Raw genomic sequence first — 115,343 nt, 5'->3', positions numbered from 1 at the left:
CTTGGCTCGATCAAACTCCAAGCCGCCGGTTTCAAAGTTTGTTGTGACACCCACATCGGCCAGACTGCGAACACTGGCATTCTCCAGGCCCGGCACAACCCGCGTCAGCACCTGCCGCAATTGATTCTGAATCGAACGGACGGTGCTGTCGCCCGTGAGCAAGCTGCCAACGCCCGCTTCGGCGTTAAAACCAGCAAGGCTGTCAATGGTGGACTGAAGCGCGTTAAATTTGTCGACGAAACCCTGCACTCGATCGGCAACTGCACCGAAGTCTTGCTGGACCTTGATAATCGAGGAACCAGTTTCAGCAATATCAAAGGTTAGGCCGTCAATCACATTTTCAAAGCTGTTAGTCGACCGGGTAACTTCAACACCGTTAACCTTCATAACCGCATCAGAAGCAGCAATGGTCTCTTGCAGACCGGAATCTGCATCCATGCCAGTGTTAAACGCGAAACGCGAAAGACCTTGATTGTCGGTATCTGTCCCCCCCGTATCACCGGAAACGGAGATACTCACCGCGTTGGCCGTTCCGGTCTCATCCGCAGAGAGAACCAACTGGAAGCCGTTCCCCGTATCAATGACACCCGCAGAGACGCCCGCACCGGAATCATTGATCGCGTTCGCGAGCCCCTGAAGCGTGTCATTGCTATTATCAATGGTGATGTTCGTAGTTTTATCACCAACATTCAGCGTCAGCGTGCCCTGCCCGACACTGGTCGCGTCACGGTCCGCAAACGCATCCCGGGAAGCCAAAGCCTGCGCACCGGCAAGACTTGTCACCTCGACACTGTATGTGCCGCGACTCGCCTTGGTGCTGTCCACTGATACCGCAATGCCTTCATTGGAAGAACTTGCAGAAAACGCTTTGAGATTATCTGGAGCGCTGAGCTGGCGCATCGGTAGGCGCAACTCGGTAACCACGCTACGAAGTTTTCCATAGGCAGAGAGCAAAGCCTGTGTTTGCTCTGTTTTCTGTGTCAGCCTGTTTTCCGTGGGCGCGCGCTCCGCTTGAACCAACTGATCCAAAAGATCAGAGGTCAGAACACCTGAACCTATACCCAGCGATGAAATGCTTGCCATGCTCATGCCTCCTCAAGGGGGCGAACCTCTTCATTGATCAGTTTATCGGCAAAAAGCGGCAGAACTTTGCCTTTTTCTTTAGCTGATTTGTAACACCGTGTAACAGCTGACACCCCTCCTGGTCCGAAGAAAACCTTTTTCTTGCCCCACTTTTACCAGAATACCAATACGCAGAACACCGCCGGCCCCTCACGGGTGCGGCGGTGCTGAAATACCGTCGTTTCCATCGGAGTAAAAGCGACCGCCTTTACACTTTGATATTAAACAACGTCAGCGGCTCTTCCTGCTGCAAGTTTTCTGCCAACCTCAATGCTAATTCATCCGGAATCTGGCGAATAACTTCTTTGGTCGACTGATCAACGACTTTTACGATCGTCTGGCCAAGCTCATTATCCACTTCAAACTGCAAATCCCGCTGCACATTCTGAACAAAGTCGTTCAGCTGGCTAACCGCATCATCCAGTTGCTCCCGAGTGGCTTCGTTCCGAGCTTGAAGCTTTTCAGTCTTCGAAGCGTCGGATATTGCCTGCGGGTTCTGTACTTGACGGACAGCGGCAGACGAACCAGCAAGGTCGGAGGCATTCCTGCCTTCGGCCTGAGATGACGAAATTGCCCGAGCCGGTGCTTGTTCACTGGCACGAACCAGCTTCAGATCCGGGCTGTTCAGGTTAACGTCATTCATAGCTTTACCTCGCTATCCTCAAACGGCATTAAACCGGAACCCGAGGGTTCCGGCTGTTACCGCTAGCCCCTTACTGCAGGAGGGACAGAACCTGCTGCGGACGGGCGTTGGCCTGGGCCAAGACAGAAATACCGGCCTGCTGCAGTACCTGCGACTTAGAGAGCTTTGCTGTTTCTGCCGCAAAGTCTGCGTCCAATATGCGTCCACGTGCCGCCGAAAGGTTCTCCGAGGTGGTTTGAATGTTCGCAATGGTTGACTCAAACCGGTTTTGTACAGCACCCAACTTGGCTCGCGTGTCGTTAATTGTATCCAGCGCCGCGTCCACTCGACGAATTGCTTCGCTTGCACCAGTGACGGTGGCTACAGTCAGTCCCTCGATGCTACCGCTCGTTGCAATGTTCGTTTGATTAGATGAGTCGAAACCTATTCCAGCAATAGTGCCACCCAACTCAACATTATCGTTCGATTGCAACGTAACGGTTCCTCGATATGTTTCAGTTGAATCAACTACCGCTGCTGCGCCAGCGCCACTCTGGACTGTGCTCGAGAACGCAGTATCGAGGGTAAGGACAGCATCACCGTCAAAACTCGCCTCTTCCTGGATTTCAATATTTCTTCCGTCTGAGGACTCCAATACAAGCTTATCACCGTCCTTTCTCGCGGTAACACCTGTGTCTCCAGAAACCTCGTTTATCTTGGAAATTGCGTCATCTAGTGAAATATTTGCAGAAGTGCCGGCTGTTTCACCACTTACAAAGTTCTGACTCAAGACTTGTTCGCCGTTAATGGTCAGGGTGTAACTTCCATTAGCATCAAAGTCACCACCACTAATATTCAGAAAGTCATCGACTCCGGCCGTACCGCCGTTTGTTCCGAACGTAATCTCATTCTTCGCCACGGCACTAACGCCAGTTTGGGCTGACTCTGAGTTGATAGCTGCTGCTTTCGCAGTTGCACTATCGCCCCCTCTGTAGGAATCGCCATCAAGAGCATAAGCGGTTGACGATGGAATGTTCACACTATTTATCGTTAGATCTGAAACGGCCGCATTGGAAACAGAGCCAACGAGGTCACGGGTAGTATCGGCAGCAGTACCGTCTGCTTCTCTCAAGTTTCGAGTGCCAGCGGTCGCTGCGGCACCTGCGGCGGCAGTGCCCGCCAGAGTGCCCTCGGCATCAACGCTTGCGCCAAGTTGGCTGGTACGAACACCAGCAACCGATACGCTTATCGTCTGGTTTGCATTCGCGCCCACTTGAAAGTCTTGGGCGTTGAAGCTCCCGTCAAGAAGATTCAACCCGTTGAACTGAGTGGTCGTTGCTACACGGTCAAGCTCATTCAACAACTGTCCGACTTCCTGCTGAAGCGCGGCTCTGTCAGAGGATGAGTTCGTCGCATTCGATGACTGGACAGACAACTCTCGAATCCGCTGGAGAATGTTGCTGCTTTCCTCCAGAGCCCCCTCCGCTGTTTGCGCCAGAGAGATACCATCATTGGCATTACGCGCTGCTTGATTGAGGCCATTGATCTGACTTGTAAACCTCTCAGAGATAGCCAAACCTGCTGCATCGTCTTTGGCAGAGTTGATCCTCAGTCCCGACGAAAGGCGCTCCAATGCTTGGTCATTCAGCTTTTGAGAATTGCTCAGCTGATTCTGAGCAGACAGTGACGCGACGTTAGTGTTAATACCGAGAGCCATAATGCTTCTCCTTCGACAGATGTCGTTATTTCATGGAAAAGGTCTGGCGCCCGTTTTTCGTTTGGGAGCGCCGCCCTGTTACTCCACTTAACGGCGCCACAGGCGGTTGCTTTAGAAAAAAATCCACTGTTTTTGTTAACAAATGTAAAACCGGCAATTCAGTTCCCTTCAGAGCGGCAGCGTTTTGGCGTATGGATACAGGCCAACCGTATAGCGAAGCCTTAATTCCATTTAAAAACAATAAAATAAACACCACCCTCAGAAACTGGCACACCCTTCGCTTGTCACCTTGCAAAACGGCAATTTAACGAGTTTCCGCCGGCAAAGGTTCCCACTCAGGATCGGGAACCTGGCTTCCGGCACCTCTGAGCAGGGAGAATTGATATGCCTCAGGTCATTAACACCAACATTGCTTCACTGAACGCCCAAAGAAACCTGAACACAACCCAAGGTGACGCAAATGTCGCTCTTCAGCGACTTTCATCTGGTCTGCGGATTAACTCTGCCAAAGACGATGCAGCAGGTTTAGCCATTTCAGAACGCTTTACATCCCAGGTGCGCGGGCTTAATCAGGCAATTCGTAATGCCAACGATGGTATTTCTCTGGCGCAAGTCGCGGAGGGCGCTCTTGGAGAGGCAGCCTCTGCTTTGCAGAGAATCAGGGAGCTCGCAGTGCAATCCGCCAACGCAACCAATTCTGGTTCTGACCGTAAGGCACTCCAAGCGGAGGTAGCACAGCTGATTGAGGAGGTCGATCGGATTGCGGCGGAAACAGAATTCAATGGATTGAGGGTTTTGGATGGCAGCTATGTTACCCAACAGTTCCAAGTGGGTGCCAACGCCAACCAAACTATTGGTGTCTCGATAGAAGGCACGAAGGCCAACCAGATTGGCTCGGTGGTTGACGAGGCGGGAACTGTTGCGAGAACCGGCGCAGAAACTCTCGGAACAGCAACTGGGGGAACTAACGGTACAGTGCAGTCAGGGGTAACCGATTACACTGGTGTGAGCGGTTCTGCCACCGGGGCGAACCTGGTGATTAACGGCGAAGTTGTAGCCGATTCCACTCGGTTTGCAGGTACCCTCGCAGGCCAGGAATCAGATAGCGCCTATGCCAAAGCTGCTGCAATTAATGGCAGCGGACTGGATGGTGTGAGCGCTCTCGCTAGTACCGAAAAAAGCTTTGCCGGTATAGGAACCGGCAACACCTCGCTCGTCCAGTTTTCTGATCCGGACGACGAAGGCGATACCGCAAGTTATTCGCTTCAGATTAATGGTGTGGTGGTACTAGAAACAACTCTGGATGATGACGACACAGTATCTCTGGCTGACGCCGAAGCGGCGATCAATCAGTTCAGCAGCAGAACTGGAGTAAGGGCTGAAATTGATGTCTCAGGCAATCTTGTTATGAGAGCCGAAGATGGACGGAACATTCAGATTCAGGAGGACATGTCAATTACAGACGATGGTGCCACAGCTAACACTGGCCAATCTGAAATTGTCTCGATTTTCCAAGACGGCTTTGCGCAGACGGCTGACACTGATGCAAGCGTGACAAATAGTTTTCTCTACCGAGGCGAGATCACTCTTCAGTCTCTAGATAATGTCACTCTTAACAGCGGCGCTGACATTATTGGCTTTGATCAAACGCTTCTTAACGTCGATGCCAGTCAGAATGTCGCAACCGTCGATATTTCTACGGTCGAAGGCGCAAACAAAGCTCTTCTTGCGATGGACTCTGCCCTTCAGAGCATCAATAGCGTCCGAGCGGATCTCGGTGCAGTACAAAATCGTTTCGAGACCACCATTGCAAACCTGAGCACGACTTCAGAGAACCTCTCGGCAGCCCGTTCCCGGATCCGCGACGCCGACTTCGCCGCAGAGTCCGCCGAACTGGCCCGAACCCAGGTCCTTCAACAGGCTGGCTTGTCCGTCCTGGCCCAGGCCAACGCTCGGCCTCAGCAGGTTCTGCAGTTGCTGCAGGGTTAAACGTAAAGACCAAACCCAAGAGGGCTCGGTGTAAACCGGGCCCTCTTTTTTTAAGCAACAACCTCCCTCATCTTAAAGCTATCCACTGCACAAACTGGCACAGCTTTCGCAACACCTCCCTCAAAGCACGGCAAACCGTCCAAAACTGCAGACCTTTGCCGCTTCCCATTGCGGCTGTATTCACGAGGTGTCCCATGCAAGCCAAGCATCAAGTCCAGGTATCCCAATCCCAACAGGCCCAGGTTGCCCGCCTTCTTCTTCAGGCCAACCTTGCCTATGGGGAGTCCAACAGTAACGGCCTCAGCCATATCCAGCGGCTGAAGGCCCGGCAGGAATGCCGGGGCTATCTGAACGAGGCGCTGGCCCTGGAGCCAGAGAATGCCAGTGGGCTGGGGTTGCTTGGCCGCGTGGAGATGGACGACGGGCAGCTCGAGAAGGCCCACACCCTGTTTAATGCGAGCCTCAACCATCAACCGGGCCAGGCCCAGCAGTACTGCAACCTCGGGTACTGGGCGTTGAAAACGGAGCGTCCCGCGCTTGCAGAGCAGTATTTCCTGCAGGCCCTGGACTGCGACCGGCAATCTGCCGCCGCTTTTTGTGGCGTTGCCCATTCCAAGCGGCTGCAGGGGCAGTTCGATGTGGCTTATCTGCATTATCGCAAGCTTCTTGAAACCGGCGCTGAATGGGATTCCGTTTACAGCGGCATGCTGAGCTGTGCCCAGCATCTGGAGGTGAGCAAGGCCGATTCCGCCCTCGCCCATGATGCTATCGCTCTTCTCCAGCGCGATGGGCTGCCACACCAGGAACTGGGCCGGTTTGTCGGTGCGATTATTCATCAACAGTACGATCTGGATAATCCGGATGCCCAGATTTTTCTGGATGCTGCCAGCGAAGATGAGCTGCTGATCCTGGCTTTACAGAAAACCCTGATGCCCAACCCTGCGGTAGAAGAGTTGGTAATGATGCTGCGTCGGGCGATCATTGCCGAAGTCGCGCAAACGGTTGAACTTCGGGACGAGCTGCAGCGCCTGACTCTGGCCATTGCCCAATACGCCGACAGAACTGGCTATGCCCTGGCTGCGGAAGACGACGAAGAGCGGCTGGTCTCTGCCATCAACAATAGCATCCAGGCCCAGTTTGCCCTTGGCGAGGAACAGGACGGACTCATCGGCTCGCTGATGGTCAGTGCCATGTATGGCGCCCTCTTCCACCAGCCTTTCGCTGTGCAACTAGGCCATTGGAACCTGGTGGACTGGCCTCTGGCATTGCAAACGGTTCTGGCCGCCAGCTACTACGATCGGGCTGCGGAAGAAGCCATCAAGCAGAATTTCGACGAAAAGGCCGAGGAGCTCTGCCTGGAGAAGACCGATGTTGCACAGGCCTGGCCTTCCTGGTCTCAGCTGGCCTATCGCACCGAAAGCAGCCTTAAAACACTGATGGCCACCGAACTGGGGCTGGACACCAAAAACCTCCTGGCCACTCTTCGGATCATGGTGTGCGGTGCGCAATCCGGCCAGCGGGCAATGGAACTGGCCAGCTATCTGGACGATGCAGAAGTGATCGCGGTGGATGAATCCCTGGCCAACATCGCCAAAGCCACGCGCATGGCCAACGAGATGGGCATGGACAACATCGTATTCTGGCCCTGGTCTATCGCCCAACGATTCGTGGCCGATGGCCACCAGGTGCACTGGATCGAAGTCGGTCGCCTGCCCTCTCCAGCCATGACCACCCTCTCCTTGGCGGCCCTGGTTAACGAGGCCACTGGCTCCGGCGCTGTGGTGCACATGCATACCGCCATTGCTGAGCAAACATCGGGTGACAAACAGATTCGCAAACTGGTTACCGAGCATAAGCTTCAACCCACTCGCCAGACACTACGTCAGTTGCGCCGAATGGTTCTTGCCAATCGACACGACTCAACCTGGCAAGAATTGACCTCCGACGCCGATTTCTACAGCCTCGGCGGCTGCCGGGACCGATGGTTCCGGCCACAGGACACAGCCCAGCTGAAAGAGCTGATGGCTATGGCGAGCAACGAGGTGGAATGGAAACTCGTGAAAGCACGGGATGTGGATGGCCACAGTCTGGCAACCGGGCCGGTTCAGCAACAGATTCAGGCGGAGGCACTGGGCAGTGAGGTACAGAGTCTGATGGGGCAGAATTTGAGTGTTTATTTCGTGAAGCGGCGCTGAGATTGAGCTTGGGGTCAGATGAAAGTTTCATCTGACCCCGTTTTCGACGCACTCCTGCAATATCGACTGACGATTATTAATCAGCATTGAGAGCCTCACGCTGCATATAAGGAATGCCGCTCTTCTAGAACCGAGTCTCTGAAATAAGGATTGGTCAGTGAGGACATCGCGACCAAATCCACTGGGCGAGAAAACATTGATTCCAGTTCTTCTTTTAGCCCGAAAAACGCCGCAGCCTTTTGAGTAGCTGTTAGAGCTGGATCAAAATCCACAAGAAAATCCAGATCACTGGTCTCATTGAAATGCCCTGTGGCAGCAGAGCCGAAAACACCGAACGACATTACCCTGTGCTTTTTACAAAGCAGGCGAATCTCGTCCTGTTTTCCTTTCAGCATCTCCAGTGCATTAATTGCGGCCATACTTCACTCAGTAGCTTGCGGTATATGTCTGGAGTTTAAACCTTGCCCCCCAAACAATAAAGAAAGCGGCGGCCGGAACGGCCAACATCCTTATCCTCAGATATACGGAATCAAAGACTCCCCATACAAATGCAAATCTTCCAGAATATGCCGCCTCTGCGGCGTCAATTCCGGGTCCGCCGCCAGGCGCTGTAATTCCTGAGCGTACGCCTCCAAAGACCGCCACCCCTTCTTCGGGTGCATTAGCCTCTGGCTACGGAACTCCTCCCACCGCTCCAGCTCCTCACCCATCAGGCTGCCTGGATAGTTCCGCGCCCGATAGCGAAACAGCAGCTCCTGCAGGCGATTGTCTTCGAACGTCACATCCAGCTCGCCAAGTGTCTCGACCGGCTGTTCCAGCACCCAGTTCAGCTTCTCTCGGTCGGCTTTGCTGATGAAGCCACCTGCATAGAGCTGCTCATCCGGGTCTGTCAGATCGCTTTCGTGGGGCTGGTCGAAGGCCTCGGCAATCCTGGCTGGCAGATCCGGGGCCCTCCGCAGCATGGCGAGGTTGGCCCGCAGGGTCTCTCCGTCCAGCGCCAATTCCTCAAGGCGTTCCTGCGATAGGGTGGAAAGCATGTTCGCCGGTGCCAGCACCGGGCATTTGTTCAGCTGCACGCCTTTAAGCGGAAAGCGGCTCAAGCCCTCACCCAATTCTGCCTGGGAAGTAAACACCCGCTCACGAATCTGATCAGCGCTGGCATTGATCAACTCGGTGGGGTCTTCCCTGAGGTCGTAAACAATCACCAGGTTCTTATTGGTGGGATGCTCGGCCACCGGAGCCACCATGGCACAGCATCCCCGGCTGGCCGGGTACTTGGCGGATATGTGGAAAACCGGCTTCATGGTGGCGGTATCCAGCATGGCGCGGGCAGAGTGTTTATCCTTGTTTTGCAACACAAAATCAAAGAGCTTTGGCTGCTTCTCCTTGATCAGTTTGGCCACTGCAATGGTTGCCTCAACATCCGACATGGCATCGTGGGCCGCCTCGTGTGCGATTCCGTTGGCGACCGTTAGCTCCTCCAGTTTGAAACTGGGACTTCCATCTTCCTTGCGGGGCCAGTTGATACCCTCCGGTCGCAGGGCGAACGTCAGGCGCACCATATCAATAATGTCCCAGCGGGAATTGCCATTCTGCCACTCACGGGCATAGGGATCCCGCAGGTTGCGGTAGAGGGTGTGGCGGGTCACTTCATCATCAAAGCGCAGGCTGTTGTAGCCCACCACACAGGTGCCTGGCTGACTGAAGGCCTCGGTGATCTGGGCGATAAACTCAGCCTCTGGAAAGCCATCTTCGAGTGCTTTCTGGGGCGTAATACCGGTAATCAGGCAGGCTTCCGGCGATGGCAGGTAGTCGTCCGCTGGCTTACAGTAAATCACCAGCGGGTCTTCGATGATGTTGAGATCCGCATCCGTTCGCACGCCGGCAAACTGGGAAGGCCTGTCGTGAACCGGGTCTACCCCGAAAGTTTCGTAATCGTGCCAGTAAAACGAGCGGATCAAGGGATTAGGCTCCTGCCAAATGAATTTGCACTGGCAGGAGTTTAGCATTTAAAACAATCGGGTACCCATATCGTCCCGATGGGTCTGCAGCCGGTCCACACCCTGGGTGATCAATTGGCTCATATCCACTTTCATGCTTGTTGGCAGATTAATAAACACGCCCTTTCCGGCATTGATCACGGTGGCGCCATCCGGGCTCTGCCAGTCCACCCCTTCACGCTGGAAACCAATGAAGAAGTCGCTGGTGAAATCAGTCACCCCATCGACACCCTCTTCCCCAACATACAGCGACTGCAGGTGGGTTAATGGTGCGCAGTTAGTGCCAGAGGCACAGTCTGCCGTTCCATCGTCAATGCCTATATGACTGGCCCGGTATTGGGTGGCCTGAGTGTTCCCATCAAACAGGGTCGCGTCGAATTCCTGCCCGGAGCCATCCACCAGTTTCAGGCCAATATCGCCACTGAAACTGCTGGTCAGCGAGGAAACCGACCCTCTCGCCTGCCCGAAACCCATACGAAAACCAGAGAGCTTGCCCTCTGCGGGATCTTCCGCAAGCTCGATATAAGGCTTGAACGCCTCGAAATGAACGGTGTCTCCGGCACTGTAAGTGCGGCCATTAAACTGCTCACCGTCATTACGGGCAATATGCCCTAGCGCCACATGCTGGGCAGCGAAGTCCACGCCGCCATCAATGTCGCCGGCTTGCACGTCATCCACGTTCATCCGGGTTTCCACATCCATGGTCAGCGTCATACGCGTGAACGCATGGGTATCCCCCGGGATGTTCTCGATCTGCATAAAAGCCTGCCCGGTCACCTCACCCATTGTTTCCTCTGAAATGGGCTTCAGCTCAGCCTGGGCAACGGGCGCAATACCCAGGCAGAACAAGGTGACGGCAGCGTATCCATACGCTCGCTGTCTCATATTTTGCGTCTCTGAATTAGTTATTTAGAGTCAGTTTCCGACGCCCGACTCTTCTGAAGCCCGGTTTATTTTTGGTTTTCCGGTGCCCACAGGCGGCAGGGATTTACATTATTTTTATTTGCCGCAAACACACTATAACCAAGGCAGATCAGCCAATAGAGTGAGCAGAGTCACAATCACCATTTACAATTCAGTAATACTCAACCAACTTTGAATACAGTCACAAAACCTTTGCCTTAAAATACTTACAACACCTTACCGATTGTTACGCATGCTGTAGCAAACGTGTACACAACAAAGACTACTGGTATACTTTCGCACCTTATGAACTACCCCCTACGGCCCCATCAATGACCACCCGCATTCTGATCTGCGACGACTCTGCCCTGGCCAGGAAGCAAATGGCCCGAGCCCTGCCAGAAGGATTGCGCGGGGACGTCAGTTTCGCGAAAGACGGTGTGGAAGCACTGGATAAGCTGCGGAGGCACGAGGCCGAGCTGATGTTCCTGGATCTGAACATGCCAGAGATGGACGGTTACCAGGTGCTGGAGCAGGTTCGCAAGGAAGATCTGCCGGTGATGACCATCGTGGTTTCCGGCGATATTCAGCCTGAAGCCCGGGAACGGGTCAAAAAACTCGGCGCTCTCGACTTCATCAAGAAGCCCACCGAAACGCACATCGTGCTCGACCTGTTGGTGGAATACGGGGTGTACCGCCCCGGAGAACTCGAAGACACAGCGCTGCAGGATACCAGCCTCAAGAACACAGGCAGCGCCGCTCCGGAGATCTCCGTTTCCCTGAACGACTACCTGCAGGAAATCTCCAACGTCGCCATGGGCCGGTCCTCGGATCTTCTGGCCCGCCTGTTGCGGGTTTTCGTGAAGCAACCGATTCCCAAGGTCGCGTTCCTGGCCAACTCTGAACTGCACATGGCCATTTCCTCGGTCAGCGACAGCGACACCTATTCTGCGGTGTGCCAGGGATTCACCGGGGCCGGCATCGCCGGAGAGGCACTTCTGCTGTTTGCAGATGCCAGCTTCCGGGAAATGGCAGAGATGCTTCACTACGACACCCTCGAAGGCGAGGCGGTAAACGTGGAGGTGCTGATGGATATGTCCAGCATACTCTTCGGTGCTTTCCTCAAAGGCATCGGCGATCAGCTGGACCTGAAGCTCGGCCTGGGGCATCCCACCGTGCTTGGCCAGCATCGGCAGATTACCGAATTGCTCGAACACCACAGCGCCCGTGAAGAACAGTTGCTGTGCATTGAAATCTGCTATGCCCTGGAAGACCGGGACATCGAATGCGACATGCTGATCCTGCTTACCGAGGATTCAGTGCCTTTTCTCGAAGATCGCCTGCAATATCTGGTGGACTGACTCATGGCCATAGAAGAATCTGAAGCCAATTCCTTTCACTGGCTGATGGACATGCTGGAATCCGTGGAAGTGGGCCTTGTGGTGCTTGATTTGGATTTCCGGGTGGAAGTCTGGAACGGCTTCATGGAGAACCACAGCGGCATCACAGCGAGCAAGATTCAGGGCCAGGTGCTGTTCGACGTATTCCCGGATATCCCAAAAGCCTGGTTGACCCGTAAGGTGGACGCCGTCGCCTTGCTTAATACCAAAGCGTTCACCTCATGGGAGCAGCGCCCCTACCTGTTCCAGTTCCGCAATACCCGGCCGATCACCGGCACGGAAGAGTACATGTTCCAGAACCTCACCATCAGCCCGCTCTCCGGCACCAACGGGGAAGTCGAGAAGGTTTGCCTGATGGTGTACGACGTTACCGACATCGCCAGCAGCAAAATGGCCCTGGAAAGGGCCAACGAGCAGCTGGCCAAACTGAGCATGACAGATCGCCTCACAGGCCTGCTCAACCGGGGTACCTGGGAAAACCTGGTGGATGCGGAATTCGAACGCTTCCGCCGCTATGGCCACACCACCAGCCTGGTGATGTTTGATATCGACCATTTCAAGCCAGTGAACGACACCCATGGCCACCTGGCCGGGGACGAAGTGATCAAACACACCGCCAGGGTCACCCGCAATGCCATCCGCCAGTCCGACAGCGCCGGCCGCTACGGCGGTGAAGAATTCGGCATCATACTGCCGGAAACCGATGCCGAGGGCGCACGCATCATTTGCGAGCGGATACGGGAAAGCATTGAACAGAGCGTGGTGGAAACCAGCGCGGCAGCCATCCGCTATACCATCAGCATCGGCATTGCCCAGTTAACGGACCAGCCTGAGAACTATATGCAGTGGATGCAGAAGGCAGACGAGGCTTTATACGCGGCAAAGGAAGGTGGTCGAAACCGGGTAGTGGTGGGTTGATAGCCCCTCTCCATTCGAGGAGAAGGGCCAACTGACATCAGTCCTGCTGCCAGCTCTGCACAGCTTCCTTACCATGCTTTTGACGCCATTCATTCAGCGTCTTGTGATTGCCACCGCGGGTTTTGACCACTTCACCGGTGTGCGGGTTCTTGTAAGTCTTCATCGGGCGCTTCGGGCGGCTGCCAGAAGTTGAATCGGCCTTGGTGCCAGACACGGAAGGATCAATTGCAGAAAGAATCTGAAGTACATCCTTTGGTGACTTGTCATACTCCTTCATCAAAGCGCGAACCTTGTTTTCAAACTCCAGTTCACCTTTCAGAGCCTGGTCTTTTTCAAGCTGTTCCAGCTCTGCAGCAAGCTTTTCCATAAGCTGTTTTTTCTGGTAATAGTCGTTAATCTTTGCCATGGAATTAAAACCTTATTCAAATAGGGGTTTTAAAAAACTTAAATGGAGTTGACTAAAAGTCCCGCAAATAATAAATGAATAAGGCAGGTACCGCAAAGTTTATTAATTAAAGAGTTATTAATTCCGGTAACTCTGGAATTTATTCAACTGCCAACTGGAATCACAACATTGGAGAATCGAAGTCTATCTAACTCTTCTTTAAATGCACTTTTTGCGTTTTCGTCCCCGTGAACAATACGGATTTCTTGCGGGGCTTGGGAAATACCCTGAATAAATCGAAGTAAATCCGATTGCCCCGCATGGGCGGAATACCCACTTACCTGATGAATCCGGGCCCGAATATCATATCGGTCTCCATCAAACTGAACCCAGCCCCCTTTGGGGCCATAGTTCAAGATATCACGCCCGGGAGTGCCCGCGGCCTGATATCCCACAAACAATACATCATTTCGCTTATCGCCTAACATTGCTTTGAGATAATTGACGATGCGGCCGCCGGCACACATCCCGGAGCCGGCCAAAACCACACAAGGGCGATGAGACCGTGCTAAATAATCTACCGCATTCAAATGTTCTTCATGAGAATTAATTACCGTCATCAGTTCAAATGACAAAGGATGCCTTCCTTGATTAACCAATTCAGTGGCCTCGGAATCCCAATAGGGCTTCAAATCCCGGTATATTCGCGTGAACTCTGCAGCCAATGGTGAATCCACAACGATTTCAAGATTATTCCAAAGCTCGCCGCCAAACTCATGAATCAGACTTTCAATCTCATAAAGCAATTCCTGCGTCCGCCCAATACTGAACGCCGGCACCAGGACTGTCCCACCATCTTCCAGGGCATGCTCCAGCACCGATTTCAACCGGTAACGCCGCGTCTCCCGGTCCTCATGGTCCTTATCTCCATAAGTACTCTCAATCACCAACCGGTCCGCCCGCTCCGGGGACTGCGGCGCCGGCAGCAGCGGAGCATGGGGCGCCCCAAGATCGCCACTGAACACAATCCGCTCTTCCGAATCTCCCACACGCGCATCACACTCCACATAAGCCGAGCCCAGAATATGCCCGGCTCTCTGAAGCCTGACCGACAGCGACCAATCATTCTCAGCGAACACCGAATGCCACTGGCCATAAGGCACCGGCACCAGGCGAGAACGGATCAGTCCCAGAACCCGTTCAATCAATTGCCTGTCGCGGGTAAACCCTATTTTCAGGACATCTTCCAGAATTTCCGGAAGCATAATCGCAGAGGGCTCGGAACAGATAATTGGCCCGTCGAATCCTGCAGCCAGCAAATAGGGAATGCGCCCTACGTGGTCTATATGTACATGGGTGACCACCAGGGCCAGGATGTGTTCGATGGGGAAATCGATAGAGAGATCAGAAGCAGAAGCGCCGCGGCCTTCGTCCTGGCCCTGGAACAGGCCGCAGTCAATGAGGATGCCGCGTTTTTGGGTTCCCTGACCGAGGGTCAATTCGTGACAAGAGCCGGTCACGCCGGAAGTGGCGCCGTGGTGTTGCAGATTAATCATCAACAGTCCTTGTTGTCGGAGTCCGACTTTCTTGTCGGACGGTTTATAAACTCAGATCGGCATGTTGCGAACGTTACTGCGAGGTTCAGCAGATTTTGCCGAGGCCGGTGCGGCCGCAATCAAATCGACCAATTCAGTTCCCACCGGCTGATAATCAGTCGGACACTCTTTCAAAATACTGACGACTTCCTGACAGTCGAATCTCTTACTCGCATCCGCAAGCCTGTTCAGAGCGGCTTTCAGGTCGTCCCATGGCATCGAACTCTCCCTCGCCATCATAATCCTCGGGTGATCGGTTCCATGTGGGTTATTGCCAATCAGCAGTTCTTCAAAAAGTTTTTCGCCGGGGCGGAGACCCGTGAACACAATCTGAATATCGCCGTCAGGCTGATCGTCGGTTTTCTCCAAAAGCCCCATAAGGTGGATCATTTTTCTGGCAAGATCGGCAATCCTGACGGGCTCCCCCATATCGAGAACGAAGACCTCGCCGCCCTTCCCCATACTCCCGGCCTGGAGAACCAGCTGACTGGCCTCGGGGATAGTCATGAAATAACGAATAATATCCGGATGGGTCACCGTCACAGGCCCACCGTCCCGAATCTGGTCGCGAAACAGCGGAACAACAGAACCAGACGACCCTAGCACGTTACCAAACCGAACCATCGAAAAAATCGTTGCGCCCTGTCGTTCGGATAATCCTTGCAATACAAGCTCAGCTAAACGCTTGGATGCCCCCATGATATTTGTCGGGCGAACGGCTTTATCGGTTGAAATAAGAACAAACCTTTCAACGCCTGCCGCAATAGCTGCTTCTGCAACATGCCACGTTCCGAGGACATTATTCTGCACCCCTTCAATAACATTATGCTCAACCAGGGGCACATGCTTGTAGGCCGCCGCATGGTAGACCGTTTCCACTGCAAAGGCTTTCATCACAACCTCGCACCGGCGCTTATGTATGACACTCCCCAATATCGGGAAGATCGACACGTCCAGACCGTCAATCTCATTTACCGCCGACAACTCCCGCTCGATCGAATAGAGCGAATACTCATTCTGCTCCAAAAGCACCAGCGTTCTTGGCTTATGGTGGATAATTTGTCGACACAGTTCCGAGCCAATCGATCCACCAGCCCCGGTCACCATTACAGATTTCCCTCTGAGACTGGCTGCGAGGGCTTCTGCTTCTGGCCGAACCGGGTCTCGCCCCAGCAAATCTTCAAGTTCGAGATCCCGGATATCATTTATTCGTGCCCGCCCCGCAACCAACTCTGACATCGAGGGAACTGTCTGAACGGGCACCGAAAGTGCTTCAAGTTCGCTCATCAATGCTTTGCGATCAATCGATGAGTCTGCATCCAGAGCGAGGAGAAGTCTTCGGATGCCATACTTCTTTATAGTCTTGGCAGTGTATTGCAGGCTTACTACCGGCAATCCGTTAACCGTCGTTTTGTGATTCTTGCTATTCAACGTGATGAATGCAGTCGGTCGGTATTCAGTTCCCTGTGCCAAAGCAGATGCAAGCTGCATGGCGGTTTCGCCCGCACCTACTATTGCCACTGATTCCTTTTCTTTCTCCCAAGGACGGTTTACGAGCATTCGCACGCCCAGGCGACTACCGCTGACAAATACAAACGCCAATGCACCGTAAATAACGGGTACGGAGCGAGGCACAAATGCCTGGAACAAGTATCCAAGAACGATGAAAGTCAGACAGGACGCGAACACCCCATATACAATCGTGATGAACGCTTTGTCTGATAAATAACGAATAACGGCCCGATAAAGACCCAATTTTATAAAAAAGGCGATCGTGAAAAGAACGGTCAGGGCTGCCACCAAAGCTTGCTTCTGGTCAGGAAGCCAGTATTGCTGCTCTAACCTGAGAGCGTAAGCGGCCCAGATTGAAAACGTCAGGGCAACCAAATCTGAGACAACAGATAGAATCCTCTTGTATACCCTTGGCAATGCCAAAAAAGCGTCGAGCATAAAATCTACTCCCTGATACGGTCACCCGAACCTTTTCCGGTCACAGTCTGAAAAATGTACTTAAAGTAAGTACGAACCGACATATGTTCAATCATCTTACTGTCCGTTTCCGCAAGCAGTTCCGGTGTCGACATATCAATGTCAGTGACCTGCCCTAACCCGGTAATTCCTGGCCTTACCAAAAACACGCCCCGCTTCTCACGTGCCTCGATAAGTTCGTCCTGGTTAAACAAGCATGGCCGAGGCCCAACAAGGCTCATCTCGCCCTTCAAGACATTCCACAACTGCGGCAATTCATCCAGCTTGGTTTTCCTCAAAAAACGCCCAAACCTAGTAATCTCAGCGGCATTTGCCAGGTGCGTGGCGACAGAGGCTGCAGATTTTTTCATCGTCCGAAACTTTACAAGCTTAAATGGCTTCCGGTTCCGACCCACGCGCTCCTGTACAAAAAGTGGCGAACCTGTATCGAGCAGCCCCACCACAAAAAGAACGACCATAACGGGTAACCCGAAAACCAGACCAGCGACGGAAAAAACAATATCCAATATGCGAATCAGCATCAGCCCGCCTTTTTCCCGATTACCTTCAGCCGCCCCAAGGTGTCAGCTTCCCGCTCCCAACCAAGGAGATTAACCGCCTTGCTTGCGTCTACCTCAAGATCCCCGAAAAGCTGTTGGTAGAGGGGCGAACGCCCCATGATTGCCAGAACTCCCCGAACCAGACCGATAGGAACTGGTAAGAGGCCGGGCCCTTTTCCCATTCCGCAACGGAGGCTTCGGATTATGTTTCCGGTCGAAACGGGGTTCTCATCGGCCGCTACAAAAGTCTGGTTCTCAGCCTCTGGCTTCTCTATGCATAAAATGATCAAACGGACCAAGCTATCCAGTGAAACCAGGCTTCGCCGATTATTCGAATTCCGGAAAGGCAGCGGCACATTTCGACGGCAAAGAGCGACAAGTTTGCCAAAATTGCCGGGGGCGTTCTCTCCATAAACCAATGTAGGCCGAATGATAGAAAACGCAGTTGTGGTTCCGGCCAAGCTCTCCCGTAGAGCCATTTCCCCCTGAAGTTTTGATCGCGCGTATTCTGCGTGAGGGCGTTCCTCGCTTTGTTCCGTAATTGGCGAACCTGGTGAGCTGTCTCCATGGACGCCAATCGAGCTCAGGTAAATGAACCGTTGCGTGCTTCCACCAGCCAAAGCTTCAGCAAGACGCCTTGTGGTGGCAACATTGCTTCTATCAAACGCCTCGGCTGTCTGTTCGTTGGCGCCACCTTTGCCGTGGGCTTTGCCAGCGAGATGAACAACCGCATCAAAACCACTGGCAAGAATATCCTCATCAAACCGGCTTTCAAGATCCTGAACAAGGCACTGGACGCCCTCACAGGGAAGGCCCTTATCAGAGCGCACCAGAGCCGTTACCTGAAAACCTCTTTTAACGAGAACCTTACAAAGTTCCTTGCCGATAAATCCTGACGCTCCGGTAACCAGTATTTTTTTTCCGGCAGCCATGGATTAATCGATATCCGAGGTTTTCAGAAGTTCATCAAAGTACGAAATGGTCTTAACCAGTCCTTCCTTCAGCTCAATGCTCGGCTGCCAATCAAGTTCACTTTTGGCCAGCGAGATGTCCGGTTGTCTTTGCTTCGGGTCGTCCTGAGGTAAAGGCTTGAAAATCAAGCTTGAGCTGGAGCCGGTCAGTTCGATAACGGTTTCTGCCAACTCCCGAATGGTAAACTCATTCGGATTCCCGAGATTGACCGGCCCGGTAAGCTCCTCAGGTGAGTTCATAAGCCGGACAAACCCTTCAATGAGATCATCGCAATAGCAAAAACTCCGGGTCTGCTGTCCCTCTCCGTAAATGGTGATGTCTTCGCCCCGGAGGGCCTGCACAACAAAGTTACTCACCACTCGACCGTCATTCGGGTGCATACGAGGGCCGTACGTATTGAAAATCCTGGCAACCTTGATCGAAAGGTTGTGCTGACGAAAGTAATCAAAAAACAGCGTTTCGGCACATCGCTTTCCCTCGTCGTAACACGAACGTATCCCAATAGGATTTACCTTGCCCCAATAACTCTCCGGTTGGGGATGAACCTCAGGATCGCCATAAACCTCACTGGTCGATGCCTGGAAAATACGCGCTCCCAGACGTTTCGCCAGCCCCAGCATATTGATTGCACCGTGAACACTGGTTTTGGTTGTCTGTACCGGATCGTGCTGGTAATGAACAGGAGATGCAGGGCACGCAAGGTTGTAAATCTGATCAACCTCTACATAGAGCGGAAACGTAACATCGTGCCGCATCACTTCGAAATACGGGTTGTGCATCAGATGCGCGATATTGCGTTTTCGGCCGGTGAAGAAGTTATCCACACACAGAACGTCATGTCCCTCAGAGAGCAGACGCTCACAGAGGTGGGAACCCAGAAAGCCGGCACCTCCCGTAACCAGAATTCGCATATCACATCCCTTTCTTTAAAAATCGAAAATATAACCCACCCAACACATGGGTAAGTGTGTAAACGTAGGCCGTCACCAGAGACCGACCGGGAAACTCCCTGTGCACCCTCAAAACCTTCTTCATCATCATGATTTTGGAGCCGGAAATCTGACCTTCGCTTTTCCGATAGCACAACAGCGGCGCTTTCAGCTTCTTGCAATGGTCAACTAACTGGAGAATCCGAAGCCAGCAGTGGTAATCCTCTACCGCCTTATAAGCGGCATCCTCACAAAAGGGAGTCTTCAGCAAAAGTGCCTTTGAAACAAGCACACTTGAGGTAGGGATCTGAGCCCTGACCGACTGGCGCCAATAGGTAATGTTCTCGCTCTTTATGTTGCTTACTGGCTCGAACCGAAGTGTAGTCTCGTCTGCAAAATCCACCATACCGCTGCAAACAAACGCGTTTGATACATCATCAACAGCAGCGAGCTGAATTTTAAGCTTCTCCGGATGCCAGATATCATCTGAATCAAGGAACGCCACCAAATCCGCCCTGGCCGACCTAATGCCCACATTCCGCGGCCCCGCAGGGCCACCAAAATTCTTCTCAAGGGCTATCAGACGAATGCGGGAATCCGATTCAGCGAAGGCACTGACTTTGTCACGGGTATCGTCCGTCGAGCAGTCATCAACGACGATTAATTCCCAATCCGGTTCGGTCTGCCTGAGAACAGAGGCGATTGTAGCCTCGATATATTGGCTGGCATTGTAGGCGGGCATAACGATGGATACCCTGGGGTGATCATGATTCATCCGGCCCGATCTCCTCTGGCAAATTTCGCCCTGAAGCCATCGATCCATTTCAGGCCGGCTCGCCTGTTAATTTCAAAAGGAACACCCACTTCCAGAGGAGGCTGATAATCGGCCAGTCCTGCCCAATCTGCACGTTCCAGTGCTCCCAACACACCATCCTCAGCGGTTTCAGTCTCCGAAAACTCAGGGTCGTCCGGACGGATTCGCCCTTCACTTAGCATTCGAATCAATACCTCAGCGCTGGCCCCTTTAAAATAGCGATATTTTGTAGTTTCGACGGCTTTGACGTAGGAAACAAACTGCGGGAACCGGTGCGACCGGACATACAGAAAGCGCAGGGTTTTGCGCCGAACCAGCTCCGGATCAAGGTTCAACTCCCCCCTGCCATCACGCAATTCCTCTCGGGACCGGAACACATGCACGAAACCAGCCTCCTGATACGTCGATGGTCCCAGGCATACCACCTGCTTACCGCAGGCTCCCGCCTCCACCGCCGAACTGCCGCCGTTTAGTACAACAATATCTGCCTGCTGAATCAGGTCGTAGGTGTTTGCTTTCTCCTCACTACGAATACAGTGAATTCCCCGTCGGCCTGCCCATTCAGTGTAGAGGTTCAGCGACCGGCTGCCTTGTACACTGCCAATTGTCTCCGCCCAGTTTGGATGACAGCGAAGCACCACCTGAGAAGGATCAATACTGAAAGCTTCGAAAAAATCATCCAGCGCCTCAGTGTTGTCAGCCCATTCCGTACGCCATTCATCGTGGCCGGCGAACTCGTTCTTGCTGCTAGGCAACACAAGCACTCTCTTACCCGCCGTCTTCAGTGGCCAGGGCACAGGGTCGGGGTTCTTATTATAAAGCCTCCACTCCAGAGAGTTCCGCTGCAAAAAGCGGTCACCAATCAACTTGCCAGCGTACGCTGCCTGGGAAGCCGTCAGAGGCTTGTCGTCAAACTCTTTGACCAACTCGCCCAGAGCTTTCAGAGAAAGGCAATTGCCATTGGGGATTAACTGAATACCATCCCCGAACCAGGTTCTTTCATGGGTGATGTAAGGTATATCAAGCTGTTCACAGGCGTAGGTAACCGCTCGAGGAAGATCCATACGACCATTAAAACAGATCACCCCCTCTATACCTTCCTCGACGATCCAATTTCGAGCACTTTGGTAGACCTGGCTTATGGGGCCTGCAAGACGTTTTCGTATTTCACGAACGCTCGGTTCGTCCCATTCACGCTCTGATTCGGTTCGAGTCAATGTTGCAGAGCTCGAGAGGGCAAGCGTTTCCAGATCATACTCAGGGAGCCCGGAATGGTTTTTACTGATTGCCGTGACGCCATCGGATCGGTAACTGCGAACGCCGCCAACGATACATTGAGCACATTCCCGCAATCTTGAACGCCCCCGAAGCTCGCGTATATAACAGGTATCTACTGCCGAATCACAGGTGAGAAAGACAACCTCGTGTCCGTCATCCTCCAGAAGCTGAGCCAGGAACTCCAAGTGCTCGACATGAGGTCGGAACGAAAATAAATTTGTAAGCCCTATCTTCATGAAAGCCTTTTTTTGATGAACTGTCTCATTAGAGTGAGAATGAGGCTGGCACCAGCTAAAAAGAGGCCGAGCCAAACCGATATCACGAAACCGGGAATGTTAGTTGGCACGATCAGGAAAGATAGAAACCAGAACGACACCCCAAAAACGAGCACATAGGCGACGAACAGACTGGAAGACCGCTCAAGCTGGCCAACCAGATAACCCGCAACTGCACCCAAACAGAATCCGATACCGAGGACCCCGAAAAAACCTGCATCATTCAATAGTGCCGCAGGACCGGGCACCCAGAACCCACTGAAAGCACTGGGGGGAGCCTCTACTCCAAAGCGTGAAAAAACCAGAGAGAATAGACCTTGTGGCGTTATCCACCCGCCCTGCCAGCCGAATTGAACAATCTCTTCCGTCAGCCAGGTACCGTGGATTCCATACAGGATCACAAGATTCAGATAATTTATCACGTCTTTCAACGGGCCCGATTCGACGCCAAAATCACAGTCAAGCGCCATACCGCCCGTCAAGTGTTTACAGATATTCAGAAAATAGGCGAACGAGTCTCCACTGCCAAACGTGTTGCTGCGAAGCCAGAAAATAAAACCAAAAGCAGCAATGACACTGACCAACAAAAAGAACATACGCCCGGCCGTAAAAAAAGCCGGCTTAACGGGTTTGCCGAGCATAGTGCGAACCACCAGGGTACCAGCGCACAGTGACAGAGTAATGAGAATGGCCGTTCTGCCACCAGAAAGGTAAGAGATAGCACCTAGCTGCACTGCAGCCAACACAACCACCCAAAGATGCGCCCAGCTTCCCCGCTCTTCCCAGAAAAGGACTGAACGGATCAAAGGAAACAGGTAGCAGTAGAGGAAAAAGTTCCCGAAAACACTGAAGAATGAGCTATCAAATTCTCCTTCATTTAAAAGCTCCCTGGCTCTTGCGGAACCAACGGAAAAATAATCTATGCCACGTAGAAAATACCGATCATAAAAAAGCGCAAAAATTGCCAGGGCGCCCAATAACAGGATGACCAGGTCCCACTTGAAGTCCACCTCAAACACAGCGGCTTTTGCAGGGGCATGGCGGGCGGGAAACATTGAAATAACAACCCCGAAACCGAGAGAGAAGATGAGGCACCAGACCAACATAAGCCCCAGATAGCCCCAGAAAAAGCTCTCGAAAACCACGGCTGAATACGCAAATGCAAACGTCACCAGAGCTACCGGCAAGAAAAACCATGCGTGGTTCGAACGAATTGCCATATTAGAAAACAATACCCTGGTTTGATTCACCTGGTCATAAAGGCTGATTTAATCTCCAGCCAAAGCAGTAATTAGGCAAAAATTTACTGACCAGTCCTTATTGCTTCACCGCAAAATAAAAAACGGGCCCACACTCCGTGCGAAAGCCCGTCTGACTGGAGATTGGCGTTAGTCTACGCCAAGAGATCGATTTTTTCAGTAACCATCCAGTAACCTGAAAGCAGGAGAAACCCACATTGCCTCACGACCTTAGCCTTACTGCCAGCTATGCCTTACTCACATCCAGCTCCGCCAGTACTTTCGTGCATACATCTTTTAAACAGGCCCGCCAATTTCCTGCCATAATCCCCGCCCTGGATGCGAGAAAGCTACCATCCAGCACAGAATACTCCGGCCTTTTTGCAGGTGTTGGGTATTCAGAGGACGGAATTGCCATAATCGCAGGCTCCGAAAATTTATTTGAGACTTCAGCGCAGGTGGCAAAGATGGCCGAAGCGAACTCATACCAGCTGCAGGAGTCGCCACCGCTAAAGTGGTAAACACCATTTGCGGGTTGATCCAATCCCAGCGAAACCAGGGCAGATGCGAGGTCGCCAGCGTAGGTGGGTGTGCCAATCTGATCATCCACAATCGAGAGGCTCTCGCGCTCACGCCCGAGCTTAACCATTGTCTTTAAGAAATTGTTTCCATATTCGCTGAAAACCCAGGCCGTACGCACGATAATGTGTCTTTGCGCCCGCCCAGCCTCTCTTTCTCCTGCCAACTTACTCTCACCGTAAGTTCCCATCGGGTTGACTGAATCCGTCTCTTTATAGGGCGTTCTTGATGAGCCGTCGAAAACGTAATCTGTTGAAACATGGATCAAAATGGCGCCAGCAGCGTTTGAAGCATCCGCCAGATTGCCAACAGCTTGAGCGTTCACCTGAAAAGCCAACTCGGCTTCTTCCTCAGCTCGATCTACTGCAGTGTAGGCTGCAGCATTGATTATTATGTCGGGTTTTTTTACGTCCACGAACCGGTCCACTGCGGCCCGATCAGTAATATCAAGTTCCTTATGGCCTACCGCAATCACTTCATGACCCGATCCGGCAAGAACGCCTTGCAGGCATTTGCCTAGCTGACCACTCGCCCCCGTAACCATCACCCTCATAAGCCAGAGAACTCCCTGAAGCTCGGCGCTGAAGCGTCCTTATCCGACAATTTGATATTGAGCCCATCCGGCCAATCAATTCCCAAGTCCGGGTCATCCCAGGCAATCGAGCCTTCGTCTGAGGGGTCGTAATAATCTGTGCACTTGTATTCAAAGTCGGCCATGTCACTGACGACAACAAAGCCATGAGCGAAGCCGGGAGGTACCCAGAATTGGCGTTTATTATCTCCACTCAAGTAAACACCCTCCCACCGACCGAAGGTTGGCGAATCACGCCTTAGATCCACAGCAACATCGAAGACTTCGCCACTCACAACGCGTACCAGCTTCCCTTGAGGCTTTTCGATCTGAAAGTGCAGACCTCGTAACACGCCCTGGCCAGATCGAGAATGGTTATCCTGCACAAACGGCAAGCAAATGTTCGCCTCACTCGCGTACCTTTCCGCTTGAAACGTTTCCAGAAAAAAGCCTCTATGGTCTCCAAACACCCGAGGCTCAATCACCACACAATCCTTAAGGGTTGTCGGAACAACCTTCATACCTGCTCCTCAGCCAATCTCATTAAATACTGCCCGTAACCGGTCTTGGCAAGCTGCTGACCCTTTTCGGCAAGCCAATCCTGGGTTACCCAACCGTTCCGGAAGGCAATTTCCTCAAGACAGGCAATTTTTAATCCCTGGCGATGCTCGACCGTTTGAACGAAATGGCCCGCCTCAATGAGCGAGTCGTGTGTTCCGGTGTCCAACCAGGCGAACCCTCGTCCAAGCAAACTCACATTCAAATCACCACGCTTGAGGTAGGCATTATTTACATCGGTTATCTCAAGTTCGCCACGCTTTGAAGGCTGAATTTGTTTAGCGATATTCACTACATCGTTGTCGTAGAAATACAAACCAGTCACGGCGTATTGTGACTTGGGGCGTTCGGGCTTTTCTTCAATCGACAGCGCCTTTCCCTCCCCATCGAACTCAACAACCCCGAAACGCTCGGGATCCGTCACATGATAACCGAACACAGTGGCCCCGGTTTCACGACCAACTGCCTCACGTAGCATCTGACTGAAACCGTATCCATGGAAAATGTTATCCCCCAAAATCAAGCACACACTATCATCGCCAATAAACTCTTCGCCAATGATAAACGCCTGAGCAAGGCCATCCGGTGAAGGTTGTGGTGCGTAGCTCAGCTTGATACCAAAGTCGGATCCATCCCCAAGCAATTTGGAAAAGCTGGGCAGATCCTCCGGGGTGGAAATTACAAGTATTTCTCTAATTCCGGCCAACATCAGAACCGACAGGGGATAATAAACCATCGGCTTATCGTAGACCGGCAGCAACTGTTTGGAGACACCACGAGTGATAGGATGAAGCCGCGTGCCAGAACCGCCAGCAAGAATAATACCCTTCATGCGTTTTCCCCCAAACGATCCAGTTGATACTCCCCGCTCAACACTCGCTGCCACCACTCCGGGTTATCCAGATACCACTGGACCGTCTTACGAATTCCCGTGTCAAAAGACTCTTGGGGTAACCAACCCAACTCTCGTTCTATTTTACTGGCGTCAATCGCATACCGTACGTCGTGTCCGGGCCTGTCCTTAACAAACGTAATTAACTCTCGGTAGTGGGCTACCGTAGAAGCAGGCTGCCATCTCAGGTGCGGATAGGTACCCGGTGGAGACATTTCTTGCAAAAGATCACATATGGTTTCCACCACTTCGAGATTCGTTTTCTCATTGTGGCCACCAATATTGTAGGTCTCTCCTACCCGGCCCTCGGTAGCCACGCGCAGCAACGCACGCGCATGATCTTCCACGTACAGCCAATCACGAATCTGAGAGCCATCGCCATATACCGGCAAAGGTTTGCCCGATAAGGCATTCAAGATCATGTGGGGTACAAGTTTTTCAGGAAAGTGATAAGGCCCATAATTGTTGGAGCAGTTGGTGATCACAACGGGTAGACCATAGGTTCTATTCCAAGCCCTCACCAGGTGATCGGAACTAGCTTTGGACGCCGAATAGGGCGAACTCGGCGCATAGGCCGTTGTTTCAGTGAACAGGTCATCTGTACCCCCCAGATCTCCATAAACTTCATCTGTCGAAATATGGTGAAACCGGAACACCGATTGTTCGGATTTATCCAGAGTCAACCAATACCGACGAGCTGCTTCTAGTAGGGTATAAGTCCCTACGATATTGGTCTGGATGAAATCTGATGGGCCATCGATCGAGCGATCAACATGACTTTCCGCCGCTAGATGCATAATGTGGGTTGGCTGAAACTCAGAGAACGCGCGATCCAATGCCGAGGCATTCGCAATATCATCCTGAAAAAAGGAGTAGCGAAGCGACCCAGACACCCTATCAAGGGAATCCAAGTTTCCTGCATAGGTAAGTTTATCGAAATTAGCCACATTGTAATCAGTGGTCTTAACAATATATCGAACCAAGGCCGAACCAATAAAGCCCGCGCCACCTGTGACCAGAATACGATTAGACATAAATAATAGTTAACTTATTTAGTTGGATACCAGTGGGTTAAAAGCTCTTCGTACTCTCCCAGAACCTGCCCCCAAGTAAAACGATCTTTGAACCTTGTGCGACTCGCAGCCCTCATCTTTAACGTGATGTCTTCAGCCGGAAGCAGCCTATCGAGAATTTCACAGAAGTCCGCCTCATCCCTAAAGTAGGCAGCATCAGGTCCCGCTACCCACCTATTGAAGTGGTTATCGTGAGCGATAACCGCACAACCCGCTCCCAACGCCTCAACGAGGGATGGATTAGTGCCGCCTACTCTATGACCATGAAAATAAAAACGAGAGTAAAAGCGCAGGGATTGAACTGCGGCTGTATCATAGATTGCGCCTGGGAAAATAACTTCATCAGAAGCGGAATCTATAACTGAGCGGTGATAACTATTTCTTTCAATATCAAAGTTCCCAAGAACCATAAGTTTGTGGTTCCTCTGCTTACGGCTAAAAGCTCGAACCATCTGCAGAAATGAATTTTCTGGCTCAGGACGCGCAATTATTACTGAAAACTGGCCCGGAACTAAATTATACTCATCCAGCAGCGATGCATCAGCATTACAAACCTCATCGCCGCCATATGGAATCATAGTTATTTTTTCAGCCTTCACACGAGTTGAGAGATGATCCTTAATCTTCGGATGGTCGGCAATCAAATGACTGCCAAACCAACAGCCAAAACGTTCATTAAGCCAGAACCAAATCCTGGCAACTATGCCCCATTTCTCCCGCCGCCATTCAATACCATCCATATTAATAAGATTAACTTGGCTTTTCATGCGTTGAAGCAAGCTAAAACATGCCGTGTTGTAACCGAGAGTGAGCAACAAGCCGCTTTGGTTCAACGAGTGAACTATTGATTTCCAATCAAAAATAACTGTACCAAAAGATCCGGAAAATGAAACTGGAATGTGCACACGATTAACTCCATTCCAGATGGATTCATAGATTTCGCCCTTACCGCTTTCCTGGCAGTAAACTGTCACTTTCCAACCTCTCTCAATGAGATAGAGTGAAAGCTTTTCTGCGAATGTTTCGAAACCACCATGCTGAGCTGGAACGCCCCTAATTCCAAGCAACGCGATTTCCTTCATTTTTGGTTCCTTATAAAACTCAGGTTTGAAGATTCTCTAAATGCAGAAAAAAACAAAATTATGCACAACATAAAAAGCTGGTGCTTCTGAAAATTTGAATTTGTTATTGATGAAACAAAAAGTACGCTCAAAGAAAAATAAACGGTAAACTTGTAAGACCAAAAAGCAAAGTGAGATCTAGAGAGCTTAATCGTCGAACAAAAAACATAAACGACAAAAGCAGGCCAGACCAAAACCCCAAAAAAACCATAACTTACCAAAAAACCAAAATAATCGCTATGAGGATCTAACAAGATTGGAACATCATATATTTGATATCGAAGAACATTGAACATGAGATTGCCCGCGCCTAAAACGTTTTCGCTAAAAATCTCTATAGATGAAACCCATAATGTTCCTCTAGTCACAAGAGACGACATGGCTTCATGGCCAAAATATTTATACATAATGTCAAAATATGCCACGACGAAATAAATACAAAAAGTCAACGGCACTAAAATTAATAGCACACTAGCAACGAACCTCAAATTAACACTACCTCGATCAGCGCAAAGCAAAACGCTGTAGAACGTCAAACCAACAAAAATTGAAAAAAGCGCAACCCTAGTCCCTGACAACAAAATACAAATTAGCGCCAAAATGACTGACGCGTAGATAATAATCTTTACTTCTTTCTTAAGCCGCTTAGCACATAACAGCAAATATACTGAAATCAGCACCAATGCATTGGCAAAGACGTTTACTCCATAATTTCCACTGCTTAACCTAGCGTTGCTTTGGCTCACGCTGTATATAACTGATTCAATACACAAAAATGCTAGACCGACCACAACACCTAGTACAAAGTATTGGAAATGTCGTCTAAAATCGAAGACAATAGAAAACAACAAACCGTAATAAAAATAACGAATTTGATAGGTACCCGAAAGAAAAAGCCCAAAGAGATCTGGGCTATCGAAATATCTTATGGATGATATTAAATAGACGATAAAGACAATCAGAGTTACAAAAACAAAAAGCAAGTCATTTGATTCAAATTTCAATGACGACGAAAGTCTAAAGATGTGAAAAGCAAGCGCCATAAAGTACACATCAATATGCGAGATCACCGAATAGTCCGCAGTAATCACTTCTGAGCTTGGCCCCATGGGGAATGAAGGAAATATATCATTGACCAAATTGGGAAGAAAAATTACCACAATCGGCAGACAAAAAACCCATAGTTTTAAAGAGATTAACGACACAAAAAGCAATCCCAAGAAAACAAAGAGCGACATTAAAACCAACGGTGCTATTGACGCGACGGAATCAGAATAAACACCCCCCACTGCCAATATAACTGAGAATATCAGCCAATAAAGAAACAAACATGCGTAGAATGAAAAAAATCTCATTCTAACCTTATATAAACTATTCACAGATATCGTCTTACGCCGTGATCTTCCATGAAAGAAAAGATGTCCATCTCAACGCCATTCACGGATATAGATAGTGCACACAAAGGTAAGTAAACGCATTTAACATCAGGAAAAATCTTCGAAATATTTATTAGCGCAGAACTATGGAAACTTACAACGGTGCCAAAGCTCGTTAAAGATAACAACCGTTCAGCAGGCATTGACTGTAACTCTTCGCTCAACTGGATCATACCAGCATATGAAGCGTTGGCATCGTGGTGGGCTTTATAATAGACCTTTTGGTTAGGTTTTTTTTGTGAAAGCCAATGCTCCAAGTACTCCCTCTTTTCTGTTGAATCGATATTTAAAGGTTGATCTAAAAACAAAATCTCAGAGCAATATCGCTTAGGTCGGCCAAACTCAATAGGAATATTTACTTTTTTCAAGCATCCCAATTTACTCTTAAAAACAAGCTTTCCAGGTCGCGAAGAGAGAGTACTTGCCACACTGCAAACATCGATACCCGTTATGTGCCCCGAGTAGGGCTTGAAAGGCAGAGCAACTAACCAGGACATTATCTTCTTTGAAAGGGATATATCCCAGCGTTCGCTCACAGCATCATAATAATTAGCAATTCCCTCTTCATATATATTGACCGTGTGACATCGATTGCTCCTAGCGGGATAATTACTTGCAAAATGACACATATGAGGGATATAAAGATTTATCTTGCAACCCGTCAAAAACCAAAACCATAGCCTTAAAGAATAAAAGATCATACTTAGCATTTTATTATTGAAGGGCGATATTTTTCTCCAAGAATTTGGCTTTCCTGGATACTCTTTTGTGAAATAACAGAACACAGGTCCTTCAAGGTTATTAACGAACCCTTCTGAAAATAGCGCATGATATGGAGTAAAGCCAACAACGAGATTTATGGTTTTCAAATCCATCCCAAAACAGGAAACAAATGACTTTTGAATCAATTTATTTATTACAACAATTGAACTTCACGCAGACTGAAGTCAATCCTAGCCCAGTGCAAAATAAATTTTATACACTTCAACACCCTGAAACGAGAATGAGGTTAGGCTTTATAATTAATATCTCAGACTGAAATCTAACGACTTCGTCTAGCAACTCCTGAGATAAAAGTATCCCGCTAAAGATCCAAGACCCCCCTTAATACTGGTGAATCTTTTTTTACGGGTTGATTTACTGGTTTTCCGAGTATCAAATCATAGTACTTTGGTTGCAATCCATAACCAGGTCTTACACTGCGTATACAATCTTCCGTAACTATATCACCTGCACTCAGATTTTTGACAAAGTACAATGAACGCCTAAATTGAACATTTCCTTGTTCACTGGATTTTTGGCCATAATCAACACTTCCCAAAGCCTTCCAGGCGGTTTTGCTATCTCGACAAAGCGCCGCCAAGTCAGCAGGCTCCAGTGAGAAACTGTCATCGGGGCCGCCACCATTCCTGTCCAACGTGAAATGCTTTTCAATCAGCGAAGCACCCAGCACAACACTTGCGATAGCCGTTGTGTTATCAATGGTGTGGTCTGACAACCCAGTGACCAGGCCAAATCGTTCGATCATATCCGGAATGGTTCGTAGGTTGTAATCCTCAGCAGGTGCCGGATATCCACTCACACAATGCAATATCGCCAACTGCTGGCAACCGCCATCGCGCGCTGCAGCGATCGCTTCTGCGATCTCTTCCGCATCGGCCATACCGGTTGAAATAATCATGGGTTTTCCAGTGGAGGCAACGTAACGGATCAGCGGCAGGTCGACCGCTTCGAACGAGGCTATCTTATAGGCCGGTGCGTTCAGATCTTCAAGCAAATCCACAGCGGTATTGTCAAAGGGTGAGCTAAAAATCGGAATACCCACCTCGCGAGCATGTTCGAATAACGGTTTGTGCCACTCCCATGGCATATGAGCCTCTTCGTATAGCTCATACAGTGTTCGGCCATCCCAGAGTCCGCCCTTGATCCGAAACTCCTCTGCATCAGAATCAAGAGTGATTGTATCGGGCCGATAGGTTTGAAGTTTTACGGCATCTGCGCCTGCGTTTTTTGCTTCCTCAATAATACGCATCGCGGTTTCAAGCTTACCGTTATGGTTTGCAGAGAGTTCGGCGATTATATAAGGAGGATGATTTCGCCCAATCTTACGGCCAGCAATGCAAATTTCCTGAGTCATAGTCAGCCTCCTACCATACGAATAAGTTTCTCTTGCATTTTTGGGCGTTGATCTGCCCACTCTTCTGCCATCATTCCAAGCCGGTAGATATCAACGTACTTGTCGCCGCGCTTGTATTGATCTCTCAGAATACCTTCCACTTTGAATCCGAACTTTTCATGAAGCTTGATGACCGGCGTGTTGAAGGCAAGCACTTCGCAGCAAAGCTTATGAAGCTTGAGCTCATCGAACGCATGATTCAACGCTAGCAACTCCATTCGACTACCCGTACCCCGCGGGGCTGAGGGTGAAGCGTAAAACGCCCAGAATGAATTGACGTTAGACTGATCAATACCGGTGAAGCCCACAACGCCCAGCGGTTGTCCATTTTGCTCGTACATGAAATATCGCTGGGTGTCAGACGCCTGAACCTTTGCCCACCATGCCCGATGTTCCTCCATGGTTATCTCATGCGTTGTATACATGTTATCCCGGACGGACGGCTCATTACGCCAAGAAAGCATTAACTCCAGTTCAGTTTCATGTATCGGCCTGAGAGCGCCAAATTGGTCCGGCAGTTCAGTCATTGTCTTACGCCTTTATTGCTCGGTTTTAAGATGATTGATTACTCGCAAACACCCCAGCCCATCCACCAGGGATGCACCTGCATTGCTCATAGCCGATAAATTCTCGGCGAATTGCTCATTCGTCAACATTTTTTGGAGAGCAGCTTCCAGATCACTTTTGTTCTGTATTACCACTGCAGCTCCGTGCCGGGCGATAGCTTCTGCGGCGCGCTTCTGGTTTTCAGCCAATACCATCGTCATTGTTGGTACCCCCAGACAACATCGCTCCCAAGTGGTACTGCCCGTAGCGCCAATACAAAAGTCCGCAAGACACATGCGTTCTGCCATGTCCGTTACGCTCACACTCACCGATACCCGGAAAGGCAACACCTGTGCTTGCTGGCGAACTTCACCCAGCGCGGGCGCTGATGCTCCCATCACTACATCCAGTTCGGTTTCCGGTGACAATTGGCTTTTCGATAACACGTCCAACACCTGACCTGTCACGTTATCCTGATCGACACCGCCCAACGTAATCAGAATGCGTTTTAGCTCTGGCGTGCGTCTACGCTCGAGACTACGCTCCCGAAGCTCGGCAAACTCAGGCCGTAAAAGCGCGTAGCCGGGGCCAACAAGGCGGATACAAGCTTCTGGCAACAGCCCGTCGTAGTCTTGGGCCTCTCTGCCGAGATTCTGGTCTAACAACAGCTTACATTCGTGCGGCCTGTCAGCAATGTCATCGATTACCATTACCTCTCCTACCCGTTTGGAAACCCTTCGTTCCCAGCGCGCATCGAGAGCGTAATGATCCACTACCAGCCAATCGATAATGGGGCCGTTAAGGGCCTCAAGAGTTTGTTCAGCATCCTGTTGCCAAGGCACGCCGAGCCAGTCTGCGTGCGCCAGCGCAGTATCGCTCTCGCTTTCTATGCTCCGCTCAGCCAGGTCTGCCTGGCTCAGAAGACTTAGCTGAAACCCGCGCTCTGCGATCAGTGCCCCAAGGTTTCCCGGATGGTCCCGGCAGATAAAGGTGCACTCATGCCCCTGACTGCGCAGTGCCTCTGCCAGTGTAAGACACCGCATCACGTGGCCGGTGCCAATTTGAATGGAAGCGTCTGCTCGGAAGGCGATGCGCATCAGTCGGCGCCCTGCTCCTTCATAGCCCTGAATAGCCACTCTGCACGCGCCCAATCTTCAGGCGTATCAATATCCTGGACCCGGTGCCTCGGCAACGTTACTGGCACGGCATCTTCGGAGAAGATGGGCCTTTCGTCTTTCCAGGCTCTCGCAGTGCCCCAATAGAACTGACCGGCATCGTGCCATGCTTCCTCGAGATCCTGGGATCGAGTCTGGAAGTGTTCGGGGCTAAACATCGCCACGCGCCCCTCGCTCGTGATGCGAATGGCCCGCTGAATTGGGAAGGCGTAACTGGTTACCGAAAAGGCATAGCTACAGGCTTCGCTCTGCAGCATTTGCTGGCCCCTTTTCAAATCCTCCGGGGAGACAAAGGGAGCGGTCGCATAAAGGCAGCATGCCTCGGATACCAGGCTGCCGTTCTCGGATAGCCATTCAACAGCATGGCGGATAACGGGTATGGTTCCAGTGTAATCATCCGATAGGCTGGACGGGCGCATAAAGGGGATCTCGGCGCCAAATTGCCTGGCAACCTCCGCGATTTCTGCGTCATCCGTAGACACGACAATACGGTCAAAACAACCACTTTCGCGGGCAGCCTCGATAGTCCACGCGATCATCGGTTTGCCACAAAACTCTTTTATATTTTTTCGGGGAATACGCTTGCTGCCGCCCCGGGCGGGGATTATGGCTACTGTGCTCATGATTACTCCCCCGCCAGCACCTTGCGGAGCACCGCAACCACTTCGTCCTGCTGCTCTTCCGTCAGGCCCTGGAACATCGGCAGGCTGATCGCCTCCCGGTAATAGGCCATAGACTGTGGGAAATCCTCTGGCTGAAATCCCATAGCCTTGTAGAAAGGCTGTGTATGCACAGGAATATAGTGCAGGTTGACGCCGATGCCTTGCTCGCGCAGCGACTCAAATACCTCCCTGTGACTTCTGGCAATGCTGTCGAGCTTCAGGCGAATAACGTAAAGGTGCAGGCCGGAATAGCTGTCCCGGTGCTGCCAGGGCAAGACGATGGGCAAATCCGCAAGGAGCTGGTCATAACGTTTCGCTAGCTCGTGCCTGCGCGCCACAAAAGCATCCAGTCGTTCCATCTGGCTTACACCGAGCGCTGCCTGAAGTTCCGTCATCCGGTAGTTGAAGCCCAGATCCACCTGCTGGTAATACCAGGGTCCATCCGGCTCGTGCGTCATCAATGCCGGATCTCGAGTGATGCCGTGGCTACGCAAGAGGTTCATTTTTTCTGCCAGGCCATCGTCGTTGGTGACAGCCATACCGCCTTCGGCCGTGGTGACAATTTTCACCGGGTGAAAACTGAATACGGTTATATCGCTGTAACGGCTGTTGCCGATAAATTCGCCCTGATACTGCCCGCCAATCGCGTGGGAAGCATCTTCAATAACTTTAAAACCATATTCCTTTGCCAGAGCGGCAATGGCTTCCATATCACATGGCTGGCCGGACAAATGAACGGCTACTACCACCTTGGGCAGCCGGTTTTCATGTTTCGCCTGCTCAAGCTTTGCTTTCAAAGCCAACGGGCACAGGTTGTAGGTTTTCGGATCGATATCAACGAAATCGACCTGCGCACCGCAGTACAACCCACAGTTGGCCGAGGCCACGAAGGTTACCGGTGTTGTCCACAACCAGTCTCCCGGCCCCAACCCGAGGGCGAGGCAGGCAATATGCAAAGCAGACGTGGCACTATTCAAGGCCAGGGCGTGGTTGGCACCCACGTGATTGGCAACGATTTCCTCAAACTTTGGCACCATGGGCCCTTGAGTCAGAAAATCTGACTTCAAGACCCCCAGAACCGCATCGATGTCTGCCTGGTTAATATCCTGCTTACCGTAAGGAATCATGATCAGATTTTGCCAATCTCGTTGTAATGGCGGTCGATCCAAGACTCCAGCTCTTCATCAGCCATCCATTCGGTGTTGTTGTCGCTGGAATAAACAAAGCCCTCAGGAACGAGCTTGCCATCCTTGATTCGCTCCTGACTTGTTCCCCAATTATTGATGTTCGGAAGAATCTTGAAGTGTTCCGGGTATTCGTACGTGAAGTAGGAATCCTCTGCGCCGATCATCTGCTCATGCAATTTTTCACCCGGGCGAATGCCGACCACTTCTTGCTTAGCCTCTGGCGCAACAACACGGGCCAGGTCCGTCACTTTCATGGATGGGATCTTCTTAACGTAGATTTCACCACCAACCATGTCTTCAAACGCGTGCCACACCAGCTCGACGCCCTGCTCCAGACTGATCATGAAGCGAGTCATCCGCGGATCGGTGATGGGCAGTACGCCTTTATCCTTGATTGACATAAAGAACGGAATCACTGAGCCGCGGGAACCCATAACGTTGCCGTAGCGTACCACCGAGAACTTCGTTTGATGGCCACCGGCGTATGAGTTGCCTGCCACAAACAGCTTATCGGAAGCCAATTTGGTGGCCCCATACAGATTGATGGGGCTGCTGGCCTTGTCAGTAGACAGGGCAACCACCCCTTTAATGCCTTTATCGATAGCTGCATCGATCAGGTTCATAGCACCATGAATGTTGGTTTTCACACATTCGAACGGGTTGTATTCCGCTGTAGGTACAATTTTGGTAGCCGCGGCGTGAACCACGTAATCCACTCCATCCAGCGCACGGTAGAGACGGTCTCTATCACGTACATCGCCGATAAAGAATCGCAGACGATCATCACCCTGAAACAGTTTGGCCATTTCCCACTGTTTCATTTCATCCCGAGAAAAAACGATGATTTTCTTCGGGTTGTACTTTTCCAAAGTCATCGGAATGAATTTATGGCCGAAGGAGCCTGTGCCGCCGGTAACGAGGATGGTGGAGTTTTCGAGCATAGTCACTTTCTCTGGGTTTTACTGTAATGATGAATGGTATCACCGCCAGTTAGCGGGTGTTAATCGGTAGAACTGCAGGGTTTTCCAGGCCATTATGAAAACGAAGGCTGAGATCAGGCCGAAGGGAACTGCCAATTCTGCAAAAACAGGCGCAAAAAATGCTGTGCTGGCCAAAAACACCAGCAGGCCCGCGATGTGCGATATGATCAGTGGCTTGTCGTTGCCTCTGGCATACAACCCATAATGAGGGATCATACCCACGACAAAGAGCCCGTTAGCAAGCAATAGCCAACCGAACAAATTGATTTTTTCAAGGTATAGCGGTTTATCAAGCCACTGCAGCAAGGGCCCGACCGCCAGCCATGCACACGCAGAGAAAAGACCAGTCAGGACCACAGTTTGCCAAGCTAGTTGTCGGAACTTCTTTCGAAAGTCTGCCGCATTATCATTTGCGTGAGCTGAAATCATGGCCGGATAAAGGAAAGTGAAAACTCCCGCATCCATGAAGCCAAGTAAGGCCATACACATTCCGATAAAAAGTACGTATGCGCCCAGCACATCAAGCCCTGCAAGAGCTTCAAACCAGTAGCGGTCTACAGTGTAAATGCCACGCAAGGCAAGTGTGGCAATCAACATCGGGAGGGCAATCTTCAAGCCTTTTTTGAGCCAGCCCCAATCAACAGCCTTGAGCCAGCCTCCCATCGGTATCTTCCAAAGAACTGCAACCCCAATAAGTAATCCGACGCTGCTACCTGCAATCCAACCAGTCAGCACGGTTGTCAGGTGTTGGCTGGCTTCGTTCAGGTACATGATAGCTACTACCGCCAGGCACCAGGCACCAGCTCTGAAAAAAAGCACCCAGCTCGCAATCAGTTGCCTTTGAAGGGCAACCAGAATCCGGTTCAGCTCTTGCGTTATGTGTTCGAGAACAAGCAACGCGAGAAACCAGGGAAGTAGCCACCAGGGAAGCAAGCCTAGGCTAAACAGTCCCATCGTAAGCGGTAAAAAAATCGCGTAAAGAATCAAGCTCAGTGCAAGCTGGCTCTTTAGCAGTTGACCACGCTTTTCAGGCGCCGCTTTCAGAATCTCCCGTGTTGTGAAGATGTAAAAATCAAAACCCACAAGGTAGAGGGCATAGCTGATTGTGACGGTGATTAGACCGTACAATCCCAAATCTGCCGGTTCCAGAAACCTCGCCAGCATGAAAATCAGCAAGAACTTACTGACTAACGTGGTACCCCGGAGTCCAAGGTTGGTTAGACGTATCAGAACCTGATTCATTCAGTAGCTTGAACAGGGTGATCATCAGTGTCGGAGCTAGCGTTCCGACCGCTTCCGATGAATGCCCTTATAAAAACAATGAAAACACCAAGCATACCACCCAGGAGCGTTGCAATTACGCAGATGAGCGCGCGTTTGGGCTCTGCCTTTTCTTCGGCTACAACCGCCGGATCCACCGTTTTGAATACATACTCTTTCTGAGCATTGGCAAGCATGACTGTGCGAGTCTCGTTCTCGATCAACTGGTAGAACACCTGTTGCATACCCGCAATGTTGGTTTCGTCCAGTTTTTGCTCTAGATACGCGATTCGCGCCTCGGCCTCTTCCACGTCCTGCTTGCGCATGTGTTCATTGATGTCCTGAATCAGCTTTTCAGCCCACTGCTTCGCCATAACCGGGGAATAGTGTTTTACGCTGACCGTAATCATGCCTGTATCTTTGGCTTCACTGACGCTGAAATGGTCCTCTCTGAATGCTTCCACCATGTCCCAGTCTGTAGGTTTGTAGGTTTCGCCATCGCTGTCGAGAAGCCACTCGCCTGTGTCGGGGTTGTACTTATCCCGGTCGTACGCCCACTCTTCACTCTTCTTATTCCAGCCTTCCACTGCCATCAAAGGTATTTCGATATCATGGCGATGGAAAAAATTCGTGAGGAAAGCCCGGGATTGAAGCACCTCTTTGGCAATGACGGTCTGGTTAGAGCCGCCACCGCCAAGGTTAATACCGGCAAGACTGGCCAGCCCTCCAAACTGACTGGCCAACCCGCTTAGACTACTCCCCTCTTCCTGAGCCGGGGCAACAAGTACGCTGGATTGGTAAATATTGGGCTTGTAGAGTGCGTAACCAACACCAGCAGCGGCAAAGACAAATGTGGTCAGGACTATGATCCATTTATCTCTCCACAAAGTGGTAAACAACTCACGAAGATCAATTTCGTCATCCGGGTAATAGGTCTGTTGCGAGACTGTCTCATTCATCAGAGATTACCTACTGCTGCTGCGCCCAGCGCAATCTGATAGACGATCTGGCTTACATTGGTCCAGAGTTCAAGCTGGTTCAGGCGATCTACGTCGATAGGCACAATGATGGTATCGCCAGGCTCCAGTTGCTGGCTCCTGCCTCCAAACCAGCGGCTGCTCTCCGGAAGCATCACAGAGCCATCAGCCTTAACTACGTAGACCCGCTCTTCATCAGCTTGGCGGGTGGGACCACCGGAGCGCTCAAGGTAGTCATCCACAGTAAGGCCTGCCTGATGGAGATGGCTTGTGGGAAACTGAACTTCTCCGAATACGGAAACAGACTGTGGGATTGTAGGTATTGTAAGTGTGTCACCATCCTGAAGCCGGATGGCTTGGTAGGCTTCATCATTCACCACTGATGCAAGATTAATCACCATGCGACCTATCGGCCGGCTATTCTGGACGTCCTCGAGCAAATCCTCCACTTGCTGAATGCGCTGATTAGTCTGGCGGCCGAAACTGTCACCCTCCAACTGAACGCCTAACAGATCGCCTTGCAGGCGTTCCTCAGCTTCACGCAGACGCTGAGCCTCCAACCGACGAAGCTTCTCTCTTGTGAACACGGCACCGCGAGGGAAAGCATTGTCTGTCAAACCACCGGCACGTTTAAGCACCTCTCTGAGCGTTTCGCCATCACGGAAGGTGTACTCCCCAGGATATCGCACTTCACCCTGAAGCCTGATGGTGCGAGTCTTTGCAAACTCGGGTATGGATTTGATCAATACCCTATCCCGGCTTTGTAGTTCGATGTTGCTTCGCCCCGCCATGGCATCGGCCAGATTCACGTTTAGTATACGGGTCCGACCCACGCCACTTTCGTCTACTATGTAGCGGGCAACTTCAGCCTGGTACAGGGAAGCGGAGTCCTTAAGGCCGCCAGCCACAAAAATTGCGTCTTCCAGCCGTTGTGATGCGGGCAGCGGGTATTCTCCGGGGTGACGAACGGGGCCACTGATGGAGATGGTTTGCTGCGGGTTCGCGGGGCTCGCCTGAGCTTTCAGTCGCTGTATAACAGTCTCAAAAAGCTTATCGCGGGTGTAAGTTTCAGGGCCCTCTTCGCTACTGGTCGTAAGACGGGAATCTTTACCTGCATCTGAGAAGAACAAAAGCCGATCCTTTTCCTTCAATGGCATGTCGTGTTCGCTTCCCGGATTCTGAACGGCCTCTCTTAGCCTCAGGTTCAAGACCGAAATCGTGTCGTCTTGCGAGTCTGTGCGTACAATGGCTGCATACTGTTTATCGGCGATGGGGCGCAAATCTGCGTCCAGATTTTTGATTAATGAGCTGACGCGCATACCCGGAATCCAGGCGAACTTGCCAGTTCGGGCCGCGGCCCCCTGAACTTCCACATACTGGCCGGTAATGTCAGCAATTGAAGGAATCGTTACTCGGTCACCGGCCTGAATTGCTGCCTTAAAACCGCTTTGGCTGGTGTAGTCCGCCTCCGCGATGATACGCAGGAAATCCTTGTTGGTACGCTCGATGTTGATGCGTTGTGGATACGCCTGCGGAGTAAGTCCGCCAGCCATCTTTACCAATTGCGAAAGCGTGCCTTCACCGTCCAGCTCATAGAGCGCGGGCCGGTAGACTTCACCCTCAATCCCCACGCGTTTGCCAACCGGCGGAATGAATATTACGTCTCCTGGCTGCAAACGGTTATCGCCGCTGCTGTCCCCTTGCAGGAGCAAATCGTACAAATCAAGCGTGCCCAGTAGTTTACCGTCCCGCTTGTGTTGAACATTTCGCAATGACCCTGTTCTATTTATTCCACCTGAAACATATAGGGCGTTTGTGATAGTGGAAAGCGAGCTGACTGTGTAGGAGCCAGGATTGCGCGCCTCGCCCAGTACAAACACTCGCATACTGCGCAGTTCACCCAGAGAAATGCTCGCCTTTACTCCAATATACTGTTCAGAGACACGCGTTCTGATTTGTTCCCGGGCCTCATCAAAGGCGAGGCCCGCAACGCTCAGTGGGCCAGAATCCGGGAAACTGATGGTGCCATCACGGCTGACAGGCAATTCCAGATTCTGGTTTTCCTTGCCCCATAGCTGAACACGCAGCACATCACCCGGCCCAAGTGTGTAATCCGTTGGCACGGGGATTTCAGTGACCGGGGCAAAGGTACTCGGGTCACCGGCGAACAGGTCATATCCAAAGGGCTTTAAACCATTGTTCTTTTTAGCCGCCTTTTCATCTTCTTCACGATCTTCGGCCGCTTTGTTCCTTTCCTGATCGGTAATCTGGCTGACCGGCTCCACTACTTGAACAGGCTGCGGACGTCTGGCAGCCTGATTTCCCCCGGTCAGGGCGTCAAGATCTACACCGTATTGCCTGGCGAGTGCATCCTGCTGGGCTTTTGGCAGGCTTTTAAACTGTTCAATCTGAGCGGGCGTAATCGACTGTGCGTAGCTGCCAAGAGGCAGCACAAGGAGTATCGCAATAAGAAGTTTTTTAGCCGTCACTGGTTAAATCCAAGCCTATAGAATTTGAATTAAAAGCGGTACTTCCAGGAAGCTGAGAGGGACCAACGGTCCTTTTCCCCGCCCAGAAGTTGAAGTTCTTTGTCGGTCAATTGAAGGTTCAAATCCAGCCAACCACCGAGCACTTCGTTGCCGTATCCGAGATTGGCTATCGCAACTTTCTGAGCGCCATCCGGTACGTTGTAAAACACCGCGTCGTCGGGCTGGCTAACGCGGTTACCTCCGTCTTTATTGAGGTTGGCGTAAGTGAAGGTTGCTGTCAGGTTGCTGCCGTCCGGCAGGAAATGTAGAAGACCCAACGATAGCGCTTCCGCATCTGCATCGAGGGTAGAGCCAACCGCCCTGCCGTAGTACTGATAGCCGGTGGTGTAATTAAAGTGGTCGTATGCGTAATTTGGCCTTGGGTCGCCGATCAGGTCCTCGGCCAAAGTATTAGTGAATTCGACGAACCATTGCTGATCGGAACTGAGAACTTGGGTTGTCCAATCTACGCCAAAGAGCCAGGATTTCCGCGAGGGCAGATAGCCGGCCTCGTCTTCACCCATCATCTGGGCGTATAGGCCCATGGTTTGTCCACCCAGTGGAAAACCGTACCGGGCATCAATAGTCGCTATCTGGTTACTGGCATCATCTGCTCGAGTCTCGCCCTCGTCTACTTCGATATTGTCTTTGCCAATCAAGGCATCCCATACCGTAGACAGCCCCTCTGGCCTTCCTTCCCCGCCAAACATAATGATTCGGGAAAGCCCGATTTCGAGCCCCTCAGCGGGTATAAACGTTACCCTCATACCTATTATTTTGGCATCGGGAATAGCGCGCTCTTCTTCAAGCTGCCCCAGAAACAGGTTCAGCTTCCAAGGGCCAATCCATGAAAGCAAATCAGATTCAGGGGCCAGACTTGCCTTTCTATCAATCCATACGGCTGGAATAGGCCTGGCGTTGTTAGAAAGAATCATGGTGGATTGCCAGCCCGGGCCCCACCAACGGTCGATAGCACCGACCCCGAGCACCCAATTACCTGCCGTTGCGGCAACGTAAGAGCCATCAAGCCTGAACTCCTTGCCATCGCCAGGATCTGCGGCTGCCGATGGTGAAATCCCTGCTGCCCAGGCTTCGCCCTGCCATTGAAGCGTTGCGGTAAACTGGCCTTCCTCTCGGGGCAGATCGTAGAAACCACGGAGGAAGGCCGGCTCATTGGAGCCCTCGAGCGTAAGCTCTCCACGAAAACCACTTTCGGCCTGCTGGTCTCTTTCAAACGCCAGGTAGGCGCGTTGGGTAGCCACCGAACTGTCACTGCTTTCGCCCAGGCCCCGCTCAACATCTGCCCAGTTAATTGGCCAGGTGGTTGTGGAAGCACCGAGGTGACCACGGTCTGACAGCTTTTGTATGGAGTGGCGTGCACGAGCATCGCCGGCACCAAGCCACGGAGCGGCAAGAGCGTGCAACGGGGCTGCCAAAAACACCCCCGCAGACAGTATTGTTATTACACGTCGCATTGATTCAAGCCGAAAAGGTCTGGTTAGTAGATGTCTTTCGAGATAAGTGTCAGCGGCGTTTTTATAAGAATCTTGATATCCAGCCACACGCTCCAGTGGTTGATGTAATCAAGGTCCAGCTCTACCCGCTTCTGCATCTTGTCGATGGTTTCTGTTTCTCCACGGTACCCGCTTATCTGTGCCAACCCGGTTATTCCCGGCTTGATGCGGTGCCGTGCCATGTAGGCAATAATTTTATCGGAATAGTAGTCATTATGGGCAATAGCATGCGGCCGGGGGCCGACGAGGGACATATCCCCTTTTAGCACATTGAAAAGCTGTGGCAGCTCATCTATTGAGGAGCGGCGCAGCAATCTTCCAACCGGCGTTACCCGGGGATCGTCCTTGGTAGCCTGCTTTACTCTTTGATCATCATGCATACGCATTGAGCGGAACTTCAGCACTTCGATAATGTTGCCGTTCCAGCCATGGCGCTTTTGGCGGAACAATACAGGGCCTGGTGAGCTGAGTTTTACCGCAATGGCGACACCCAACAATAGTGGACTGAGCAGTAGAATACCCACTAGCGCAAAGGTTCTGTCCATGATCGATTTCAGGAAGGCACTGCCCGGATATGAGGTGAGCGGGCTTTCGTTCAAGTTGATGGCGGGCATTCCACCCAAATTGTAGATACTGTGGTTCAACAGTTTGAGGTTGGCAAAATCGGGCACCCAGACCACGTCAACGCTTGCATCCAGAAGATCAACATAAAGGCCTTCAATCTGATCCGTTTCCTTGGCGGGCAACGCGATGTAAACTCGGCTGACGCGATTGTCCCTGAGAATGGACCGTAACTGGCTAACCGTTCCCAAAGTCGGATAATAGGGTGTTTCGGCGTTAACGTTGTAGGGTTCCTCATCATCATCCAGGCAAACCATGCCTAGCATACTTTCCTTCCGTTCGTGGCGCAGCTTGGTTGCCAAAGTAAGGGCGATGTCACCACAACCGATAATCACAGAAGCATTCGCAAAGCGATGGCGCTTATCCATTCTGCGAAAGACCTTATGCACGGGTACGAACGCCAATGCCTGAAGGCCGAAACCAGCGGCAACCCACTGCAAAACTACTTCTCTCGAGTAACTCTCACTGGTTTTCGTCACGAACGCGATGAATGCGAGCACTGCCACCAGCGTCGACCAGGCCGCAAGAATCCTGGCGATACCCACCAGATAGCCACTGCGGATGCTGTAAGCGCGGAAGACAGCGAAAAGAGGAATTGCGAGTAACGAAGAAACTACCGCCAACATTCGATAGTGTGAAGCGACATCGCTCCCCGTTTTTCCAGCCGCAAGCCAGATGAGCAGACTGCATTGAATGAGGGTGGCCACGGCCCATTGTACCCAAAAGGCAAACTGAACACGGCCACTCGCCTGTGGCGCCAGGGGAAACTCATGTGTTCTTTTTTGCAGCGAAACCCTATTCAGGGAAACTCCGGGAATCTGCGGTCTGGACATGTCATTCATTTAAGCTGGGATCTCTCAAGCACGCTACCGCCCCACCGACCAGGGCTCAGTGTTTTAAGGTCAAAGAATAAAATGATCTGAAAAGCGACAGGAAACAGCCAAAAGGAAGGGGACAACTGACTCCCAACTGTATCCTTGTCGGTAGATGAATGTTCTGTTTCAGAAGCGTGACGATTCTACGTCATCGCCTGTGACAAGCAAGTGACAAAAAGTCTGACACATTGATTTCAGGGGGTTGCGGTCGTAAAGAATTGTTAAAGAGTTGAAGATGCAATTGTTGGTATCCGCAACGGGAAGAAAGGCGATCTTTTTAGATCCCTCACCTCTTTAGAGCGGAGACTGGAACCCTCACCGTTTGCTGTTTTTGCATAAAGTTAATCAGCACGATTGCCCGCGCCTCGCCATGATAGGACTGGAAGATGGCATTGATACCTTCAAAAGGCCCTTCATTCAGTTGCACTGCCTGGCCTGCCTTTATACCGCCCTGCCCTGCCACTGAATCGAGGCTCTCTTTGATATGCCGGATCACAGAATCGCTTATGGGAGCGGGTTTGTTGGCGAAGCCGACAATTCTCAGCACACCGCGGGTAGAGCGGAGCTTCGACCACATTGGATCCGTCTGCTCAAGGTTTACGAAAAGATAGCCAGGGAACAAGGGCTCCAGTTTCTTCGAGCGTTTTCCGCCCTTGATCCTCTCCACACTGATTTTTGGGTAAAAGCAGGCGATGTCTTGGTTCTGAAGGTGCTGAAGAGCTCGGTCGCCCTGAGCGGGCTTGTGTTGAAGTGCGTACCAGGTCATGGCCGGGGACTGTACCAGTTTCCCGATGCAACGAAATACGGATTTAACACATCTTGTTTACCGTATTTCAGCGGCTTGCCATCTACAGTTTGAACTTTCCCACCAGCCGCCACCAGAACCGCCTGCGCTGCGCCTGTATCCCACTCGCATGTTGGCCCCATGCGCGGGTAGATGTCGGCATGCCCCTCTGCGATCCGGCAAAACTTGAGCGAACTGCCGGCCTTCACCAGTTCGTGCTCACCCAGCTTGTCGATAAACGCCCTGGTTTCCGGATTCAGGTGATTCTTGCTGGCTACCACGCGCTTTACGTCTTTCGGCTCCGCCACGCGAATCCGGTGGACTTTACCGGTGCGATCACGCATGTGGGCACCTTCACCGACCACGCCCCAGAAGGCTTCTTTCAGGGCTGGGGCGATAACCACACCCATAACCGGCTCACCATCCTCAATCATGGCGATGTTGACGGTGAACTCCCCCGTGCGCTGAGTGAAGTCCTTGGTACCGTCAATGGGATCCACCAGCCAGAATCGGCGCCATTGCTTGCGCTCTTCCCAGGGAATGTCCTTGCCCTCCTCGGAAAGGATGGGGATATCATGGCTGATACTGCGCAGGCCATGGGAAATGATGTCGTGAGCTGCGGTATCGGCGGCGGTTACAGGCGAATCGTCGGCCTTGTAGCTCACCTTGAAGTCAGACTGGTAGATATGAAGCACTTTCTTACTGGCCTCATCGGCCACTTTTATCACGTCCGGGAGGATGGAGCTGTAATGCATGTGATTCGCTTCCTGCTTCAGATCAAAACGTTATGAACTATCATAGGCAATAGTAACACTCCCTCAATAAAGAACGAGAAGGATGGCTCTATGAAACTTCGCTTCCTCGGCGGCACAGGCACAGTCACTGGCTCCCGCTACCTTCTATCAGATGAGAAACATCGGGTATTGGTGGATTGTGGCATGTACCAGGGCGTCAAAACCTTGCGTCGGCGCAACTGGGCGAAGTTTCCTGTGGATCCCTCCACTATTGATGCGGTGGTGCTCACCCATGCCCACATTGACCACTCCGGCTACCTGCCAGCTCTGGTGAAAAGCGGCTTCAAAGGCAAGGTTTATTGCACCAAAGCCACTCACGAACTGTGCAAGGTTCTGTTGCCAGATGCCGGTTTTTTACAGGAGGAGGATGCGAAATACGCGTTTCGCAAGAAGTTCTCCAAGCACGAGAAACCGGAACCGCTGTTCACCGAAAAAGACGCCTGGGAAGCCCTCAAACACTTTGAGTCCCTGCACTACCACGAGACGTTCGAGCCGGTAAAAGGATTCCAGGTAACCTTTACCCCGGCGGGTCATATTCTGGGTTCGTCCTGTGTTCATGTTCATCACAAGGGCGCGGACAGAACAGTTGTATTCAGCGGTGACGTTGGGCGTCAGAACGACATCATAATGCGCCCCCCGGAGCCACTCCAGAAGGCCGATGTGCTGATCTGTGAGTCAACCTACGGGAATCGGGCCCACGGCGAGACAGATCCGGAGGCGGAACTGGCTGAAATCATTACCCGCACGGCGGGGCGCGGCGGTATCGTGCTTTTACCGGCCTTTGCAGTGGGCCGTGCGCAAATGCTGCTGTATGTGATTCACAAGATTATGGGGGACGGGAAGATACCCAAACTGCCGGTTTTCCTGAACAGCCCAATGGCCATCAAGGCTACTGAGATCTTCTGCAAGCACCACAAGGAACACAAGCTGAATGCCGCTCAATGTGAATTGATTGATGAGAAAACCGAGTTCGTGCGTAAAGTTGAAGAGTCCATTGAACTGGACGCTGTGCGTTACCCATGCGTGATTATCTCTGCGAGCGGGATGGCCAGTGGTGGTCGCGTCCTCCACCATTTGAAGACCTTGCTACCCAATCCCCGGAACAGTGTTGTGTTCGCGGGATTCCAAGCTCCAGGTACCCGCGGAGATGCGTTGGTGAATGGCGCGGAGTCTGTGAAGATTCATGGGGAGTATTGGCCCGTGAAGGCTGAGATTCACAACCTGGATTCGCTCTCCGCGCACGGGGATTACAACGAGATTCTAGACTGGCTGGAGCAAGGTTCGCTCAAGCCCGAAAAAGTGTATGTCACTCACGGGGAGATGGTTGCGAGTGACATAATGCGTGTAAGAATTCGTGACAAATTTGGTTGGGACGTTGAGGTGCCCGAATTGTTTGACGAGGTCCAAGTATAAAACCCGAGTCAAAAAAATTCAGATCACAGTGCAATCTGACAGACCAAAAACCCGGTTCACCCCTGAAGCAGAGCTCGAATCTATGAAACACTGCCATCTACCAGAGGTGTCACGCTCGAACCGGAGAACAACTCCTGACAAACGGGGATGAGCATTGCCACCCATTGTCACTTGAATGTGCCCAGAACCGTCACCGTTCAGGGTTCCAATGTTTACAGCTCCAGACCCCGAAGTAAGATTCGACACAACATAACCCAAATCCTCGTTTGTAACACCAGATCCGTTTGAGACCTGAGCCTCAAACGCAGCTTTGTAAGCTGCAAGCTCCGAAACGGCACGGTTGATCTGGGTTTTGAGAACATAATCCTGGTACAGAGGCAATGCGACTGACGCCAAAACCCCGATGATCGCGACAACAATCATTAACTCTATTAAGGTAAAACCGCGATTTTTTGTGGCCATCGGCTATATCACTCTCAACTTCTCTTTAAGACAGTAACTAGGGCGCAGCAAGAATTGGGCCAGCCTTCAATCCACGACATAACTTTAGACCAGTTCCACCTGAAAAAATTAATCTGTTTAGTCACTCTCCCTTTCAGCCATTCCCTGCAGCAGACAAAAACTGAAAAAGTGCACATCCACATCAGCTCCTGCTTCGGCAAGATAGCCCAAATCATCCAGTGCCGTATCAAGAGTGAACGGGAACTCCCGAGCAGTAACCCTCAATAGATCACAAGATGAATCTTTATCTAAAACAACGCTTGATAAAACAGCATGCCTCATCACGAAAACGGGCTCAGGCCTGAGATCCATCAGACCGGAAATTTCCGAGAATTCGCGCTCAGCGGATGCGAAGCTCGGCCGACTCTTAACAATATCCACCTTATATGCAGCATGCCCAATTAACGGACTCAACTTTATCAATTCGAGCGAATGAGCTTCATTGGAGCTCATCTCGCTGGAGTTAAATATACTCACTAAAGAATAATAATCGATAGCAGAGCGCAATCCAGTGGGAAGAAAAACTATAAAGAATAGTCCACACACTAGCCGAGGCAGCCAACGATCTTTAACACCCAAGTGAATTCTCGGAAGGAAGGTCGAAACACAGAACACAAAGATCGCAAGGAAAGGAAAATACCAAAATGAAAATTCAACCATATTCTGGGCCAAGACAATGCCCGCTATGGAAAACATCAACGTATTGGTGAGGGAGTATTCTGACTTCACGAAATGATAAGCGATATATACCAGCACAAAAATTAAAGCCAAGAGGCCTACCAAACCCCATTCAATCAAAGCCAGAATGAGAAGGTTATGGGGATGCGACCACAAGTTGTTACTACTCGCTACAGGATTCTTCTCCGCTTCAACACTGAAACTGAAGTTGCCATAACGCCCCAATCCGTGCCCAAAAGCGAGGCTATCCATATATTCCAGGTTTTGAAGAGACTTCTGCCATTCGGAGAACCTCTCGGGGCTGGCAAGGTTGGCTCTGGCGTTAAGCATCGCACCTGCTGATGCACGCTCAAGCAAACCAAGCTCCCTCATTTTTTGACCAATTGAGTCATCAACAGTAGGTGCAACTGCTTTTACCAAAGCAAAAAGCAATATGACGAGAGCGTATTTCTTCAAATAAGAAGAAATTTGGGGCCTGATGGATAAATTTGTGAATCCGGCTTTGATGTAATAGAAACCCGGCACCAAAATTCCGACAATCAGGAATAAATACCAGGACCTGCTACCCGTGAGGACGGCACAGAACAAAAACAGAGTAACAAGGAAATACACCACTGCTTTTCTCAGGCCACTGGTATTCTGCAAATAGTAGATGGCGCTCAAAACCGATAGAGCAAGAATCAAGGCTGTAAGATTGGCCTGCCCCCAAGGTCCGGCTAACCTGTCTCCATCCAAAGCCACCCATGGGAGAGCGAGCTTCAAAACCCCATAGTAACGAAGCAGAGCTACACAGGAGACGATAACGCCGCTATAAAAAATCCCCCTTATGAGAATTGAAGAGACGGCCTCCCTACCAACATTTTCGATGAGGGTTGGCACCGCAACTGCTATGAGTAAGGTCGCAAAGAAGAAAATGAGGTAGGTTTGAAAATACTGCCCTGAGAGTGACCCACCACCCAGAAAAGCTGTGAGCAGAAAACTAAGGCAAAGTACCAAGATCGCATAGATGCCCGTAGAGCTGTAAATCCTGGGAGAGTATTTCCAAATCACGGCCAGAGAGAAAACGGAAAATAAGGCAATTCCAAGGAAGTCTTTCGGGAAATCACTCAAGGGATACAAATTCAACGGCAGGCCAAAAACAATAGCAAGCAGTATTGGAAAAGCTCTCATGGTTTTCTCTCAAATAAAATAAAACGCCCACCTGATAAGGTGGGCGCTCTAAAGTCAAGCTAGCTGCAAACGCTTGTTACGGAGCAGCGCCTTCCTGACAGCCAGCCGGAACGTAGTTGGACTTCCAGTCGCTTGCACCAGAGCCGTCTACGTAGCAAGTCCAAGTGCCATCATCGACCTCTATATTTGTCGGTTTCTAACCCTTTCTGGCCCGGGCCCGGTGGAGTCGTGCCCCGCGACCGGTATTTTGAGCCTAAATCCAAGAAAGCATTGACTGTGCCAAGTCTTGCACAATCCCCAAAAAGGATCTTTTTTTTCCTAAATTACAACGACTTCCAATATTTTTAACGAAACGCTAGGTCACAACCGCTTAAGGGATTGCATGCTTATTCACGTCAGTTGGTGACATTTTTGGTCAGTCGGGCAGCAAAGCTAACTCTTTTTCAGCAAAACTTGACCTTGAATAGCTCCTCTCTATGTCCCGCAGGTTTGGCTGATTGCTATCAGTCCTTTCCAAACCGAGGCCAGCCATCTAAACTCACTGGAATTGACAAAACTCCGGTTTCAGTAACTTAGGCTGCGTTTCTTACTTAATTTATGTCTACCAATAAAAGCAATATCACCTTAACTGGCCTTGCGAGGCGCTTCGTGGATGACGGGTTGCTGGATGAGCCAACCGCAAAGGACGCTTTCCTGCAAGCTTCGCAAAATCGGATTCCGCTGATCACCTACCTCACGCAAAACAACCTGGCCGATAGCTCGAAGCTTGCTTTTTCAGCCGCTATGGAATTCGGGGTATCTGTCCTTGATTTGTCAGCGTTTCTCCCGGAAATGATGCCCGAGAAAGTGGTAGACGAGAAGCTGGTCCGCAAGCACAACGCTCTACCTCTATATAAAAGAGGGAACAGGCTCTTCATCGCTGTTTCGGACCCAACTAACATCCAGGCTCTAGACGAGATCAAATTCAACACCGGCCTCAGTACCGATGCCGTGTTGGTAGACGATGCCAAGCTTCGGGACGCAATCGACAAATACCTTGAGTCCCAGGACACCACAATGGGTGATTTGGACGACTCCGATCTTGAGGGTGTTGAAACTGAAGGCGGTGAGCAAGAAGACGATAACGCAGTTGTTGCAAGCGATGTAGATGACGCCCCCATAGTTAAGTATGTGAACAAGATGCTTTTGGATGCCATTCGTGGGGGAGCATCTGACATTCACTTCGAACCTTATGAAAAAGTTTATCGAGTTCGGTACCGCACGGACGGCATATTGAAAGAAGTTTCCCGCCCCTCTATTAAGCTGGCACCGAAGATCTCGGCCCGCGTAAAGATCATGGCTCAGCTGGATATTTCTGAAAGGCGGGTACCGCAGGACGGCCGTATCAAGATGAAGCTGTCCAAAACAAAAGCCATCGATTTCCGTGTAAACACCCTGCCCACCCTCTGGGGTGAAAAAATCGTTTTGCGGATTCTTGATCCCAGCCAGGCGAAACTGGGCATTGACGTGCTCGGTTATGAGGAAGATCAGAAAGAGATGTACCTGGAGGCCCTGAAACAGCCACAAGGCATGATTCTGGTGACAGGCCCAACCGGCTCAGGCAAAACAGTTTCTCTGTATACGGGCCTGAATATTCTGAACACCCCGGACATCAACATCTCTACTGCCGAGGACCCGGCAGAAATCAACCTGGAAGGCATCAATCAGGTTAACGTGAACAACCGTGTGGGACTAGGTTTTGCCGAAGCCCTGCGAGCCTTCCTACGCCAGGATCCCGATGTAATCATGGTCGGTGAGATTCGGGATCTGGAAACGGCTAACATTGCTATCAAAGCTGCACAGACCGGGCACCTGGTTCTCTCAACCCTCCACACAAACAGTGCAGCAGAGACGCTCACCCGGATGATGAATATGGGCGTACCCGCGTTCAACATCGCCACCTCGGTGAGCCTGATTATTGCCCAACGCCTGGGCCGAAGACTATGCAGTGCTTGCAAACAGCCCTTCGAAGTCCCGAAAGACGTGCTGTTAGAGGAGGGGTTCACACAGGAACAAATTGATACAGGCTTCACGTTGTACCGCCCCAAGGGCTGTGATAAATGCAATGGAGGATATAAAGGCCGCGTCGGGATTTACGAGGTGGTCAAAATTACCGACGAGCTGGCGAACATGATTATGGAAGAAGCCAGTTCCATTAAAATTGCAAAGCAGGCTCAGGCCGAGGGCTTCCGTAACTTGCGCCAATCAGCGCTTATGAAAGTGATTGAAGGCGTAACAAGTCTAGAGGAAGCCAACCGCGTGACGAAGGATTAAGCATGGCAGAGAAAGCACAGAAGCTGGAATCGTACGTTTGGGAAGGGAAAGACCGTAAAGGAAACAAGTCCAAAGGGGAACTAACTGGTTCGAACCTTGCGCTCGTTAAGGCGCAACTTCGTAAGCAAGGCATTATTCCCGATAAGGTTAAGAAAAAGCCAAAACCACTTTTTGGTAGCAGCAAAAAAATAACCCCCTTCGACATTGCCATGCTGACCCGGCAGCTTGCTACCATGATGAAGGCGGGCGTACCGTTGGTTCAAAGCTTTGACATTGTTGCGGACGGCCTTGAAAACAAAGGGCTTCAAGAACTCGTTATGAGTATCCGTAATGATATTTCATCTGGTACCAGCTTCGCAGGTTCACTTCGTAAACATCCAAAATATTTTGATGATCTTTACTGCAATCTCGTGGATTCCGGGGAGAAAGCCGGGGCGCTTGAAGCGATGTTAGATCGAATTGCGACTTACCTGGAAAAGACTGAAAACCTAAAGAAGAAAGTCAAAAAAGCAATGACTTATCCGATAGCAGTTATAGTCGTTGCCATTATCGTTACATCGATTCTACTGGTGAAGGTCGTTCCGCAGTTTGAAAGCCTTTTCCAAGGATTCGGCGCAGAGCTGCCGGTATTTACCCAAATGGTGGTGGAGCTGTCAGAATGGTTACAAAGCTGGTGGTTTGTGGTTTTGCTTGGCATTGTGGGCACGATTTTTCTGTTTAAAGAGGCCAAGCGCCGTTCCCATAAATTTTCGGACCTCGTTGACAAATATGTACTGAAACTCCCCGTAGTCGGTGAAATTCTCGACAAATCCGCAGTAGCAAAGTTCGGTCGTGTTCTTTCGACTACCTTTGCCGCAGGTGTTCCACTAGTCGACGCGCTTGACTCAGTGGCAGGCGCGACCGGTAATGCTGTATACCGGGACGCCATCGACCGCATCAAGAACGACGTTTCAAGCGGCACCCAATTACAGGCCTCTATGCGCCAGCAGGATGTATTCCCTGTAATGGCTGTTCAGCTGACGGCCATTGGCGAAGAATCCGGTAACCTCGATGAGATGCTGGCCAAAGTGGCGGAGCACTACGAGGCGGTAGTCGATGACATGGTTGATAACCTGACAGCCCTGATGGAACCAATGATTATGGCGGTTCTTGGGGTTCTGGTTGGTGGCTTGATCATTGCCATGTACCTCCCGATCTTCCAGATGGGTCAGGTTGTTGGCTAAAAGCCTGCTTTAACGGCCCACTGCTAAAGGCGGGGTCAGAAGAAAAGAATCTTCTGACCCCGAGTTACCCCGCCTGATTCTCGGATAATTGATGATTACTCTGGACGCTTTTCTCGGAACGCCCTGGCTTCTCTTTCTTACCGTCACCCTCGTTTCCCTCTGCATTGGCAGCTTTCTGAATGTTGTCATTCTGAGGCTGCCGAAAATGATGCATCAGGACTGGCGCTGCCAGTGCGAGGAGTTTCTGGAACTGCCGGACAAGCAGCGCAAACAGGAAGAGCGAATTACGCTCTCCAAACCGGCTTCCACCTGCCCCTCCTGCGGACACGGGATTCGGCCCTGGGAGAATATACCGGTAGTCAGTTGGCTGATCCTTAGGGGTAAATGTGCCTCCTGCAAGGCCCCCATATCCCCCCGCTACCCCATAATCGAGGCCGTTACCGCGATTTCCTCGGTGGTGACCGTTGCGGTCATCGGGCCGAACGAATCAGCGCTTTGGGCCCTTTTGCTAGTCTGGTCTCTTATAGCGTTGACGGTTATCGACTTCGACACACAGTTACTACCCGACAGCATTACCCTGCCTTTGATGTGGCTGGGTCTGGTACTGAATTATTTTGGAGTGCTGACAGATTTTACCAGTGCCTTCTGGGGGGCAGTGGCCGGTTATCTCTCGCTCTGGTCTGTTTACTGGCTGTTCAAGCTGGTCACTGGCAAGGAAGGCATGGGGCATGGTGATTTCAAACTACTTGCCGCACTCGGCGCCTGGCTGGGCTGGCAGTTGTTGCCGGCAGTGATTCTGCTTTCCTCTGTCGTTGGGGCAGTAGTGGGTATCAGCCTTATGGTTTTCAAAAAGCATGGGCGGGAGGTGCCGATACCGTTTGGGCCTTATCTGGCGACGGCGGGGCTGATCTGTTTGTGGTTCGGGAGTGAAATTCAGGCGTTCTGGTACGGATTTCTGGGAGTCTGATCGATGAACACTGTAGGCCTGACCGGTGGCATTGGTTCCGGAAAATCCACTGTCGCTCGCCTTTTCGGCAAGCTTGGCGTGCATTGGGTGGATGCCGATGATGTTGCCCGGGAAGTGGTAGAGCCGGGAACGCCGGCGCTTGCACGGATTGCGGAGCATTTTGGGGAGAAGATTCTCACTTCCGAGGGTACTCTGGATCGGGCGCAGCTTCGCGGAATAGTGTTTCAGGAGCCGGAAGAGCGGGATTGGCTGGAGTCCCTGTTACACCCAATCATTCGTGAAGAGTTGATCCACCAGTTGAACCCGCAGAACTATCAACTTCCCTATGTGCTTCTTGTTTCCCCTCTCCTTCTCGAAACCGACCAGCACGAGCTGGTTGACCGCATTATCGTGATCGACGTGCCCAAGGACGTCCAACTCGAACGCACCATGGCCCGGGACACCAATTCCCGGGAGCAGGTTGAGCGGATTATTGCGGCTCAGATGCCCCGTGAGGACAAGCTGGCGCGAGCAGATGAGGTGATTGATAATGACCGCCCTCTGGAGGATGTAACGCGTCAGGTGCGGGAGCTGCATGAAAGGTTGCTGGTGGATTTTGGCTGACTGGTTTTTACGCTCTCGTTTTGCAGGTCTTGCCGCGGCACTGTCTCTGACATTCTCTTCTCCGGGCCACAGCATTGAGCCGGTCTTCGAGGTCCGGGAGCGTTCTGTGGCGGAGATCCTGTCCCCGGCTCAGCTACCTATCGGCTTCTACACCTTTGAACCGGACGAATACTGGGCCGAACCACGGGATTCCTACTGGCTGAAGTTCAGCAACTGGGTGTTGCGCCAGGAGCGCCGTCACGGGCAAAAGATCCAGTCTGTTGGCCAGTGGGCAGACCGGACCCTATCCGGAAGCGCCCAGGGCCTGCCCAATAATGAGAGCTATCTGCGGGTTGGCTTTGCAACGGAATCCGAATATGGCGACCCGGCCCAGTTTGAGCCGGAGGCGCGATTTCGGCTGGATATTCCCACTACCGAACGAAAGCTGCGCCTCGTTATAGAGAGCGAAAGCGAGGACCTGATTCCGCTCGGCGAGCGTCAGCGGGACCGTCAGCTTACGGAGCCCGATCGCTCCGATACAGAAGCCACCGGGGCACTGCGCTATCTGACACAAATTGGCGATGCCATCAATTTCTCGAATGACGTGGGTGTGCGCCTGCGGCTTCCTCCGGATGCCTTCTGGCGGGCAACGGCTGAAAAGCGCTGGCGGCTTGACGACAAGTGGGTTCTGAACGCCCAGCAACGGTTCTATTATTTCCATCAGGACGGCTGGGGCGAGCGAACCTGGGCTGGCGTTGGTCGCCCGGTTGGGAATGACTGGTATTTCCGCTCGTCTTCGGAACTGGAATGGGTGCACAACGACAAGGAATTTGTCGCGGGCCAGATCTTCAGCATGCGCAAGCGCATGAATAACCGGTTGATCGTAACACCGAGGCTGGGGCTGCTGGGGGAAAGCAAACCCTCCTGGCGCACAACTTCTGCATTCACCGATATCACATTTCGCTATCGGCTCCACAGCAACTGGCTTTACGCGGAGCTGATTCCTGCGCTGGAATTCCCCCGAGAAGACAGCTTTAAAGACCGGGCGTCTGTGGTGTTCCGGGTAGAGATGTTTTTCTCCGGTACTATCGAGGATGATCGTTTGTAATGCCAAGACACCTCTCAAAGCCGGCGGCCGAGGCCCTTACCCTCACGCCAATTGCTATTACCCGCTCCTGCTTCCGGGACAAGTTCGGGGTGCCACGCCAGCCCGGGCTGACCCGCCATGCCCGGGCCGACTTGGCCATACAGTCACCGTTCGACCGGGAAGATGCGTTTCGGGGGCTGGAGACAGCCAGCCACCTGTGGCTGACCTTCCAGTTTCACGAGGCGGTGCGGGCAGAATGGCGGCCCGTGGTGCGCCCTCCCCGGCTAGGCGGTAACCGCAAGATGGGTGTATTTGCCAGTCGCTCACCGTTTCGCCCCAACAGTCTCGGTTTGTCCGTGGTCCGCAATGAAGGGCTGATTCGTAAGGACGGCGAGCTTATCCTGCGCATCAGCGATCATGACCTGATCGAAGGAACACCAATTCTCGACATCAAGCCCTACCTGCCCTTCGCCGATTCCGTGCCCGAAGCCACCCTTGGCTGGGCAGATTCTCCGCCCACGGAACGGCTGGAGGTAGTTTTTCTGCCGAAAGCGGAAGCGCAGATCCGTCAACTTTCACCGGAAGACTATCCGGAACTCCGCCCCCTTATAGAGGATGTGGTCGCTTACGATCCCAGGCCCTCTTTTCGCAGAGGGCGGGAAGAAGAACGCATCTACGGCGCGCATCTGTACGACTTGAACGTGCGATTCCGATTCGTGAATGATCATTCACGAAAACGTGTCGAAGTGCTGACGGTCTGTTAAACTGCTTTTGGTGATTTTGTAGTCGACACAGGGAATATGTGCCTTGCCTTCAACACGTTTGTTCAAACGATTGGGAATACGGCCATTGGCGGCAAGGTTGCTCGCCTACGTATTACTGTTCAGCGTGTTTCTCTCTCTGGTGGCCACCGGCGTTCAGCTGATTGGTGAATTCGAGCGCCGGAAGAATGACCTTCTGAACGACCAGACTCGGGCAGCCGAGCTGGTTTCCGGGAGCATGAGCAACAACATCTGGCTGATGAATTTCAGTGAGGTGGCCAACGCCCTGGATGATATGAAGGCGGTGCCCGCGGTCCAGTATGGCCGAGTGGTGACCAGCACCGGCGAAACCTTCACTACTGGCACCTACCCCGAAGGCCGGGTGCTCTCCCAGACGTTCCCCCTGGTGTTCGATCGTTCCAGCACCCGCAGCCCGGAAAATGTGGGCACACTGACGGTTACCTCCTCCATCGACCAGATATACACGGATCTGCGCAACCGTGCCCTGTTGAATCTGCTGTTCCAATCAATCGTGGTGATGCTGGGAACCCTGGGCCTGCTGGTGATCGTTCGTCTAACGCTGTCCCGGCACCTGGAAGCCATGGCCGATTACGCAGCCCGGCTGAATCTGGACGCGCTGGTGGACCCGCTGAAACTCAAACGTAAAACCCGGAAAACGCCAGACGAGCTCTCGGAACTGGAGCAGGCCCTGAACAAGATGCGCCTGCAAATTCTCGAGGACACCCGCTCCCTGCGGCAGACCACGATCCAATCCCAGGGGGAGCGTGACGAGGCCGTACGCGCCAACCACGCCAAGAACCAGTTCCTGGCCAATGTCAGCCACGAACTGCGGATTCCGCTGCAATCCGTGCTGGGCTACGCCAACCTGTTGACCGACACGCCCCTGGATCAGGAGCAGCGGGAATACGTTCAAACACTCTTGAGTGCCTCCGAGAGCCTTTCGGCCATTATCAATGACTTGCTGGATATCTCCAGCATGGAAGCCGGCAAGCTGGTACTGGACGACATTCCTTTTGATCTGAGGGAAACCCTCAATGATCTGGTGCACATGCTGGGCTCCCGGGCCCGGGAGAAGGGTCTGGCACTGGAACTTCGGATCGACGAGAACCTGCCCTGGGCCCTGAAAGGCGACCCGGTGCGAATTCGCCAGATCCTGCTGAACCTCACCTCCAACGCCATCAAGTTCACCGATTCCGGCCATGTACTGATCAGTATCGAGGTGCTGGGGCGCCGGGACGACAGGGCGCGCATTCGCATTGCGGTGGAAGACACTGGTGTGGGCATCAACCCGGAAGACGTTCCCCTGGTTTATGAGCCCTACGTGCAACTAGGCCAGCAGTTCCAGCGCCAGCTCCCCGGTGCAGGCCTGGGCCTCACCATTTGCCGCCAACTGGTGGGGCTGATGGACGGCTCTATGGATCTGGAAAGCCGTCCCGGCGAGGGCTCAACGTTCTGGATGGAACTCACGTTGCCCATTGCCCCGGAGAATGCCGCCCGGGTTCGGCCGGATACCCGCATGGTGAAGAATCGCCGGATTCTGGTGGTGGATTCCTACGAGTTATCTCGCAAGATCACCCTGGAAATGCTGTCCCGGCACGACGTCCACATTGAGGCGGTGAAGTCCGCCGGCGAGGCCCTGACGTCCCTGCGTACGGCGTTCGATGGCCAGCAGCCGTTTGACGCGATCATCCTGGATGGATTCGTGCCGGATATGGACAGCGACCTGCTGTGCCGTCAAATCAGGAGCAATCCGCTCTGGGCAGACATGCGTCTGCTGATCCTGTCGTCCAACCCGCAACGGGGCGACGCCGAACATTTCCGCCAGGCCGGTGCCGATGCCTTCCTGAGCAAATCTCTGCGAGAATCCTGCCTGACTCCCATTCTCAACCAGTTGTTTGTTGATGCCGCCAGGGACGAACGGCGTTTCCTGACCCGGTTCTCACTGCAGGCAGTTACCGACACGGCACGGCGCCGGGAACTCCCCTGTGGTCGCATGAAGGTTTTGCTGGTGGAAGATAATCCGGTCAACCGTACTCTTACCCGCAGGCTGCTTGAGAAACTGGGCTGCGATGTGATGACCGCCAACGACGGCGAGGCGGCAGCCAGCCTGTGGCAGTGGCATCCCTTCGACCTGGTCTTCATGGACTGCGTGATGCCCCGAGTGGACGGTTTCGAAGCCACCCGCCGCCTGCGGGAGTGGGAGACCGCCCATAACCGCCCACGAATCCCGGTGGTCGCGCTAACGGCCAGCGCCATGGAAGAAGACGAAGAGCGCTGCCGCCGGAGCGGTATGGATTCTTTCGTTGCCAAGCCTGTCAATGTTGAAATGCTGCGGGCAGTACTGGAACAATATTGCCAGGCGTCTGCTGCCTCCTGAAAGCTTCTTCCTGACGTACGGGCACAGACATCCAGACACCTTTCCAAATCCCGAAGGCAACCATGAACGTTGAATGCCCAACCTGCAAAAAGTCCGTGGAATGGACCGAGACCAACCCCTGGCGCCCCTTCTGTTCCGAGCGCTGCAAATTGATCGACCTGGGGGCCTGGGCCAACGAGGAATACCGGGTACCCGCAGAAAATGCATCACCAGAGGATCTGGACCAGGGCGGCGAAACCACCCGGCACTGAACGCCGAAAAATGAAAGTTAACGGGGACTTACTGGCATTTAAGTTGAGTGGCCTGGTACACCCCGTTAACATACCGGCAATTCTGCTAAACACGTAACGAAGGTGCACACATATGAAAGCGTCCCGGATTTCCCTCTTGATTCTCTCACTGGCGGCCGCGCCGGCATTTGCTGCGGATGCCGATCTCAGCCTTACCAACGATTCGGTGAAAGGCCAGGTTAACTTCTTCAACACCAACAATGATGTTCAGCTTGGCGCCGGTTACACCTATCACGAAGGTGGCCGCGACATTTTCAATGCCGATTTCCACGCTCAGGGCCGCACCGCTATCGGTAACCTGCCCACCACCGCGGGTATCGGGATGCGTGGTATCTTCTGGGATCAGAGCCGTGCAGATGGCGGAGCGCTGGGGCTCGGCGGTTTCGCTACCGTGAACATCCCGAATGTTCCCGGTCTGTCATTCACCGGTGGCCTGCACTACGCGCCGAGCATTCTTTCATTTGGCGATTCAGACGATATGACCAGCCTGGAGCTCCGTGGCAGCTATCGCGTTATCCGCAACGCCGAGCTCTTTGCCGGCTACCGTTATCTGAACACCGATATTGAGAACTCTTCACGAGACGTCAATCTCGATGAAGGCGTTATGGCGGGCATGAAGATTTTCTTCTGATTCCAGCCCCTCCGAAACGGGCCCGGCTTCTTGGGCCCGTTTTCTGTTCTCTTTGCAACACTGCCGCGCCATAACCCTTTCGTGCTTTTCCTCACGCTTTCCCGATAATCTGACTGTTAGACTGTTTGCCTGTATTTTCTGCACGGATAGCCAGGCATGCGTTTCACACTCGGTTTATTGCTCTCCTCAACTCTGTTGCTCACCGCAGGCTGCGGAAGCGGCGAAGACGCCATTGAAGGCGCGGCCAGCCAACCCAACGATTTCGCTGGAAACAAGAATCCGGTTGATGACTTCAGTACCGGCAGCACCGGCGATTCCAACAACGCAGGTGGCCTTGCCAGCAACGAAGTCCGGGTGACCATGGAGGTACCGGATGGAGTCACCAGCGAGGGCGAGCTTACCCGCCGTAACCTGAGAATCGTACAACCGGACAGGGTGAGCGTTTACTACACCAATCAGGCCCTGTCTGTGCTTGATGAACCCTCGATTTCCACCCGCACCGACAGCGAAGGCTTCACCATTATCGAGTTTACCGACGGCCTTCCTCTCGGGCCGGATGTGATTATCGATGCCACTTACGGCAATACTCGCATGCGGGCCCTGGCCGCCGATGCCGACCGGGATGTGAAGGTGAACCCTTTCTCCGAGTATCTGATACGCAACACGCTCAGCAGCTACACGGCCGGTGAGTTCCAGACCATAATGGATTGCGTTGCCGATGCTGGTGGAGAGCTGTGCCTGAACAAATATGTGTGGTCCACCCTGGCCGATCAGGTGCACGATTTTGAAATTGATATTCCCTCGAATACAGGCCTGGGCGGCGCCCTGGATGTCCTGGAGAATCGGGGAGACTTTGCCCGGTACGTAAGCGCCATGGCCGATTACGCGGTACTGGACGAAACTTCTTCGGGCAAGATCAGCGCCAGTTCGGCGGACTATAACGCGGTATTTCTGGGCATGGAACTGGGGCAAACGTTTCTGGAGCCCTCTCTCAGCGGATCGGGGCAATGGGGTGTTCGTACTGCTCAAGAAGAGGTGCTGACGGACAATAACGGCACCGGCTACGTCTACCCGGCCCTGACACTTACCAGCTTCGATGCCTTCAATATTCGCGTTACGTCCCTGGCTAACGATATCCCCTACGATCGGGAAACCCTGATTCATCAGGATGGCAACAATTTCTTTGTGCGCGGCTCCGAGAACTGGGAACGTAACACCCACTCCTCCTCTCCCGGGGCTGCCACCTTGCTGGAAGACACTCGGTTACTGGCTGGCCGGGCGCTTTACCAGAGTATTACCGGTCGTGGCAGCTCCAAAATCATTGGCTGGACCCGGAACCCCTACTACCTGGATGCCTTCACCAGCACTCCCGTGGATGAAACCACCGGGCCGGACCGGGTGATCAGCGGCTATTTCAGTGCCGGCAAGGCAATTGAACTGGAAGCTGAGGGCGATCAGTTACAACGGCTCACTACGCTGGAAGACCAGTATCTGTCTGTTCTCGAGATAAACCTGCTGCGACAGGAGGGCTTTGACGCTGGCACTCTGAGCGGCCGGGACTACAACGTTGTTTACCTGGCAAATCGGTTCAGCGATGGGACGACACCATTGACCATCGAAGCCGGTATTGGTCAGTGGCAAATCAATGGCGGGACGGTCAGCCAATCCCAGAGCTATACAACGGTACAGCGCGGCAACTCGGGCACCGTCACCACGGACCCCACCGGCTCCCGAACAGACTCCTGGACCGTGAGTTCCCGCACTGCGCGGCTCAGCAATGGCGATGCGGATATTGGTCGATTGAACCTGGACATCACCACCGCCTCCGGAAATTTCGAACAACCAGATATTGGCGTAGGCGCCAGCACACCGGACGGCTCCCTGATGGCATTTAACCTGGACGACAGCCCACTGGGTGACGGGCTCCTGGTGGCTAGCGAGCAAACCACCAACAGTGCACCGGCCACGGGCCAGTTCCGGCTGCAGGGCGTGGCCCTGGCCCTGACACCGGATACAAACCGGCTCCGGCATTTCGATAATGCCTTGCTGACCATCGACTCCTCCAGTGCCGCAACACTGTCACCGGTTGCAATTACCAGTACCCATTCTGTCGATAACGAGACAGTGACAAAACCGGCCCTTGAGAGCCTGCCGGACATCGCCCTGACCTACACCCAATCCGGCGGTGGGCAGGTGCAGTTCACCAGCGGAAGCCTTGTTCTCGATGGCTTTCACACAGCAAGTCAGGACCAGTTTTACCTGCGCTTCCGAACCACCGAGGCCAGCGAGGAACAGATAGGTCTCCTGATTGCCACGAGATTGCCCTGAGCCCGGCAGCATCCGACAAAACCCAACAGGCAGACGCTTACGTATAACCTGTTATAATTATTGCCATATCGACTTTTACGAGAGGTTTTATGTCTGCAGGTAAACGTGCGGCCATGTTGATGGTTCCCTTGATTGCGTTTGCGATCGGGGGAGGGTTCTATACGCCACAGGCGAGCGTTGACCGGGGCAATTCTGATAACTCGGGTTCCGAACCTGCCCTTTCCTCCCTGCCACCACTGCCGCACTGGGCCAACGACGACCTCCCGGATTTCTCTCAATACGTCGACACAACTGAGAAGAAAGCCGCCTTCTTTTCGTTTCTGTACCCAAGGATTGTCCTGGCCAACTCCCGGATTCTGATTGAACGCGACTACCTCGACAGTCTTTCCGACAAGGAAACCCTGACCAGCAAGGAATACAACTGGCTGGCGCAGCAATCCGAGAGGCTGAGAGTGGACGCCGAGCCGGGCAGCGAGGAGCAATTTTCCCTGTTGCGCAAGCGTCTGGATGTGATTCCTCCGTCACTGATCCTGGCCCAGGCTGCCAACGAATCTGCCTGGGGCACCTCACGCTTTGCGACCGAGGGCAACAATCTGTTCGGCCAGTGGTGTTTTTCCAGGGGCTGTGGCCTGGTGCCCCTCGGGCGTGCTGAAGGCGCCAGCCATGAAGTGGCGAAGTTCTCTTCACCGTACCGGTCGGTTCGCGCCTATATCCAGAACCTGAACCGCCACCCCACGTACCAGCTGTTGCGGGACGCTCGCCTCAAGGATCGCCGAAACGATACGCCTCTGTCCGGCCTGGAACTGGCTGAAGGCCTGCTCGGCTATTCCGAACGGGGCGAAGAGTATATAGAAGAGATCCGGGCAATGATTCATTACAACAACCTTGAGTTCTATGATGACAATTTCCGCAGCGTCGTCAGTAACCTCGATCCCGGCAGCCTGGAGCAGCTGGCCTCGACGGACGCACCAAACGGGTTGTTGCCCCGCCAATCCTCACTGAACACGAACCCGGCTGAAGGCTAGAGACCCTACCCCATGCTCGATTTTCTCCCCGCGCCGCTGAAGGGGACTTTGGCGGCCCTGCTGATCCTGTGTAACACATTGGTGCTGTTTCCGGTTCTTCTGGTATTCGCCCTGCTGAAACTCGTGCTGCCGATCACGTCCGTTCGCAAGGGCTGCACGGTGGTACTCAACACCATCGCGTGGGTCTGGATCGGTTTCAACAATCTGCTGATGGATCTGTTACACAAGGTCGACTGGGATGTGCGGGGCGTTACGGATCTGAGCCGGGAGCACTGGTATTTTGTAACCTGCAACCACCAGAGCTGGGCCGATATTCCTGCCATTCAGTACGTGCTCAACAGCCGGATCCCGCTGCTGAAGTTCTTTCTGAAGAAACAGCTGATCTGGGTGCCGTTGCTCGGCGTTGCCTGGTGGGCACTGGATTTCCCGTTTATGCACCGCCATACCAAGGAGCAGTTAGCAAAACGCCCGGAGCTGAAAGGCAAGGATGTGGCGGCCACCCAGGCCGCCTGCGAAAAGTTTCGCTACACACCGGTGACCATCTTCAACTTTATGGAAGGCACGCGGTTTACACCCGAGAAACATGATCGCCAGAATTCACCCTACAAGCACCTCTTGAAACCAAGAGCAGGCGGAACGGCTTTTGTACTGGGCGCTATGGGCGAAATGATCCACACCATGCTGGATGTCACCATCGTGTATCCGGACGGCCGCGCCGGCTTTTGGGATTATCTGTGTGGGCGGATCCGCAGGATCATTATTGATGTGCGGACGCGCGAAATACCCGGCGAGTTTCTGGGAATGGATTACGAAAACAACCGGGAAACCCGAGTCGCATTCCAGCGCTGGGTAAGTGAGATCTGGGCCGAGAAGGATGCGCGAATCGAGGCGCTTAAAGCAGCCCCAACTCCCGGGCCCGGACGATAGCCTGAGTCCGGGATTTCACTTCCAGTTTGGCATTGATCCGGCGGGCATGGGTTTTCACCGTGTGGAGGGAAATGTGCAGTTTGTCGGCAATTTCCTGGTTTGACAGCCCTTTGGCAATCAACTCAAGCACACCCTGCTCCCGCTCGCTGATCGGTTCCGCCAGAGCGTCAGCACCGGCTGAGCCGGCACGCAACTCGAAAAGCTCACCCAGCGCCTCTTTGAAAGCACTGTCCGGCAACTGACCAAAGCCCTTTGCCATCAACTCCTGAAGCTCATTCCGCAGCTCCCTGAACGGACTGATGAAGTGTTCTGCCTCCGCCTCGGTAACAACGTTGGACAGAATCTTAACGGCAACCACGGGCCCCTTTTCATCCAGCACAATCACCGCCTCCAGCAGACGCATGTGGATCTCCACGCCCCACGGAATCGCGCCCTGATAACGCTCACGGATTCCCTGGAGAGTCTCCCGGGCGCGGATCAGGTCACCACGGGCGAGATCAACCCGCACCTGCAGGCAGTCCAGAAGCCCTGGCATCATTGGGAACAGCTCAGGCACACAGCCAGCTTCCCGATATGGGGCCAGCTTACGAACTGCCTGATCGGCACTGTCGATCTGGTTCTGGGCCAGCCAACAATTTGCCTTCAGTGCTTCAAGCACCGGCACAAACAGCGATTCGTCGACTTGCCAGGAATGCATGGTTCTCTCGGCCCTGCCAATCCAGACAAAAGCGTCTTCAAGCCTGCCCTGGGCCTTGCACATCAGCACGCGGATCGTCATTGCCAGCAGCAGGCCCAGATCGCGGGTCTGTTCGGCATGACGGCCGCAGGTCACCAGCAAACGGTCTGCTTCGGCTTCCCGCCCCTGATGCCAGAGCACCAGTACGAGGTTCAACTGTAGCCGGGTTTCGCCAATTCGGGCGGGGCGAGACAGTTCCTGCATGGCGGTATCAAGGCCAGTGCGCAGTAACTGCTCGGCGTGTTTCAGTGCGCCTTTGCCAAGTTCAATCCGGGCATGGGCATAAACCGCCAGGGCTTCAGAACCGGAATCGCCCGCTTCCCTGGCCAGTCTCGAGGCAGCGCGATTCGCTTCGCGAGCTTCCTGGAATCTACCTGCTGCACAAAGGGCACTGGAGCGGACCATCTGGGTAACCAATTGACCCTGGGTGCTGAGCTCACCCTCGGCCAGGGCCCGATCCGCCATTTCCAGTGCTGGCCCAACACTTCCCTCTCCGCGCAGAATAAAGGCTTTGAGTGCGCAAATGCGCGGAGCCTGTTCTTTAAGGTCAGGCTCAGCCAGTCCGTCAATCAGGGCTCGCGCCTGACGGAACTGCCCACCAATCGCATGAACCCAGCTATAGACGATCCTGAGCCGCACGCTCCGTTCCAGCAGCTGTGCGGGCAGACTCTTGCGAAGGCGCAGCAGTGAAGCCGTATCCTGCCCCAGCAACAGGGCTTCTGACCCCTCGGAAGCAATGCGGATTACCTCGTCGGCATCGCCAGCCAACAGGGCATACTTGAGCGCTTCAGGGAACTGGTCACGCACACCAAACCACCGACTGGCCTGGAGCATTCGCTCGGAATAGCCGGCCATCACCGGCGATTTCAACCATTCCTGCAACAACGGATTGATGCGGTACCAGCGCCCACGGCCCGGCATGGACTTTAGCGGCAGCCCCCTCTCAACGGCCTGGGAAGGAACGAAACCCGCTTCAGGCAGGAGGGGCTCAAGCGCCAGGAAGAGCTCATCGGAACACAGCTCAAGCTCGGCAATGCCGCGCATGGAGCGCATTTGGCCCGTTGTCAGAGTGCCAAGGACCGATTCCTTGAGAAACCGCTCAACACTGGGCGTTTCCTGAATCGGTTTCCTTTCAACATTCTGGAAAACTTCTCGACGATAAAGCGCTAATGGCGTTGCCCAACCCTCGGTCATGTCATAGAGGTTGTCGACAGCCACGCTGGTCAGTCCGCTGTTTGCCGTGGCCGGACGGAAAAACTCAAATGTTTCTGAACGAGAGAATTCCAACGCTTCCGGCCCAATGCGGACAAAGCGGTTTTCCAGCTCGAGACTATGTGTTTCAAACGGCAATGCCTTGCGCGAAATCAGCACGATGGAGGAGCCTGCCGGAAAATCGATAACCAATTGCTGAAGCAGGTCCACGACGGCGGGGTTGCTGAGATTCTGGAGGTTGTCCAGCACCAGCACTCTTGGCTGATCTGAACCCTTGCGGGCCAACGCCACCTGCATGATTGACAGGATATCCGAGAAGGTCGCGCCACTCTGCAAGCCCTGCTCCGGCGTTTCGGGGAGATCGAGGGCGATGGCGAGCAAGGTCAGAAAACGGGAGGGCGCATTGTCCTGAGAGTTAAGGGCAACCCACCGAACCTGTTCTGCATTCATTTCTGCACTGCCGAGCGCATTCACCACGGCATGGGATTTTCCGTAGCCACAGGGCGCCTCTACAAAGAGAACACTTCTGGGACTCAGCGCTTCGGAGATCTTGCCATCAAGCCTGGGCCGGGCCAGTGAATCAGACGGAATCGGCGGAAGCTGAACCCGCTGTCTGAGCAAGTCTCTGACCAGTTCACCTCGCTGTAGACCACTATTCGCCGACTGAAATTCATCGTTGGCTGCACAGCCATCATTGAATGGTTTCACGCACTGCCCCATTTAACTCCGGCCTGAACTGCCTCGCACCGCCGGAAAAGTGGATCTTGCACTGACTTTTGAGTGGCGACCGGCATCGGGTACGCCTTTAGTATGATAGGAAGGTTAAACCAATTGAGGGGTAGGCTGCAAAATTTTGACGTGAAAGGATTTTCTCAGGTGTAAAAAAAACGGCGGGCCCTGGGGCCCGCCGTTTTCCAGATCTTCAGATGATCCGTTACCGGGTACCTGCGCGGCGCAGTGCGGCCGGCGTGTAATCCCGTGAGCGACGCTCAACGCCGAACTCGTACGGATTCTCTTCTTCGTTGGTCAGGCCCAGTGCAAGGTAGCGGCCAGAGAGCAGGTCGTACAGAGTCTCGATGGCGTACCAAGGCACGTTCTGATCATAGAACTGCATGTTGTGGGCTTCGGCAACGCGCCACAGCTCGCCACGACCGTCGTAATGATCAATAACCGATGCTTGCCAGGAGTCTTCGTCAATGTAGAAGTCACGCTGGGCGTAGATGTGACGGGCGCCATCCTTCAGGGTTGCCCTTACGTGCCACACGCGATGCAGCTCGTAGCGGGTGTATTCCTGATTGATGTGGCCAGCCTTGATGATCTGGTCATACGTCAGACTCGGATCAACCAGCTTGTAGGAGTTGTACGGAATGTACATTTCCTTTTTGCCTACCAACTCCCAGTTGTAACGATCCGGAGCACCGTTGAACATGTCGAAGTTGTCAGACGTACGCATACCGTCAGCTGCGGTACCCGGTCCGTCATAGGCTACCTGGGGCGCACGACGAACACGGCGCTGACCGGCGTTGTATACCCACGCACGGCGAGGCTCTGCAACCTGGTCAATGGTTTCGTGTACCAGCAGAACGTTACCCGCCAGACGTGCCGGCGCGGTGATGGCCTGCTTGAAGTAGAACAGCACGTTCGGATCCATGCCTGGCTCGTAGTCTGCCAGGTAGGTACGCCAGGTCAGCTCGTCCTGGAATTTCACCACCGAGAAGTCACCACCTTCTGTCGGGGTTACCTGGCCAACGTTACGCTGAACAGAACCACCACGATAGCGGGTAATATGGTTCCAGATGGCTTCCAGACCGTTCTGGGGAATCGGGAACGGTGTGGCTGACTGATAGTTGCCCAGACCATTACCGTCTTTAATGAGCTCCACCTCTGTCGCGTTCTCGACTGTCTGCTCCATTACCTCCTGCGGGTAAGCAGCGGTACGATGGGTTTCGTACACCGGCATGAAGTAGTCGTCGTAACGCTCAATCATCGCGACCTGACCCGGGGATAGGTTGTCCTTGTACTGCTCGACATTGCTCTGATCGATGGTGAACTTCGGCTGCTCATTCGGGAACGGATTCACATAAATTCCGTCATTCTTGTAACCGGCCGGTGGAGTTGTAAGGCCTCCAGTCCAGGCGGGAATCGCACCACCATTACCGGATTTTTCTGCACCCATTGGTGTCAGCGAGTTACCCAGCTTGGCCGCTTCTTCAGCAGAAACCGCACCCCAGGCCTGGCCAGCAAACATGCTTGCTGCCAGTACGCCTGTGGCCAGTAGTTTCTTGTTCAGTTTCATTTAAATTCCCTCGTTCAACGAATTCTTTCCGGGTTCAGAATGAGTATGAAACGCTAGCACTCACGAAATCGCGGTCAGTCAACTCGTTATACGGCTTGCCGCCGAAAAAGTTTGTGTAACCGATATTACCGGTAATCGAGTTCTGATATACGGCTTCCAAAGAAAGGCCAATTGCTTTGCTACCCTCATTGAAAGCACCACCCGGCTGCGGGCTGTAACCCTGCACATCATGGCTCCAGGCCAGCTGTGGCGAAAGGTTCACGCCAGCCAATGCGTTCGGATAGCTCCAGACCAGACGCGTACGGTAACCCCACGAGAAGTCAGTTGTGAAGCCTTCGTTGTTACAGTAGTTGGTATTGATGTTCAAAGCCGCTCCGGTTGCGCCACTGCCATCACAGGCGCCGCCAGGCAACTGGCCAATACCGAAGGTGCCGGACCTGCCGTAACGGGCAGTATCGTAGTCCGGAAGGTCATGAACGTAAGTTGCACCAAACTCGGTAATGAGAGAGAGACGGCTTGCGCCCATCACCTGGTCGAAGAACTTGATCAGCGTAAACTGCGCCTGAGACACACCATACTCATCCCAACCTCTTACGGCTTCACCGTTGAGAGACGCACCACCGGCTTCTGCTTCGCGGATAACCTGCAACTGACTTGCTGGTTCGCCAGTTTCGGGGTTGATAACCTCGTTGCCACCGTACAGAAGCTCGAAGGCGTTCCACTGCAGCGGCATCTTGTCACGGTAGGAGTATTCTGCACCCAACGACCAGCCACCCGGGGTAGTGGTGTTGATGCTCACGCCGTACAGGTTGATATTTTCCGGGTACTCAATGAAGTACAAGGGCAGGTTCTGACCATTGGCCGGATCCCGCACGATACCGCTGACGTACGGCAGACGGCTGTTGTACTTGATGTAGTAGAAGCCCAGTTCCGAATCGTTCAACTGCGGCACATACCAGCGCAGAGCAACACCAAACTGGTCTTTGGAATCAGCCTCGCGATCGCCTACACGATCGGATACCAGACCCTGGGCAAGCGCCTGGGAGTCCGGCAACTGGCCAGCGAGAAGTACCGGGCCACAGCCATCAGGCGCGAAATCGTTGGTAGAGAAGAAGGTGCCGCAATCGTCGGGACGAATGGGTTCCCAATCTGCCTGAACAAAGGTTTCTACCGTCACATTCTCGGTAACACCTGCAGACATGTAGAACATTTCAACGGGCAACAGAGCGTCTTTCAGCTCGGAACCAGGTGCGCGGAACGCGGGGACGTCAACAGGGTTGATGACGTTAATACCACCCTGGATAAAGGTGCTTTCGCCCCAGCTCACTACCTGTTTGCCGTAGCGCAGGCTCACAGGAACGTTGCCAAAATACCAATCAGAGAAGACGTAGGCATCGAGAATTTCACCGCCAGAGGCATTGTCCTTGGCTTCCGGGTTCAGCTCACGCTGTTGGCCAACGTAGTCTACCGCCCTACTCTCATCCTTCAGTTCAAAATCGTACCAGTAACGGCCACGCAAAAGGCCGCCCACTCGGGTGAGGTAAGGATTGTCGACGTAATAATTCAGGTAGAGTTCGCTGTTACCCTTGACGATCTTGGAGTAGGTATCTCCGCTCTCGAAGTTGAGGTTACCGTCATCGTAGTTGTTTGTGGACGCACCAATGTTTTCCAGTGCTCCGCCCGGCGTGTACTCAGGGCCAAGGTTACCCTGGGCGATCAGACGCTTGTCCCGATCCTCAACTCGCCAACCTGCACCCGCAGAAAGCGTGGTGTTGAACTGGGCTTCCACATCTCCCATGTAAAACGATAAAGCTGCTGCGTTGCCAGACATACCGGCTGCAACGGCCACGGCCAGCGGTAATTTGGTCCAACGCTGCCATTGATGTGTTTTTCTTGTCATTGGAAGGCTACTCCATTGTTGTTCTGAGTCGCTGCTCTGATTATTGGTGTTCACGATGTATTGGAGGCTTCATGCACAGTGCTCGTGATGTTGGCACTATAGCTAACGCCATCAGGCGCTTTGATCAGTCAAAAGTATGATTTTGCTCTCATCCCTCTGTTAACGCCGTATGCCGCCGGGTTTCTTCGCACAGAATCACTATAGACAACAAATTTGGATGCAACCACTTTGGTTTTGGTGGTTTTTCTGGCTTTCTTGAAGTCTTCAAGTCGGGTGAAAGCACTGCCGCCGGGGTGGGGCTTCCGGGAACCGCTACGAGCACATCCATGTGCGCTTGACGTCGGCCATCCCTGGCCGCCGACATTCCCGGAAGCCCCACCCCGGCGCCAGCGCCCATACTTGGCGCAAAGGCCGCGAATTATTACGCCTCAAATCGAGACGAAAACAGAACTGTGCTGACAATAGCTTGAAAAGCATTCCCTCATTCCGGCGGGAAGGGGCATTGGCCTTTCTGAAACTGTCGGCAGCAGGGATGCTGCCGTCAAGCCTACATGGACGTATTTACGGCGTGTTTCAGAAAGGCCAATGCCCCTTGCCGGAACTCAAAAGCAGAGGGCTATAAGAAGTTACAGCATCTCGATAGCCATAGCGGTTGCTTCACCACCACCGATGCACAGGGCCGCAACGCCTTTCTTTTTGCCATAGCGTTGCAGGGCGTACATGAGGGTTACCAGCAGGCGGGAGCCGGTGGAACCGACGGGGTGCCCCTGGGCGCAGGCGCCGCCGTGGATGTTGACTTTCTCGGGGTCCAGGCCGAGTTCGCGGATGGGCATCATTGCGACCATGGCGAAGGCTTCGTTGATTTCGAAGAGGTCGACGTCGTCTTTGCTCCAGCCGGTTTTGCCGAACAGAGTTTCGATGGCGCCAACCGGGGCGCAGGTGAACTCGGACGGGTGCTGGGATTGGGTGCTGTGGCCAACGATGCGGGCCAGTGGCTTGAGGCCTCGCTTTTCGGCTTCGGATTCACGCATCAGGAGCAGCGCCGAGGCGCCGTCGGAAATTGATGAGGCGTTGGCGGCTGTTACGGTGCCGTCTTTCGCGAAGGCCGGACGCAGGCTCGGGATTTTTTCGATATTGGCGTTGTGAGGCTGCTCATCATCCTCGACAACGACCTCGCCTTTTCGACTCTTGACGGTAACCGGGATGATCTCCTCTTTAAGCAGCCCTTCTTCGATGGCTTTCTTCGCCCGCGTGAGGGAGGTGATGGCGTACTCGTCCATTTCTTCACGGGTGTAGCCTTTCTTATCTGCCATTTCCTGGGCGAACGCCCCCATCAAGCGACCGGTTTCAGCGTCTTCCAGGCCATCCAGGAACATGTGATCCTGGGGTGCCTGGCCGGGACCCATGCGATAACCACTGCGGACGCCCTGCAAAACGTAAGGGGCGTTGGACATGCTCTCCATGCCACCGGCAACCATGATGTCGTTGCTGCCGGCTTTGATCAGGTCGTGGGCGAACATGGCGGCTTTCATGCCGGAGCCGCAGAGTTTGTTGATGGTGGTGGCGCCGGTGTGGTCCGGGAGACCGGCCTTGCGCATGGCCTGGCGTGCCGGGCCCTGCTTGAGGCCGGCGGGCAGGACGTTGCCCATGATAACTTCCTGCACATCCGCAGGCTGAAGGCCGGCGCGCTTGACGGCCTCGGCGATGGTGATGGCACCCAGGTCGGTGGCGCTGACGCTGGCCAGGCTGCCCTGGAATCCGCCCATGGGGGTGCGGACACCGCTGACGATGACGACGTTGTCTGTGCTCATTTCTGAATCTCTCTGTTGATTGTATGGTAGGTTTTTGTCGGACTACGCTTCGCTAATCCGACCTACTCAGGGCTGTTTTCTTTATTATGGTTTATGGGGCGCTTCGAGGTATTCCCGGGACTGCATTTCCAGCAGGCGGGATTCGGTGCGCTCGAATTCAAAGCCAAGTCGACCGCCAGCGTAAAGTTCAGTGATCGGTGCAGCCGCAGAGATGATGACTTTGACGTTGCGGTCGTAGAACTCGTCGATCATGTTGATGAAGCGGCGAGCCTGGTCATCTTTTTCTTTGCCCAGGATGGGCACATTGCTGACGATGATGGCGTGGAACTGCCGGGCCATTTCGATGTAGTCGTTCTGGCTTCGGGGGCCGTCGCATACATCTTTGAAATCAAACCAGACCACGTCGTCCGCGTGGGCCTGGGCCGGGATTTTTCGACCGTTGATCTCCATGGTTTTGCTGTGTTTACCGGCTTCGACCGCCAGGGCATCGAAGCTCTTCCGAAGGCTGACGTCCGCTTCCTCGTCAAGGGGGGAGTGGAACAGCTCCGCCTGCTCGAGAGTCCTCAGTCGGTAATCAACTCCGCCATCCACATTGACCACATCGGTATGTTTCTTGACCAGATCGATCGCGGGCAGGAATCTCGCACGCTGAAGCCCGTCCTTGTAGAGGCCGTCCGGTACGATATTGGAGGTGCAAACCAGGGTAACTCCGCGGCTGAACAGCCCGTCCATCAGGGTGGCCAGGATCATGGCGTCACCAATGTCTGACACGAAAAACTCATCGAAGCAGATAACCCGGGTTTCATCGGCGAATTTTTTGGAGACCAGCTCCAGCGGGTTCTTTTCGCCTTTGAGAGATTTGAGTTCGTTGTGTACCCGCTGCATGAAGCGGTGGAAATGAACCCGCATCTTGCGATCGAAGGGCAGCGACTCGTAGAAAGTATCCATGAGGTAGGTTTTGCCGCGGCCTACTCCACCCCAGAAATACAGCCCCTTGACCGGCTCTTCCTTACCTTTTTTGAGCTTGCGCAAAAGTTTGGCCTTGGGCTTGCTGCGATCCCTTTCGGCTTCCACCAGTTTGTCGTACAGTGATTGAAGGCGCTTGACGGCATCTTCCTGGGCCGAGTCCTTCTGGAAATCGGGGCGTTCAAGATCCTTCTGGTAGCGTTGCCAAGGGGTCATGTTCGCACTGGTTTCGGAGGACATCGCAGCTGTCATCAGGTATTCCCGGAAGTTGAACGTAAATTTGGGCGCCGTATTGTCTCGCATTTAGCGATTTTTCGCCACGTTGGCCACCTCAGCGGCAATACGACGATAGGCGCAGGCCGCAATCATGGGATGATGGAGCCTGGGGCGTTATACTCGGCTTGCAGGGGCTTGGCTCACTTCTAGGTAAAAGGACGACACAGCATATGACAAACCTGATTCTGGCAGCGATTGCCGCATTGGTTGTTGGCATTGTCATCGGGGTATTTGTTGGCCGTTCCGGGCAGGGAACGACGCTTCGGCAGCGCCGGGCGGAACAGCAGATTGAGGAACTGAGAAGCGAATATACCCGCTACCAGGCCCAGGTGAATGAACATTTCATGGAGTCGGCCCATCTTCTGCGCCGTTTCAACGATGCCTATCGCGATGTAAACCAACACATGGCCCGGGGCGCCAACCGTCTTTGCAATGACGAGGACTGGATGGAAGAGTTGGCTCACGAGACTTCGAAGAAGCGCCTGGAGGAGGTTCGCGAGGACGCTTCCGAGCCACCACGTGATTATGCGCCGAAGACGGATCCGAAGGATTCCGGGACGCTTGCCGAGGACTTTGGGCTCAAGAAGGGTGATAAGGCTCAGCAGGCCTGAGTTCTTTTCTGTTCTGGCGGAAGTTTAGTCTCGATAGGACTGTTAAGCTCGGGGAGGGAGCGGTGTAGTCATCCCTTTCCGAGAACCGCTACGAGCACATCCATGTGCGCTTGACGTCGGCCATCCTTGGCCGCCGACATTCTCGGAAAGGGATGACTACCCCGCTCCATTAGCTTCAGTGCAATTCGCACTAAGCCTTCATCTGATCACCTATCCCTGATTAGACAGGGTTGTCGCAATCAATGAATTTGTGATTTACCCCAAACTCCTCGGCCAATGCCTTTCCGAGAGCCTGAACGCCATACCGTTCGGTCGCGTGGTGTCCGGCAGCGTAGTAATGAATGCCGCACTCCCTTACCGTGTGCGTCGTCGGCTCGGAGATTTCTCCGCTAATATAAGCATCGAGTCCCGCATCCAGTGCAGTGTTAATAAATCCCTGTGCAGCACCGGTGCACCACCCTACCCGTTTGATAGTTGCCGGGCCCTCGCCAACCCAGAGCGGTTCACGGTGGAGCTGTCGTGCAATACGAAGACCGAATTTCTGGGGAGACATTGCTTCTTCCAGCTCGCCTTCCCAGACCAGACCGCCGAGCGGGCGCGGATTCTTGATATTGAGGATGTCCGCCAGCTGACGGTTATTGCCGTATTCGGGGTGGTCATCCAGTGGGAGGTGGTAGGCAACGAGATTGATGTCGTTGTCGAGAAGCTGTTTCAAACGTTCTCGTTTCATCCCCTGAATACGCTGATCTTCGCCTTTCCAGAAGTAACCGTGGTGGACGAGGATCATATCGGCGTTTGCCTCAATAGCGGCTTCGATCAGGGCTTTGGAGGCTGTTACGCCGGAAATAACGGTATTTATCTCGGACGAGCCTTCAACTTGAAGGCCATTTGGGCAGTAATCCTGAAAATTCTCTGGCTGTAGCCACTCGTTGATTTTCTTCAGGATGTCGTTTCGATTCGCCATAAAACTAAGCTCCTGACTATTTTACGGAAGCTCGACGAGTCGGGTGGGCTCCCCTCTCCGGGAATGTCGGCGGCCATGGATGGCCGAGGCCAAGCGCACATGGATGTGCTCGTAGCGTTTCCCGGAGAGGAGTGCCCACCCGGCTCTACCCGCCAATACGCAGGCTAGAGTGATTGAAGGCCAGCAATCAACGCATCATTCTGCTCAACAGTGCCAATGGTAATGCGCAGGAATTCGCTGATTCGAGGCTTATTAAAGTGCCGGACGATAATACCCTGCTCCCTCAGGCCTTTGGCCAAAACCTCACCAGGCTGCTCTTTGTGACGAGCAAAGATGAAGTTTGCCTTGGAGGGTAACACCTCGAATCCAAGATCTTCGAGGGCGGCCGTTACGCGCTCGCGCTCGGAAATCACGCCATCACAGCACTTCCGGAACCAGGCTTCATCCTCGTAGGCCGCTTTCGCGCCAGCCAGGGCCAGGCGGTCCAATGGGTAGCTGTTGAAGCTGTTCTTGACCCGGTTCAATGCCTCGATGAGGTCCGGGTGGCCAACGGCGAAACCTACGCGCAGACCGGCAAGAGACCGTGCTTTGGAAAGGGTCTGGGAAACCAGCAGGTTCGGATACTTGTCGACAAGAGTGATGGCAGACTCGCCACCGAAATCAATGTAGGCCTCATCCACAACGACAACGCGATCCGGGTTGGCAGCCAGGATTTCTTCCACATACTGCAACCCAAGATACATTCCGGTTGGCGCATTGGGGTTCGGGAAGATCACGCCACCGTTGGGCTGCTTGAAATCATCCGGGTTGATTTCAAAATTTTCGGTCAGCGGGATCTTTTTACTCTCGATGTTATAGAGGCCACAGTACACCGGGTAAAAGCTGTAGGTGATGTCCGGAAACAGGATCGGTTCGCCATGCTGGAACAGGCCAAAGAAGATGTGTGCCAGGACTTCGTCCGAGCCGTTACCCAGGAAGATCTGCTCCGGCTTTACCTTGTGGTACGCCGCAATGGTCTGGCGCAGGCTTTCGCCTTCCGGATCCGGATAGAGGCGCAGGCTGTCGTTCAGTTCGGCCTGGATGGCTTCGATGACTTTTGGTGAGGGGCCGAAGGGGTTTTCGTTGGTGTTCAGCTTCACCAGGTTCGCCATTTTTGGCTGTTCGCCTGGGACGTATGGAACCAGGTCGTTTACGAGAGGGCTCCAGAATTTGCTCATTTTTAACTCCGAGCTAACGGTCTGGTGGGGGCCGCCTTTCCGGGAAACGCTACGAGCACCCGCAAGCGGGTCCGGCCAGCAATCGCAGATTGCTGTCGTGTGGCTATCGCATGAAGCTCCGCTTCATCATCGCTCTGCCACACCCATGTGCGCTTGTTTCGGGCCATCCATGGCCCTCTACATTCCCGGAAAGGCGCCCCCCACCATCCCTGCAGACATAGGGGGTAAGGTCTTTTTAATCCTTAATACGGTATTCCGCCGACCGGGCGTGAGCGGTTAACCCCTCGCCACGGGCCAGAACCGAGGCCACGCGACCCATACGATCAGCACCGGCGGCACTGAAACCGATGATGGAAGACCGTTTCTGGAAGTCGTAGACACCCAGGGGCGAGGAGAACCGAGCTGTGCCGCTGGTAGGCAGCACGTGGTTCGGCCCGGCGCAGTAGTCGCCCAGGGCTTCTGCGGTGTAACGGCCCATGAAGATAGCGCCGGCGTGACGGATGTCTTCCAGCATGGCTTCGGGGTCTTCAACCGACAGCTCCAGGTGCTCCGGGGCGATCCGGTTGGAGACTTCGGCGGCTTGTTTCAGGTCGGCGACATGGATCAACGCGGCGCGGTCGGTCATGGAGGTACGAATGATGTCGGCACGCTCCATGGTTGGCAGCAGTTTGTTGATGCTGGCTTCAACGGCGTCCAGGAATTCCGCGTCCGGGCTGATCAGGATGGATTGGGCCTGTTCGTCGTGTTCTGCCTGGGAGAAGAGGTCCATGGCAATCCAGTCGGGATCGGTTTTGCCGTCGCTGATCACGAGGATTTCCGAGGGGCCGGCAATCATGTCGATGCCGACGACGCCGAAAACTTCGCGCTTGGCGGTGGCGACGAAAATGTTGCCGGGGCCGACGATTTTATCCACCGCCGGGATGGTTTCCGTGCCAAAGGCCAACGCGCCGACGGCCTGTGCGCCACCAACGGTAAACACGCGGTCAACACCGGCAATCGCTGCGGAGGCCAGGACCATGTCGTTCACCACACCATCCGGTGTCGGAACAACCATCACCACCTCACTGACGCCAGCAACCTTGGCAGGAATAGCGTTCATCAGCACCGAGGACGGATAGGCGGCTTTGCCGCCGGGCACGTACAGGCCCGCCCGATCCAGCGGCGTTACCTTCTGGCCGAGCACGGTCCCATCCTCGTCTTCATACTGCCAGGACTTCTGGTTCTGGCGCTGGTGATAATCACGGATCCGCTCAGCGGCTTTTTCCAGCGCCACGCGCTGATCCTGCGGAATCGCTTCGAGTGCCTGCTGCAAACGGTCCTGACTCATTTCCAGCTCTGCCACGGAGCCAATCTTCAATCGATCGAACTTTTCTGTAAATTCCAGAACCGCCTGGTCGCCACGGGTTTTCACCTCATGCAGGATATGACGCACCGACTCGTTCACCTGATGATCAACGCTGTCGTCCCAGGCCAGCAGTTTGGCCAGGACGCTGTCGAAGTCACTTTGTGAGGCACTCAGTCGTTTGATGTTCACGGTCATGAGTCAAATCCTAGGTTGGCTATATAAGTGACGCTGCCGGGCGTCGCATCAAGGCTCGGGAATTGGTCAGGGATGGCTTCCCAAAACTGTTGAGGGCCAAGGACGGCCCGAAACAAGCGCACATGGATGTGCTCGTAGCGTGTTTTGGGAAGCCATCCCTGGCCAATTCTTACTCCGAAGTCTGCCTGCCCCTATCCACCGCAACAGACATCTTTTCAATTATGGGGTTAATACGCTCGTGTTTCATCTTCATGGACGCGCGATTAACCACCAGTCGGCTGCTGATATGCTCAATCAGCTCTCGGGCCTCGAGGCCGTTTGCCTTAAGCGTGTTGCCGGTATCCACAATGTCGACAATCTCGTCGGCCAGACCAAGAATCGGAGCCAGCTCCATGGCGCCGTAGAGTTTGATGATGTCGGCCTGACGCCCCTGGGCCGAGTAGTAACGGCGGGCCAGATTGACGAATTTTGTCGCCACCTTGATACGACCGGAGGGCGGAGTCTGATCTTTCGGGCCGGCGGTCATCAGGCGGCAACGGGAAATATTCAGATCCAGTGGCTCATACAGCCCTTCGCCACCGTGCTCCATCAGCACGTCCTTGCCAGTCACGCCAAGATCCGCACCGCCGTACTGAACATAGGTCGGCACATCCGTGGCGCGGATGATCAACACCCGGACATTCGGGTCCGTTGTCGGGAACACCAGTTTGCGGGACTTTTTGACGTCGTCGATCAGCTCGATGCCTGCCTCTGCGAGCAGAGGCAGGGTTTCTTCCAGGATTCGTCCCTTCGACAAGGCGATGGTGATGGAATCTGTCATGGATTCTTCCGGTTTCCCGTATTGTCTGGATGGATATCTTTTAGGCTGGCAAGCGTCGGATGGTGGCGCCCAGCAACTGCAGTTTCTCTTCGATACACTCGTAACCGCGGTCGATGTGGTAAATGCGGTCAACAATGGTATCGCCGTCAGCCATCAGCCCAGCGATAACCAGGCTGGCCGAGGCCCTCAGATCCGTCGCCATGACCGGCGCGCCGGTAAGGTGATCCACGCCCTTGATGATGGCCGCGTTGCCTTCCAGCGTGATGTCCGCGCCCATCCGGATCAGCTCCTGCAGGTGCATGAACCGGTTTTCGAATACGGTTTCCACGATGGTGCCTGTACCTTCGGCCACCGCGTTCATTGCAGCAAACTGAGCCTGCATGTCCGTGGGAAAGGCCGGATAAGGCGCTGTACGCAGGCTCACCGCTTTCGGGCGATTGCCTTTCATGTCCAGCTCGATCCAGTCCGGACCGGTGTTGATGTGGGCGCCGGCCTCTTCCAGCTTGAGCACCACTGCTTCCAGCAGGTCTTCCCGGGTATCCTTCAACTTCACACGACCGCCGGTTGCAGCCGCAGCCACCAGGTAGGTACCGGTTTCAACCCGGTCTGGCAGCACGTTGTAATGACAACCGTGCAAACGCTCGACACCGTTGATTTCGATGGTGGCGGTACCGTGGCCTTTGATGTCTGCACCCATGGCAATCAGACACTCCGCAAGGTCGACAACCTCCGGCTCGCGGGCCGCGTTCTCCAGGATGGTTTTTCCGTCTGCCAGGGCAGCGGCCATCATCAGGTTCTCTGTGCCAGTTACCGTGACGGTATCCAGGAAAATGTGGGCGCCCTTCAGGCGACCGTTGGTCTTGGCCTTGATGTAGCCATTCTCGACCTTGATCTCTGCGCCCATCATTTCAAGGCCGTGGATGTGCAGGTTCACCGGACGGCTACCGATTGCACAGCCGCCTGGCAGGGATACTTCCGCCTCGCCGAAGTGGGCAACAAGGGGACCCAGCACCAGGATGGAGGCGCGCATGGTTTTTACCAGCTCGTACGGCGCGTGGAAGTGTTTGATGGTGTTGGCGTGAATTTCCACGCTCATTTTCTCATCAATGATCACTTCAACGCCCATGCGGCCGAGAAGCTCGATCATGGTGGTCACGTCGTGCAGGTGTGGCAGGTTGCCGACAGTCACCGGCTCGTCCGCCAGCAGGGTTGCTGCCAGTATGGGCAGTGCGGCGTTCTTTGCACCGGAAATCCGGATCTCACCATCGAGAGGCTTGCGGCCCCTGATCAGAAGTTTATCCACAATAATTATCCTGTTTTGTCCGGGCCGCTCAGCCCTGGCGCTCGGCCCATTCAGCCGGAGTAAAGGCTTTCGGATGAAGTGCGTGAATCGAACCATCCATGATTTGCTGGAACAGCGCCTTGTTGATCAGCTGCTGGCGTTTGATGGTCGGCAGGCCTTCGAAGACATCACCCACCACGACGACCAGATAATGGGTACCATCAACCTGTACCTGAACTTCGCAGCCGGGCAATGCTTCCTTGACCAGCTCGGTGACTTGGGTGGCATCCATAGAAAATCCTCGGGTGTTTTGAAATCAGGGGCGAGATTGTAACCAATTCCGGCGCTCGGGTCAGCTTTACCGTCTTGTAAACAGAGGGCCCGAGACCGGAAAATTCAGTGGGGTGCCTGGGAAGTTTCCGGGCGAAAACCCGTAAGCTGGTCATCCAGGTTGCTCAGGGCCGCCAGAGAAGCCAGTCGACTACTCACACCCCGGAATGACAGGGTAATACCGGTTTGATGCGCCAGGCGCTGCCAGCAGAGCAGCATAGAGAGCACCACACTGTGGGCGGTGACCAGACCATCGAGGTCGACAACCAGATCCCCGGATACCGAGCGGATCAGTTTCTCGCCCTCTTTCCGCAGTCTTACCACCGTGTCCGGAGTAACCTCTCCAGACACAATCAGCGCTTCATCGGAAAGCTGAACCCGAGGCACACCTGCCGTCATGAGTTGTCCACTTCCCGCTCCAGGTTCAGCGATTCAACGGCATCGCTCCAGCCGTCAATCACCACCTGAATCTGGCCGCGGTTTTCCTCCATTTCCTGGCTGAACCGATCCCTGAAGGCCAGACCGATGTTCACGCCCTCAACAATCACGTTTTCCATCAACCATTTGCCTTCGGAGTTCTTGTACATCGAGTAGGTCACCGGGTAACGGTTTCCGGATGCGCTGATAACCTCCATCTGAACGGAGGCGCGGTCGTCACTCTGAGGGTTGATGGTCGCTTCTTTGACCTGGATCTCGAAATCTTCGGCATTGACCAGCGCCTGCGCGTAGCTGTCAAACAGGCTGCGCTTGAACTTGACCACGAATTCGTCCCGCTGCTCGGGCGTGGTCTGCCGGGCGTAACGCCCCATCACTCGCGCAGCAATGCGACGGAAGTCCACGAAATCCGTCAACGCCTTGTCCATGCTCTCGTAGAATGCTTCCGGATCTCGCTCGTACAGCCCGCGCTCTTCATTGAGCTTTTCAACGAGCCGCTGGGTGTTTTCATCCACATAGTTCCGGAGATCCTCCGCTTCACCAGCGTGAGCCGGCATAACGAGAACCAGAGCCATCAGAAGGCCAAGCAGAATGTGGTGTTTCAGTGCAAACATCAGGATCTCCTGTTAAATCTTCCCGGCCCGAGTCAGCGGCCCGATGCAAAGTTGCTGATCAATCGCTCCAGGTTCATGGCCGACTGCGTTGAATAGAAGGTATCGCCTTCCTTCAGCGAATCCATCTCGGCCCCGATCGATATATCAATGTACTGTTCACCGAGCAGGCCGGATGTACGTATAACTGCGGAACTGTCAGAAGGGATATTGTCGACGTCCGAGTGAATCGACATTTCCACCCGCGCCTGAAATGTCTCTTTGTTCAGGCTAATGGATTCAATGGTGCCCACGGTCACCCCTGCCATGGAAACTCGCCCACGTGGCGTAAGCCCGCCGGTATCGTTGAAATTGGCGTAGATCGTGTAGGTGCTGTCGGCCGACTTCGGCGACAGCCCGCTCACCTGCAATGCGAGGAAAAGCAGCGCCGCGCAGCCTGCGATCATGAACAGTCCAACGATGATTTCAGTGGTTCTCTGTGCCATTTCCGGCTCCGGTATTCTCTCGTTAATCGATGATTCAGAAATTGCCAAACATCACAGCGGTCAGCACAAAATCCAGCCCCAGCACGGCCAGCGAGGAGTACACCACGGTTTTGGTGGTCGCCGAACTGATACCTGCCGAGGTCGGCACGCAGTCATAACCCTGATAAACCGCGATCCAGGCGCAGACAAAGCCGAAAACAACGCTTTTAATGACGCCGTTCAGGACGTCATCAACAAAATCCACCGACGACTGCATGTTGCCCCAGAAGGAGCCTTCAAACACGCCTAGCCAGTCTACACCCACCAGCATTCCGCCCCAGATACCGACCACCGAGAAAATCACGGCAAGCACAGGCATGGCGATAAACCCGGCCCAGAGCCGGGGCGCAATAACCCGCCGCAGCGGGTCCACGCCCATCATCTCCATGCTGGATAGTTGCTCGGTGGCTTTCATCAGACCGATCTCAGCTGTCAGCGCCGAACCCGCCCGGCCCGCAAACAACAGCGCAGTCACAACAGGCCCGAGTTCACGCACCAGAGTCAGGGCTATCATCTGACCGATGGCTGCCTCAGAGCCATAATCGCTCAGGATCGTATACCCCTGCAGCCCCAGCACCATGCCGATAAACAGGCCGGACACCACAATGATGGCCAGGGACAGAACACCAACAGCGTAAAGCTGTTTCAGCAGGAGCGGGAAACCGGTGGCCGGCCTCGGCACCCCGCCCAGAACGCCCGCCAGGAAACGACCGGATCGGCCGAATGAGGAGACAATATCAAGACCGAGACGACCGAACGCCGCTATTCTGTCGATCAAGAGGCACCCCCGGACAACCCGAAGTCCTGAGCGTCGCCATCCGCGGGGTAATGGAACGGCACGGGGCCGTCCGGCTGCCCCTGAAGGAACTGCTGCACCTGCCCGGAGGGATGGGCCCGCAACTCTTCCGGCGTGCCTTCACCGATCACCTTGCCGTCCGAGATGATGCAGGCGTAATGACAGATGCTCAGGGACTCAGGCACGTCGTGGGAGACCAGCACGCTGGTCAGCCCCATGGAACCGTTCAGATCACGGATCAGCTTGACCAGAACGCCCATGGCAATCGGGTCCTGGCCCGCAAATGGCTCGTCGTACATGATCAGCTCCGGATCGAGGGCAATGCTTCGGGCCAGAGCCACGCGGCGGGTCATGCCTCCGGACAATTCCGAGGGCATCAACTGGCGGGCACCACGCAACCCAACGGCTTCCAGCTTCATCAGGACGATGTCGCGAATCATGTCTTCCGGAAGTTTTGTATGAACCCGGAGCGGGAAGGCGACGTTCTCGAACACGCTCAGATCCGTAAACAGTGCCCCGCTCTGGAACAGCATGCCCATCTTTTCGCGGAGGCTGTAGAGGGCCCTACGTTTGAGCTTCGGGACCTCATGACCATCCACCACAATACTGCCGGAGTCCGGCTTGAGCTGACCACCAATGAGGCGCAACAGTGTGGTTTTACCGGTTCCGCTGGGCCCCATGATCGCGGTAATCTTTCCGCGCGGAATGTCCAGGCTGACACCGTCGAAGATACGGCGCCCAGAGCGGGAGAACACGACATCCTTGAGCGATATGTAAGCCGGAGAATTCATAGTCCTTACCTTTCAAAGAGGGGCTACATTATGCCAAGGAGCGTTCAAGCTCAATCCAAACAGCCCAAAATGTACTGATAGCAATGATCAGTTTGACTGAACTTTCGGTAAGCGGGCATTGTTGCCGGGTGAAAATGGTATACTCTGCCCAACGTTTTCAATGTCCCGACAGCCAGGCCCCAAGCCCGATGACCGAACCGACACCCAATGATTTCCGATCCTCTGCCATCCGCGCCATCCGCATCGAGCGCGACGCCATTGATGCCCTTGAGAACCGGATCGACGACCAGTTCACCCGGGCCTGCGAAGTCATCATGAACTGCAAGGGCCGCGTGGTGGTGACCGGCATGGGAAAATCCGGCCACATCGGCAACAAGATTGCGGCCACCCTGGCAAGTACCGGCACGCCCTCTTTTTTCGTGCATCCCGGCGAGGCAAGCCACGGTGACATGGGCATGATCACCCCTCAGGATGTGGTGATTGCGATCTCCAACAGTGGCAGCACCAGCGAGGTGGTCACCATTCTGCCGCTGATCAAACGCATGGGTGCCCCCCTGATCAGCATGACAGGCAATGCCAGCTCCATCCTGGCCCGGGAAGCCATTGCCAACCTGGACGTCAGCGTGATGGTGGAAGCCTGCCCCCTGGGCCTTGCCCCCACCTCCTCGACAACGGCCACCCTGGTCATGGGCGACGCTCTTGCAGTTGCCCTGCTCGAAGCTCGCGGCTTCAGTGCCGAGGATTTTGCCTTCTCGCACCCCGGCGGCAGCTTGGGGCGCCGGCTTCTGCTCCGGGTATCCGACATCATGCACACAGGTGACCAGATTCCGGTCGTCAACGAGAGCACACTTCTCAGTGGCGCACTCCTTGAAATCTCCCGCAAGGGGCTTGGCATGACCACCGTCGTCAATCAGGACGGCACCCTCACCGGAATATTTACGGACGGTGACCTGCGCCGGACCCTGGATCGGTCAGTGGATATTCATAATACCCCCATCAGCGAGGTGATGACCCGGAATGGCAAAACCATTCAGGCCGATCATCTTGCGGCGGAAGCGCTCAATATCATGGAGGAAATGAAGATCAACGCCCTGCCGGTGACGGACGACGCAGGTGCTCTGGTTGGCGCCATCAACATGCATGACCTGCTGCGGGCCGGCGTAATATAAGGGCTATGGGGAGCTATGTGATATGACGCACCAATGGCCGGACGCCCTGCTTACAAAAGCTGCCAGAATCCGACTGATTGCCCTCGATGTCGACGGCATTATGAGCGATGGCAAGCTTTACTTCAGCGCCAACGGCGATGAACTGAAGGCATTCAACATCCTCGACGGTCTGGGGTTGAAACAGCTGATGGCGGCCGGCATTACCGTCGCCGTTATTACCGGCCGGCAGTCGCCGCTGACTGAGAAACGGATGCGGGATCTTGGCATACCTCACCTGATGCAGGGGCGCGAAGACAAGAAAGTGGCCCTGCAGGAGCTGGTGAGCACCATGGACATTGGTCCGGAAGCCACCGCCTATATGGGCGACGATTTGCCGGATCTGCCGGCGCTCAGATTCGCCGGGCTCGGCATCACCGTACCCAACGGTTACTGGCTGGTGCAGCAACATGCCGACTACTGCACCCACGCTCGGGGCGGCGAGGGTGCGGTGCGGGAAGCCTGCGATCTGCTGCTTACCGCCCACGGCAAGCTTGATTCTACACTGGCACCCTACCTGGAGCCTGAGGCGTGAACTGGCTTCCGGACCGGCCCTGGCTGCGAACCCTGGCGCTGGCTGGCACCGTGGTGGCAGCCGTCTTTTTGCTCTGGCAAAGCGATGAGCCGCCGGTCATCAATGATGAGGCAGCGGCGCTGAGGGGCGATGCCGAGCCGGACGGCTTCGTGGTGAATGGTCGGTACACTTCCTTCGACGAATCAGGGAACCTGAAGATCCGGTTCTCCAGCCCTCGCATCGAACAGTTCGAAGAAGGCAACCTGGCTACCATGGACTCTCCCCGTGCCGAACTCTATGGCGGCAACGGCGCCCTACCCTGGATTGTTGAAGCCGAGAATGGCAGCCTGCTACAGAACCAGAATCTGGTGTACCTGACGGACAATGTCCGGATTCAGCGCACGATTGGAGAACGGGACGCCACCCTGACAACATCAACCCTGACCCTGGATAACGACCGGGGCATGGTATATACAGATGCACCCGTAGAAATACGCGACGTTACCGGTATTACCCGGGCCACGGGCATGAAAGCGTGGATAGACGAGCGGATTCTGGAACTGAACTCCCAGGTGGAAGGACGCTATGAAACCGGAAACTAACCGATACCGGCGCCTGCTGGTTGCCCTGCTGACAGCCGCGATGATCGGCCCGGCGGCCGCTTTCGACCTTGATTCCGACACCCCCATCAAGGTTACCGCAGACAATGCACGCCTCGACGACAGTCAGGGCATTGCCACCTACACCGGGGATGTAGAACTTGAGCAGGGCAAAACTCGGCTGAACGCGGACCGGGTGGTCCTCTATCGCTCCGAGGACGGGCTGAGCCGGATCGAAGCCTCCGGCACGCCGGCCAGATACCGGCAACCGGCGCGAGAGGGCGAAGGCGAAACCGACGCCCGCGCCCTGAACATTTCCTGGTCAGCCACCGACAGTCGGCTGACCTTTGAACGCGAAGCAGTCATCGAGCAGAATGGCAACCTGTTCCGCGGCGACGTCATTCATTATGATACCGCCGGCCGGGTAGTGACCGCTGAAGGCGGCGCCGACACGGGCGAAGGCAGCGGCCGGGTAGAGATGGTGATTCAGCCACGCAGCGCCGACAGACGCACTGACAGACAGGAAACCGATGGCAGTTCTGAGAGCCAGTAACCTGGCAAAGAGTTACAAGCAGAAAAAAGTGGTGATCGACGTTTCCCTGGAAATTCGCAGTGGGGAGATAGTGGGACTGCTTGGCCCCAACGGCGCCGGGAAAACCACCTGCTTCTACATGATCGTCGGGCTGGTCCCTGCCGATCGTGGCCGTATCACCATCGACAGCCGGGATATTACGCCACTGCCGATGCACGGACGCGCCCAGCAAGGCATCGGTTACCTGCCCCAGGAAGCCTCGGTGTTCCGCAAGTTGTCGGTACGCGACAACATCATGGCGATCCTCGAAACCCGTCGGGGGCTGGGCAAAGCGGATCGAGAGAAAAAGCTCGAGGAGTTGTTGGAAGAATTCCACATAACCCATATCCGGGACAGCGTTGGCATGGCCCTGTCGGGAGGGGAACGACGACGGGTGGAAATTGCCCGGGCGCTGGCCATGGAACCGGCCTTCATACTTCTGGATGAACCCTTCGCCGGTGTCGACCCGATATCCGTAAGCGACATCAAGCACATCATCCGGCATCTGCGTGACAAGGGTATTGGCGTTCTGATTACCGATCACAACGTGCGAGAGACCCTGGACATCTGCGAGAACGCCTACATTGTCTCCGGAGGCCACATCATCGCCTCCGGCAATGCCGATGCGATTTTGGCCAACCAGCAAGTCAAGGAAGTCTACCTGGGCGATGAATTCAGGCTGTGACACCGAAAGGCTCATTGTTTTGATGACCTGTAGCAAGTAAACTCGGCAAAGAACTTGCTAGGGTAAAATAAAACGACGGCAAGTAACCGGCATATATAGAATTTTTCACGACTTATGACACAAAGCGCTGATGAGTGACGGATCCTGAACCATGGTTATGAAAGCCTCCTTACAGTTAAAGCTGGGTCAGAGCCTGACCATGACGCCCCAGCTGCAACAGGCGATCCGGCTTCTCCAGCTCTCCACCCTCGACCTCCAACAGGAAATCCAGCAGGCACTGGAATCCAACCCCATGCTGGAGACATCCGAGGACGATGATCAGGCTGACGCAACCGCCGAGAACGACGAGCGCGAGACCAGCGAGAAAGAATCCGCGGCCGAGTCAGCGCCGGAACCTTCGAGCGACTGGGACGAATCAGAGAATGGCCCGGATTGGTCCTCCGAAAACGACATTCCGGACAACATTCCGGACGACCTGCCGGTAGACACCGCCTGGGACGACATCTACCAGTCCGCGCCCGCGCCGGCCGCCCGCAACGACGACGAGAACGATCACGATTTCGAGACCCGCAACTCGCCCACCGAGACACTTCAGGATCACCTGGAATGGCAGCTCAATCTGACCCCGCTGAGTGAACGGGACCAGGCCATTGCCCATGCCCTGATGGACGCTGTGGATGAGCGCGGCTATCTCACCAGTCCTCTGGAAGAAATCCACGCCGGACTGCTGGATGAAAACGAGGAAGACCCTCTTGAACTGGATGAAGTGGAAGCTGTCTTGCACCGTCTCCAGCATTTTGATCCGCCAGGGGTGTTTGCCCGGGATCTTCAGGAATGCCTGCTGATCCAGCTCAACCAGTTACCGCCGGAGACGCCCTGGCTGGCCCAGGCGCGACTGGTGATTACCCACTACATCAATCTGTTGGGCAACCGTGACTACGCCCAGTTGCTGCGGCGCAGCCGTCTGAAAGAAGACCAGTTGCGAGAGGTTCTGGCTCTGATCACAGGGCTCAACCCGCGGCCGGGCGACGTGATTGATCGCGCCGAACCCGACTATGTCATTCCGGACGTTATCGTTCGCAAGCATAATGGCCGCTGGCGTGTTGAGCTGAATCCGGAAATTGCCCCGCGCATTCGGGTGAATGCCAGCTATGCTTCACTTATAAGGCGTGCGGACAGCAGTGCCGACAACACCTACCTGCGTGATCAGTTGCAGGAGGCCAAGTGGTTTATCAAGAGCCTGCAGAGCCGCAATGAAACCCTGTTGAAAGTGGCGACCCGTATTGTCGAACACCAGCAGGGATTCCTGGATCACGGCGAGGAAGCTATGAAGCCGCTGATTCTTTCAGACATCGCCCAGGCGGTAGAAATGCATGAATCGACGATTTCACGGGTAACCACCCAGAAATACATGCATACCCCAAGGGGCATTTTCGAGTTGAAATATTTCTTCTCCAGCCACGTCAGCACTGACGAGGGCGGCGAATGCTCCTCCACGGCCATCCGGGCGATGATCAAGAAGCTCATTGCTGCGGAAACGCCCAAAAAGCCGTTGAGCGACAGTAAAATTGCAGCCATGCTAGGGGAACAGGGAATCAAGGTTGCGCGACGCACCGTTGCCAAGTACCGGGAGGCCATGCACATTCCGCCGTCCAACGAGCGCAAGCGGCTGGTCTGAATACCCCGGTGCGGGACGCAACACCGTATTCGCCGGCGCACAATGCGCCAGCACCCAGACCGGCTCCCGGGAGCCGGCACGATGACAACAGGAGACGCCTATGCAACTCAATATTTCAGGCCATCACGTAGAACTGACTCCCGCACTGAAAGATTACGTTTCAGAGAAGTTCGAAAAGCTCGAGCGTCACTTCGACCACATCAGTAACTGCCAGGTGACCCTGGAAGTGGAAAAGGTGCGCCAGATTGCGGAAGCCACGTTGCACGTAGTTGGTGGTGAGATTCACGCAAAGGCAGAAAACGAGGACATGTACGCAGCCATCGATGCCCTGATCGATAAACTGGACCGCCAGATCCTCAAGCACAAGGAAAAGAATGTAGACCGGATGCACGGAAACGGCTCTCGCTAACTGGCTGTTTTCATGCAAGTCATCTAATCGAGCTGCGACATGAACAACGTGTCGCAGCCTTTTTTTTAACGGAAACGCAGTCGATCCATGAGCGACACATCCCTGACCATAGACACTATTCTTGTTCCGGAGCTCACCCTCTGCAGGGTACCTGCGTCCAGCAAGAAACGGGCCCTGGAGTTTATTGCCGAGCAAATAAACCACCAGGACAACACGCTCAGCGAGACCCAGCTCTTCAACAACCTCATTTCCCGTGAGCGCCTGGGCAGTACCGGCATTGGCCAGGGGATCGCCATTCCCCACTGTCGCCTGGAGGGCCTTGATCACGTGGTGGGCGTTCTGATGACGCTCGAAGAAAGCGTTGAGTTCGACGCCATCGACAATCAGCCGGTGGATCTGATTTTTGCCCTGATCGTCCCGAAAGAGGCAACCAGCGAACACCTGGAGCTGCTCAGCCAACTGGCGGAGAAGTTCAATGAGCGGTCGTTCTGTGATCGCCTCCGGCAATGTGAGGACGCCGGCACGCTGTACCAGCGCATGACCGCCTCAGGCGGCTGATTTTCATTGCAGTGGAGGTGATTTGGTCATGAAGCTGATTATCGTCAGTGGCAGGTCCGGTTCGGGTAAAAGTACCGCGCTTCATGTGCTGGAGGACCTCGGGTTCTACTGCATCGACAATCTTCCCATTGGCTTGCTCTTTCCTCTCACCCGGGAAGCAGCGAGCCAGACCAAGCCCGGCCGGCTCGGCAAGATGGCGGTCAGCATTGATGCGCGCAACCTTTCCGGCGAGCTCGCCAATTTCGAGGAAATTTACCGGCGCCTCCAGGAGACCGGGGTTACCGTTGAAATTATCTTCCTTGATGCCGACGAGCAGTCACTTCTCCAGCGTTTCCACGCTACCCGCAGAAAACACCCGCTGAGTGACGACAAGACCTCCCTCAGGGAAGCCATTACCAGCGAGAAGAAACTGCTTGAACCACTGTCCAAGCTTTCCGACCTGTATGTGAACACCACCGGTATGTCGATGTACGAACTTCGGGATATGGTGAAGCAGCGAGTCGTGGGCCGGAAGGATCAGGAGCTGGCACTGCTGTTCCAGTCGTTTGGCTTCAAGCACGGAGTACCACTGGATTCCGACTATGTTTTCGATGTTCGCTGTTTGCCCAACCCTTACTGGGATACCAGTCTGCGGAAGTACGTGGGCACGGATCAGCCGGTTATCGAATTTCTGGAAAAGGAACCGGCGAGCCGGAAGATGATCGAAGACCTGAAGGCCTTCCTGGATACCTGGCTGCCCTCCTTCGCAGACAGCAATCGCAGCTATATGACGATTTCCATTGGCTGTACCGGCGGCCAGCACCGTTCAGTGTATGTTTGCGAGCAATTGGGCGACTACTTCCGGCAGCGTTACAGCAATGTGCAGGTACGCCATACCGAACTGCCACACCTTCAGACCCGGGAAGAGATCTGATCGAACCATGATTCGCCGCCCGATTACCATTATCAACAAGCTGGGTTTGCACGCGCGCGCCACGGCCAAACTCGTTAACACGGCATCCAGATTCGACAGCAGTGTGCGGATCAGTGGCAAGGGCCGGGATGTGGACGCAAAAAACATCATGCAGGTGATGATGCTGGCCGCCAGCAAAGGGACCGATGTGGAGCTTATTGCCGATGGTCCGGATGAAGAGCAGGCCATAGAAGCCCTGGCCGAACTGATCAACGATTATTTCGGCGAAGGTGAGTAAAATAAACACATGACCGATATTCTGGAAAAAAGCCAGGCCCGCCAGCGCCTTCGCTCACTGAGCGAGGCCCTGGACAGTGGCGCACTGAAACAGGTTGCCCGCATCCTGAACGGTGGCCTGAGCCCCAGTGATATTGCCCATTTGCTCGAATCCTCTCCGCCCCGCCAGCGTGCCCTGCTCTGGAACCTGGTAGACAAAGAGCTGGAGGGCGAGGTTCTCCAGTATCTCAGCGATGATATCCGGGGTTACTTCCTGAGCCAGTTGAACGCCCAGGAACTGGCCGACATCATCGAGGATTTCGAATCCGACGACCTGGCGGACCTGCTGCAGCAGCTGCCGGATACGGTTATCCAGGAAGTCCTGGAGACCATGGACGAGCAGGACCGGCAACGGGTAGAGGAAGTGCTCTCCTACCCGGAGGACACCGCCGGCGGCTTGATGAATACGGACACTATCACGGTGCGTCCGGACATCAGTATTGACGTTGTACTCCGCTACCTGCGCCGACACCGCAACCTTCCCCCCATGACCGACAGTCTGATCGTGGTGAGCCGGCGGGATGATTTCATTGGCATGCTGCCGATTACCAAGATGCTGGTATCCAACCCCGCCTCCACCGTGCGGGAAGTGATGGATACCGACATCGAGCCGATTCCCGTAAGCCTCTCCGACACCAAGGTAGCGACATTGTTTGAACGCTACGATCTTATCTCGGCGCCGGTGGTGAACGAGGAAGGCCGGCTTCTGGGCCGCATCACCATCGACGACGTGGTAGACGTTATCCGGGAGGATGCTGACCACTCCCTGATGAGCATGGCCGGTCTGGACGAGGACGAGGACACCTTCGCGCCGGTGTGGAAGACATCGCGCCGCCGCGCCGTCTGGCTGGGAATCAACCTGATCACCGCCCTGATTGCATCGGCGGTGATCGGTTTATTCGAGGAAACCATCGCCAAGGTAGTCGCTCTGGCGGTGCTGATGCCTATCGTCGCGAGCATGGGCGGCATTGCCGGCAGCCAGACCCTCACCCTCGTCATCCGAGGGATGGCGGTCGGGCAGATCAGCGGTGCCAATGTAAAATGGTTGCTGAACCGAGAATTCCTGTCGGGCATCCTGAATGGAATGCTGTGGGCCGCCGTTGTTGCCGGCGCCGCCATGCTCTGGTTCCAGGATTTGCTGATAGGAGCCATTATCGCTGCCGCGCTGGTGATCAATCTGGTTGCAGCTGCCCTCGTCGGCACGGTTCTGCCACTGTTTCTCAAATCCCGCAACATCGACCCGGCCCTGGCAGGCAGCGTGATTCTCACGACCGTTACGGACGTGGTCGGTTTTATGGCGTTTCTCGGCCTTGCGACGATTTTCTATGCTTAAACGGATGTCGGATTTATGAAAGATCACCAAGACAACGACGCGCCAGAATACGACGGTCCCAGCAAATCCCAGTTGAAACGGGAGATGCATGCCCTGCAGGATCTTGGCAAGCGGATGCTCGATCTGAGCAATGATCAGCTGGAAACGCTGCCAATCAGCGATACACTTCGTGCCGCCATCGAAGAATCCCGGCGCATCCGCCAGAACGAGGCGAAACGGCGGCATCTGCAATACATCGGCAAGGTGATTCGCCAAGAAGATGATCCCGAGGCCCTGGCAAAAGCCATTGATGCCTTCGACGCCGGTAGCGAAGAGCACACCCGCCGGCATCACCTGGCGGAGCGCTGGCGGGATCGAATGATTGCGGAAGGAGACTCGGTTGTTGGGGAATTTTTCAGCTATTGCCCCAGCGCCGACATGCAGCATCTGCGCAACCTTGCCCGCAACGCCCGCAAGGATGTAGAGAAGCAAAAGAACACCGGCCAGGCCCGAAAACTCTTCCGGTACCTTCGGGAATGCATCGACGACGCTGAGGCGATGTGAACCTGTGAAGTCAGGGGCAGATGACGGTTCATCTGCCCTGCTTTCAGCCTTTGAGCCGACGGTGCTCCCACACTGGCATCCGGGTGCGCAGGTTGGCCACCTGATCCAGGTCCAGCTCGGCGGCAACCAGTCCCGGGCCTTCACCCATTTCCGTCACCACCCGCCCCCAGGGATCACAGATCAGGCTGTGGCCATAGGTGCGCCGGCGCTCGCTGTTCTGACCACCCTGGCCCGGCGCCACTACCCATACCTGGTTTTCGATAGCCCGCGCCCGGATCAACGGATACCAGTGAGCATCACCCGTCTGCCAGGTAAAAGCGCTCGGCAGGCAAATCCAGTCCACATTCTGCTCCCGCAACAGCCGGAACAGCTCCGGGAAGCGCAGGTCGTAACAGATCGCCAGCCCCAGCTTCCCGGCGGGCGTGTCCACGGTCACCACCTGCTCGCCGGGCTCGAAGGTGTCGGATTCCCGATACTGGCCATGGGCGTCTTCGACCATGGCGTCGAACAGGTGGATCTTGTCGTAGCGGGCAACTTCCCGGCCCTGATCGTCAAACACCAGGCAGGTCGCCCGAACCCGATCTTCGATCTCGGAGCCATCCGGTCGCTTGGCCACAGGCATTGATCCGCCCACGATCCAGATTCCGAGCTTTCGGGCCTGCTCCGCCAGAAATGCTCTGATTACAGGCTCAGGGCCGGCTTCCTGACGGCCACAATCGATCATCTGAGACGTGGCCAGAACTGCAAAATTCTCTGGCAGCACCGCGACAGAAGCCCCCTCTGCGGCGGCCTCCTTCAACAGCTTTTGCGCTTCAGCCAGGTTGGCCTCGATATCATGGCCGCTGACCATCTGTATGGCCGCAACCCGGTTGGAAACACGCTTGCTCATAACTGCCTCCGCTATTGCCGAACAGAAAACTCACTCACCGGTATCGAAGACCCGCTGCAGATCCACCTCCGGCTCATCCCATGTACCGGTCACACTATAGGTCGCACTGGTCAGCCTGCTAAGAGGATCGCCCAGAATCTTGTCCAGTACAAACAGAGCGCCGCCAATCGGCGCTCCTGCCCCCATAAGCAAAGCGGCCAGGGGTAAGTTCTGGGTCAGGGGTAACACAACCACAAGTCGCATATCCAGATCTTCGCTGGCCATATTGGTGGTACCACTGAGCTTGAAAGCGCCCGATGGGCCCACAATCTGAAGTTCCGGATCCATGGTCAGCAATCCGTTGATAATTTGCGCCTTCCCCGAGATCGCGTCAAAGGCCACGCCCCGCTCATACAGATCAGAGAAGTCGAGCTTCAGCCGGCGCCAGAGTGTGTCGGAGTTCAGCAGATTGAAGACACGGAACAGTTGAGCAGTGTTGTTTCGTTCAAGGATGACCCCCTCATCCAGTCGCAGGCTTACGGAACCGCTGAGTTCGGGTATGGAGAACTCATCCGGGCGGCCGGGCCAGTCCAGGTCCAGCTCGATGTTCGTGCCCTCGTTGGTAACCGGCATTTCGGCATTCAACAATTCATTCAAGTCCGACAGGGCACCACCGGTTATCGAGCCTTTGAACCGGCTGGTTTCACGGTCTCCGACGATGCTCCAGGTCATATCTCCCAGCAGGGTCAGGGAGTTGAGGCGACCCTCGATGTCGTTCACCTGTAGCCGGAAAGGCTCAGGGCGAAGCCGGAAGGCCCACTGCCCCAGGGATTCTTCATTCAGCCGAAGTTCAGCGATCGACACATCGATATCTGGCCAACTGCCCATATCCAGCGCCCGGAAGGCTTCCAGCTGTTCTTCCAGCGTTAATAATTCTTCGGACTCCTCACGGGGGGTCTCGCTACGGACGAGCCGTAGCACCTGAAAATCAGCCTTCACTGTCTCGCCGCTCGTCGGAATCACCAGCCGGCCTTCGGCGCGTCGGGAACTGGTGTTGACCACCCAGCGGTCATCAAGGTCGAGCGCATTGATCTCGATGTCGCTCAGGACCTCTGGGCCAAGATAGAGCCGCCCCAGGCGCAGATCAAACCCGGTTTCTTTCCACAGCAGATCAAACGTGGCCCGGTTTTCCCAATCACCGGTAATGCCGAGACCGCCGGAAGCGGATGGATTGATCGTGGCCCGCAGCGGTGCGGCCTCACTCGCTGTTTTTGACAGCGGCTCCGGCCAGTCCACCGACAGCCCCTCTAGACTGGAGCGAACGCGAATTCCGGATGTTGACTGGGCTCCCACATCCAGTTCGGCACTGTAGGCAACTTTACCCTGCAGACCAAAGCCGGAGTCCGTTGACAGCCCGGCTTTGGCGAACACTTCCGGTACCCGGAGAGAGCCGGACTGGCGAATGCTGAGTGCATTGCCGGCGCGGGCCTTGCTGAAGGCGATGGTTACCGGCTCGCCGAAAAACTCTGCAGCCAGGGGGCCACCCGAGAATCCATCTTCACTGTGATAGGTCAGCGCACCACGAACCGATTGCCATTCCAGCCCGGCTGCCGGATAGGACACGGCGCCCTCCTTGACGGCAATACTCGCTTCAACCACGGGCGGCTGGTCCGAGCCCAGCGGCAGATCAATGCCCAGATCCAGCTGATACTGACCGCGGTACTGAAGTTTCTGGGCCTCCGTCCCTGCCATGTCACCCAACGGGCTGTTTTCCATCCAGTAACCAACCGACTCACCCGGCACCCGAGCCGAGGCATCCACCTTTATTCGGGTACCTTGATCAGAGGGAATAACCCGGACTGTTCCGGAAGCCAGATCCAGGCCTCCGGTTCGCCCGGCCTCCAGACGGACCAGGGTATCACCATTGTGAACCCTGACATTGCCCCGGGCGCCTGTGACTGCCGGCCAGGCGTCATCGTAACGAACGGACGCCTGGTCAAACTCATAGATCATGGACGTCACAAAGGACCCTTTCGGAGCATCCGAGCCTATCTGGCCATGGCCGAAGAAGGTTCCCGAGGTGATATCTGCCTCAAGGATCGCCGTGGTAAGCCAGTCATACAGTCCCTGGTTGACCGCTTTGACCGGAACAAAGTCTGCCAGCATCCCGGCATTGCCGTTTTTCACCGAAACCTTGAGACCAAGGTTGTCCTCGCCTTCGCGATCCATCCTCAGGTCAAAAGCACCGTCGAGTTCTGTGGCTTCGCCATAACGCATTCGAACGCCGTCTGAAAATACCCGGGTGATGGCACCATCCAGCTGCCAGGCCACGTCCCCCTCAATTTCCGGGAAGGACCAGGCGCCACCGAAAAGCTGGGGAAACTCGAGAGAGACAGGAGACTGCCCCGCCGCGATCCGGACATAGCCCTTTTGCCTGTCGAGAAAGATCTCACCGTTGGCGGAGGTGATGCCGGGTGCGCCGCCGTGGGCCCTCACGCTGACCTCGCGCAAACGTCCCGAGAGCTCGAAATCCTCCGGTGCGCCGTCGGGGAAGAAGATTTTCAGTTGATCAAGGAAGCCGCCCGGGCGATAGTTTCCCAGAGCACGGAGCGCGCGCTCCGGGAGTATCGGAAGCCTGGCCGCAAGGCGGCGGGTGGGCGCGAGTGGCAGGGCATCGGCGATCACGGACATGCCGCCATCCGACGGCGCCAGCCTCAGGCTGAAGGGGGAAACCACGTCACCATCCCAGGTCCACTGGAGCTGCTTCAGGTGCCACTCCCCGAGTGCGAAGGCGCCGGTTTCGACCAGGGTTTCATCGGTCATCACGCTATCGTGGCGACGCCAGCCGAATCTGGCCTGGATATCCTCCAGGGGCGCCAGGGATTCGTACCCGACACCCAGTTGCAGGTAGGGTGTTCGAACGGTTCCGGTCACCTGTTGCAGCAGGCCGTTGCGGAACGTGAGCCAGGCCTCGCCGCCAAGATCGAACCCTTCCACCCGAAGCGTCCGCCACTGGTATTCGTCGATCAGCCCATCGAACAGCCGACCGGAATCCACATCAAGGTACAGCTGACCGGTAAAATCGCCCCGAAAAAAGTGACGGCCTACCAAAGCAAAGCTGGCCAGTTGCTGGGTGGTACCGGACTGCATGGCGCGGCCAGACGCATGGAACAAGCCACGGCGATAATCAAGGTCCAGTTGGGGAATGTCCAGGTGACGAAGATTGCCCTGATTATCCCGGATGCCCAGATTGACCCGGGTGATTTTCACATAGGGATCGGACAGCCAGTTGCCGGCAAGCTCCAGCCACTCCTGCAACTGGTTGCTCACTGGTTCCGGTATGTCCGCCCCCCTCACAGCGACGTCACCACCCCGTTCCTGGTTGACGGTCAGCTCAAGACCGTCTGCCTGGAAGTCCTCAAAGACGATCCTCAGGCGGGTCAGCGAGGCGAGCGCATCAAAACGGATGTTCAGATGCTGGAGATTCGCTACAACGACGCCGGTATCAGGGTGACTGATCTGAATGTCGCGGGCGGTGAATGCAGGATCCAGCCAGTACCACTGGGAGGAAAGACCGCCGATGCTGACATCATGGCCCAGTCGATTGGACAACTCCTGTGCCAGATCATCGCGAAAGCTGTCCACATTCTGGGTTAGCTGGCGCCCGAGCCCGGCGTACAGTGCCAGGAGCACAAGCAGAGCCAACAGCATCCACCAGATCAGACTGGCCAGCCGCGCCAATAGCCGCACCGGAGGGCTCTCGGGCAGGTTCTCCGGAAGCGGCGGTTCGTGATCAGCGGAGGACATCCAGGCCCCTTAACCCGGTAACCGGCGCGGTTTCCCGGGTTCAGAGCAGAACCACATCATACTGCTCCTGGCTGTAGAACGGCTCCACCTGGAACCGAATGGTCTTGCTGATGAAAGTCTCCAGATCGGCGACGTTGTCAGACTCCTCATCCAGCAGGCGGTCCACCACGCTCTGGGAGGCCATCACCAGATAGCTTTCGGCATCGTAGGCACGATTGACCCGGAGAATTTCCCGGAAAACTTCATAACACACGGTTTCGGTGGTCTTCAGGAAACCGCGTCCGTCACAGATCGGGCAGGGTTCGCAAAGCACCTGGCCCAGGCTCTCGGTGGTGCGCTTGCGGGTCATTTCCACCAGGCCCAGCTCGGACACCCCGGTAATCTTGGTCTTGGCGTGATCCCGTTCCAGCATCTTTTCCAGCATCCGGTGCACCTGGCGCTGGTGCTCGGGATCTTCCATGTCGATGAAATCGATGATGATAATACCGCCCAGGTTCCGCAGCCGCAGCTGGCGGCTGATCGCCCGGGCTGCTTCCAGATTGGTCTTGAAGATGGTCTCTTCCAGGTTACGGTGCCCAACAAACGCGCCGGTGTTGATATCGATAGTTGTCATGGCCTCGGTCTGGTCGATGATCACATAACCGCCGGACTTGAGCTGGACCTTTCGGCTCAGGGCTTTCTGGATTTCGTCTTCCACCGAGTAGAGATCAAAGATGGGCCGCTCGCCCGGGTAGTACTCTACCTTGTCGGCAAATTCCGTAACGAACTCTTCGACAAACTCCATCACCCTCTGGTGGCTCTCGCGGCTGTCGATGCGAACCTTTTCAGTCTGCGGTCGGATCAGGTCACGGATGGTGCGAATAAACAGCGGCAGATCCTGGTATACAACGGCCGGGGCCTGAACCCGGGCAATTCGCTCGTGTATGGACTGGCTCAACCGGTGCAGATAGGCCATATCGCCAATCAGGTCCTCAGGCGAGGCCGCTTCTGCAGCCGTCCGGATGATATAACCACCCTGAACGTCCTGATCTGCCGCTGCCGCCTCCTCGACGAGGGTTTTCAGGCGCGCTCGCTCGGCATCATCCTCAATGCGCTGCGAAATGCCAACGTGACTGACGCCGGGCATGAACACCAGATACCTTGAAGGGATTGAAAGCTGGGTGGTCAGGCGGGCGCCCTTGGTACCAATCGGGTCCTTGGTAACCTGAACCACCAGGGACTGGCCCTCCCGGAGCAGGCTGCGGATATCCGGGACGGTCTTGGGGGTGTCGGCAGGCTCATCGCCATTGGACTGACTCGGAACCACATCGGAAGCATGGATAAATGCAGCCCGTTCCAGACCAATATCGACGAACGCGGCTTCCATGCCCGGTAAAACCCGCACCACTTTGCCCTTGTAGATGTTCCCGACAATGCCTTTCCTGCTGGTGCGCTCTATGTAGGCCTCCTGCAGCATGCCGTTTTCAACCAGGGCCACCCGCGTTTCCACCGGGGTGACGTTGATAAGAATCTCTTCACTCATAATGTTTGGCTCTCCAGACTGCGCGGCCAGTTTTTCCAGACCGGGTAATCGGCACCAGCCAACAACGCGGCGGTTTCCTGCAGCGGCAGGCCAACCACGGCACTGTAGCTACCCCGGAGCTCATTAACAAAAATACCACCAAGGCCCTGAATTCCATAACTTCCGGCCTTGTCCATGGGTTCGCCGCTGGCCACGTAAGCATCAATCTCTTCGGAGGAGAGATCCCGGAAACAGACTTCCGTTGTGACCAGAACGGATTGGCATTGCCCATCGTTGGCCAGCGCCACGGCAGTCATCACCTGGTGCGTCGCGCCCGAAAGGCGGGCCAGGGTTTCCCGGGCATCCGCCGCGTCTGTGGGCTTACCAAGGATTCTTCCATCGAGCACCACTGAAGTGTCCGACCCCAGAACCAGGCATTGCGGCGCGGATTCGGCCACAGCCAGCGCCTTCTCCCGGGCTAAACGTTCCACATAATGTTGCGGCGTTTCATCGACTTCCGCTGTTTCGTCGATGTCCGCCGGACGAACCGAAAATTTCAGGCCGATTTGCTGCAACAGCTCCGCCCGGCGCGGCGAAGCCGAAGCAAGAATGATGGATGGCATGGCTAACCCAGTTTGCGGTTAATGTTGTCCAGCAGGATACAGAATACCGGCCACACCAGGGCACTGGTCAGGGCCGGCCAAAGGTAGCTGAACCCGGCGTCATCGGCCCCCAGCAGCTGCTTCACGAAATGCACCAGCATCTGATTGATGCCCAGCAACAGGAACACCATCAGGCACTGCTGGGGCATCGGATACATGCGCAGACGTTGATGGATGGTAAGCACCAGAAAGGCGATCAGCGCCATGGCCATGGCATTGACGCCAAGGGGAGTGGCTTCGAGCACATCCAGCAACAAGCCCAGACACCAGGCCAGGAGGATTCCGAACTGGGCCGGAGCCCGGAATGTCCAATAGAACACCACCAGCCCCAGCCACTCCGGGCGGAACTCGAACCAACCCACAGGAAACAGGGAAATACTGAACACCAGTGCAACAACCACGGAGAGCGCGAAAACCGGATAGCTGATTACGGATAACATCAGTCCTCCCCTCCCTGGTTGCCGTCATTCTCGGCGTTAGCGGCAGTCTCACCCTCGACCACCTCGACTTCGATCGGAGAGGCATTCTCCGGCGGGAATACCACCAGTACAAGACGGCTCTGGTTCAGCTGCGCCTTGGGCGACGCTTCGATGGAAACAAACGGTTCGCCCGGTTCCTTGGAAATACGGCTGACTTCCGCAACCGGGTACCCCCTCGGAAAACGTCCGCCAAGCCCGGAACTGACCAGCAGATCGCCCTCACGGATATCGGCCGTGTCCGGCACATGAACGAGATCCAGGGTATCGGTGTCACCGGTGCCCAGCAGGATTGCCCGCAAGCCATTGCGCACCACCTCAACTGGCACCGCATGGCTGCTGTCAGAAACCAGCAGGACGCGAGAGGTGATCTGACTGCTCTGCACCACCTGCCCCATCAAACCATGGGCATCCAGGATAGCCTGGCCCGGCGACAAGCCGTCGCTGCGGCCCTTGTTGATGATGATTTCGTGGGAGAAGGGATCCGGGGAAACGCCGACAACCTCACCGACAATCACCCGATCATCCAGAACTTCGGAGGAGTTCATCAGGCGGCGCAGCTCGTTGTTCTCCGACGCAAGGGCGGCGTATTTGAGGGCGCGACGTTCAAGGATCAGCAAACGGGCGCGGAGATCTTCGTTTTCTTCCTGCAGATCCTGTTTGTTTTCGAACAGCCCGGCGACCCAGTCGGTAAGTTCGTAAGGCGCGTTGCCCAGCCAGTACACGGGGGCCAGGCCGGTGGCGATGGTGCTTCGCACGGTTGAGAGCTTGTCGAAACGCGCATCGGCAACCACCAGGGCTGCCGATACGAGAAGAACAATGAGGAGTCTGAAGCCGGGAACAGGCCCCTGGACAAAGATGGTTTTAATGGCGAGCCCTCCCCACAGGATTATCCCTCCTGGGAGAACATTCCGATGCCACCCCGATCAATCACTTCCAGCGCCTTGCCGCCACCACGGGCAACACAGGTCAGCGGGTCTTCAGCGATGATCACCGGCAGGCCGGTTTCTTCGCTGATCAGTTTGTCCAGCCCGCGCAGCAGAGCGCCGCCACCGGTCAGTACGATACCGCGCTCGGCAATGTCGGAGGCCAGTTCGGGCGGAGACTGCTCAAGAGCACTTTTGACGGTCTGAACGATCTGCGCCAGGGATTCCTGCAGCGCGTCGAGAATTTCTTCGCTGTTGAGCGTGAATGCCCGGGGCACACCTTCCGCAAGATTACGACCGCGAACGTCGATCTCACGAATCTCGAGGCCTTCATAAGCGCAGCCGATTTCGTGCTTGATGCGCTCGGCGGTCGAATCGCCAATCAGGCTGCCGTAGTTGCGGCGCACGTAGGTAACGATGGCCTCATCGAACTTGTCACCGCCCACCCGCACGGATTCAGCATAAACGATGCCGTTCAGGGAAATAATGGCGATCTCGGTGGTACCACCACCGATGTCGACGATCATGGAACCGCTGGCTTCCTCAACCGGAAGGCCGGCACCGATAGCAGCCGCCATGGGCTCTTCAATCAGGAAGACTTCCCGGGCACCAGCACCGAGGGCGGATTCTCGGATGGCCTTGCGCTCTACCTGGGTAGATTTGCTGGGCACACACACCAGCACTCTCGGGCTCGGGGTAATGAAGCTGTTCTCATGCACTTTATGTATAAAGTGCTGGAGCATTTTTTCGGTTACCACGAAATCTGCAATTACGCCGTCTTTCATGGGGCGAATGGCGGTAATGTTGCCCGGTGTACGGCCGAGCATGCGTTTGGCTTCGGCGCCTACCGCGGCGACCATTTTCTGGGAGTTGTTGGTGCGAATGGCCACTACCGAGGGCTCGTTCAGCACGATTCCGCGCTCACGCACGTAAATGAGGGTGTTGGCGGTGCCCAGGTCGATGGACAGATCGCTGGAGAAGATGCCTCGGAGTCTTTTTATCAACATTCGTGTAGTTTCAACCTGAGAGTTGCAGTCGCAAAGAAAAGATGCGGCAACTTTAGCAGTGAGCACCCCTGCAGGCAAGGCGCTAGCGGGCCTCACGCCTTACGGTTCACACATTTACCTTATGGGCTGGGGCCTCCCGCCATTGTTCGAATCTGTTACCATACTGCCCTTAATTTTTATTTGGGTGCAGGGGCGGTTGGAAAAGGCTGTCCAAAACACGCTACAAGCACATCCGTGTGCGCTTGATTCGGGCCATCCATGGCCCTCAACAGTTTTGGACAGCCTTTTCCAACCACCCCGGACCCCGTGCAAAATTCCGGCTTCTTTTATTACCGACATTTCATTTACCTGGGAGGCAATGCGTGACCATTTCCCGTGAGGACATTGAGAAAGTCGCTGTGCTCGCCCGCATTCGTGTGGATGACGAGCAGGTTTCGGCTCTGGAGAAGGATCTGGGCAACATCCTGGATCTGGTTGATCAGTTGGGTGCGGCCGACACCGATTCGGTTGCGCCCATGGCCCATCCGCTGGATGCGGTCCAGCGCCTGCGCGCGGACGAGGTAACCGAGACCAATCAGCGGGAGGCGTTCCAGGCGATTGCGCCGGCTACCGAGAACGGGCTTTATCTGGTTCCCCGAGTGATTGAGTGAAAGGAAACGTCATGCATAGCAAATCTGTAGCAGAGCTTTCCCGGGATCTGGAGAGCGGCAAGGTGTCCAGCGTTGAGCTGACGCAGGAGTTCCTCGACCGCATCAAGCGGGAAGATTCAAAGTACAACAGCTTTATTACCGTGACCGAGGAGCAGGCGCTGGCTGATGCCCGGATGGCGGATGAGCAGCGGGCAGCGGGGAATGCCACGGCCTGGACCGGGGTTCCTTTCGCGCACAAGGATATTTTCTGTACCAACGGCGTTCGCACCACCTGTGGTTCGAAGATGCTGGAGAATTTTGTTCCGCCCTACGACGCGACCGTTACGGCGAATTTCCGCCAGGCGGGCGCGGTATGCCTGGGCAAGACCAACATGGACGAGTTCGCCATGGGGTCGTCCAATGAGAACAGTTATTTTGGCGCCGTGACCAACCCATGGGGATTGAGCGAAGGCAACAAACGTGTGCCGGGCGGGTCGTCTGGCGGGTCGGCTGCGGCGGTTGCGGCTCGACTGACTCCGGCGGCGACGGCCACGGACACCGGTGGTTCGATCCGTCAGCCGGCGGCGCTGTGTGGTGTTACCGGGCTGAAGCCGACTTATGGCCGGGTATCCCGGTACGGGATGATTGCCTTTGCCTCCAGTCTGGACCAGGGTGGCACCATGGCCCGCACAGCAGAAGACAATGCGCTTATGCTGAACGTAATGGCGGGCTTCGATCCGAAAGACTCAACGTCCATTGACCGCGAGGTGCCGGATTACACCGCCACGCTGAACGAGCCTTTAAAAGGCCTGAAGATCGGCCTGCCTAAGGAATATTTCAGCGACCAGCTCAGTCCGGCGATGGAGCAGCAGGTTCGCAACGCGATCAAGGAATACGAGAAGCTGGGCGCCACGGTTAAAGAAGTGTCGCTGCCAAACGCAAAGTTAGCGATTGCCGCCTATTACGTGATCGCGCCGGCCGAGGCTTCTGCCAACCTGTCACGGTTTGACGGTGTGCGCTATGGCTACCGTTGCGAGGACCCGAAGGATCTGATGGATCTGTACACCCGCTCCCGGGCGGAGGGTTTCGGAGAAGAGGTGAAACGTCGGATTCTCGTGGGCACCTATGCCCTGTCCGCCGGCTATTTTGATGCCTATTACCTCAAGGCCCAGAAGGTTCGCCGGCTGATCCAGCAGGATTTCATCAATGCCTTCAAGGAAGTGGACGTACTGATGAGCCCGACCACGCCCTCGCCGGCCTTTATCCAGGGCGAGAAGACCAGTGATCCTGTGACCATGTACCTTGAGGACGTCTTCACCATCGCCATCAACCTGGCGGGCGTTCCGGCCATGTCTGTGCCGGCCGGTTTCGTGGACGGTCTGCCGGTGGGTATGCAGATCATTGGGGATTATTTCTCAGAGGCCCGTTTGCTGAACGCCGCCCATCAATTCCAGCAGGTGACCGACTGGCACCAGCGCGAACCGCAATAAGCCCGGGACAGGAGAACGAGTATGCAGTGGGACATTGTGATCGGGCTGGAAATTCACGTTCAGCTCGCCACCAAAACCAAGATTTTTTCCGGCTCCAGCACCGCTTACGGCGCCGAGCCCAACACTCAGGCCAATGCCGTTGACCTCGCCATGCCCGGCACCCTGCCGGTGCCGAATGAGCAGGCTTTCCGGTATGCAGTCATGTTCGGCCTGGCAGTGAATGCCGAGATTGAGCGCCGTTCGGTCTTCGAGCGGAAGAACTATTTCTACCCGGACCTGCCCAAGGGGTATCAGACCACCCAGCTTGAGCGCCCGATTGTTGGCCCCGGCTACGTGGACATTGACCTGCCCAACGGTGAATCCAAGCGGGTGCGCATTCACCACGCCCACCTGGAAGAGGATGCGGGAAAGTCCCTGCACGAGGATTTCCATGGCATGACCGGTGTTGATCTCAACCGGGCGGGCACCCCACTGATTGAAGTGGTCACCGAGCCGGACATGAACAACGCGGACGAAGCGGTCGCCTTTGCCAAGAAGCTGCACAGCATCGTGACCTCGCTGGGCATCTGCGACGGCGATATGTCCCAGGGCTCCATGCGGTTTGACGTCAACATTTCGCTGAAACCCAAGGGCTCCGACACTCTGGGCACGCGTACCGAAACCAAGAACCTGAACTCGTTCCGGTTCATGGAACAGGCCATTGCCCACGAAGTCGAGCGGCAGATGGACATTCTGGAAGACGGCGGCAAAATTGTGCAGGAAACTCGTCTGTACAATGGCGATCGTGATGAGTCCCGTTCCATGCGCACCAAGGAAGAAGCCAACGACTACCGCTACTTCCCCTGCCCGGACCTGTTGCCGGTGGAGATCGATGACTCGTTCATCGAAGAAGCCCGCAACAGCCTTCCGGAACTGCCGGACGCTCGCAAGGCCCGCTTCAAGGATCAATACGGCCTGAACGACTACGACGCTGGCCTGCTCAGCGGCGACTCGAAACTGGCCGCATTCTTCGAAGAAGCCGCCAGCCAGGGCAAAGATGCGAAGCTGGTCGCCAACTGGATCCAGGGCGAATTCTCTGCCCGCCTCAATGCGGAAGAGAAATCCGTTGCCGACTCCCCCATCACCGGCGCCCAATTGGGCGACCTGGTTGTGCGGATTGCCGACAATACCATCTCATCCGCTGGCGCGAAGAAGGTCTTTGAGGCGCTGTGGACCGGCGAGAACGACAGCGTCGATGCCATCATCGATGCCAAGGGGCTAAAGCAGGTCTCTGACACTGGTGCCCTGGAAGCCATGGTGGATGAGGTTCTAGCCGGTATGCCGGATCAGGTGGCGCAGTATCAGAACGAGGAAGACCCGAAGAAGCGCAAGAAGATGCTTGGTGGCTTTATGGGGCCGCTGATGAAGGCCTCCAAGGGTCAGGGGAATCCCAAGCTGTTTAACGAGATTCTTGTTCGCAAGCTTGGGGGGTAGACTGCTGGCTTAGGGCCGTAGCTTTTAGTTGCGGCCCTAGCCTTCTCACTTGGGGGAAGGCCTCGGCGGGCAGCTTCTCCCAAAAACCGCTACGAGCACGTCCATGTGCGCTTGGCGTCGGCCATCCTTGGCCGCCGACATTTTTGGGAGAAGCTGCCCGCCAAGGCCATGGATCCCTTCGATAACTCGCGATAGTTCAGACCAAACGAGCCCAAAGATCATGCTCATCGGCATGCTCAACAACGGCCTGAACAATTTCGCCTGGAACAAGGTCAGTCTCGTCGTTGAGGTAAACCATACCGTCAATCTCCGGCGCATCCGCCTTGGAGCGGCCAATGGCGCCTTCCTCGTCGACCTCATCAATCAGCACGTCAATCGTCTGCCCAATTTTGGCCTGCAAGCGGGCTGCTGAAATCTCGGCCTGTTTTTCCATGAATCGGGCCAGACGCTCTTCTTTTACTTCCTCGGGAACTGCGCCTTCCAGTTCGTTGGCCTTGGCACCTTCCACCGGGCTGTATTTGAACGCGCCGACACGATCCAACTGCGCTTCGTCGAGCCAGTCCAACAGATACTGGAAGTCTTCCTCGGTTTCACCAGGGAAGCCGACGATGAAGGTGGAGCGAATGGTCAGCTCGGGGCAGATCTCACGCCATTTGCGGATGCGCTCCAGGGTCTTGCTGTCGTGGGCCGGGCGTTTCATGGCCTTTAGCACTTTCGGGCTGGCGTGCTGGAACGGGATGTCCAGGTACGGCAGGATCTTGCCTTCGGCCATCAGGGGAATGATGTCGTCCACATGGGGATACGGATAAACGTAATGCAGGCGAACCCAGACACCCAACTCGCCCAGCGCTTCGCACAGGGACTGCATTTTGGTCTTGAGCGGCCTGCCCTGCCAGAAGCCGGTGCGGTATTTGGTGTCGACGCCGTAGGCCGAGGTGTCTTGGGAGATGACGAGGAGCTCCTTCACACCGGCATCCACCAGGCGCTGGGCTTCGTCCATCACATCGCCGATGGGGCGGCTCACCAGGTCGCCGCGCATGGACGGGATGATGCAGAAGGTGCAGCGGTGGTTACAGCCCTCTGAGATCTTCAAATAGGCATAGTGACGCGGGGTCAGTTTAATGCCCTGAGGCGGAACCAGATCGGTGAACGGGTCGTGCTGCTTTTGTTGGGGCACGAACTGGTGAACCGCGCCTACCACCTCTTCATAGGCGTGGGGACCGGAAACCGCCAGTACACCGGGATGAGTGTCGCGAATCTTGTCGGCCTCCACGCCCATGCACCCGGTAACAATCACCTTGCCGTTTTCGCTGATAGCCTCGCCGATGGCGTCCAGGGATTCCTGCTTGGCGGCATCAATAAAACCACAAGTATTTACGACAACGATATCTGCGTCGTTGTAGGTGGGCACGACATCGTAGCCGTCCAGCCTCAGCTGGGTGAGGATTCGTTCGGAGTCTACGAGAGCCTTGGGGCAGCCAAGGCTGATGAAACCGACTTTGCCGTTACCGGAGGAGGCAGGGGTCTGGGTGTTATCTGTCATAAAAGGCTTGGAATTCCCGGAGCTCGGCACGAGCCCACAAATGAATGAAGTCCCGTATTTTACACCAGCTGCGGGATCGGCTGCACCAAGAGTCGAACCGGGAAAAGCAGCAGAATAATCTGACAGACGTCAAAATTTGTGACGCCCTGTTCAGAAAGATTTAACAAATCTGCCACTATAGACGGCAGGCTTCTTGCTGATCACAAAGTAAACAACTACACTTTTACTCGCTTATCATGCGTTTAAGTGTTTTTCTGGAAGAGATTTATGGGAAAGGCAGCCTCATTTGCAACCAGACACGCCAGAAGAGTCAACATGAAACCTGTCGCCGCCAAATTGAATTTGCGCAACCAACAACGGGTGGATGTAGCCACCGACATTACGATTGAGAAACCGGACGGCTGCTGCCTGACCTGTTCGGTGTCCAATCTTTCCCGCACCGGGGTGATGATCTCCTGTAATCAGGAGACGGTGAAACAGCTTATACCCGAGCAGAAGGCTCCCGCCCCTGGCAACTGGATTGCGGTAAAAACGCGCTTCGCCGTGCCCGTCGTCGCCACACAACCGGTTTCTATTATTGCCGACGGCAACATCGTTCACATGAGACGCATCGCCCGGGATGAGTTCCAGCTGGGCATCCAGTTCGCAGAGTTTGAAGGCAACGGCTTCGACTACGTTGACCGCTACGTCTCCAAACTGTTGGCCGACTCCCGCAATCCGGCCTGAACGTCACCTCTGGCTCACCTCCATTCAGAGCCTGCCACTGCTATATTGTTATAACGTCAATGTCTAGTTGGGCGTCTTCTTATGCCCTTACCCCCTCTGGTATAGTTGCCGTATTCATTCGCACAGCCAACACGGCCCGCACGGCGGCAACGGATTATCATGACCACATACAATCTCACGCACCTGAAACAGCTGGAAGCGGAAAGCATCCACATCATCCGGGAAGTGGCAGCCGAGTTCGACAATCCGGTAATGCTGTACTCCATCGGCAAGGATTCCGCGGTAATGCTCCACCTGGCCCTGAAGGCCTTCTATCCGGGCAAACCACCCTTTCCCCTGATGCACATTGATACCACCTGGAAATTCCGGGACATGATCAAGTTCAGGGACAACGTGGCTGATAAGTTTGGCCTCGATCTGATCGTCCATACAAACCAGGAAGGCGTGGACCAGGGAATCGGCCCCTTTACCCACGGTAGCGCGAAACATACAGATGTCATGAAGACCCAGGCCCTGAAACAGGCACTGGACAAGTACAAGTTCGATGCAGCGTTTGGCGGTGCCCGTCGCGATGAGGAAAAATCCCGGGCCAAGGAACGCGTGTATTCGTTCCGGGATGAATACCACCGCTGGGACCCCAAGAACCAGCGGCCGGAGCTGTGGAACATCTACAACGGCAAGATCAACAAAGGCGAGAGTATCCGGGTGTTTCCGCTGTCCAACTGGACAGAACTGGATATCTGGCAGTACATCTACCTCGAGAACATCGACATCGTTCCGCTTTATTTCGCCGCCGAGCGTCCGGTTGTTGAGCGTGATGGCACCCTGATCATGGTGGACGACGACCGCATGCCATTGAAGGAAGGCGAAAAACCGATGATGAAATCGGTCCGCTTCCGGACACTGGGCTGCTACCCGCTGACGGGTGCCATCGAGTCCGAAGCCAACACGCTTCCGGACATTATCCAGGAAATGTTGCTGGCCAAGAGCTCCGAGCGCCAGGGTCGGGTGATCGACCACGATTCAGCCGGCTCCATGGAACAGAAAAAGCGGGAAGGGTATTTCTAAGATGTCACACCAGTCTGATCTGATTGCAGAAGATATTCAGGCCTACCTGAAGCAGCACGAGAACAAGGAACTCCTGCGCCTGCTCACCTGCGGCAGCGTGGACGACGGCAAGAGCACCCTGATCGGCCGGCTGCTTCACGACACCAAGATGATCTACGAAGATCACATGGCCAGCCTGAAAACCGACAGCGCCAAGATGGGCACCACCGGCGAGAAACTTGACCTCGCCCTGCTGGTGGACGGCCTACAGGCAGAGCGGGAACAGGGCATCACAATTGATGTCGCCTATCGGTACTTCTCCACCGACAAACGCAAGTTCATCATTGCCGACACCCCGGGCCACGAACAGTACACCCGTAACATGGCAACCGGCGCGTCCACGGCCCAGGTCGCCATCCTGATGATCGATGCCCGCCACGGCGTGCTGACCCAGACCCGGCGCCACTCTTACATCGCTTCTCTTCTGGGCATTCGCCATATTGTCGTGGCAGTGAACAAGATGGATCTGGTGGATTTCAGCGAAGAACGCTTCAACGAAATCAAAGACGATTACCTGGCGTTCGCCGCCAAGCTGGGCCTGAAGGATATCCGCTTCGTGCCGCTGTCCGCCCTGGAAGGCGACAACGTTGTGAACAAGAGTGAGAACACGCCCTGGTTCACCGGCCAGCCCCTGATGGAAATCCTCGAAACGGTGGAAGTCGGCCGGGACAAGAACCTGGAGCATTTCCGCTTTCCGGTTCAATACGTTACCCGCCCGAACCTCAACTTCCGGGGTTTCTGCGGCACCATCGCCTCCGGCGTGATCCGCCCGGGCGAACAGGTGATGGCCCTACCCTCACGCCGCACCAGCACGGTCAAGGAAGTGGTCACTTTCGATGGCAACCTGGAAGAGGCCTATATCGATCAGGCGGTCACCCTCACCCTGACCGATGAAATCGACATCAGCCGCGGCGATATGCTGGTCAAAGTGGAAGACGAGCCGGAAGTGGGCAACCGCTTCAATGCCAACATCGTGTGGATGACCGATGCACCACTGGAAACCGGTCGCCTGTACGACATCAAGCTGGGACCGACTTTTACCTCCGGCACGGTGAAAAAAATCCACCACCAGACCGACGTGAACACCCTGGAACAGCATGCCAACCCCAGCCAGTTGCAGCTGAACGAAATTGGTCTGTGTGAACTGACCCTGAACCAGCCGATTGCCTTTGACGCATACCAGCGCAACCACGTCACCGGCAGCTTTATCGTGATCGACCGCCTGTCCAACGTCACCATTGGTGCGGGCATGGTGGCTGGCCTGGCCGATTCCGGGGAATCCCTAGATCCGGTCTCAGCAGAAGAACGCGAACGCCGACTGGCCCAGAAACCGGCGATCATTGCCTGCAACGGCCGACAGGCGCCGGCACTGGCCCTCGCCGTTGAGCGTGCACTGTTCGACCAGGGCAAAACCGCGGTTGTGGTCAACGAAGAGAACGCCGGCGATGCCGACGAGCGCCGCCGTGTTGCCCAGCTTCTGACTTCCCACGGACTGGTTGCCATTGCCGTGAACCTCGGCACTGACATCGCCAATGCGGCTGCGACCGCGGACAGCGAACAGGAGATTCCTGAGGCTGTTAGCAAACTTGTTCAGGAGTTGATTCGCAGCAAGCGGGTTTGATCTCTGACTTCTGAGTCGACATAAGATATCCCTGCTTTGGTGGCTGGCGCCGGGGTGGGGGTATCTTTTTCTTTGGAAAAACAACTCGCTTCGCTCAGACATCTTTTTCCGGCAGAAAAAGATACCCCCACCCCGTCGCCGGCATATATTGGTGTTAGTTCCCAAAGCCAAAGCAAGGAAAACACCCGTTTTTCTTTTGGCGGACCACTGAAAGTCCCGTGGACGTGGGGTAGGTGCGTATTTTTCTCTAGAAAAAAGATGTCTGAGCGCAGCGAGTTGTTTTTTCGTAAGAAAAATACGCGCCTGCCCCGCGGCCTTCCCGCAATCCTTCAGGCTACCAATGAATCCGCCACCAAATCGTGGCAGAATCCCGCCTCTCTGAGTTAATCGAAACAACGAACAGGAGCCAACAATGGCCATCAAACACCTCCGCACTGCCTTCGCCAGCCAGTACCAGCCGGGCCAGCCCGCCCGCCTTGTGACCGGTGAGGCCCTGCAGGAGCCCGGTGGCGATTATGAGGGCCTGCACAAGCAGATGAAGCGCCTGTTCAACAGCAAGCCCGGCAAGAAATACGGCCGGTTTTCCGAAGATCTGGGCGAGTGCCCGTTCAGCGCCTGGCTAAAAGACTATCTGGAAGACAAACAAACCTTTGGCGCCATGACCGACCGCCTGTTCGGGCAGTGGCAGGAACTGCTCACTGGCAGCCAGGAAGAATTCGATGGCCATCTGATGATTGTCCACGATGCCCTGGCCGACGCCGAGGTGGTTTACCTGTTCATTCTGGAAACCGACAGCGCCATGCGCTTCGATGGCAAGCAGTCACTGGATGCGACCGACGTCCTCAGTCTGTCCCGCCTGAACCTGGCCGTTCGCATCGAGCTGGACGACTGGCGCGGCAACAACCCGGCGGAGAACTACCTCACCCTGGTGCATGGCCGTGGAACTGGTGAGCCGGGCGAGCTGTTTATCCGATTGTGCGGGTTTACCAATCAGGTAGACGTAGAAAAGGAAACCATGACGTTCCTGGACGCCGTGGAAGCCTTCGCAAAATCCTCGGAGCCAGAGAAAGCCGGCGAGGTTCGCAACAAGGCTTATGAGTTCTGCAAGGAACAGCATGCCCTGGGCGAGCCTGTGGAAATCGAGGCGCTATCCGGCTACCTGGACGAGAGCGAGCCGCAACGCTTCAAGGAATTCGCCTCGAAAACCGCCGAACTGCCGGAGAGCGGCGTATTGCACCCGGACCACCGTAAGGTGAAAAAGCTGGTGCGTATTGCAGGCTCCGGGGGTGGCATGAGCGTGTCCTTTTCATCCGACCTGGTGAATCAGGCGGTTTACTATGACCGCGACAAAGACGCCTTGACGATTACCCGGCTTCCCAAGGCTTTGCGGGAACAGCTTCAGCGGTATCTCGAGGCTCGCGAGGAGTGATGGGCTGATCGTCCCATCTTGGGCGATTTGCCCTTAGTTTTCTTATTTCCTGCATCCAGCCTACGCCATCAATTAACTCGCCGGTGTCCGGATCGATTGGCGGGTACGGCAGGTTGCGGTCGTCGCAGTAGCGTTTGACGGTTGGCTGGCACCATCTGAACAGCAGGCGGTTGTATTCGTCATCCGGCAACCGGCGCTGGTCGAACATACCAGCCAGTTTTCTCTGCCGCTGAGCTTCGGACAGGATAATCGCGCAGGCGGAAGACACGTTGAGCGACTCCACCATGCCCATCATCGGGATCACGATGTGCTCGTCGGCCTGGGCCGCCGCATCGGCGCTCACACCATCAACTTCGTTACCCATGATCACCGTACACGGCACTGTGTAATCCGCCTCCCGGAAGTCGATGGCCCGGTCAGACAGCTGAGCCGCGTATAGCTTGTGGCCCTGCCCTTTCAGACTGTCGATCGCTTCGTCCATGCTCCGATGGGTGTGGGTGGTTACCCAGTTGTAGCTGCCGCCGGCGGTCTTGCGAAAGGCCCGGAAGCCTTCCTTCGGCCAGACCACGTGCATGTTGGCAAGGCCGAACGCGTCGCAGGAGCGGATGATGGCGGAGAGGTTCCGGGGTTTGTGGACCTGATCGGTGAGGACGCTCAGGTCCGGTTGCCGGGTATTGAGGGTTTGTTTGATTCGGGCGAGGCGTTCGGGGGTCATGATCGTGTTTGGGCTTGATTGTCGATTTAAAGAGCCAAAAATAATACCACAAGCGGACTAGCAACTAGCCGAGACAAAGGTGGTTGAAGTTTAAGCACCCCGTTATAATACTCAGTTCCTTTTTGCTGGCGCCCCGTTTAAACCATCCAGTTCCCGGCGCACCATCCACCAGAATACGCACCAGATTACGTGAGACCCATGGCCAAGAAGCTGTACATCAAAACCCACGGCTGTCAGATGAACGAGTACGATTCTGCCCGCATGGCAGACCTGCTCAAAACCGGTGAAACCGTCGAAATGACTGATTCACCCGATGACGCCGACATCCTTTTGCTGAACACCTGCTCCATCCGGGAAAAAGCCCAGGAAAAGGTGTTTCACCAGCTTGGCCGCTGGAAAAAGCTGAAAAGCAAAAAGCCGGAAATGATCATCGGCGTGGGCGGCTGCGTGGCGTCCCAGGAAGGCCAGGCGATCATCGACCGGGCGCCCTACGTGGACATGGTCTTTGGCCCGCAAACCCTGCATCGCCTGCCGGACATGATTACCGAAGTGCGCGCCAAGGGTAACGGCGTGGGCGTTGTGGACGTCAGCTTCCCGGAAATCGAGAAATTCGACAACCTGCCCGAGCCCGGCGCCGATGGCCCCTCTGCGTTTGTTTCGATCATGGAAGGGTGCAGCAAGTACTGCACCTTCTGCGTGGTTCCGTATACCCGCGGGGAAGAAGTCAGTCGCCCGGCGGACGACGTGATCGCTGAAGTGGCTCATCTGGCCAGCCAGGGTGTTCGGGAAGTGAACCTGCTGGGCCAGAACGTGAATGCCTACCGTGGCGAAACCCACGACGGCGACACCATGGATCTGGCGGAGCTGATTGAGCTGATTGCCACCATCGAAGGCATCGACCGCATTCGGTACACCACCTCTCACCCGGTGGAGTTCTCGGATGCACTGATCGACGTCTATGAGCGTGTTCCGGAGCTGGTCAGCCACCTGCACCTGCCGGTTCAAAGCGGCTCCGACCGGATTCTGGCTGCCATGAAGCGTGGCCACACGGCTCTGGAGTACAAGTCGAAACTCCGCCGCCTGCGCAAGATCCGCCCGGACATCAGCTTCTCTTCGGACTTCATTATCGGCTTCCCGGGCGAAACCGAGAAAGACTTTGAAGACACCATGAAGCTGATCAACGACATCGGTTTCGACATGTCCTTCAGTTTTGTCTACAGCGCCCGCCCTGGCACACCGGCGTCGGACCTGCCGGACGATACGCCGATGGATGTGAAGAAGCAGCGACTGAGCATTCTGCAGGATCGCCTGAACCAGAATGTGATGGATATCAGCCGCAAGATGGTGGGTTCTACTCAGCGGATTCTGGTGACCGGGTTGTCGAAAAAAGATCCTGGCGAGTATGCGGGGCGAACCGAGAACAACCGGATTGTGAATTTCCGGCATGAGAATCCTGAGGTTGTTGGGCACTTTATTGATGTCGATATTGTGGAGGCCTATCCCAATTCACTTCGCGGGGTGCCAGTGGATTCGGAGTTTTACTAGGCCCGGTTTCCCATCCGTCTGGGATTTGGAGTAGGACGATTGGTGCGTATGGCTTCCCAAAAACCGCTACGAGCACATCCATGTGCGCTTGGCGTCGGCCATCCTTGGCCGCCGACATTTTTGGGAAGCCATACGCACCAATCTCCGCCGAATACTCCCTTGCAGGCCACAGAAAGCATTCGTAGGTTGGATTAGACGAAGTCGTAATCCAACAATTTTTTCCGGAACGATGAAAACCGTCGGATCACGCCTCCGGCTACTCCGACCTACTTGTTTTTTAACTTTCGGGCCTGCACATAGAATGATCAGGGTAAGGGCCGGGCGGACTTTCCAAAAACGTGGAGCGCCAGGGATGGCGCGACCGAGCCCTACATGGACGTACTTGCGGGCGCTTTTTGGAGAGTCCGCCCGGCCCTTGCCCGTTAACAGAACACCAGAAACACGTACTCCCAATCAATAAACCATGGGGAGTAAACGAAACGGAGCACTTTTGAACGCCAACGATCACAGACAATTTGACCTGCACCCGGTGGACCAGCGTCGGCTGGCGACGCTTTGTGGCCAGTTTGATGAAAACCTGAAGATGATTGAAAAACGCCTGCATGTAAAAGTCGGCAGGCGGGGTCATCATTTCCGGGTGGAAGGGGAAACCGAACATGTGGCGGCGGCCGTTGAGGTTATCCGGCATCTGTATCGGGAAACCGAAGCCACGGATGATATTCCGCCGGATACCGTGCATCTGTTTATCCGGGAAACCGGCTTTGAACGCCTGCCGGAGGACGTGCCCTACGATGGCGCGGTGACGGTGATCAAGACGCCGAAACTGACAGCCAAGCCCCGGGGCGCGAATCAGCAGAAGTATGTTCACAACATCCACACCCACGATATCAATTTCGGGATTGGGCCGGCAGGTACCGGCAAGACCTGGTTGGCGGTGGCCTGTGCCGTTGAGGCTCTGAAAGACGAGCAGGTGAAGCGGATTCTGCTGGTGCGGCCGGCGGTGGAGGCTGGTGAGAAGCTTGGTTTTCTCCCTGGCGACCTGGCTCAGAAGGTGGATCCATACCTGCGCCCGTTGTACGACGCATTGTATGAAATGCTCGGGTTTGACCAGGTTACCCGCCTGATCGAGAAAAGCGTGATCGAGATTGCGCCACTGGCGTTCATGCGCGGCCGTACGCTCAATAATTCGTTCATCATCCTGGACGAGAGCCAGAACACCACCCGTGAGCAGATGAAGATGTTTCTGACCCGTATCGGCTTTGGGTCTACCGCGGTTATTACCGGCGACACCACCCAGGTGGACTTGCCCCGTGGCCAGAACTCCGGGCTTATTCATGCCGCCGGTGTTCTCAGCAAGGTGCCGGGCATCGGGTTTACCCGGTTCGAGGCGAAGGATGTGGTACGCCATCCGCTGGTACAGCGGATTGTCGAGGCCTACGATTCCTTTGATGATGGGAGTGCGACCGGCCAGTGAACGAGCTGACAGTAGATTTTCAGCAGGTTTTTGAGGCTCCGGGAATACCTTCGGAGGCGCAGGTTCAGAAATGGGCGCAACTTGCCTGGCAGGGCGAGGATCCGTCCGAGGTGACTGTCCGTATTGTCGGAACCGAAGAAAGTCAGGCACTGAATCACCAGTACCGGGGGCGGGACTATCCGACCAACGTGTTGTCCTTCCCATTTGAGGCGCCAGCCGGTATAACGGTGCCATTGGCCGGAGATCTGGTGATTTGTGCGCCGGTTGTCGAGAAAGAGGCCAGGGAGCAGGACAAAACCCTCGACGCCCATTGGGCGCATATGGTGGTGCATGGCATGTTGCACCTCCAGGGTTTTGATCATATTGAAGACGATGATGCCGAGGTCATGGAAGCCCTCGAAATCCGGCTGCTGATGCAGC

The 115,343-nt window shown here is 54.7% G+C and carries 102 protein-coding genes (2 of these 102 running past the window's edge); 40 read left to right on the top strand and 62 right to left on the bottom strand.

What is annotated here, in order from left to right; translation table 11 throughout:
- The 3 genes from fliD to WA411_RS11660 all read right to left on the bottom strand — a co-directional run.
- Positions 1-1,083 carry the 5' portion of a flagellar filament capping protein FliD gene (fliD, locus tag WA411_RS11670; protein ID WP_291905877.1) on the bottom strand. 909 nt of this gene lie to the left of the window's left edge, so only the first 1,083 of its 1,992 coding nucleotides appear in the window; the start codon lies at positions 1,081-1,083; the stop codon falls past the left edge of the window.
- A 247-nt stretch (positions 1,084-1,330) separates the two neighbouring features.
- Positions 1,331-1,765, bottom strand: a complete 435-nt coding sequence (locus WA411_RS11665) for a flagellar protein FlaG (protein WP_291905878.1) — start codon at positions 1,763-1,765, stop codon at positions 1,331-1,333.
- Positions 1,766-1,835: 70 nt separating this feature from the next.
- Complete coding sequence (locus tag WA411_RS11660) at positions 1,836-3,461, bottom strand: flagellin N-terminal helical domain-containing protein (protein WP_291905880.1); 1,626 nt, start codon at positions 3,459-3,461, stop codon at positions 1,836-1,838.
- Between the two features lie 384 nt (positions 3,462-3,845).
- Between WA411_RS11660 and WA411_RS11655 the strand changes: the two genes are divergently transcribed.
- Both WA411_RS11655 and WA411_RS11650 read left to right on the top strand, forming a co-directional pair.
- Positions 3,846-5,450 (top strand): flagellin N-terminal helical domain-containing protein, encoded by a 1,605-nt coding sequence (locus WA411_RS11655; RefSeq protein WP_291905882.1) that lies wholly within the window; start codon positions 3,846-3,848, stop codon positions 5,448-5,450.
- A gap of 194 nt (positions 5,451-5,644) precedes the next feature.
- Positions 5,645-7,645 (top strand): hypothetical protein, encoded by a 2,001-nt coding sequence (locus WA411_RS11650; protein ID WP_291905884.1) that lies wholly within the window; start codon positions 5,645-5,647, stop codon positions 7,643-7,645.
- 95 nt (positions 7,646-7,740) lie between these two features.
- Here the strand turns inward: WA411_RS11650 and WA411_RS11645 are convergent, their stop codons facing one another.
- The 3 genes from WA411_RS11645 to WA411_RS11635 form a co-directional block, all read right to left on the bottom strand.
- Positions 7,741-8,064, bottom strand: a complete 324-nt coding sequence (locus WA411_RS11645; RefSeq protein ID WP_291905886.1) for a nucleotidyltransferase family protein — start codon at positions 8,062-8,064, stop codon at positions 7,741-7,743.
- Between the two features lie 96 nt (positions 8,065-8,160).
- Complete coding sequence (gene sbcB, locus WA411_RS11640; protein ID WP_291905888.1) at positions 8,161-9,606, bottom strand: exodeoxyribonuclease I; 1,446 nt, start codon at positions 9,604-9,606, stop codon at positions 8,161-8,163.
- Positions 9,607-9,654: 48 nt separating this feature from the next.
- Positions 9,655-10,530 carry a hypothetical protein gene (locus WA411_RS11635; RefSeq protein ID WP_291905891.1) on the bottom strand — a complete coding sequence of 292 codons (876 nt, stop codon included), beginning with the start codon at positions 10,528-10,530 and terminating at the stop codon, positions 9,655-9,657.
- A gap of 350 nt (positions 10,531-10,880) precedes the next feature.
- Between WA411_RS11635 and WA411_RS11630 the strand changes: the two genes are divergently transcribed.
- Both WA411_RS11630 and WA411_RS11625 read left to right on the top strand, forming a co-directional pair.
- On the top strand, positions 10,881-11,909 hold the full coding sequence (locus WA411_RS11630) for a response regulator (RefSeq protein WP_291905893.1): 1,029 nt from the start codon (positions 10,881-10,883) through the stop codon (positions 11,907-11,909).
- Between the two features lie 3 nt (positions 11,910-11,912).
- Positions 11,913-12,866 carry a sensor domain-containing diguanylate cyclase gene (locus WA411_RS11625; RefSeq protein WP_291905895.1) on the top strand — a complete coding sequence of 318 codons (954 nt, stop codon included), beginning with the start codon at positions 11,913-11,915 and terminating at the stop codon, positions 12,864-12,866.
- A 37-nt stretch (positions 12,867-12,903) separates the two neighbouring features.
- Here the strand turns inward: WA411_RS11625 and WA411_RS11620 are convergent, their stop codons facing one another.
- The 29 genes from WA411_RS11620 to cysQ form a co-directional block, all read right to left on the bottom strand.
- The gene (locus tag WA411_RS11620) at positions 12,904-13,272 is read right to left on the bottom strand and encodes a histone-like nucleoid-structuring protein, MvaT/MvaU family (RefSeq protein ID WP_291905897.1); all 369 of its coding nucleotides are present in this window, start codon (positions 13,270-13,272) and stop codon (positions 12,904-12,906) included.
- 143 nt (positions 13,273-13,415) lie between these two features.
- Positions 13,416-14,807 carry an MBL fold metallo-hydrolase RNA specificity domain-containing protein gene (locus WA411_RS11615; protein WP_291905899.1) on the bottom strand — a complete coding sequence of 464 codons (1,392 nt, stop codon included), beginning with the start codon at positions 14,805-14,807 and terminating at the stop codon, positions 13,416-13,418.
- A gap of 51 nt (positions 14,808-14,858) precedes the next feature.
- A complete protein-coding gene (locus WA411_RS11610) occupies positions 14,859-16,796 on the bottom strand; it encodes a polysaccharide biosynthesis protein (RefSeq protein WP_291905902.1) in 1,938 nt (645 codons plus the stop codon).
- A gap of 5 nt (positions 16,797-16,801) precedes the next feature.
- The gene (locus WA411_RS11605) at positions 16,802-17,353 is read right to left on the bottom strand and encodes a sugar transferase (protein WP_291906650.1); all 552 of its coding nucleotides are present in this window, start codon (positions 17,351-17,353) and stop codon (positions 16,802-16,804) included.
- A gap of 2 nt (positions 17,354-17,355) precedes the next feature.
- A complete protein-coding gene (locus WA411_RS11600) occupies positions 17,356-18,306 on the bottom strand; it encodes an NAD-dependent epimerase/dehydratase family protein (RefSeq protein WP_291905904.1) in 951 nt (316 codons plus the stop codon).
- A gap of 3 nt (positions 18,307-18,309) precedes the next feature.
- Complete coding sequence (locus WA411_RS11595; RefSeq protein WP_291905906.1) at positions 18,310-19,257, bottom strand: UDP-glucuronic acid decarboxylase family protein; 948 nt, start codon at positions 19,255-19,257, stop codon at positions 18,310-18,312.
- 1 nt (position 19,258) lies between these two features.
- Positions 19,259-20,050: a glycosyltransferase family 2 protein gene (locus tag WA411_RS11590; RefSeq protein WP_291905908.1), complete on the bottom strand. Its 792-nt coding sequence runs from the start codon at positions 20,048-20,050 to the stop codon at positions 19,259-19,261.
- Positions 20,047-21,603: a capsule biosynthesis protein gene (locus WA411_RS11585; protein ID WP_291905910.1), complete on the bottom strand. Its 1,557-nt coding sequence runs from the start codon at positions 21,601-21,603 to the stop codon at positions 20,047-20,049. The genes WA411_RS11590 and WA411_RS11585 overlap by 4 nt, the downstream gene beginning before the upstream one ends.
- Positions 21,600-22,862: a hypothetical protein gene (locus tag WA411_RS11580; RefSeq protein ID WP_291905912.1), complete on the bottom strand. Its 1,263-nt coding sequence runs from the start codon at positions 22,860-22,862 to the stop codon at positions 21,600-21,602. The genes WA411_RS11585 and WA411_RS11580 overlap by 4 nt, the downstream gene beginning before the upstream one ends.
- A gap of 265 nt (positions 22,863-23,127) precedes the next feature.
- Positions 23,128-24,012 carry a dTDP-4-dehydrorhamnose reductase gene (rfbD, locus tag WA411_RS11575; protein ID WP_291905913.1) on the bottom strand — a complete coding sequence of 295 codons (885 nt, stop codon included), beginning with the start codon at positions 24,010-24,012 and terminating at the stop codon, positions 23,128-23,130.
- On the bottom strand, positions 24,009-24,551 hold the full coding sequence (gene rfbC / locus WA411_RS11570) for a dTDP-4-dehydrorhamnose 3,5-epimerase (protein WP_291905915.1): 543 nt from the start codon (positions 24,549-24,551) through the stop codon (positions 24,009-24,011). The genes rfbD and rfbC overlap by 4 nt, the downstream gene beginning before the upstream one ends.
- Positions 24,548-25,420, bottom strand: a complete 873-nt coding sequence (rfbA, locus tag WA411_RS11565) for a glucose-1-phosphate thymidylyltransferase RfbA (protein WP_291905917.1) — start codon at positions 25,418-25,420, stop codon at positions 24,548-24,550. Before rfbA ends, rfbC begins: the two co-directional genes overlap by 4 nt.
- A complete protein-coding gene (rfbB, locus tag WA411_RS11560) occupies positions 25,417-26,514 on the bottom strand; it encodes a dTDP-glucose 4,6-dehydratase (RefSeq protein WP_291905919.1) in 1,098 nt (365 codons plus the stop codon). The genes rfbA and rfbB overlap by 4 nt, the downstream gene beginning before the upstream one ends.
- A 14-nt stretch (positions 26,515-26,528) precedes the next feature.
- Complete coding sequence (locus WA411_RS11555; protein ID WP_291905921.1) at positions 26,529-27,635, bottom strand: DUF1972 domain-containing protein; 1,107 nt, start codon at positions 27,633-27,635, stop codon at positions 26,529-26,531.
- Positions 27,632-28,879, bottom strand: a complete 1,248-nt coding sequence (locus WA411_RS11550; protein WP_291905923.1) for an O-antigen ligase family protein — start codon at positions 28,877-28,879, stop codon at positions 27,632-27,634. Before WA411_RS11550 ends, WA411_RS11555 begins: the two co-directional genes overlap by 4 nt.
- Positions 28,880-29,049: 170 nt before the next feature.
- The gene (locus WA411_RS11545) at positions 29,050-29,985 is read right to left on the bottom strand and encodes a polysialyltransferase family glycosyltransferase (protein WP_291905925.1); all 936 of its coding nucleotides are present in this window, start codon (positions 29,983-29,985) and stop codon (positions 29,050-29,052) included.
- A 209-nt stretch (positions 29,986-30,194) separates the two neighbouring features.
- The gene (pseI, locus tag WA411_RS11540; protein WP_291905927.1) at positions 30,195-31,247 is read right to left on the bottom strand and encodes a pseudaminic acid synthase; all 1,053 of its coding nucleotides are present in this window, start codon (positions 31,245-31,247) and stop codon (positions 30,195-30,197) included.
- A 2-nt stretch (positions 31,248-31,249) separates the two neighbouring features.
- Complete coding sequence (gene pseH, locus WA411_RS11535; protein ID WP_291905929.1) at positions 31,250-31,813, bottom strand: UDP-4-amino-4,6-dideoxy-N-acetyl-beta-L-altrosamine N-acetyltransferase; 564 nt, start codon at positions 31,811-31,813, stop codon at positions 31,250-31,252.
- Positions 31,814-31,825: 12 nt separating this feature from the next.
- Entirely contained in the window at positions 31,826-32,929 is a 1,104-nt protein-coding gene (gene pseG / locus WA411_RS11530; protein WP_291905931.1) for a UDP-2,4-diacetamido-2,4,6-trideoxy-beta-L-altropyranose hydrolase, read from the bottom strand.
- Positions 32,929-33,630, bottom strand: a complete 702-nt coding sequence (pseF, locus tag WA411_RS11525; RefSeq protein ID WP_291905934.1) for a pseudaminic acid cytidylyltransferase — start codon at positions 33,628-33,630, stop codon at positions 32,929-32,931. The genes pseG and pseF overlap by 1 nt, the downstream gene beginning before the upstream one ends.
- Before the next feature lie 2 nt (positions 33,631-33,632).
- Positions 33,633-34,796 carry a UDP-4-amino-4,6-dideoxy-N-acetyl-beta-L-altrosamine transaminase gene (gene pseC, locus WA411_RS11520; RefSeq protein WP_291905936.1) on the bottom strand — a complete coding sequence of 388 codons (1,164 nt, stop codon included), beginning with the start codon at positions 34,794-34,796 and terminating at the stop codon, positions 33,633-33,635.
- Between the two features lie 2 nt (positions 34,797-34,798).
- A complete protein-coding gene (pseB, locus tag WA411_RS11515; RefSeq protein ID WP_288365275.1) occupies positions 34,799-35,797 on the bottom strand; it encodes a UDP-N-acetylglucosamine 4,6-dehydratase (inverting) in 999 nt (332 codons plus the stop codon).
- 39 nt (positions 35,798-35,836) lie between these two features.
- On the bottom strand, positions 35,837-37,078 hold the full coding sequence (locus tag WA411_RS11510) for a lipopolysaccharide biosynthesis protein (protein WP_291905941.1): 1,242 nt from the start codon (positions 37,076-37,078) through the stop codon (positions 35,837-35,839).
- Positions 37,075-38,055, bottom strand: coding sequence for a Wzz/FepE/Etk N-terminal domain-containing protein (locus WA411_RS11505; protein WP_291905943.1), 981 nt, complete (start codon positions 38,053-38,055; stop codon positions 37,075-37,077). The genes WA411_RS11510 and WA411_RS11505 overlap by 4 nt, the downstream gene beginning before the upstream one ends.
- A complete protein-coding gene (locus WA411_RS11500; RefSeq protein WP_291905946.1) occupies positions 38,055-40,562 on the bottom strand; it encodes an SLBB domain-containing protein in 2,508 nt (835 codons plus the stop codon). Before WA411_RS11500 ends, WA411_RS11505 begins: the two co-directional genes overlap by 1 nt.
- Positions 40,563-40,591: 29 nt before the next feature.
- Positions 40,592-42,043 carry a capsule assembly Wzi family protein gene (locus tag WA411_RS11495; RefSeq protein WP_418766808.1) on the bottom strand — a complete coding sequence of 484 codons (1,452 nt, stop codon included), beginning with the start codon at positions 42,041-42,043 and terminating at the stop codon, positions 40,592-40,594.
- A gap of 56 nt (positions 42,044-42,099) precedes the next feature.
- Entirely contained in the window at positions 42,100-43,578 is a 1,479-nt protein-coding gene (locus WA411_RS11490; protein WP_291905949.1) for an undecaprenyl-phosphate glucose phosphotransferase, read from the bottom strand.
- 319 nt (positions 43,579-43,897) lie between these two features.
- Positions 43,898-44,377 (bottom strand): transcription/translation regulatory transformer protein RfaH, encoded by a 480-nt coding sequence (gene rfaH, locus WA411_RS11485; RefSeq protein WP_291905951.1) that lies wholly within the window; start codon positions 44,375-44,377, stop codon positions 43,898-43,900.
- Positions 44,374-45,150 (bottom strand): 3'(2'),5'-bisphosphate nucleotidase CysQ, encoded by a 777-nt coding sequence (gene cysQ, locus WA411_RS11480; protein WP_291905953.1) that lies wholly within the window; start codon positions 45,148-45,150, stop codon positions 44,374-44,376. The genes rfaH and cysQ overlap by 4 nt, the downstream gene beginning before the upstream one ends.
- Before the next feature lie 90 nt (positions 45,151-45,240).
- Here cysQ and WA411_RS11475 point away from each other — a divergent pair, with 90 nt between their 5' ends.
- Positions 45,241-46,602 (top strand): MBL fold metallo-hydrolase, encoded by a 1,362-nt coding sequence (locus WA411_RS11475; RefSeq protein ID WP_291905955.1) that lies wholly within the window; start codon positions 45,241-45,243, stop codon positions 46,600-46,602.
- An 18-nt stretch (positions 46,603-46,620) separates the two neighbouring features.
- Here the strand turns inward: WA411_RS11475 and WA411_RS11470 are convergent, their stop codons facing one another.
- Positions 46,621-47,064, bottom strand: coding sequence for a pilin (locus WA411_RS11470; protein ID WP_291905956.1), 444 nt, complete (start codon positions 47,062-47,064; stop codon positions 46,621-46,623).
- Between the two features lie 117 nt (positions 47,065-47,181).
- Complete coding sequence (locus WA411_RS11465) at positions 47,182-48,951, bottom strand: PglL family O-oligosaccharyltransferase (RefSeq protein ID WP_291905957.1); 1,770 nt, start codon at positions 48,949-48,951, stop codon at positions 47,182-47,184.
- 597 nt (positions 48,952-49,548) lie between these two features.
- Between WA411_RS11465 and pilB the strand changes: the two genes are divergently transcribed.
- The 12 genes from pilB to WA411_RS11405 all read left to right on the top strand — a co-directional run bounded on the left by pilB (position 49,549) and on the right by WA411_RS11405 (position 63,483).
- Positions 49,549-51,264 carry a type IV-A pilus assembly ATPase PilB gene (gene pilB, locus WA411_RS11460; RefSeq protein ID WP_291905959.1) on the top strand — a complete coding sequence of 572 codons (1,716 nt, stop codon included), beginning with the start codon at positions 49,549-49,551 and terminating at the stop codon, positions 51,262-51,264.
- A 2-nt stretch (positions 51,265-51,266) separates the two neighbouring features.
- Positions 51,267-52,487, top strand: a complete 1,221-nt coding sequence (locus tag WA411_RS11455; protein WP_291905960.1) for a type II secretion system F family protein — start codon at positions 51,267-51,269, stop codon at positions 52,485-52,487.
- A 91-nt stretch (positions 52,488-52,578) separates the two neighbouring features.
- The gene (locus WA411_RS11450; RefSeq protein WP_291905961.1) at positions 52,579-53,454 is read left to right on the top strand and encodes a prepilin peptidase; all 876 of its coding nucleotides are present in this window, start codon (positions 52,579-52,581) and stop codon (positions 53,452-53,454) included.
- A gap of 3 nt (positions 53,455-53,457) precedes the next feature.
- Positions 53,458-54,057: a dephospho-CoA kinase gene (gene coaE, locus WA411_RS11445; RefSeq protein ID WP_291905962.1), complete on the top strand. Its 600-nt coding sequence runs from the start codon at positions 53,458-53,460 to the stop codon at positions 54,055-54,057.
- Positions 54,050-55,144: a hypothetical protein gene (locus tag WA411_RS11440; RefSeq protein WP_291906652.1), complete on the top strand. Its 1,095-nt coding sequence runs from the start codon at positions 54,050-54,052 to the stop codon at positions 55,142-55,144. The genes coaE and WA411_RS11440 overlap by 8 nt, the downstream gene beginning before the upstream one ends.
- Positions 55,144-55,887 (top strand): tRNA (N6-threonylcarbamoyladenosine(37)-N6)-methyltransferase TrmO, encoded by a 744-nt coding sequence (gene tsaA, locus WA411_RS11435; protein ID WP_291905963.1) that lies wholly within the window; start codon positions 55,144-55,146, stop codon positions 55,885-55,887. The genes WA411_RS11440 and tsaA overlap by 1 nt, the downstream gene beginning before the upstream one ends.
- 43 nt (positions 55,888-55,930) lie before the next feature.
- The gene (locus tag WA411_RS11430; protein WP_291905964.1) at positions 55,931-58,282 is read left to right on the top strand and encodes a response regulator; all 2,352 of its coding nucleotides are present in this window, start codon (positions 55,931-55,933) and stop codon (positions 58,280-58,282) included.
- Positions 58,283-58,344: 62 nt separating this feature from the next.
- Positions 58,345-58,533, top strand: coding sequence for a DNA gyrase inhibitor YacG (gene yacG, locus WA411_RS11425; RefSeq protein ID WP_008170214.1), 189 nt, complete (start codon positions 58,345-58,347; stop codon positions 58,531-58,533).
- 112 nt (positions 58,534-58,645) lie between these two features.
- Entirely contained in the window at positions 58,646-59,203 is a 558-nt protein-coding gene (locus WA411_RS11420) for a YfaZ family outer membrane protein (RefSeq protein WP_291905965.1), read from the top strand.
- A 156-nt stretch (positions 59,204-59,359) separates the two neighbouring features.
- Positions 59,360-61,531 carry a hypothetical protein gene (locus WA411_RS11415; protein ID WP_291905966.1) on the top strand — a complete coding sequence of 724 codons (2,172 nt, stop codon included), beginning with the start codon at positions 59,360-59,362 and terminating at the stop codon, positions 61,529-61,531.
- 89 nt (positions 61,532-61,620) lie between these two features.
- On the top strand, positions 61,621-62,556 hold the full coding sequence (locus WA411_RS11410; protein WP_291905967.1) for a glucosaminidase domain-containing protein: 936 nt from the start codon (positions 61,621-61,623) through the stop codon (positions 62,554-62,556).
- A 12-nt stretch (positions 62,557-62,568) separates the two neighbouring features.
- A complete protein-coding gene (locus WA411_RS11405) occupies positions 62,569-63,483 on the top strand; it encodes an acyltransferase (protein WP_291905968.1) in 915 nt (304 codons plus the stop codon).
- Here WA411_RS11405 and WA411_RS11400 read toward each other — a convergent pair.
- From WA411_RS11400 to zapE, 5 genes are all read right to left on the bottom strand, one after another.
- Complete coding sequence (locus WA411_RS11400) at positions 63,449-66,151, bottom strand: helix-turn-helix transcriptional regulator (RefSeq protein WP_291905969.1); 2,703 nt, start codon at positions 66,149-66,151, stop codon at positions 63,449-63,451. The two genes, WA411_RS11405 and WA411_RS11400, sit on opposite strands and share 35 nt — an antisense overlap.
- Positions 66,152-66,365: 214 nt before the next feature.
- Entirely contained in the window at positions 66,366-67,727 is a 1,362-nt protein-coding gene (locus tag WA411_RS11395; RefSeq protein WP_291905970.1) for a DUF1329 domain-containing protein, read from the bottom strand.
- A gap of 34 nt (positions 67,728-67,761) precedes the next feature.
- Positions 67,762-69,627: a DUF1302 domain-containing protein gene (locus tag WA411_RS11390; RefSeq protein ID WP_291905971.1), complete on the bottom strand. Its 1,866-nt coding sequence runs from the start codon at positions 69,625-69,627 to the stop codon at positions 67,762-67,764.
- A gap of 626 nt (positions 69,628-70,253) precedes the next feature.
- Positions 70,254-71,438: a thiolase family protein gene (locus WA411_RS11385; RefSeq protein ID WP_291905972.1), complete on the bottom strand. Its 1,185-nt coding sequence runs from the start codon at positions 71,436-71,438 to the stop codon at positions 70,254-70,256.
- Between the two features lie 84 nt (positions 71,439-71,522).
- On the bottom strand, positions 71,523-72,620 hold the full coding sequence (zapE, locus tag WA411_RS11380) for a cell division protein ZapE (RefSeq protein WP_205632655.1): 1,098 nt from the start codon (positions 72,618-72,620) through the stop codon (positions 71,523-71,525).
- Between the two features lie 230 nt (positions 72,621-72,850).
- Between zapE and WA411_RS11375 the strand changes: the two genes are divergently transcribed.
- The gene (locus WA411_RS11375) at positions 72,851-73,291 is read left to right on the top strand and encodes a YhcB family protein (protein ID WP_069183088.1); all 441 of its coding nucleotides are present in this window, start codon (positions 72,851-72,853) and stop codon (positions 73,289-73,291) included.
- Between the two features lie 220 nt (positions 73,292-73,511).
- Here WA411_RS11375 and WA411_RS11370 read toward each other — a convergent pair whose 3' ends face one another.
- The 11 genes from WA411_RS11370 to WA411_RS11320 all read right to left on the bottom strand — a co-directional run bounded on the left by WA411_RS11370 (position 73,512) and on the right by WA411_RS11320 (position 82,601).
- Complete coding sequence (locus tag WA411_RS11370) at positions 73,512-74,255, bottom strand: Nif3-like dinuclear metal center hexameric protein (protein WP_291905973.1); 744 nt, start codon at positions 74,253-74,255, stop codon at positions 73,512-73,514.
- A gap of 164 nt (positions 74,256-74,419) precedes the next feature.
- Positions 74,420-75,472 (bottom strand): histidinol-phosphate transaminase, encoded by a 1,053-nt coding sequence (hisC, locus tag WA411_RS11365; protein WP_291905974.1) that lies wholly within the window; start codon positions 75,470-75,472, stop codon positions 74,420-74,422.
- Positions 75,473-75,707: 235 nt separating this feature from the next.
- Entirely contained in the window at positions 75,708-77,012 is a 1,305-nt protein-coding gene (gene hisD / locus WA411_RS11360; RefSeq protein ID WP_291905975.1) for a histidinol dehydrogenase, read from the bottom strand.
- 169 nt (positions 77,013-77,181) lie between these two features.
- A complete protein-coding gene (gene hisG / locus WA411_RS11355) occupies positions 77,182-77,832 on the bottom strand; it encodes an ATP phosphoribosyltransferase (RefSeq protein WP_291905976.1) in 651 nt (216 codons plus the stop codon).
- Between the two features lie 40 nt (positions 77,833-77,872).
- Complete coding sequence (gene murA / locus WA411_RS11350; protein WP_069183083.1) at positions 77,873-79,135, bottom strand: UDP-N-acetylglucosamine 1-carboxyvinyltransferase; 1,263 nt, start codon at positions 79,133-79,135, stop codon at positions 77,873-77,875.
- Between the two features lie 28 nt (positions 79,136-79,163).
- On the bottom strand, positions 79,164-79,406 hold the full coding sequence (locus WA411_RS11345; RefSeq protein WP_064228698.1) for a BolA family protein: 243 nt from the start codon (positions 79,404-79,406) through the stop codon (positions 79,164-79,166).
- Between the two features lie 104 nt (positions 79,407-79,510).
- Positions 79,511-79,843, bottom strand: coding sequence for an STAS domain-containing protein (locus WA411_RS11340; protein ID WP_291905977.1), 333 nt, complete (start codon positions 79,841-79,843; stop codon positions 79,511-79,513).
- Positions 79,840-80,493, bottom strand: a complete 654-nt coding sequence (locus WA411_RS11335) for an MlaC/ttg2D family ABC transporter substrate-binding protein (protein WP_069183081.1) — start codon at positions 80,491-80,493, stop codon at positions 79,840-79,842. Before WA411_RS11335 ends, WA411_RS11340 begins: the two co-directional genes overlap by 4 nt.
- 32 nt (positions 80,494-80,525) lie before the next feature.
- Complete coding sequence (gene mlaD, locus WA411_RS11330) at positions 80,526-80,975, bottom strand: outer membrane lipid asymmetry maintenance protein MlaD (RefSeq protein WP_069183080.1); 450 nt, start codon at positions 80,973-80,975, stop codon at positions 80,526-80,528.
- Positions 80,976-81,009: 34 nt separating this feature from the next.
- A complete protein-coding gene (gene mlaE, locus WA411_RS11325; RefSeq protein ID WP_291905978.1) occupies positions 81,010-81,792 on the bottom strand; it encodes a lipid asymmetry maintenance ABC transporter permease subunit MlaE in 783 nt (260 codons plus the stop codon).
- The gene (locus tag WA411_RS11320; RefSeq protein ID WP_291905979.1) at positions 81,789-82,601 is read right to left on the bottom strand and encodes an ABC transporter ATP-binding protein; all 813 of its coding nucleotides are present in this window, start codon (positions 82,599-82,601) and stop codon (positions 81,789-81,791) included. The genes mlaE and WA411_RS11320 overlap by 4 nt, the downstream gene beginning before the upstream one ends.
- Before the next feature lie 188 nt (positions 82,602-82,789).
- Here WA411_RS11320 and WA411_RS11315 point away from each other — a divergent pair, with 188 nt between their 5' ends.
- From WA411_RS11315 to yjgA, 12 genes are all read left to right on the top strand, one after another.
- Positions 82,790-83,770: a KpsF/GutQ family sugar-phosphate isomerase gene (locus WA411_RS11315; RefSeq protein ID WP_291905980.1), complete on the top strand. Its 981-nt coding sequence runs from the start codon at positions 82,790-82,792 to the stop codon at positions 83,768-83,770.
- Positions 83,771-83,792: 22 nt separating this feature from the next.
- A complete protein-coding gene (locus WA411_RS11310) occupies positions 83,793-84,341 on the top strand; it encodes a KdsC family phosphatase (protein WP_291905981.1) in 549 nt (182 codons plus the stop codon).
- Complete coding sequence (gene lptC / locus WA411_RS11305) at positions 84,338-84,922, top strand: LPS export ABC transporter periplasmic protein LptC (RefSeq protein WP_291905982.1); 585 nt, start codon at positions 84,338-84,340, stop codon at positions 84,920-84,922. Before WA411_RS11310 ends, lptC begins: the two co-directional genes overlap by 4 nt.
- Complete coding sequence (lptA, locus tag WA411_RS11300) at positions 84,906-85,472, top strand: lipopolysaccharide transport periplasmic protein LptA (RefSeq protein ID WP_209396722.1); 567 nt, start codon at positions 84,906-84,908, stop codon at positions 85,470-85,472. Before lptC ends, lptA begins: the two co-directional genes overlap by 17 nt.
- Positions 85,450-86,175 carry an LPS export ABC transporter ATP-binding protein gene (gene lptB / locus WA411_RS11295; protein ID WP_069183073.1) on the top strand — a complete coding sequence of 242 codons (726 nt, stop codon included), beginning with the start codon at positions 85,450-85,452 and terminating at the stop codon, positions 86,173-86,175. The genes lptA and lptB overlap by 23 nt, the downstream gene beginning before the upstream one ends.
- 157 nt (positions 86,176-86,332) lie before the next feature.
- Positions 86,333-87,853 carry an RNA polymerase factor sigma-54 gene (locus WA411_RS11290; RefSeq protein WP_136630269.1) on the top strand — a complete coding sequence of 507 codons (1,521 nt, stop codon included), beginning with the start codon at positions 86,333-86,335 and terminating at the stop codon, positions 87,851-87,853.
- A 100-nt stretch (positions 87,854-87,953) separates the two neighbouring features.
- Complete coding sequence (hpf, locus tag WA411_RS11285) at positions 87,954-88,262, top strand: ribosome hibernation promoting factor (protein ID WP_008170154.1); 309 nt, start codon at positions 87,954-87,956, stop codon at positions 88,260-88,262.
- Positions 88,263-88,349: 87 nt separating this feature from the next.
- Positions 88,350-88,820: a PTS IIA-like nitrogen regulatory protein PtsN gene (gene ptsN, locus WA411_RS11280; RefSeq protein ID WP_069183072.1), complete on the top strand. Its 471-nt coding sequence runs from the start codon at positions 88,350-88,352 to the stop codon at positions 88,818-88,820.
- A 28-nt stretch (positions 88,821-88,848) separates the two neighbouring features.
- Entirely contained in the window at positions 88,849-89,733 is an 885-nt protein-coding gene (gene rapZ / locus WA411_RS11275) for an RNase adapter RapZ (protein WP_209396719.1), read from the top strand.
- Between the two features lie 7 nt (positions 89,734-89,740).
- On the top strand, positions 89,741-90,010 hold the full coding sequence (locus WA411_RS11270; protein ID WP_069183070.1) for an HPr family phosphocarrier protein: 270 nt from the start codon (positions 89,741-89,743) through the stop codon (positions 90,008-90,010).
- A 9-nt stretch (positions 90,011-90,019) separates the two neighbouring features.
- Positions 90,020-91,381, top strand: a complete 1,362-nt coding sequence (gene mgtE, locus WA411_RS11265; protein ID WP_069183069.1) for a magnesium transporter — start codon at positions 90,020-90,022, stop codon at positions 91,379-91,381.
- Between the two features lie 15 nt (positions 91,382-91,396).
- The gene (yjgA, locus tag WA411_RS11260) at positions 91,397-91,924 is read left to right on the top strand and encodes a ribosome biogenesis factor YjgA (protein WP_062781911.1); all 528 of its coding nucleotides are present in this window, start codon (positions 91,397-91,399) and stop codon (positions 91,922-91,924) included.
- A gap of 43 nt (positions 91,925-91,967) precedes the next feature.
- Here the strand turns inward: yjgA and WA411_RS11255 are convergent, their stop codons facing one another.
- Genes WA411_RS11255 through WA411_RS11225 form a run of 7 tightly spaced genes read right to left on the bottom strand, consistent with a single transcriptional unit; the run spans position 91,968 to position 101,168 of the window.
- Complete coding sequence (locus WA411_RS11255) at positions 91,968-92,813, bottom strand: carbon-nitrogen hydrolase family protein (protein WP_136630254.1); 846 nt, start codon at positions 92,811-92,813, stop codon at positions 91,968-91,970.
- A gap of 30 nt (positions 92,814-92,843) precedes the next feature.
- Complete coding sequence (locus tag WA411_RS11250) at positions 92,844-96,599, bottom strand: YhdP family phospholipid transporter (RefSeq protein ID WP_291905983.1); 3,756 nt, start codon at positions 96,597-96,599, stop codon at positions 92,844-92,846.
- A gap of 40 nt (positions 96,600-96,639) precedes the next feature.
- The gene (gene rng, locus WA411_RS11245) at positions 96,640-98,121 is read right to left on the bottom strand and encodes a ribonuclease G (RefSeq protein ID WP_136630255.1); all 1,482 of its coding nucleotides are present in this window, start codon (positions 98,119-98,121) and stop codon (positions 96,640-96,642) included.
- Positions 98,118-98,723, bottom strand: a complete 606-nt coding sequence (locus WA411_RS11240; RefSeq protein WP_291905984.1) for a Maf family protein — start codon at positions 98,721-98,723, stop codon at positions 98,118-98,120. The genes rng and WA411_RS11240 overlap by 4 nt, the downstream gene beginning before the upstream one ends.
- Positions 98,724-98,725: 2 nt before the next feature.
- A complete protein-coding gene (gene mreD / locus WA411_RS11235) occupies positions 98,726-99,202 on the bottom strand; it encodes a rod shape-determining protein MreD (RefSeq protein ID WP_069183063.1) in 477 nt (158 codons plus the stop codon).
- Positions 99,202-100,098, bottom strand: a complete 897-nt coding sequence (gene mreC / locus WA411_RS11230; RefSeq protein ID WP_291906658.1) for a rod shape-determining protein MreC — start codon at positions 100,096-100,098, stop codon at positions 99,202-99,204. The genes mreD and mreC overlap by 1 nt, the downstream gene beginning before the upstream one ends.
- Positions 100,099-100,127: 29 nt before the next feature.
- On the bottom strand, positions 100,128-101,168 hold the full coding sequence (locus tag WA411_RS11225) for a rod shape-determining protein (RefSeq protein ID WP_008170134.1): 1,041 nt from the start codon (positions 101,166-101,168) through the stop codon (positions 100,128-100,130).
- Positions 101,169-101,533: 365 nt separating this feature from the next.
- Between WA411_RS11225 and gatC the strand changes: the two genes are divergently transcribed.
- From gatC to gatB, 3 genes are read left to right on the top strand one after another with little or no spacing between them, the layout of a single operon-like run.
- A complete protein-coding gene (gene gatC / locus WA411_RS11220; protein ID WP_069183061.1) occupies positions 101,534-101,821 on the top strand; it encodes an Asp-tRNA(Asn)/Glu-tRNA(Gln) amidotransferase subunit GatC in 288 nt (95 codons plus the stop codon).
- Positions 101,822-101,832: 11 nt separating this feature from the next.
- Complete coding sequence (gene gatA, locus WA411_RS11215) at positions 101,833-103,290, top strand: Asp-tRNA(Asn)/Glu-tRNA(Gln) amidotransferase subunit GatA (protein WP_136630256.1); 1,458 nt, start codon at positions 101,833-101,835, stop codon at positions 103,288-103,290.
- Positions 103,291-103,311: 21 nt separating this feature from the next.
- On the top strand, positions 103,312-104,763 hold the full coding sequence (gene gatB / locus WA411_RS11210) for an Asp-tRNA(Asn)/Glu-tRNA(Gln) amidotransferase subunit GatB (protein ID WP_069183059.1): 1,452 nt from the start codon (positions 103,312-103,314) through the stop codon (positions 104,761-104,763).
- 196 nt (positions 104,764-104,959) lie between these two features.
- Here gatB and rimO read toward each other — a convergent pair whose 3' ends face one another.
- Complete coding sequence (gene rimO / locus WA411_RS11205; RefSeq protein ID WP_291905985.1) at positions 104,960-106,306, bottom strand: 30S ribosomal protein S12 methylthiotransferase RimO; 1,347 nt, start codon at positions 106,304-106,306, stop codon at positions 104,960-104,962.
- Between the two features lie 315 nt (positions 106,307-106,621).
- On the opposite strand from rimO, the gene WA411_RS11200 reads away from it, so the two are divergent.
- The 4 genes from WA411_RS11200 to WA411_RS11185 all read left to right on the top strand — a co-directional run bounded on the left by WA411_RS11200 (position 106,622) and on the right by WA411_RS11185 (position 111,189).
- A complete protein-coding gene (locus WA411_RS11200; RefSeq protein ID WP_069183666.1) occupies positions 106,622-107,032 on the top strand; it encodes a PilZ domain-containing protein in 411 nt (136 codons plus the stop codon).
- Between the two features lie 159 nt (positions 107,033-107,191).
- Entirely contained in the window at positions 107,192-108,100 is a 909-nt protein-coding gene (cysD, locus tag WA411_RS11195; RefSeq protein WP_069183057.1) for a sulfate adenylyltransferase subunit CysD, read from the top strand.
- A gap of 1 nt (position 108,101) precedes the next feature.
- Entirely contained in the window at positions 108,102-109,760 is a 1,659-nt protein-coding gene (gene cysN, locus WA411_RS11190) for a sulfate adenylyltransferase subunit CysN (protein WP_291905986.1), read from the top strand.
- Positions 109,761-110,172: 412 nt separating this feature from the next.
- Positions 110,173-111,189 (top strand): nucleoid-associated protein, encoded by a 1,017-nt coding sequence (locus WA411_RS11185; RefSeq protein ID WP_209396698.1) that lies wholly within the window; start codon positions 110,173-110,175, stop codon positions 111,187-111,189.
- Here the strand turns inward: WA411_RS11185 and trmH are convergent.
- Positions 111,125-111,904: a tRNA (guanosine(18)-2'-O)-methyltransferase TrmH gene (gene trmH / locus WA411_RS11180; RefSeq protein ID WP_291905987.1), complete on the bottom strand. Its 780-nt coding sequence runs from the start codon at positions 111,902-111,904 to the stop codon at positions 111,125-111,127. The genes WA411_RS11185 and trmH overlap by 65 nt on opposite strands.
- A gap of 198 nt (positions 111,905-112,102) precedes the next feature.
- On the opposite strand from trmH, the gene miaB reads away from it, so the two are divergent.
- From miaB to ybeY, 3 genes are all read left to right on the top strand, one after another.
- Positions 112,103-113,449: a tRNA (N6-isopentenyl adenosine(37)-C2)-methylthiotransferase MiaB gene (miaB, locus tag WA411_RS11175; RefSeq protein ID WP_209396696.1), complete on the top strand. Its 1,347-nt coding sequence runs from the start codon at positions 112,103-112,105 to the stop codon at positions 113,447-113,449.
- Between the two features lie 490 nt (positions 113,450-113,939).
- Positions 113,940-114,923, top strand: a complete 984-nt coding sequence (locus tag WA411_RS11170) for a PhoH family protein (protein ID WP_291905988.1) — start codon at positions 113,940-113,942, stop codon at positions 114,921-114,923.
- On the top strand, positions 114,920-115,343 hold the 5' portion of the coding sequence (gene ybeY, locus WA411_RS11165) for an rRNA maturation RNase YbeY (protein WP_222464969.1). 50 nt of this gene lie beyond the right edge of the window; only the first 424 of its 474 coding nucleotides appear in the window; it begins with the start codon at positions 114,920-114,922; its stop codon lies off the right edge, out of view. The genes WA411_RS11170 and ybeY overlap by 4 nt, the downstream gene beginning before the upstream one ends.

Source organism: Marinobacter sp. CH_CUG1437-1, from assembly GCF_037029655.1.
GTDB lineage: Bacteria > Pseudomonadota > Gammaproteobacteria > Pseudomonadales > Oleiphilaceae > Marinobacter > Marinobacter salsuginis.
Note: the sequence above shows the minus strand (reverse complement) of the source record. Positions and strands in the feature narration are given on the sequence as shown.

Excerpts from the sequence above, each read along its gene's own strand:
- WA411_RS11315 (WP_291905980.1), top strand. The coding sequence starts at position 82,790 with ATGACCGAACCGACACCCAATGATTTCCGATCCTCTGCCATCCGCGCC.
- WA411_RS11510 (WP_291905941.1), bottom strand. The coding sequence starts at position 37,078 with ATGAATCAGGTTCTGATACGTCTAACCAACCTTGGACTCCGGGGTACC.
- WA411_RS11290 (WP_136630269.1), top strand. The coding sequence starts at position 86,333 with ATGAAAGCCTCCTTACAGTTAAAGCTGGGTCAGAGCCTGACCATGACG.
- WA411_RS11490 (WP_291905949.1), bottom strand. The coding sequence starts at position 43,578 with ATGAATGACATGTCCAGACCGCAGATTCCCGGAGTTTCCCTGAATAGG.
- mlaD (WP_069183080.1), bottom strand. The coding sequence starts at position 80,975 with ATGGCACAGAGAACCACTGAAATCATCGTTGGACTGTTCATGATCGCA.
- rfbA (WP_291905917.1), bottom strand. The coding sequence starts at position 25,420 with ATGAAGGGTATTATTCTTGCTGGCGGTTCTGGCACGCGGCTTCATCCT.
- WA411_RS11625 (WP_291905895.1), top strand. The coding sequence starts at position 11,913 with ATGGCCATAGAAGAATCTGAAGCCAATTCCTTTCACTGGCTGATGGAC.
- WA411_RS11650 (WP_291905884.1), top strand. The coding sequence starts at position 5,645 with ATGCAAGCCAAGCATCAAGTCCAGGTATCCCAATCCCAACAGGCCCAG.
- WA411_RS11200 (WP_069183666.1), top strand. The coding sequence starts at position 106,622 with ATGAAACCTGTCGCCGCCAAATTGAATTTGCGCAACCAACAACGGGTG.
- WA411_RS11375 (WP_069183088.1), top strand. The coding sequence starts at position 72,851 with ATGACAAACCTGATTCTGGCAGCGATTGCCGCATTGGTTGTTGGCATT.
- WA411_RS11240 (WP_291905984.1), bottom strand. The coding sequence starts at position 98,723 with ATGCCATCCATCATTCTTGCTTCGGCTTCGCCGCGCCGGGCGGAGCTG.
- WA411_RS11620 (WP_291905897.1), bottom strand. The coding sequence starts at position 13,272 with ATGGCAAAGATTAACGACTATTACCAGAAAAAACAGCTTATGGAAAAG.
- WA411_RS11455 (WP_291905960.1), top strand. The coding sequence starts at position 51,267 with ATGGCAGAGAAAGCACAGAAGCTGGAATCGTACGTTTGGGAAGGGAAA.
- mgtE (WP_069183069.1), top strand. The coding sequence starts at position 90,020 with ATGACCGATATTCTGGAAAAAAGCCAGGCCCGCCAGCGCCTTCGCTCA.
- WA411_RS11390 (WP_291905971.1), bottom strand. The coding sequence starts at position 69,627 with ATGACAAGAAAAACACATCAATGGCAGCGTTGGACCAAATTACCGCTG.
- WA411_RS11545 (WP_291905925.1), bottom strand. The coding sequence starts at position 29,985 with ATGGATTTGAAAACCATAAATCTCGTTGTTGGCTTTACTCCATATCAT.
- ptsN (WP_069183072.1), top strand. The coding sequence starts at position 88,350 with ATGAGCGACACATCCCTGACCATAGACACTATTCTTGTTCCGGAGCTC.
- WA411_RS11655 (WP_291905882.1), top strand. The coding sequence starts at position 3,846 with ATGCCTCAGGTCATTAACACCAACATTGCTTCACTGAACGCCCAAAGA.
- gatB (WP_069183059.1), top strand. The coding sequence starts at position 103,312 with ATGCAGTGGGACATTGTGATCGGGCTGGAAATTCACGTTCAGCTCGCC.
- WA411_RS11410 (WP_291905967.1), top strand. The coding sequence starts at position 61,621 with ATGTCTGCAGGTAAACGTGCGGCCATGTTGATGGTTCCCTTGATTGCG.
- lptA (WP_209396722.1), top strand. The coding sequence starts at position 84,906 with ATGAAACCGGAAACTAACCGATACCGGCGCCTGCTGGTTGCCCTGCTG.
- WA411_RS11405 (WP_291905968.1), top strand. The coding sequence starts at position 62,569 with ATGCTCGATTTTCTCCCCGCGCCGCTGAAGGGGACTTTGGCGGCCCTG.
- WA411_RS11255 (WP_136630254.1), bottom strand. The coding sequence starts at position 92,813 with ATGAGCAAGCGTGTTTCCAACCGGGTTGCGGCCATACAGATGGTCAGC.
- pseH (WP_291905929.1), bottom strand. The coding sequence starts at position 31,813 with ATGACTGAACTGCCGGACCAATTTGGCGCTCTCAGGCCGATACATGAA.
- rng (WP_136630255.1), bottom strand. The coding sequence starts at position 98,121 with ATGAGTGAAGAGATTCTTATCAACGTCACCCCGGTGGAAACGCGGGTG.
- rfaH (WP_291905951.1), bottom strand. The coding sequence starts at position 44,377 with ATGACCTGGTACGCACTTCAACACAAGCCCGCTCAGGGCGACCGAGCT.
- pseC (WP_291905936.1), bottom strand. The coding sequence starts at position 34,796 with ATGATTCCTTACGGTAAGCAGGATATTAACCAGGCAGACATCGATGCG.
- WA411_RS11340 (WP_291905977.1), bottom strand. The coding sequence starts at position 79,843 with ATGACGGCAGGTGTGCCTCGGGTTCAGCTTTCCGATGAAGCGCTGATT.
- WA411_RS11270 (WP_069183070.1), top strand. The coding sequence starts at position 89,741 with ATGATTCGCCGCCCGATTACCATTATCAACAAGCTGGGTTTGCACGCG.
- WA411_RS11310 (WP_291905981.1), top strand. The coding sequence starts at position 83,793 with ATGACGCACCAATGGCCGGACGCCCTGCTTACAAAAGCTGCCAGAATC.
- WA411_RS11555 (WP_291905921.1), bottom strand. The coding sequence starts at position 27,635 with ATGAAGGAAATCGCGTTGCTTGGAATTAGGGGCGTTCCAGCTCAGCAT.
- rimO (WP_291905985.1), bottom strand. The coding sequence starts at position 106,306 with ATGACAGATAACACCCAGACCCCTGCCTCCTCCGGTAACGGCAAAGTC.
- WA411_RS11630 (WP_291905893.1), top strand. The coding sequence starts at position 10,881 with ATGACCACCCGCATTCTGATCTGCGACGACTCTGCCCTGGCCAGGAAG.
- hpf (WP_008170154.1), top strand. The coding sequence starts at position 87,954 with ATGCAACTCAATATTTCAGGCCATCACGTAGAACTGACTCCCGCACTG.
- rfbB (WP_291905919.1), bottom strand. The coding sequence starts at position 26,514 with ATGTCTAATCGTATTCTGGTCACAGGTGGCGCGGGCTTTATTGGTTCG.
- WA411_RS11585 (WP_291905910.1), bottom strand. The coding sequence starts at position 21,603 with ATGAAGATAGGGCTTACAAATTTATTTTCGTTCCGACCTCATGTCGAG.
- WA411_RS11420 (WP_291905965.1), top strand. The coding sequence starts at position 58,646 with ATGAAAGCGTCCCGGATTTCCCTCTTGATTCTCTCACTGGCGGCCGCG.
- mreD (WP_069183063.1), bottom strand. The coding sequence starts at position 99,202 with ATGTTATCCGTAATCAGCTATCCGGTTTTCGCGCTCTCCGTGGTTGTT.
- cysN (WP_291905986.1), top strand. The coding sequence starts at position 108,102 with ATGTCACACCAGTCTGATCTGATTGCAGAAGATATTCAGGCCTACCTG.
- WA411_RS11590 (WP_291905908.1), bottom strand. The coding sequence starts at position 20,050 with ATGAATCATGATCACCCCAGGGTATCCATCGTTATGCCCGCCTACAAT.
- hisC (WP_291905974.1), bottom strand. The coding sequence starts at position 75,472 with ATGAGCAAATTCTGGAGCCCTCTCGTAAACGACCTGGTTCCATACGTC.
- WA411_RS11610 (WP_291905902.1), bottom strand. The coding sequence starts at position 16,796 with ATGCTCGACGCTTTTTTGGCATTGCCAAGGGTATACAAGAGGATTCTA.
- WA411_RS11635 (WP_291905891.1), bottom strand. The coding sequence starts at position 10,530 with ATGAGACAGCGAGCGTATGGATACGCTGCCGTCACCTTGTTCTGCCTG.
- WA411_RS11665 (WP_291905878.1), bottom strand. The coding sequence starts at position 1,765 with ATGAATGACGTTAACCTGAACAGCCCGGATCTGAAGCTGGTTCGTGCC.
- pseI (WP_291905927.1), bottom strand. The coding sequence starts at position 31,247 with ATGACTCAGGAAATTTGCATTGCTGGCCGTAAGATTGGGCGAAATCAT.
- rapZ (WP_209396719.1), top strand. The coding sequence starts at position 88,849 with ATGAAGCTGATTATCGTCAGTGGCAGGTCCGGTTCGGGTAAAAGTACC.
- WA411_RS11385 (WP_291905972.1), bottom strand. The coding sequence starts at position 71,438 with ATGAGCACAGACAACGTCGTCATCGTCAGCGGTGTCCGCACCCCCATG.
- coaE (WP_291905962.1), top strand. The coding sequence starts at position 53,458 with ATGAACACTGTAGGCCTGACCGGTGGCATTGGTTCCGGAAAATCCACT.
- WA411_RS11470 (WP_291905956.1), bottom strand. The coding sequence starts at position 47,064 with ATGGCCACAAAAAATCGCGGTTTTACCTTAATAGAGTTAATGATTGTT.
- WA411_RS11615 (WP_291905899.1), bottom strand. The coding sequence starts at position 14,807 with ATGATTAATCTGCAACACCACGGCGCCACTTCCGGCGTGACCGGCTCT.
- yacG (WP_008170214.1), top strand. The coding sequence starts at position 58,345 with ATGAACGTTGAATGCCCAACCTGCAAAAAGTCCGTGGAATGGACCGAG.
- rfbC (WP_291905915.1), bottom strand. The coding sequence starts at position 24,551 with ATGAAGGTTGTTCCGACAACCCTTAAGGATTGTGTGGTGATTGAGCCT.
- WA411_RS11595 (WP_291905906.1), bottom strand. The coding sequence starts at position 19,257 with ATGCGAATTCTGGTTACGGGAGGTGCCGGCTTTCTGGGTTCCCACCTC.
- cysQ (WP_291905953.1), bottom strand. The coding sequence starts at position 45,150 with ATGCATTACAGCTCCATCCTCCCGGACGTGATAAAAGTGGCCGATGAG.
- WA411_RS11335 (WP_069183081.1), bottom strand. The coding sequence starts at position 80,493 with ATGTTTGCACTGAAACACCACATTCTGCTTGGCCTTCTGATGGCTCTG.
- pseB (WP_288365275.1), bottom strand. The coding sequence starts at position 35,797 with ATGCTCGAAAACTCCACCATCCTCGTTACCGGCGGCACAGGCTCCTTC.
- hisD (WP_291905975.1), bottom strand. The coding sequence starts at position 77,012 with ATGACCGTGAACATCAAACGACTGAGTGCCTCACAAAGTGACTTCGAC.
- lptB (WP_069183073.1), top strand. The coding sequence starts at position 85,450 with ATGGCAGTTCTGAGAGCCAGTAACCTGGCAAAGAGTTACAAGCAGAAA.
- pseG (WP_291905931.1), bottom strand. The coding sequence starts at position 32,929 with ATGCGCATCGCCTTCCGAGCAGACGCTTCCATTCAAATTGGCACCGGC.
- cysD (WP_069183057.1), top strand. The coding sequence starts at position 107,192 with ATGACCACATACAATCTCACGCACCTGAAACAGCTGGAAGCGGAAAGC.
- yjgA (WP_062781911.1), top strand. The coding sequence starts at position 91,397 with ATGAAAGATCACCAAGACAACGACGCGCCAGAATACGACGGTCCCAGC.
- WA411_RS11185 (WP_209396698.1), top strand. The coding sequence starts at position 110,173 with ATGGCCATCAAACACCTCCGCACTGCCTTCGCCAGCCAGTACCAGCCG.
- gatA (WP_136630256.1), top strand. The coding sequence starts at position 101,833 with ATGCATAGCAAATCTGTAGCAGAGCTTTCCCGGGATCTGGAGAGCGGC.
- trmH (WP_291905987.1), bottom strand. The coding sequence starts at position 111,904 with ATGACCCCCGAACGCCTCGCCCGAATCAAACAAACCCTCAATACCCGG.
- rfbD (WP_291905913.1), bottom strand. The coding sequence starts at position 24,012 with ATGAGGGTGATGGTTACGGGGGCGAGTGGTCAGCTAGGCAAATGCCTG.
- WA411_RS11475 (WP_291905955.1), top strand. The coding sequence starts at position 45,241 with ATGAAACTTCGCTTCCTCGGCGGCACAGGCACAGTCACTGGCTCCCGC.
- tsaA (WP_291905963.1), top strand. The coding sequence starts at position 55,144 with ATGCCAAGACACCTCTCAAAGCCGGCGGCCGAGGCCCTTACCCTCACG.
- WA411_RS11450 (WP_291905961.1), top strand. The coding sequence starts at position 52,579 with ATGATTACTCTGGACGCTTTTCTCGGAACGCCCTGGCTTCTCTTTCTT.
- WA411_RS11400 (WP_291905969.1), bottom strand. The coding sequence starts at position 66,151 with ATGGGGCAGTGCGTGAAACCATTCAATGATGGCTGTGCAGCCAACGAT.
- WA411_RS11250 (WP_291905983.1), bottom strand. The coding sequence starts at position 96,599 with ATGTCCTCCGCTGATCACGAACCGCCGCTTCCGGAGAACCTGCCCGAG.
- WA411_RS11465 (WP_291905957.1), bottom strand. The coding sequence starts at position 48,951 with ATGAGAGCTTTTCCAATACTGCTTGCTATTGTTTTTGGCCTGCCGTTG.
- WA411_RS11505 (WP_291905943.1), bottom strand. The coding sequence starts at position 38,055 with ATGAATGAGACAGTCTCGCAACAGACCTATTACCCGGATGACGAAATT.
- pilB (WP_291905959.1), top strand. The coding sequence starts at position 49,549 with ATGTCTACCAATAAAAGCAATATCACCTTAACTGGCCTTGCGAGGCGC.
- miaB (WP_209396696.1), top strand. The coding sequence starts at position 112,103 with ATGGCCAAGAAGCTGTACATCAAAACCCACGGCTGTCAGATGAACGAG.
- WA411_RS11370 (WP_291905973.1), bottom strand. The coding sequence starts at position 74,255 with ATGGCGAATCGAAACGACATCCTGAAGAAAATCAACGAGTGGCTACAG.
- pseF (WP_291905934.1), bottom strand. The coding sequence starts at position 33,630 with ATGAGCACAGTAGCCATAATCCCCGCCCGGGGCGGCAGCAAGCGTATT.
- WA411_RS11415 (WP_291905966.1), top strand. The coding sequence starts at position 59,360 with ATGCGTTTCACACTCGGTTTATTGCTCTCCTCAACTCTGTTGCTCACC.
- WA411_RS11580 (WP_291905912.1), bottom strand. The coding sequence starts at position 22,862 with ATGGCAATTCGTTCGAACCACGCATGGTTTTTCTTGCCGGTAGCTCTG.
- WA411_RS11320 (WP_291905979.1), bottom strand. The coding sequence starts at position 82,601 with ATGAATTCTCCGGCTTACATATCGCTCAAGGATGTCGTGTTCTCCCGC.
- WA411_RS11645 (WP_291905886.1), bottom strand. The coding sequence starts at position 8,064 with ATGGCCGCAATTAATGCACTGGAGATGCTGAAAGGAAAACAGGACGAG.
- WA411_RS11600 (WP_291905904.1), bottom strand. The coding sequence starts at position 18,306 with ATGGCTGCCGGAAAAAAAATACTGGTTACCGGAGCGTCAGGATTTATC.
- zapE (WP_205632655.1), bottom strand. The coding sequence starts at position 72,620 with ATGACCCCTTGGCAACGCTACCAGAAGGATCTTGAACGCCCCGATTTC.
- hisG (WP_291905976.1), bottom strand. The coding sequence starts at position 77,832 with ATGACAGATTCCATCACCATCGCCTTGTCGAAGGGACGAATCCTGGAA.
- WA411_RS11345 (WP_064228698.1), bottom strand. The coding sequence starts at position 79,406 with ATGGATGCCACCCAAGTCACCGAGCTGGTCAAGGAAGCATTGCCCGGC.
- WA411_RS11395 (WP_291905970.1), bottom strand. The coding sequence starts at position 67,727 with ATGAAACTGAACAAGAAACTACTGGCCACAGGCGTACTGGCAGCAAGC.
- WA411_RS11660 (WP_291905880.1), bottom strand. The coding sequence starts at position 3,461 with ATGGCTCTCGGTATTAACACTAACGTCGCGTCACTGTCTGCTCAGAAT.